Source organism: Hymenobacter algoricola, assembly GCF_039539525.1.
Lineage (GTDB): Bacteria > Bacteroidota > Bacteroidia > Cytophagales > Hymenobacteraceae > Hymenobacter > Hymenobacter algoricola.
This window is the reverse complement of record NZ_BAABDH010000039.1, coordinates 1-115,343: the sequence shown is the minus strand read 5'-3', so window position 1 is coordinate 115,343 and position 115,343 is coordinate 1. Positions and strand designations below refer to the sequence as shown.

Genomic DNA, 115,343 nt, shown 5'->3' with positions numbered 1-115,343 from the left:
ATCCACTGGATCTGGCAGCCGCTGGCGGCCCTCACCAACCTGCGCCGCCTGCTCAGCGACGAGCAGGCCGCCGCCCGCGTGGGGGAGCTGTTTCCGCAGGTGCAGGACAAACTGCTCAACGCCCTGCAGCTGCAGGGCCAGGCCCGCGAAAATGCCCTGGTGGCCGCCAGCCTGGAGCAGCGCGCCGGCCAGCTCACCGGCCTCGAATTCTCCCGGGGCATCAACATCACCCACCAAAGCCGGCCGCTGTGGAAGTACCTGGCCGTGCCGGCCGGCGTGATGGCGCTGCTGCTGCTGCTCTGGCCCAGCCTGTTTGTGCAGGGCACCGACCGGATTCTGCACTACCGCAACGCCTACGCCCCGCCCGCGCCGTTCCGGTTCGTGGTGAAGAACAAAAACCTCAACGCCTTCAAAAACGAGGATTTCAAGCTTGAAGTCGCCATCGAAGGCGACGTGCTGCCCAACGAGCTGACCATTGCCTACGGCGGCCGGGAGCGGCGCCTGACCAAGGACAGCGGCAACACGTTCAGCTACGAGTTCAAGCAGCTGCAGCGCGACGTGGAATTCCAGCTCAGCGGTGCCGGCTTCACCTCCGACGACTACGACCTGACGGTGAAAGCCCGGCCGAATCTGCGCGACTTCGCCGTGCAGGTCACTTACCCGGCCTACCTGGGCAAAGCGGCCGAAACCATCCGCAACTCCGGCAACCTGACCGTGCCTGAAGGCAGCACCGTGCGCTGGGACTTCGCCACCGAAGCCACCGACCAGCTCCAGCTGCGGTTTGAAAACCCCACCGAAACCGTGACGGCCACCGAGGCCGACGACCAGTTTCAGGTGACGCGCCGCATTCTGCGCAGCCAGCAGTACGCCGTGCGCCTGCAGAACGCGGCCAGCCTCAACCGGGACCCGATTCAGTACCAGATTACCGCTATTCCCGACCAGGGGCCGGAAGTTACCGTGGAAAGCTTCGCCGACACCACTTCCCTGCGCTACCTGGCCCTGGGCGGCACCGTCCGTGACGACTACGGCCTCTCGCGCCTGCAGCTGCACTACCGCGTCACGTCAAAAGCCCGGCCCAATGCCGATTACCGGGCGCGGGCCCTGGCTTTACAAAGCGGCCCCACGCAGAGCTACACCTACCAGTGGGACCTGGCCGCGCTGAACCTGCAGCCCGGCGACCGGCTCGAATACTTCGTGCAGGTGTGGGACAACGACGGCGTCCACGGCCCCAAGTCGGCGCGGACGCGGGCGGCGGAGTTCCGGCTGCCTTCCAAAACCGAGCTGCGCCAGCAGATGGCCTCGCAGTCGGCCTCGGTGCAGAGCCAGCTGAGCAAATCCCAGGAGCAAAGCAAGAAGATGGAGCGGGAGCTGGCCAAGGCTTCCGACAAGCTCAAGACCAAGCGGGAGCTCAACTTCCAGGACCGCAAGCAGCTGCAGGACATGCTGGAGCAGAAAAAGCAGATGGACGAGCAGATTTCGGACATGAAAAAGCTGTTCGAGGAGCTCAATCAGCAGCAGGACCAGCTCGACCCCAAAAGCCAGGAGCTGGCCGAGAAGGCCAAGGAGCTGCAGAAGCTGATGGACTCGCTGCTCGACCCCGAAACCAAAAAGCTCTACGAGAAGCTGCAGAAGCTGCTGCAGGAGCAGAAGGCGCCCGACGTGGATATGCAGAAGCTGATGAAGCAGCTTGAAAACAAGGAAAACACCCTGCAAAAGGAGCTGGAGCGGGCCCTGGAGATGTTCAAGCAGCTGCAGTACGAGCAGAAGCAGGAGCAGGCTACCGAGAAGCTGGAGCAGCTGGCCCAGGAGCAGGAAAAGCTGGCCGAGCAGACCGAGAAAAACGACAAGGACAACCAAGCCAAGGGCGACGACAAAAAGCAGCAGCAGCAAAAGCAGGAAGAGCTGAAGCAGCAGCAGGCCGAGAAAAACCAGCAGTTTAAGGACGTCAAGAAGGACCTCGACGAACTCAAGAAGATGGACGAGCAGCTGGAAAACCAGAACGGCGCCGACGACATGAAGCCCGAACAGCAGCAGGTGGATGAGCAGCAGCAGGAAAGCGAGGAGCAGCTGGGCAAAAACCAGAACCAGAAAGCTAGCCAGAGCCAGCAGAAAGCCGCCCAGCAGATGAAGCAGATGGCCCAGAAGATGCGCCAGCAGCAGCAGGAAGAGGAAAGTGACCAGAAGCAGGAAAACATCGACGACCTGCGCGATATCCTCGAAAACCTGCTCAAGCTCAGCTTCGACGAGGAAAGCCTGATGAAGCAGTTCCGCCAGGTCGACCAGACCGACCCGCGCTTCGTGCAGCTGGGCCAGAACCAGCGCAAGCTCAAGGACGACGCGGCCGTGATTCAGGATTCGCTCTACGCTCTGGCCAAGCGCGTGGCGCAGCTGCAAAGCTTCGTGACCCGCGAAGTTGGGGAGATGAACGGCCGCATGGACGAGTCGCTGGACCAGATCCGGCAGCGCAACGTGGCCCGGGCCACCGGCAGCCAGCAGCTGGCCATGACGAGCATGAACAACCTGGCCCTGATGCTCAACGACGCGCTGCAGCAGATGCAGCAGGAGCAGCGCGAAAGCCAGAGCCAGCCGCAGCAGGGCGGGGGCAAGCCCGGCAAAAAGAAGAAGAAAGGCAGCTCCGCCGGCGACGGCCAGATGGGCCGCATGCAGCAGCAGCTCAACCAGCAGATCCAGCAGCTGCAGCAGAGCGGCAAGACCGGCCGGGCCATGAGCGAGGATCTGGCCAAGCTGGCCGCCCAGCAGCAGATGCTGCGCGAAGCCCTCAAGGAGCTGGAGAAGCTGCAGGAAAAAGGCGGCAAAGGCACCAAGGACGGCAAGGGCCAGGACGGTGCCGGCGGCACCGGCGACGTCAAGAAATTGATGGAACAAACCGAAACCGACCTCGTAAACAAGCGGCTAACGGAGCAGACGGTGCTGCGCCAGCGCCAAATCCTCACCCGTTTGCTGGAAGTCGAGAAATCGGCCCGGGAGCGGGACCAGGACGAGAAGCGCGAAGCCCAGACCGCCCAAACCCGCCCACCGGTATTTCCGCCCGCTTTCGACAAGTATAAGCAGCAGAAAAACCGGCAGACGGAGTTGCTACGTACAGTACCGCCGGCCCTCACGCCGTACTATCAGCGTGAGGTAAGTGAATATTTTCAGAAAATGAAATAGCGTTCCGCTAATTTTACCGCCCGCTCTCCTTTAAGCCACCTATGAAACAGGTCAAAATTCAGGTTCCTTCCCTCGTTGAGAATATTCGCGTCGTAGAAAGCTTCATCGATAACTCGAAAGAAACCTTCCACATCGAAGATGACATCTATGGCAACATCATGGTGGCCGTCACCGAGGCCGTGAACAATGCCATTCGTCACGGCAACAAGTTCGATAAGGACAAGAACGTGTACCTGTCGCTGTACGTGAACAAGGACCGGGTGCGGTTTGAAGTGGAAGACGAGGGCGAAGGCTTCGATTTCAACAACCTCATCGACCCAACCGCTCCCGAAAACCTGGAAAACCCCGGCGGCCGCGGCATCTTCCTGATCCGTCATCTCGCCGATGAGGTGGAGTTCAACAAGGAAGGCCGCAACGTGCAGCTCACCTTCTTCTTGGCCCCGGCGCCGGCCGACGCCGCGGCCTCCGATACCGTTTCTTCTTCTTCCGAAAACGCCGCATGACCCAGCTCCCTCCCGGCACTGAGGATGAGATGAGCGAAGACCTGCCCGAGCAGTCGTCGGAGTCGCACGGCATTGAGTTCTTGGTGGAAGACGTGGACTTCGAGCTGGCCGAGGCCGAGTCGCTCATCTCCTGGATTGAGCGCATTGCCAAGGTCCACGAGCACGACATCGTGCAGCTCACCTACATCTTCTGCTCCGACGAGTACCTGCACCGCGTCAACGTCGAGTACCTCGACCACGACACCTACACCGACGTCATCACCTTCGACAACGCCGACGACGCGGACATCATTGAGGGCGACATCTTTATCAGCGTGGAGCGGGTGCGCGAAAACGCCCAGCAGCTCGGCCTCGCCTTCCCCGATGAGCTGCACCGGGTGATGATCCACGGCGTGCTTCATTTGCTGGGCTACGCCGACAAGGACCTGCTCAGCCAGACGGCCATGCGCAAAAAGGAGGATTACTGTCTGTCGCTGCGCACGTTCTAACGCCTACTGCTTTTCCTAGACTGATTCAGAAAAACGCCCGCACGACTGCGGGCGTTTTTGTTTCTCTAGGGCTGATTCGAAATCAGAACCAACTCCGGGCAACATCATTCCGAGCGTAGCCGAGGAATCTCGCTGGAAGGCGTTGCAGCGCTATTGTCATGCTGAGCCCCGCGAAGCATCTCGCCTGCTAACGTCTGATTGATCATCCACCATCAGCACACGAGATTCCTGGGCAAGCTTGGAATGACCGTTCTTTTTTGAGCAGCTACGACGCCTGTTTCCGCTTCTACTCCATGTCAGCTACCTCTTCGCCTCATCTCACTATTCCCGGCCCGGCCCTGGACTATTACCTGAGCCAGGGCTACTACCGGATGCACCAGAATCTGTTTACCTGCCGCTTTCTGCCCATCGAAGGCAGCGTGTATACGGCGCACTGGCTGCGGCTGGTGCTGGCCGATGTGCACGACGGCCCGGAGCAGCGCCGGCTGCGCCGCCTCAACGCGCGGTTTGCGGTGACGCTACGCCAATTCCAGCTCACGCAGGAGCTGGAGGAGCTGTACGCGGCGTATCTGGGCGCCATCACCTTCGATGCCCCGCCTACCGTGGAGTCGTTTCTGCTGGATGGGGCCGAGCACAATGCCTTCAGCACCGGCATCGTCGAAGTGCGCGACGGGGCCCGGCTCATTGCGGCCGGCATCTTCGACACCGGCGCCCGTGCCCTGGCCGGCATCATGAACTTCTACCACCCCGACTACCGCCGCCACAGCCTGGGTAAGTACCTGATGCTGCTCAAGCTGGACCACGCCCGCCGCCAGCACTACGACTATTACTACCCCGGCTACGTGGTGCAGGGCTACCCCAAGTTCGACTATAAGCTGTTTGCCTGCCCGGCCGCCACCCAGGTTTTCGACTGCCTCACGGGCCACTGGCTGCCATTCTCCCGGGAGGTCGTGGCCGGGCAGTCGGCGGTGCTGCTGGCCGACTGGCAGGAGCAGGACCCGGAGGAGCCCACCACAGATTAAACGGAACGGCCGCGCGCAAAAGCGGATTCCTGCCTATCTTTGCGCACGTTCTGAGCAGGTTGCGTCCGACTTTTTAGCCTTGACTTTCAAGCGAAACGCCCGCCCGCCGCGGGCGTTTTCGGTTTTCGGGCCGCGCGAACTTTGTAGCTCGCCTTTCCTGTTAGCCCCGAACGACTGCCCCGAACACCCGCCCGGCGTGCGCTACTCTGCTCGCGCTACTGCTTAGCCTGCCATGTTTCAGCAAGAAGAATACGACGTCATTGTAGTTGGAGCCGGCCACGCCGGCTGCGAAGCCGCCGCCGCCGCCGCCAACCTCGGCTCGAAGGTGCTGCTGGTCACGATGAACATGAACACCATTGCCCAGATGTCGTGCAACCCGGCCATGGGCGGGGTGGCCAAGGGCCAGATTGTGCGCGAGGTCGACGCGCTGGGCGGGCAGAGCGGCATCATTACCGACAAGACCATGATTCAGTTCCGGATGCTGAACCGCTCCAAGGGCCCCGCCATGTGGAGCCCGCGCGCGCAGAGCGACCGGATGCGCTTCGCCGAGCAGTGGCGGACGACGCTGGAGCAAACCCTGAACGTGGACTTCTGGCAGGAGTCGGTGACGGGCATCGTGGTGGAGAATGATACCGTGGTGGGCGTGACCACCCAGCTCGGCATCGAGTTCCGGGGCAAGTCGGTGGTGCTCACCAACGGCACGTTCCTCAACGGGCTGATTCACATCGGCGAGAAGAACTTCGGCGGCGGCCGGGCGGCCGAGAAGAAAAGCACCGGCATCACCGAGCAGCTCCGGGCGCTGGGCTTCGAGACGGGCCGCATGAAAACCGGCACCCCGCCCCGCGTCGACGGCCGCAGCCTCGACTACTCCAAAATGGAAGAGCAGGCCGGCGACGAAACGCCCAGCAAGTTCAGCTACCTCGACACGCCCGCGCTGACAAAGCAGCGGCCGTGCTACATCACCTACACCAACGCCGAAGTCCACGAAATCCTGAAGGAAGGATTCGAGAAGTCGCCGATGTTTCAGGGCCGCATCAAGGGCCTGGGGCCGCGGTACTGCCCGAGCGTGGAAGACAAAATCAACCGCTTCGCCGACAAGGACCGCCACCAGATCTTTGTGGAGCCCGAGGGCAGCAGTACGGTGGAGATGTACATCAACGGCTTCAGCAGCAGCCTGCCCGAAGACGTGCAGTACCGCGCCCTGCGCAAGATCGTGGGCTTCGAGAAGGCCAAGATGTTCCGCCCCGGCTACGCCATCGAGTACGACTTCTTCCCGCCCACCCAGCTCCAGCTGACCCTGGAAACCAAGCGGGTGAAAAACCTGTACTTCGCCGGCCAGATCAACGGCACCACGGGCTACGAAGAAGCCGCCTGCCAGGGCCTGATGGCCGGCATCAACGCTCACAACAAGGTCAACGGCAAGGAGCCCTTCATCCTGAAAAGGAGCGAGGCCTACATCGGCGTGCTCATCGACGACCTCGTGAATAAGGGCACCGACGAGCCCTACCGCATGTTTACGAGCCGGGCCGAGCACCGCATCCTGCTGCGCCAGGACAACGCCGACCTGCGCCTGACGCCGCTGGGCCACGCCCTGGGCCTGGCCTCCGACGAGCGGCTATTCCGGGTGGAGCAGAAGCAGCGCGAAACCAACGAGGTGGTGGAGCTGCTGAAGTCTTTCGCCGTCGAGCCGGCCGAAATCAACGGCTTGCTGGAGGAGCTGGGCTCGGCCACCCTGCACGAGCGGACCCGGGCCATCAACCTGCTGCGCCGCCCCAACCTGGAGCTGGAGCACCTGACCCGCACGCTGCCGAATCTGACGCTGGCGCTGGCTCATTACCTGCCCGACAGCCTGGAGCAGGCCATCATTGCCATCAAGTACGAATCCTACATCGAGAAGGAAAACCAGCAGGCGGCCCGGGTGGCCGAGCTGGAAAACTTCGTCATTCAGGGCCGCCTCGACTACCAGCAGATGCCGGCCCTCTCGCACGAGGCCCGCGAAAAGCTGCTCAAGGTGCAGCCCGAAACCATTGGCCAGGCCGCCCGCATCAGCGGCGTGTCGCCGGCCGACATTTCGGTGCTGATGGTGTATTTGGGCCGGTAGGGGAGAGGTGGCATGGTGCTGCGTAAACGCTACTTTTTGCTGTTAGAGCTGGCGGCCGGAGCTTGACTATGTGGCTTGCTGCTGTTCTGGCTGTGGCGTCCCAAGCTGTTCGACAGCGAAGAGTACTTCGACGAGATATACTACGTTTGGCTGTTTTCCACGCTGGGGCTGCTGCTCAGTTTTCTCCTGGGCTTGTTTATGACGCTCCGTAACCTGGTGCAAAAAATTTGGGGCAAGCACTCGGGTAGCTGCTGGTGGGCGGGTTGGGCTTGGGTGCAGGTCTATTCTTTTGGCTAGCCACCAGCGTCTTTCTGATGGGTCACATGGGGCGACCCCGGCCCGGCCGAGGCCGCTCGTTTGGAAGGCCGGTAGCATCATATTGCCGATAGTCTTCGCTGATCTATGCCGGGCTCAAGACTACTGCTAATGGCTACCTTTTTCTATCTGAAACGGTGGCCGTTTTAGTTTTGTACCTTCACGCTGTCGTTGCATTGCCACCAAGCAATCAGCGTAATCAGCAAAATCAGCGTTAATCTGTGTCCTACGAACGATTAGAATCCTGCCCGGTATGCGGCAAAAACGACTTCCGCAACAAGCTGGTGGTGGAGGATAAGTCGGTGAGCAAGGAAAGCTTTGCCATTGTGCAGTGCACGGCCTGCACGTTTCAGTTTACCAATCCACGGCCGGGCCTGGCCGATATCGGGCGCTACTACGAGTCCGACGACTACGTGTCGCACAACAGTGCCGCCACCGGCGTCATCAACCAGGCATACCGGGTGGCGCGCTTTTTCACCATGCGCCGCAAGGTGGCGTTGCTCAACAAGCAGGCCCCGCGCAAAGGCAAGCTGCTGGACTACGGCTGCGGCACCGGTCACTTCCTGGCCACCGCCCGCGCCGATGGCTGGCAGGTAGCCGGCTACGAGCCCAGCGCCCGGGCCCGCGAGGAAGCCACCCAGCGGGTGGGGCAGCCCATCAGCGCCGAAAGCCTGGTGCAGTTTCAGCAGGGCTCGTTCGATGCCATTACGCTCTGGCACGTGCTGGAGCACGTGCACACGCTCAACGAAACCATGCAGCAGCTGGTGAGCCTGCTCAAGCCCGACGGCGTGCTCATCATTGCCGTGCCCAACGTGGAAAGCCTCGACGCCCAGCACTACCGCCAGGACTGGGCCGCCTACGACGTGCCGCGTCACCTCTACCATTTCAGCCCCAAAACCATGAAGCAGCTGCTCAAAAAGCATAAGCTCACGGTGCGCGAACTGCTGCCCCTGCCCCTGGACGCCTACTACGTGAGCATGCTCAGCGAGAAGCACAAGGCCGAGCGCGGGGGCGGGCTGCTCACGGTGCTCAAGGCCGGCTACAAGTCCAACAAGTTTGCCGAGGAGCACGAGGGTCTGTATTCGAGCGTTATTTACGTGGCCGCCCAGCGCTGAGCAGCTATGGCCGCGCCTGCTTTCCCGTGGTTGGTGTTGCTGCTGGGCCTGCTGGCGCCGGCAGGCCTCGGCGCCGGGGTAGGGGAGAAGCAGCCTTTCGGAGCCAGGCCACTCAGCGCGGCCAAAGCCGGCACGGCCGCCCGGGGCGGGCCGCCCGGCTCATACCTTTTGCCTTCGCGGCGCGTTCCGTACCCGGATACCGCCCGCCGGCCGGTAGCCGTGCCCGACACGGTGAAGACGCGCCCCGCGGCCGTGGCCCTGGAGCCCGACGATGATAAGCTGACCCGCAAATCGACCATCTACATTGTGGCGGCCATGGCCGCTCTTACCCTTACCACCCTGCTGCTGTATAATGTCCGTTCGCGCTGATCTGCTGTTTTTGCTTGCCGCCGGTGCCGTGCTGGGCGGGTGCGCCACGATTAGCTCGCCCCAGGGCGGCCCCCGCGACCTCACGCCACCCAAGCTCGTGAGCACCTCCCCGGCCAACGGGGCCCGCAACGTGCAGCGACAGTCCATCCGGCTGGAATTCTCGGAGTCGGTGCAGCTGAAGGACCTGACCAAAAACCTGCTCATAGCGCCGGTGATGGCCGACAACAAGTACCAGATCAAGGAGGAGCGCACGGCCTTCACCCTGGAGTTTGAGAAGCCCTTCGACCCGAACACCACCTACTCCTTCAACTTCCGCGAAGCCGTGGTGGATATCACCGAGAGCAACAAGGCCTCCGGCGTGCAGCTGGCCTTCAGCACCGGCGCCCGCCTCGATTCGGGTTCGGTGCGCGGTACCGTCACCGAGCTGCTCAACAACCAGCCCGTGGGCGACGTGGCGGTGGTGCTCTACCCCGAAGCCGACACGCTCAACATCCGGCGGGGGAAACCCTACTATCTGGCCCAGACCGAAAAGACGGGGACGTATTCGCTGCAAAACCTGAAGGAAGGCCGCTACCTCATGTTCGCCCTGGCCGACAAGAACCAGAACGGCCGCTACGACGAGGGGGAGCGAATCGGCTACCGGGCTGGCCTGCTCACCGTGCGCCCCGGCCTCGACTCGGTCAACTTCGCCCTGGTCCGCCCCGATGGCCGCCGCCCGCTTATCGTCGGCCAGCAGGGCAGCCCGACGCAGTTTAAGATCACGCTCAACGAAGGCGTCCAGCAGGCGGTGCTGGCGCCCCTGGGTGCTTCGGCCCCCACTGCTCCCGTCCTCAACGAAAGCCTGGTGGTGACCGAAAAGGGCCGCACCGTGCTGCTGTTCCGCACCGCGGCGCTGGCGGAGGGCCGCTACGTGCTGGCTTCCACCGACAGCGTGGGCAACACCGGCCGCGACACCATCAACGTGCGCTTTCCGGGCACCGCGCCCGTCCGCCGCGCCGCCGCTTACACGGTAGATGGCAGCCCCCGGTCGGTGTACCGGCAGGGCCTGCTCACGTTTAAGTTTACCGAACCCCTGCGGCCGCTGGCCGCGGCCAAGTCCGCGGGGACACTGCTGGAGGACTCCCTGACCCGGCGGCCCCTGCGCGTGCCCCAGGAGATAACGCTCAGCCCCGACCGGACGCAGCTTATCGTGAGCCTGAACACCAAAGCCAAGAAAACGGTGACGGTTACGCTCGACAGCACGGTCGTCCTGTCCAGCACCGGGCAGCGCCTGGGCCTGAAGCCCCTGCGGCTGGCCGTCACCGAAGATTCCCCGTTCGGGAGCGTGGCCGGCACCGTCCAAACCAAGTACAAGCGCTACCAGCTCCAGCTTCTTGATGCCAACTACCAGCCCGTAGCCGTGCTCGACAGCCCCAAAGGCACGTTCCGTTTCGACAACCTGCTGCCCGGTCCCTACCGGCTGCGCGTGCTCATCGATGCCGACGCCGACGGCACCTGGCGCGGCGGCGACCCCCAGCTGCGGCGGCCGGCCGAGCCGGTGTACCTGGTGCCCCAACCCGTGCAGGTGCGGGCCAACTGGGAAGTCGACGACCTGAAAGTGGCTTTCTAGCCTCGGCTTTTCATTTTCAATAGCTGGCCGCGGCCCCGGTAACTCTACCGGGGCCGCGGCCTTTTCACGCTTTACGCCCGGCTGCTGCTGAGGCCAGAAGCGTGAAAAGGCCGCGGCCGGGCACCCGGGCCTGGGCCGGTTTGGTTAGCTCCCTATTTTCAGCGCCCAAGAACCTAATGCGGTACGCAGGGCCAGGGGCGCCAAAGATGTCCACACCGGGCCGGTTCACCGTCAGCACCCTAGCGCCTTTTCCCCACCTTTTCCACAGGTTTGTCCACTCCCGTTGGGGTGGAGCGCGTAATCTGTGGATAACACTGGGGAAACCGGGGCATAACCCGTGGACAAGTGGCGGATAAGTTTTTTTGGTCCTTCCCGCGCCAGCACAGCTAGGGTTATGCCCACCCCGGTGGTGGATAAGGGTGGATAACTTCCCCACCAAAAAGCCCTAATCCACACCCGGCCAAACCTGTGGACTGTGGATTCGTGGATAACGCTGTGGATTGTGTACAATCCGCATAAGTAACTTAAAGTCTGTACTTTATTATCAACACCCCCTGTTGACAGACGGTGCATAAAGCCGCACTTGTACACAAGTTTTCAGCCCTGTTTATAACTTCTGATTCTTATCCACTTATGCACACCCCTAACGAGTGAGTTTGAAAAAGATCTTTTAAATAAATCCTTTTAAAAAGTTATTAACGGTGTGGATAAACGAGCCGGCCGTCAAAAAATGAAAAGAGCCGGACTGCTGCCCCGGCTCCGGTCGGGCGGCCTCAGCGTTGGCAGCCGCCAGCAGGGGGCAGCGCCGCAAAGAGAGCTGTAGTTGGGCCGGCAGAGCAAAAACGGCGGAGCATCAGAATCCACCGGCTTGACGGTCAAGCCGTAAACCGCCTGAGTTGTCCACTTATCCACGGGCAACGCGGTGGATAAGTGGCAAGGCCGACCGAAAGCGGCGGCGGCAGCGTATAACGCCTAGATCTGTCCTTATGCCGTTCGACTACAGCCTCGACTTCCACCACGTTGATTTCCGCCAGCACCCGGAGCTCTACCGCGTGGGCAAGGGGGAACAGGGCGTGCTGCTGGTGGAACCCTACAAATCGGAGATTCTGCCGCACTGGCGGTTTCGCACGCCCGCAGTGGCCGCGGAATCGTCGGAGCTGATCTACGGCCTTTTCCTCGATTATCTGCAAGCCCAGGATTTCGTGGGGGCCGACATGGCCCGCAAGTTCCTGCAGATGGGCTTTACCCGGGCCAGGCGCTACGCAAACCACCGCGGCGGCAAGAAGTACGCCGGCCCCGTGCCCGACGACAAGAAGGGGCAAAGCGGGGCCCACGGCCGGGCCGAGCTGCCCCGCTCGCCCGAAGACCCCGAGAAGGCCGCCGCGGCCGCCATTTTCAAGCGCAAGTGGGATGAGGCCAAAGCTCACCCCGCCTACGTACAGCAGATGGCCGATTTCAAGAGCCGCTACGGCAAGTGAATTCTGAACGTCTACCTTTAACCCCGAAACCCCAACCCAAGGCTATGCAAACCTCCCAACCACAACCCAACAGTACCGAAGAAAACGAAATTACCCTCGGCGTCGGCATGGGCCCGCTGAAGTTTGGCACCTCCCAGGATGAGGTGCGCGTGCTGATGGGTGAGCCCGAGGAGATTGAAGAGTCGGAAGACGACGACGAGTTTGAGCACCAGGCCTGGAACTACCTCGAGGAGGGCTACTCGCTGTACTTCGACCGCGAAGACGACTACCGCCTGAGCTGCATCGAAACCGACCACCCCGGCCTGCGCATTTTCGGCGAGCCGATTCATGGCAAGAGCGTGCAGGAAATTCAGGACCTGATGAGCCGCCACGGCCTGCAGTCGAGCGAGATGGAGAAGATGGAAGAAGGAGCCGTGCGCCTGTCCTACGAAAAGGAGATGATTGATCTTTACTTTGATGAGGATCAGCTGCAGTTCGTCAACTTCGGCGTGTTTATCAACGACGAACTGGAAGTGCAATGGCCGGCCTAACTAGCAGTTATCCACAAAAAGCCTCGATTTGGCTGTGGATAAGTCGTTAAAAGGCTTACAGTCCGCGGTTTTGGTGGATAACTCTCAGGCCGTGGCTCAAAAACCCGGCAACGAGTAAGCTGCTGAAAGCGCGCTGTTTACTAAAAAAGCCGGCCCATCACGGGCCGGCTTTTTTGTGTCATTCCAAGAAGAGCAGTTCTCAGGTAAACGCCCGGAACAGCAGAAACAGGCCGCCGGCCAGCGTCATCGTGACGGGCAGCGTGAGTACCCAGGCCAGGGCAATGTTGCGCACCATCTGGGGGTTCAGGTTCTTGATGCCGCGGTTGGCTACCATGGAGCCGGCAATGGCCGACGACAGCACGTGGGTGGTCGAGACGGGCAGGCCGAACTGGGTGTTCACCCCAATCATGGCGGCGGCAATCAGCTCGGAGGAGGCGCCCTGCGCGTAGGTCAGGTGCTCTTTGCCGATTCGCTCCCCGATGGTTTTCACGATGCGCTTCCAGCCGACCATGGTACCGATGCCCAGCGACAAGGCTACCATCAGCGACACCTGCCACGGCGCGTAGTCGGTGAAGGTGCGCATGCGGGTGATGCTGGCGTCGAAGGTTTTGCGGTCAGTGCTGCTGAGCGGCAGCTTTTCGCTGGCGGTGAGCTTTTTCGCCCGGTTGTGCAGCAGCAGAATGGCTTTGCGGATCTCGAAGCGCGACGACTCGGGCAGCTGCTTCACGTCGGTTTTGCCGGCGAAGATCCGGTCCAGCGTGCTGGTCTGGGTCCGGATGTCGGCAACCAGCTTGCGGTCGACTGCTCCCAGGCCAGCGGTATTTACCTTGTTCATCACCAGCTCCACGTTGGTCAGCGAGTCGCGCATGTCCAGCGGGTTGAGCTTCTGGTTGAGGGCAAAGTGGATGGGCACAATGCCAATCAGAATCAGCATGATCAGGCCCACGCCCTTCTGCCCGTCGTTGGAGCCGTGGAAAAAGCTGACCAGCGTGCAGGTGGCAATCAGGATCAGGCGAATCCAGATGGGCGGCGGCTTGCGCTTGTGCGGCTCCTTGAAGATGTTTTTGTTGGCCACGAAGCGCTTCAGCAAGAACATCATGATGATGGTGAGCGAGAAGCCGAAGATGGGGCTGATGAGCAGCGCCGCCATGGTTTCGCCGGCTTTGCCCCAGTTCACGGCCGCCCCGTTGGATTCGGGCAGCAGCGAGTAGGCAATGCCCACGCCCAGAATGGAACCGATCAGCGCGTGCGACGACGACGAGGGCAGGCCGTAGTACCAGGTGCCCACGTTCCAGATGATGGCCGCAATGATCAGGGCGCCCACCATGGCAATGCCGTGGTACACGTTCTGATCAACCAGGCTCTCGACCGGCAGCAGGTACACGATGCCCATGGCCACGGCAATGCCGCCCGTGAGCACGCCGATAAAATTCCAGAAGCCCGACCACACCACGGCCACCCAGGGCCGCAGGGCGTTGGTGTAGATAACGGTGGCTACGGCGTTGGCCGTATCGTGGAAGCCGTTGACGAATTCAAATGCGCAGGCTGCCACCAGGCACAGGATCAGCAGCAGCAGCACATGAGGCTCTAAGCCAAACATAAGGGGGGAATTAGTGAGAAATCGGTTTTCAGGGCTCCAAAGGTACTGTTGGCCTTAGGCGGGGCAAGATTATGAAATTGTTACGCCAAATCATGACCATACCCCGTTTGCTTGCGCTTAACGCAGGAATGCAGGCGGGGTTTAGCGGCCCGGTAAAACCCTGATTCTAAAGCCCGCAGCGGTGGTGGAGCGGCCGGGTACGGGCAATTTGCGCGGCGGCTAAGCGCCAAACCCTCAAAGCTTCTGCTACTTTTGTCGGGAAGCGCCGTCCGCAGCTGCTGTGCTGCCTTTTTCCCGGCCAGACCCGTCACTTACCCCGCTCATGAGCAACGCCCCGCAGAAAGCTGCCGCCAATACCACCGAAGGCACCCTGGCCGACATCGTTTCGCACGCCAAGGAATACGGCTTCGTGTTCCCGTCCTCCGAAATCTACGACGGCCTGGCCGCCGTGTACGACTACGGCCCCAACGGCGTGGAGCTCAAGAACAACCTCAAGCAGCTCTGGTGGAAGGCCATGACCCAGCTCAACCAGAACGTGGTGGGCATCGACGCGGCCATCTTCATGCACCCGCTCACCTGGAAAGCCTCCGGCCACATCGATGGCTTCTCCGACCCGATGATCGACAACCTCGACAGCAAGAAGCGCTACCGCGCCGACGTGCTGCTCGAAGATAAAGCCGCCGAGTACGAGAAGAACGGCGAGCTGGCCCGGGCCGAAACCCTGCTGGCCGAAATGGGCCGCCTGCTCACGGCCGAGGACTTGGCTGGCGTGAAGCAGCTCATCATCGACGAGCAGATCCTGTGCCCCGTGAGCAAGACCGGCAACTGGACCGACGTGCGCCAGTTCAACCTGATGTTCTCGACCCAGGTGGGCGCCGTGGCCGAAGATTCGAGCAAGATTTACCTGCGCCCCGAAACGGCCCAGGGCATCTTCGTCAACTTTCTGAACGTGCAGAAGTCGGCGCGGCAGAAGGTGCCCTTCGGCATTGCCCAGATCGGCAAGGCCTTCCGCAACGAGATTGTGGCCCGCCAGTTCATCTTCCGCATGCGGGAGTTTGAGCAGATGGAAATGCAGTTCTTCGTGCGCCCCGGCACCGAAGGCGAGTGGTACACGCAGTGGAAGGAAACGCGCCGCCGCTGGCACGAGGCCCTGGGTTTGCCCGCCGCCAAGCTCCGCTTCCACGACCACGACAAGCTGGCCCACTACGCCAAGGCCGCCGTCGACATCGAGTTTGAATTCCCGTTTGGCTTCAAGGAAATCGAGGGCATCCACTCCCGCTCCGACTTCGACCTGACCCAGCACCAGAACCTGAGCCGCAAAAAGCAGAACTACTTCGATAACGACGTAAACCCCGAAACCGGCAAGCCCTACGGCAACTACGTGCCCTACGTGGTGGAAACGTCCGTTGGCGCCGACCGGCTGTTCCTGGCCACGCTCTGCCAGGCGTTTCAGGAGGAAACCATCACGGAAGGCGAAGGGGAGGAGCAGAAAACCAAAACCCGCAAGCTGCTGCGCCTGCACCCGGCCGTGGCGCCGGTGAAAGCCGCCATCTTCCCGCTGGTGAAAAAGGACGGCCTACCCGAGAAAGCCAACGAAATCTACAACGCGCTGCGCCACGACTTCCGCCTGGTCGTCGAGGAAAAGGACAGCATCGGTACGCGCTACACCCGCCAGGACCTCATCGGCACGCCCTTCTGCATTGCCGTCGACCACCAGACGCTGGAAGATGAAACCGTGACCGTACGCCACCGCGACTCGCGCGAGCAGACCCGCATGCCGATTGCCGAGCTGCGCGCCTACATCGGCGAGGCCGTGAGCTTCTCCCGCATCTTCGAGCAGCTGTAAGAAAGAACGCCTGAGCGTATCGCGCTTTACGTGCGGCACGCTCAGGCTGACAGGCTAAAAATGTAACCAAAAAAGCGGCCCCGGAAATATTCCGGGGCCGCTTTTGCGTGGGTAGTGGTAGAAATCCGGGCGGGTAAATTCTGGTTTAGCTGGCGTTCAGCCAGGCGGAAGCTTCGCGGCGGGAGGTGAAGTAGTTGAACTCGACCTGGTCGGAGCCGAAGGTGGCGCCTACGCTGGGCAGGTAGGAGCCGATCTGGTACTGGTACTGGCCTTCGGACAGCACGGCGGCAATAAAGATCGGGCGGCTCAGGTCAGTGGGCATCCGGCCCAGGGGCTCCAGAATCCACTCGTCCGTGTCGTCGACGGGGCCGTTGCGCTTCAGGTCGAGCAGCAGCTTGCCGACGTTCTGCCGGAGCATCTCCTCCAGGGCCAGCTGGTAGGCCTGGCCAAACGAGACGGTCAGGCGGCTGGCGCTGTAGCTCAGGTGCATGGTATCGGTGCCGGGGGAATAGGTAAGCGACGCGTCGGGGGTTTGGTACAGGGTCATGGGGAAAGCACGGGAGAAGCTGGGACGTCGATTCGGGGAGCCCAGCCGGCGTCGGCACTGTTGAGGCAATTAGGTCTTATACGGTTCCGGCAACAGTGGTAGTTTCATATATTCAAAAGAATACCAGCAAGTTAGCTAAGAAAGTTCGTAGAGTTAAAGTTTTTCCAGGGACAAGCCAACTAGTGGGCGGCGTTTCTGGCAGCCGGGCATTGTGTACCTTTGCTGCATTTTAGCAGCCTAATGAATGTGGAGTAAACTCGCGCTTTTCGTTATTAAGAACCGCCGACTGCTCCTCGGGCTGCTGGCCGTGATTACCGTTTTTATGGCCTGGCAGGCCCGCAAGGTCGAAATGACCTACGACTTTGCCCAGGTCGTGAGTCCCGACGACCCGGACATGGTCTACTTCCAGCGGTTTAAGAAAACCTTTGGCGAGGACGGCAACGTGCTGGTGCTGGGCATGCAGGACAGCAGCATCTACCGGCTCGGCAACTTCAACGAGCTGCGCACCCTCACCGACACGCTGGCCAAGGTGCCGGGCGTGAGCGGCGTGCTGTCGGTGACCAAGCTGCCCAAGCTCACCAAGGACACCACCAACCAGAGCTTCAGCGCGGCCCCGATCTTCCGCAACTTCCCCCAGACCCAGGCCGAGCTGGACTCGCTGATGCGGGTCGTGAACCAGCAGGAATTCTATAAGGGGCAGCTGATCAGCCCGCGCACCGGGGCCACGCTGCTGGCCCTGACCATGGACCCCAAGTTTCTGAACTCGTCGAAGCGGCAGGCCGTGATGAACCAGATTCTGGTCCACGCCGAGCAGTTCACCAAGAAAACCGGCATCCGCCTGCACTACGCCGGCCTGCCCTACGTGCGCTCCACGATGACCTCGAAGGTGGCCTCGGAAATGAAGTTCTTCGTGCTGCTGACCGTGCTCATGATGGCCGTCACGCTGTTTATGTTCTTCCGCACCTGGTCGGCCGTGGTGTTTCCCATTCTGGTGGTGCTGATTGTGGTCATCTGGTGCGTGGGCTCGATGGTGCTGATGGGCTACAAAATCAACCTGCTCACGGGCCTGATTCCGAGTATTCTCATCGTTATCGGCATCCCGAACTGCACCTACCTGCTCAGCCGCTACCACTACGATTACCGCAAATCGGGCAACCAGATGCTGGCCATGACCCGGGTAATCCGCAAGATCGGGCTGGTGACGCTGATGAACAACACGACCACGGCCATCGGCTTTTTCGTGTTCTGCTTCACCAACATTGCCATTCTCTACCAGTTCGGGCTGGTGGCCACCATCAACATCTTCGTGGCCTTCATCATCTCGTTTATCATGATTCCGGCGGTGTTTACCTACCTGCCGCCGCCCACGCCCAAGCAGCTCGAGCACCTCGAAGCCAAGCCCCTGACCAAGCTGCTGGAGTTTTTCGACCACCTGGTGCTGGAGCGCCGCGGCACGGTGTACCTGGTGGCGCTGGGCCTGGCCGCCGTGTCGGTGCTGGGCATTATGAAGATCGAGTCGGTGTCGTACATGGTCGACGACCTACCCAAGGAAAGCTCGGTAAACAGTGATTTGAAGTTCTTCGAGCAGCACTTCAATGGCGTGATGCCGCTGGAAATCGTTATCGACACCGGCAAGAAGCAGGGCATCATGAAGCTCAAGAACCTGGAGAAGATTGACCGGTTCGAGAAGTTTCTGCGCACCCAGCCGGTGCTGACCACGCCGGTCAGCATCGTCACCTTCCTGAAAGCGTCCACCCAGGCCTTCTACAACGACGACCCGGCTTACTACCGCCTGCCCGACAACTCGGAGAAGAACTTTATTCTGAGCTACCTGAGCCACTCGCGCACCAAGGCCGACTCGCTGCCGGCCACCGCCCAGGCCCCGGCCGGCGGGGTGATGGTCGGTAAGCTCATCCGCTCCTTCACCGACTCCACCGGCCAGCGGGCCCGGATTTCGCTGAAAATAGCCGACATCGGCTCCCACAACCTCGACACGCTGATCAACTACAAGATTCAGCCCCAGATCCAGGAAATCTTCAACGGCACGGGCATGACGGTGAAGCTCACCGGCACCACCATTCTCTTCACCAAGGGCAACGAGTACCTCATCGACATGCTCAAGGAAAGCCTGGCCATTGCGTTTGTGCTGGTCGGGCTGGTGGTGCTGATTCTGTTTCGCAGCGTGCGGGCCGTGTTCTTTACCCTGCTGCCCAACTTCGTGACCCTGCTGCTCACCGGCGGGCTGATGGGCTTTTTCGGCATTCCGCTCAAGCCCAGCACCGCCCTGATTTTCAGCATTGCCCTGGGCATCGACGGCGACAACTCGATTCATCTGCTGGCCAAGTTCCGCCAGGAAATGGCTCTGAACGGGCAACGGGTGCGGGCCGCCATCAGCACCACGCTCTCGGAGGCCGGCACCAGCATGATTTATACCAGCATCGTGCTGTTTCTGGGCTTTTCGGTGTTTGCCTTCTCCGAGTTTGGCGGCACCAAGGCCCTGGGCCTGCTCATGTCGGCCAGCCTGCTGATTACCAACTTCTCCAACCTGATTCTGCTGCCCTGCCTGCTGGTTTCCTTCGAGCACGGCAAGGATGAGAACATCAACCAGACCAGCATCCGCCACTACGACGAGCAGTACCACGAGGAAGATGACGACCTGGAGCTGAATCTGGACCGGATGAAGAAGGGGGACTTGGGGGCTTAGGGACTTAGGGTCTTGGGGCCTTGGTTGATGTTCTGACGAAAACCGGCAGAACATCAACCAAGGCCCCAAAAGCCAAGCTCCCAAGCCCCCAAAAGCCAAGTCCCCAAGACCCCAAGATCCCAAGACCCCAACAATGAACTACCCCGAATTTAAGCAGCCGCTCAACTACGGCCAGGTCGGCACCGATATCCTGGCGTGGTGGAAGCAGAACGGCATCTTTGAGAAGAGCGTGAGCACCCGCGAGGGGCAGCCCACGTTCGTGTTTTACGAAGGCCCGCCCTCGGCCAACGGCGCTCCCGGCATCCACCACGTGATGGCGCGCACCGTCAAGGACATCTTCTGCCGCTACCAGACCCTGCTGGGCAAGCAGGTGCACCGCAAGGGCGGCTGGGACACCCACGGCCTGCCCATCGAGCTGCAGGTCGAAAAGGAGCTGGGCATCACCAAGGAGGACATCGGCAAGAAAATCAGCATCGAGGACTACAACCAGCGCTGCCGGGAGACGGTCATGCGCTTCAAGGCCCAGTGGGACGACCTGACCGAGAAGATGGGCTACTGGGTGGACCTCGACGACCCCTACATCACCTTCGAGCCCGAGTACATCGAAAGCTGCTGGGCGCTGCTCAAAAAGCTCTACGACAAGGGCCTGCTCTACAAAGGCTACACCATCCAGCCCTACTCGCCGGCGGCCGGCACCGGACTCAGCTCCCACGAGCTGAACCAGCCCGGCACCTACCGCGACGTGAAGGACACGACCGTGGTGGCGCAGTTCAAGGTAAAGCGCGACGAGAAGTCGGAGATGCTGTTCCAGAATGTAAGCCTGGACGAAGTGCCGCTGGCCCAGCTCTACGGCGACGATAATGCCGAGCCCGAGGTGTTTATCTTGGCCTGGACGACTACGCCCTGGACGCTGCCCGCCAACACCGGCCTGGCCGTGGGGCCGAAGATTCCCTACGTGCTGATGCGCACCTTCAACCCCTACACCTACGCCCCCATCCGGGTGGTGCTGGCCGAGGCATTGGTGAGCCGCTACTTCTCCGAGAAGGGCAAGGACGCCTCGTTTGAGGACTTCAAGCCCGGCGACAAAGTGCTGCCCTGGCATCTGGAAGTCAGCTTCAAAGGCGCCGATCTGGTCGGCATCAGGTACGAGCGGCTGTTCGACTTCGTGCCGTTCGAAGGGCAGGAGCGGGCCTTCCGCGTTATCCCCGGCGACTTCGTGACTACAGAGGACGGCACCGGCATCGTGCACATTTCGCCCACCTTCGGTGCCGACGACTTCCGCGTAGCCCAGCAAAACGACATCCCGGCCCTGATGGTGCTCGATGACGAGGGCAAGCTCGGCCCCATCGTGGACCGCACCGGTCGCTACGTGAAGCAGATGGGCGAATTCGGCGGCCGCTGGGTGAAAAACTACGACGGCCACGACGAGTCCGGTGCCGACTACAAGACGTTGGATGAAAGCATCGTCATCAAAATGAAGGGCGACGGCACGGCCTTCAAGGTGGAGAAGTACGAGCACACCTACCCCCACTGCTGGCGCACCGACAAGCCCGTGCTCTACTACCCGCTCGACTCCTGGTTTATCAAGACCACGGCGGTGAAGGACCGGCTCATCGAGCTCAACAAGACCATCAACTGGAAGCCCGAAAGCACCGGCACCGGCCGCTTCGGCAACTGGCTGGAAAACCTGGTCGACTGGAACCTGAGCCGCTCCCGCTACTGGGGCACCCCGCTCCCGATCTGGCGCACCCAGGACGGCACCGAGGAAATCTGCATCGGCTCCATCGCGCAGATGAAGCAGGAGATTGACAAGGCCGTAGCCGCCGAAATCATGACCCACAACCCCTACGCCAACGGCGAAAAGGTGGACCTGCACCGCCCCTACGTGGACGATATCTTCCTGGTGAGCCCCGGCGGGGAGCCCATGTACCGCGAAACCGACCTCATCGACGTGTGGTTCGACAGCGGCGCCATGCCCTACGCCCAGTGGCACTACCCTATCGAGAACGGCGAGAAGTTCCGGCAGAATTTTCCCGCCGACTTCATTGCCGAAGGCGTGGATCAGACCCGCGGCTGGTTCTTTACCCTGCACGCGCTGGCCGTGATGCTGGAAGACTCGGTGGCCTTCAAAAACGTGATGGCCAACGGCCTGGTGCTGGATAAGAACGGCAACAAGATGAGCAAGCGCCTCGGCAACGCCGTCGACCCGTTTGCCACCATCAGCCAGTTCGGCCCCGACGCCACCCGCTGGTACATGATTGCCAACGCCCAGCCCTGGGACAACCTCAAGTTCGACCTGGCCGGCATCACCGAGGTGCAGCGCCGCTTCTTCGGCACGCTCTTCAACACCTACTCGTTCTACGCCCTCTACGCCAACCTCGACGGCTTCCAGGCCCGCGAGTTTGACCGCACGCCCCACGCCGAGCTGGGCGAGCTGGACCGCTGGATTCTGAGTAAGCTTCAGTCGCTGATCCTGGAAGTGCGTGGCCACTACGACTCCTACGACCCGACCAAAGCGGCCCGGGCCATCCAGGATTTCGTGACCGACCAGCTGTCCAACTGGCACGTGCGCCTCTCGCGCCGCCGTTTCTGGAAGGGCGAGCTGACCCAGGACAAGCGCGCCGCCTACGAAACCCTGCAGGAGTGCCTGGTAACCGTTTCGCAGCTCATGGCGCCCATTGCGCCCTTCTTCGCCGAGTGGCTCTACCAAAACATGACCACCGGCCTCCGAGACGAGGGACAAAAGGTGTCGTCGGATATCAAAAAGTCGTCCGGCATCCCTCCCTTTTGGGGAGGGACCGAGGGAGGGGTTGCCGAATCCATCCACCTGACGCTGCTGGTGCAGGCCGATGAAGCGCGCATCGACAAGGCTTTGGAAGAGCGGATGGAGCTGGCCCAGCGGATTTCTTCGCTCACGCACTCGCTGCGGAAGAAATCGGTGCTGAAGGTGCGCCAGCCGTTGCAGCGCATCCTGGTGCCGGTGCTGAACGACACCACGCGCGAGCAAGTTGGGCTGGTCGAAGACCTGATCTGCGCCGAGGTGAACGTGAAGCACGTGGAGTTTCTCGACGACACCAGCGGCGTGCTGGTGAAGTCGGTGAAGCCCAACTTCAAGCGCCTGGGCCAGCAGTACGGTCCGAAGCTGAAAGTCGTGGGCGCCCGCATCCAGCAGATGACGGCTGAGGAAATCAGCACCCTCGAAAAAACCGGCCAGCTGACCGTGGATATCGACGGCGAAACCTACACCCTGGCCCCCGACGACGTGGAAATCCGCACCGACGATTTGCCCGGCTGGCTCGTGGCTACCGACGGCCCGCTGACGGTAGCCCTGGACGTGACCCTGACCGACGAGCTGCGCCAGGAAGGCGTGGCCCGCGAGCTGGTGAACCGCCTGCAGAACCTGCGCAAGGACAGCGGCCTGGAAGTGCAGGACAAAATACGCGTGACCCTGGGGCCGCAGCCCGAGCTGGAAGCCGCCGTGCTCAGCTTCGGCGACTATATCCGCGCCGAGGTGCAGGCCCTGGCCCTGGAGTTTGCGGCCGACGTAAACGGGGGCTCGGTGCTCGAATTCGATGACTACTCGGTGCCCGTGCAGCTGAACGTCGCAACTGCCTGAGGCTGAATGGCCAGCCGATTCTGCAGAAGAGTCGGCTGGCACATCGGCGTACAAAGCGTTTCTGCCGCCCGCCAATTCGGCTCAAAACAGCACAAAGCGCCCGAAAAAGATATACCAGCGGTCCGGCAGCGCAGTTGGGCGCCGGCGTGGGGAAGTCTAAAATTCTGCGTCCCTTTGTGCCAAGAGAGGGGAGAGGTTCCGCTACTGACAACCCGTCAGGGCGAAGTCTCACTTCTCACGGCTTACCTCTCCTTTCTATCAAATGAAGTACTGGAAATACTATCTGGCCGCCCTGCTGGTCATCGGCATCGACCAACTCTCGAAGTGGGCCACGCACACCTACATGCTGCCCGGTATGCCCGGGGAAATTTCGCTTATCGGCGACTGGGCCAAGCTGCACTACATTCTGAACCCCGGTATGGCGTTCGGGGTGGAGCTGCCGCCGCCCTACGGTAAGATTCTGCTCACCAGCTTCCGCCTGGTGGCCATGCTGGGCGGCATCTACTACATCCGCAGGCTCTGGCAGCAGCACGCGGCCCCCGGCTTCATCTTCTGCGTAGCCCTGATCCTGGGCGGGGCCGTCGGCAACCTGATCGACTCGATTTTCTACGGCATCATCTACAACAATGCCCCGTTTGGTGCGCCCACGCCCTGGTTTCACGGCCAGGTAATCGACATGCTGTACCTGGACCTCTACGAAGGCATTCTGCCCTCTACCTGGCCGCTGGTCGGGGGCTACCACCTCTCGCTCTGGCCCATCTTCAACATTGCCGACTCGGCCATCTTCATCGGTGTGATGTTGATTCTGCTCAACCAGAACCGCTTTTTCATCCATGAGCAGGCCCACCCGGTAGCCGCCGACGACTCGGCCGCCGCCCAGGCCCACCGCGACGCGGAAACGACGGAAATAGCATCCTAGAAACAGATTTTAAGCAGTGGAACGGCCGGCTGAAGCATTTCAGCCGGCCGTTCCTGCGTTAATCTGATCCTGACCAGGGTAGAGACGCATACTTGCGTCTCGTCGTTGAACGGCCACTCAGACCGTCATGCTGAGCATGTGGCGCATCAAGCCAGGGACCGAGGCATCTCTACCACCCTGGTACCGTCATTCCGAGCGAAGTCGGGGAATCTCACTTGGCGTTGTCTGGTTACTAATCCAGCGTCAGCACGCGAGATTTCCTGGCTCCGCTCGGAATGATGTGCCGATCAGGCTTTCAGGGAGGGGACGCGGCACTTCGCGTCTCTACCGCCCTATCTTTACCTTAGCGCTCAATCCAGCTACACCCCGTGCCCGACCCAATCCTCTCCGTTGCCAACCTGACCATCGATTTCCGCTCCCACCGCGGCGACGTGCGGGCCGTGAATGACGTCTCGTTTCAGCTCCACCGCGGCGAAACGCTGGCCATCGTGGGCGAGTCGGGCTCGGGGAAGTCGGTAACGTCGCTGGCGCTGATGGGCCTGATTCCGATGCCGCCGGGCCAGCTGGTCAGCGGTGAGGCCCGGTTTCAGTCGGAAGCTCTGGGCGAGGTAGACCTGCTGCGCCTGAGCGACCAGCAGCTGCAAAAAGTGCGCGGCAACGACATCGGGATGATTTTTCAGGAGCCCATGACCTCGCTGAACCCGGTGTATACCTGCGGCAGCCAGGTGGTGGAAGCCCTGCGCCTGCACACTGCCCTGAGCCGGAAGGAAGCCGAAACCCGCACCGTGGAGCTGTTTGCCATGGCCCAGCTGCCGCGCCCGGCGGAAATCCTGCGGGCCTACCCCCACGAGATCAGCGGCGGCCAGAAGCAGCGGGTGATGATTGCCATGGCCATGGCCTGCAACCCCGCCATCCTGATTGCCGACGAGCCCACCACTGCCCTCGACGTGACCGTGCAGGCCCGCATGCTCCAGCTCATCGACGAGCTGCGCCGCCAGCACAACACCGCCGTGCTCTTCATCACCCACGACCTGGGCGTGGTAGCCGAAATTGCCGACCGGATTCTGGTCATGTACCGGGGCCGCATCGTGGAGCAGGGGACCGTGCTCGACATTTTCACCAACCCGCAGCACCCCTACACCAAAGGTCTGCTGGCCTGCCGCCCCAAGCTGTCGGTGGGCCGGCAGTGGCTGCCCGTGGTAGCCGATTTCATGAGTGAGGACGCGGCGGGCAATCTGGTGGAAAAACCCAGTAGTTCCACGCCGGAAAGCTCAACTTTGGCCGTAACTGCCGGCTCTGATAACATTTCCCTTCAAACCACCAAAACGTTCCCCGTGGAACAAAACGCGGCCGTCCTGGCCGGGGCGGCCAGTGGTGCCATAACTCAAAGTAGTGGCACCACTCCCGTTGGACAACCTGCCGGCGCTTCCAACACCGCCGGCCGCCTACCCGCTGCCGGGGCGTTCAACGAAAGTCGTGGCACCACGCTCCTGCAGGTCACCGGCCTGAACGTGCACTTCCCGATTCGCAAGGGCTTCTTCAACCGCCACCCCGAGTTCGTGCGGGCCGTCGATGGGGTGAGTTTCGACATTTATCCCGGCGAAACTGTGGGGCTGGTGGGCGAGTCGGGCTGCGGCAAAACCACGCTCGGTCGGGCCCTGCTGCGGCTGGTGGAGCCAACGGCGGGCCGCATCCTGTTCGAAGGCACGGATCTGGCGGCGTTGCCCGCCGGCGAGCTGCGCAAACGGCGCAAGGATTTCCAGATGGTATTTCAGGACCCTTACGCGGCGCTCAACCCCATGATGACCGTGGGGGAGGCCATTCTGGAGCCCATGCGCGTGCACGGCGTGGGCGGCACCCGGCAGCAGCAAAAGTCCCGGGTGCTGGAGCTGCTGCGCACCGTCGGCCTGAAAGAAGAGCATTACCTGCGCTACCCCCACGAGTTTTCGGGCGGGCAGCGCCAGCGCCTCTGCATTGCCCGGGCCCTGGCCCTGCAGCCCAAGTGCATCATCTGCGACGAGTCCGTGTCGGCCCTCGACGTGTCGGTGCAGGCGCAGGTGCTCAACCTGCTCAACCAGCTCAAGCGCGACTTCGGCATCACCTACCTCTTCATCACCCACGATCTGTCGGTGGCCCGCTTCATGTCGGACCGGTTGCTGGTGATGCGCCAGGGGCAGATTGTGGAAAGCGGCCCGGCGGCCGAGGTCTACGCCAACCCCCGGCACGAGTACACCCGCCAGCTGCTGGCCGCCATTCCCAAAGACGAGCCCGCCGACATCCGCGCCGCCGTGGCCAGCCGGGCGTAGGTGGTGGGAGGGAAGGTTGAAAGGCGAAAGCACAAAACCGTCTGTCATCCTGAGCTTGCTGCGCATAAAGCAGGGACGAAGGACCTTCCTCGGATAACCTGCAAAACCATTTGCAACGCGAAACCCTTTTCGGGTGTTAGTAGCCGGAAGGCTTAGCGTTTTGAGTCAGGCTTGGTAGTGGGAAGGAGGAAGGTCCTTCCCTGCGCTGCTTTCAGCATGACCGCCGATTAGTATGCTTTACTTCCCGCTTAACCCAACCACAACCGCTCCTTTTCCCGTCCGCAATAGTTATTCGCGGATATATTCCGTATTATCTTCCCGAAGCCCGGCAGTTGGCCGGCACGGCCCGTTTCCGGGCTCCACTACATTCACTTTGGCAAGCCTGCACTCACCCGGCTTACCTTCCATTAACCCAAGCCGCCTGCGAAAAAGACAACCCCTGGCGGCCCGCATTTTCTGATGAAAGAAAAAGACGATTCCGCTGCCCCCCGCGCCCCCCGCGCGAAGGCCGCCCGCGGCGACCAAGCCGCTGCCCCCCAGATTACCAAAGACCTCGTGTTTCGCGTGTTTCGCGACAACCCCGGCAAGGTCTTCGCCTACCGCCAGCTTTCCCGCCGCCTCGGCGTGACCACCAAAGAGCAGCGCGAAGAGGTGTTTGCCCACCTCAAGGCCCTCAAGAACGCCGGCCAGCTCACGCTGCTCCAGAACGACGAGTACCGCCTCACCGACCCCACGGCCGCTTACTCGGCCACCATGCCCGCCAGCAGCCGCCAGCCGCGCAATCCGGATAACATTCCGGTGCCCGCGCGCCGCAGCGGCCGGCCCATCGAAACCGAGTTTGGCCAGGATCCGCTGGTGCACCGCCGCCGCGGGGCCGGCTTCGACTTTCCCGACGCCGACGAGCCCGAGGTAACCCACCGCCCCGCCCGCCCCGACAGCCCCGATACCATCATCGGCACCGTGTCGCTGGCTACCAGCAACTTTGCCTTCATCATCTCGGATGAGAGTGAAACCGACGTGCGCGTGTTTACCGACCGCCTCAAGTTTGCCATGCACGGCGACACGGTGCGCCTGCGCCTGCGCGGCTCCCGCGACGGCCGGCCGGTGGGCGACGTAGTGGAAGTGCTCAACCGGGTGCGGCCCGAAGTGGTCGGCCGCCTGCAGATTCAGGGCGGCATCGGCTTCGTGAAGCCCGACAACCGCAAGCTGTACTTCGACGTGTTTGTGCCCTTCGAGAGCCTGCACGGGGCCAACAACGGCGAGAAAGTGCTGGTCCGCATCACCGAGTTTCCCGAGGATTCGCACCGCTCACCCTCCGGGGAGGTGCTGCGCAGCTTCGGGCAGGCCGGCGGCAACGAGGCCGAAATCAACGCCATCATGGCCGAGTTTGACCTGCCGTTTGAGTTTTCGCCCGAGGTGGAAGCCGAGTCGGAAGCCATTCCCGACGTGATTCCGGCCGCCGAAATCAAGCGCCGCCGCGACTTCCGCCCCATCACCACCTTCACCATCGACCCGGCCGACGCCAAGGACTTTGATGATGCGCTGAGCATTCAGAAGCTGGAAAACGGCCACTGGGAAATCGGCGTGCACATTGCCGACGTCAGCCACTACGTGGTGCCCGGCACCGAGCTGGAGCGCGAAGCCAAGCACCGCGCCACCTCCGTCTACCTCGTCGACCGGGTGATTCCGATGCTGCCCGAGCGCCTTTCCAACGGCGTGTGCTCGTTGCGGCCCAACGAGGACAAGCTGACTTTCTCGGCCGTGTTTGAGCTCGATGAGAACGGCAAGCTCTACGACTCGTGGTTCGGCAAGACCATCATCCACTCCGACCGCCGCTTTGCCTACGAAGACGCCCAGGAGCGCATCGAAAACGGGCAGGGCGACTACGCCGAGGAAATCGTGCTGATGAACAGCATTGCCAAAAAGCTCTGCGTGGCCCGCTTCAAGGCCGGCGCCATCAGCTTCGAAACCCAGGAGGTGAAGTTCCGCCTCGACGAGAACGGCAAGCCGCTGGGCGTGTACGTGAAGGAGCGCAAGGACGCCCACAAGATGATTGAGGAGTTTATGCTGCTGGCCAACCGCAAGGTGGCCGAGTTCGTGTTCAAGCTCAAAGCCCGCAAGCCGCGCATGACGATGGTGTACCGGGTGCACGAAGCCCCCGACCCGGACCGCCTGCAGAACTTCGCCCTCTTCGCCCAGAAGTTCGGCCACACCCTGGATCTGACCAACCCCAAGAAGCTCAGCACCGAGCTCAACGACCTCTCGACGGAGGTTATCGGCCGGCCCGAGCAGAACGTGATTCAGACCCTGGCCGTGCGCACCATGAGCAAGGCCGTGTACTCGACCGAGCCGCTGGGCCATTTCGGCCTGGCGTTTGAGCACTACTCGCACTTCACCTCGCCCATCCGCCGCTACCCGGATATGATGGCGCACCGCCTGCTGGAGCATTACCTCGAAGGCGGCGGCAACGTGGAAGTAGCTCCCGTGGAAGAAGAGTGCAAGCACTCCTCGGGCCGGGAGAAAGTCGCCTCGTCGGCCGAGCGGGCCAGCATTAAGTACAAGCAGGTGGAGTTCATGTCGGAAGTTATCGGCGAGACGTTCACCGGCGTCGTATCGGGCCTGACCGAGCGCGGCATGTACGTCGAAATCGAGGAGAACAAGTGTGAGGGCATGATCCGCCTGAGCGACATTCCCGGCGACACCTTCGAGCTCGACAAGGACAACTACCGCATCGTGGGCCGCGGCTCGAAGCGCATCATCCAGTTCGGCGACGAGCTGCAGGTGGTCGTGAAGTCCGCCAACCTGCTCGACCGCACCATCGACTTCGAGCTGGTCGATAACCGCCCTGACCACGTGAAGCAGCGCGAGCAGCAGGAGCGCCGCGAGAACAGCAAGCCCCGCGGCTACCGCCCCGAGCGCAGTGGTGGCAGCGGCAGCGGTGGCGGCCGGCCCGGCGGCAAGGGCGGCAAGAGCAGTGGCGGCGGTGGCCGCCGCCGCTAAGCTGTCATTGCCGAGGGCCTGTCATTGCGAGCAAGGCGAAGCAATCCGTCCTCTGAAATGTAGTAAGCTCTGTTAGCCTATAAAACCTCGGCGTTAGCATACGTCGGGGTTTTTGCTTTAACAGAGCTTGGCTTATTGTCCAGGACGGATTGCTTCGCCTTGCTCGCAATGACAGAGCCGACACAAAATCTGCCTCCCGCGGTTTCCTCCGTACCTTTCCTCCGCAACTCCAACCTACTCCGTGGACCTCAGTTTCTTCTCCGCTAAAATCACTGCTGGCCTGGATCAGCTCCACTACGGCGACCAGCCCACCGCCCTTTACGAGCCCATCCGCTACATCATGGCCCTGGGCGGCAAGCGCATCCGGCCTCTGCTTACGCTGCTCGGCGCCCACGCCTTCACCGATGAGCTGGACCCCGTGCTGAAGCCCGCGCTGGGCGTGGAAGTGTTTCACAACTTCACCCTGCTCCACGACGACATCATGGACCAGGCCCCGCTGCGCCGCGGTCAGCCCACGGTACACGAGAAGTGGAATGCCAACGTGGCCATCCTCAGCGGCGACGTGATGCTGGTGCGGGCCTACGAGCTGTTCTTCGACATCCGGCCCGAGCTGCTGCCCGCCATCCTGCGCCGCTTCAGCCAGACCGCCGCCGAGGTGTGCGAGGGCCAGCAGTGGGACATGAACTTCGAAACCGAAGCCACCGTCAGCATCGCCCAGTACCTCGACATGATCCGGCTCAAGACGGCCGTGCTGCTCGGCTTCGCCCTGGAGCTGGGTGCCCTGCTCGGCGGCGCCAGCGCGCCGGATGCCGACCACCTGCGCCAGTTCGGCACCGACATCGGCCTGGCCTTCCAGCTCCGCGACGACCTGCTCGACGTGTACGGCGACGCGGCCACCTTCGGCAAGCGCGTCGGCGGCGACATCGTGAGCGACAAGAAAACCTTCCTGCTACTGACCGCCGAGGCGCAGGCCAGCCCGGCCCAGCGCGCCACGCTGGCCCAACATATCGGTCAGCCGGTAGCCGATGCCGAGGCCAAGGTGCAGGCCGTGCGCGCCATCTACGACGAGCTGCGCATCCGGCCCCAGACCGAGGCGCTGATCAACGGCTACTTCGAGGATGCCCTGCACCACCTGGCGCGCGTGACGGCGCCGGCCGCCCGCAAGGAGCCCTTGCGGCAGCTGGCCCTGCTGCTGATGGAGCGCGAAAGCTAAGCCCACGTTTTTAGCGCTTTTCCGGCCCGCTGCCGGCTGTTTGGGCTGTTTGGCAGCTTGGCTTGGCTCTGCGCCTTGCCAGGGCGCTGAAAGCGCCGTAATCATTTCTTCCCCGTTGCCTTTTCCCCACCGATGCTTACTCTCGATGTTACCACGGTGCTGATGGTCCTGACCGCCGGCATCTCCATGTACGCCTGGTCCAACCAGGAATTGATGGAAAGCTGGATTATGCGGCCCTACGTGATGCGCCAGCACAACGAGTGGTACCGCCTGCTCACCTCCGGCTTTCTGCACGCCAACTGGTCCCACCTGCTCTTCAACATGTTTGCCTTCTACTCTTTCGGGCAGGCGGTGCAGGATATTTTCGTTGGCCTGAGCGGCGCTACCAACGGCCTGCTGCAATTTCTGGCGCTGTATCTGGGGGGCATCGTCGTGTCGGATCTGCCCACCTACTTCCGCCACCGCCAGGACCCCGACTACCGGAGTCTGGGCGCTTCCGGCGGCGTGGCCTCCATCATCTTCGCGGCCGTGATTTTTAGCCCGACCACCAAGATAGGCTTGCTGTTTCTGCCCCCGCAGCTGGGTATTCCGGGCTTTATCTTCGGTTTCCTCTACCTGGCTTATTCCTACTACCAGGGCCGACGCTCGGGCGACAATATCAACCACGATGCGCACTTCTACGGCGCCCTGTACGGGGTGGTGCTGACGCTGGTTCTGTACCCCGCTGCCGCCGCCTATTGCTGGGGTCAAATCCAGGCTTATTTATTTTAAAATACTGATATTCATGTATTTGCAATTTAAAAAGGGGCGTTGTTATATCTATATTCTGCCGTAGCGCGTAAAGAGCGGCATACTCCCTTTCCACTCTCCAACCCTCTGCCGCTTATGGACAAGCTCACTTCTTTCGCCAACCGCCTGCCCCTCGCTGCCCTGCTGCTGACGCTCACCGTGGCTATTTCTTCCTGCAGCCGCTACAATGCCAGCGGCGGCCTCGCTACCTGGGGCTACGTGCTGCTGGCCCTCGACATTCTGGCCATGCTCGACGTTTTCCGTCAGCCCTGGTCCATCGGCAAGAAGATCATGTGGGCCGCCATTATCTTCATTTTCCCGCTCGGTGGTCTGATCATCTACTACCTGTTTGCCGGCCGCGGCAAGTCGAATCTGTAGCCTTCCAGGTAAGGCTTCCAGCCAAAACAAAACTGCCCGTCGCTGCTAAGCGACGGGCAGTTTTGTTTTATGAGGAGTAGCAGGCGGGCTACTTACCTCCCAGCCGCCGCTGCTTCTCCAGCCGCGCCACGTGCTTGAGCAGCTCGCCGCTGTTGGTGATTTCCGTCACCTGCCAGTGGTCGCCCTTGTCGCGCATCTTGAGCTCTACCACCAGCGTGGTGTCGTACTTGGGCTGGGTGAATTCGATGCCGACCAGCGCCTGGTCGCCCTGCTCGTTCACGTATTTCACGTCTTTGAACTTGCTGTCCGGGTTCACCACTTTGCTGGCCAGGCCCAGCATCGACACCTTGACGGCCCGCTTCGGCTGCGCGGCGGCCGCTGCTTCTACCGAGCCGGTTTCGATGTAGGTCTGCAGCTCCTTGTGCGCGGCCTTGGCCAGCTGGGGCTTGATCAGCTGCAGCGCCCCCCGGAAGGCAAAGCCGCCGGGAATCAGACCCAGGGCCGAGCTTTGCGCGGCCACCTGATCAACCAGGCTGCCCGTCACGCTGGTCACGTCTACGTAGCGCTCAAACTTGGCCATATCGTGCGTCTGCGTGGCCTTGGCTGCCTGCATCAGCGAATACTTGGGTCCGGTGGTGAAGCTGCGGTAAAACAGATAGCCGCCAATGGCCAAAGCGGTCAGCACAAGCAGAAGGATGACTTTTTTCATTTTGGAGAGTGTCTGAAAGAGTGATTACGGACGCAAAATACCGCTTTTAACTCCGCCCCCAGAAACGGCATTGTCAACCATCTTCGGAAGCCTGAACTGTCCTGTTCGCCGCGCACCCACGTATGCCTTACTCACTATGAATCATTCCCACGCTCCCATTCTTGCCCCTGTCCGCCCCGAGATTCACGGCCACCGCGGCTGCCGTGGCCTGCGGCCCGAAAATACGTTGCCCGCTTTCCTGCATGCCCTCGAACTCGGCGTCGATGTGCTGGAGATGGACGTCGTCATTTCCGCTGATGGCGAGGTGGTGGTGTCGCATGAGCCGTGGCTGTCGCCGCTGTGCCGCGATGCGCTGGGCCAGCCCGTAGCGGCCGGCAGTGAAGCCGAGCACAACCTCTACCGGATGCCTTACGCTGAAATCAGGCGCTGCGATTGTGGGCTCACGCCGCACCCTGCCTTCCCGCACCAGCTGCTACTAGCGGCTTACAAACCACTGTTGCGGGAGGTGCTGCAGCAGGTCGAGCAGGAGGTTAGTAGGCTGGGCCGCCCGGCCATCCGCTACAGCATCGAAATCAAGTCGACGCCGGCGGGCGACAACGTGTTTCATCCTGCGCCGCCTGCTTTTGTAGAACAGGTTTTGGCCGTTCTAGGGCAGGAGCAACTGCTGGCCCGCACGACGGTTCTGTCATTCGATAGGCGCATCCTGCAGCAAGTCCGGCACCAGGCTGCGGGCCTACCGGTTTGCCTGCTGGTCGAAGACGAAATCCCGTACGAGGAGCACGTTGCCCAACTGGGATTTACGCCTGAAATCTACGGCCCGTACTATCCCCTGGTCACTGCCGATCTGGTGGGCTGCCTGCATGCTCAGGGAGTGCGTGTAATCCCCTGGACGATCAACCAGCCAGGCGANTGAACAGGTGACAGGTACACTCCGCAGGAGAGGGTCAAACCAAGGCAGCCGGATCGGAAACCACTTTGGTTGGTTTTCGGTCCGGCTGCCTGGTTGAGTGGTTGTGCGAAGCCGGGTGTTTTACGAGCCAATGTGCGGCTGACGCTTTGTAGAACCTGTTATCAGGTGTTTTGTAAAGCTGTAACGTATTGTCCGCTTTTTGTAGTGTTACAATAGCCGTGTAACGTGATTAATGTAAAGTGTATCAATTGTATCATTCGGTGTTGTGTCACCTCGTGTAGTGTATACTGTATTACGCGGACGTATTTGCACCATTGATACATATGTGGCATATTTACCAACCGAAAGAATTACAAGTGCCTCTCTATGCCACACCAGGGCGAAATCCTTCAAGAAACCATCAAAAACAGCGGTATTTCCATTACCCGGATTGTCGATGAGCTTGGAATTACGCGCCCTACCATCTACCGCAAGTTCAAGGATGAGACACTTGATTACGCTTTCGTAAAGCGTATTGGGGATATTATCGGACACGACTTTTCTGGCGACTTTACATCTTTACAACAAACCGTATTACCATTTACTCCCGTAACTGTAACAAATGTTGGTGTAAACAATGTTACACGTGCTTCGATGGCTTTACAGGTTACAGATAGTGACCCGGTTAAACAGCTCACGGCGCTCCAAAACAAGTATATAGCCCTGCTGGAAGCCTATAACGACCTGCTCCTGAAAGTGTATGGTCCTAAATGACAAAAATGTTCCACGTGAAACATTTTTGTCACTTCTATAGTGGCAGTCCGTTGCTGGTAGCCAATTCGAGAAGAGCAGTAGAGTAGCGAAATCAGTACGCTATTTGACACCGCTCCTGCGCTAGCAAGTGCAGTTCGAGCGGGACTGCCAGCGTCGAAACGGCCGAGTCGAACTCCAGCCGGTAACGCTCTTTGAACTCCCTTCTTTTGATGGCTTCCACGAAGCGACGAGTGTCTTCCGGGCTCTCCAGAGAAAGGCCCGGGACCGGGGTAGGGGAGCCACTGTCGTCCTTGGCAACCATCGTGAAGTAGGACGTATTGGTGTGCTTGACCAAGCCGCTGCGCACATCCTCCGCAATGACTTTTATGCCTACTAGCAGCGAAGTGCGTCCCACGTAATTGACTGAGGCCAGCAGGGAAACCAGCTCACCCACCTCGACCGGTTGGAGAAAGTTTACTCCGTCTACGCTTACGGTCACGCAGTAGGATCCGGCATGTTTGGAGGCGGCAGCGTAGGCTACCTTGTCCATCAGGGAAAGGAGAATGCCTCCGTGGATCTTGCCGCCGAAGTTGGCATAGGTCGGGATCATCAGTTCGGTGAGCGTGACCCGCGAGTAGGACACCGGGCGGAAATCAGGTTTGGGGTAATCCATTATAAGAGGAGTTGGGTGCTGAAATGAGTCGGCAAAAGCCCGGGCCAGAATCAAGCCTGCAGACTGCGCTTCTCAATAGTATAGCGCGCCGCGGAAAGCGTGGCTAGTCCTGACATCCCAGCCCGCAGAAAATACGGAGTGGCCAGACAGGTCAACCCACGTTCTTCACCAAACCCGGTGGGTACAGGCAGGGCAACAGAGAAACGGATAGGCCTAATGCTGTTGCCAGAGCAGGGCGTCGGGAATGCCTCAGGACAGGTAACGGATAGTAGTGGCGCAGCGAGGTGCTAGGCAGGCGGTTCTTATGACTAGAGAAATACTACCTCCTGAATCACCTTTTCCCCTACCTCAGCATTGATGATTTCCAGCACGCGGGTTTTGGCCATCACCAGCTCGTGCTTAAGAGGCGCCGAGCTGAGGCGGACAAACAGCTTGCCCTGGCTAATGTAGATTTCCTGCGTTTTCAGCGCCACCGCCTTCCCCATGATTCGTTCCCAGCTGGATACAACCGTCACCTCGTTGAGCTTGCCCTGTAAGCGGTATGCTTTGAGCAAAGCCGTAATGCCGTCCTTCAGGGAGACGATATCTGCCTGTCGGGAATTTTCAGAGTTGCTGTGCTTTTTCAAAACGGGGCGGTATACTAACGCGCGAAGCTGAGGTGCCGAGGCCTAAACATAGGCTTGCTTAACTACAGGAGCGGGTCCTGGTAAAGATAGGCGGTAAGCCGGCTAAAGAGCGGTGACGGTTCCGTTTTCTACCCGAAAGCGGCTGATTTGTTCGGAGAGGTTGGCCAGTACGCGGTCCGTCCGGTCGAGGTGGGTATCAGTCAGGAATACCTGGCCGAAGGTGCGTTCGGCCACGAGTTGCAGGAGCCGGGTAATTCGCTTTTCATCCAGCCGGTCGAAGATGTCATCCAGCAGCAGCAGCGGCTTGTGCTGTTTGCGCTCGGCCAGAATTTCGAACTGCGCCAGCTTAAGCGCAATGGCGTAGGATTTCTGCTGGCCCTGGGAGCCGAAGTTTTTGACCGAGCCCGCGTCCATCAGGAAGATGAAGTCATCCTTGTGCGGGCCCACAGTGGTGCGCTGCAGCGCTAAGTCTTTGCGCTCCACCGTGCGCAGAAGGTGCGCAAAGTCGACGCCGGGCAGCTGACTCTTATACTCAAGCGTTACCTCTTCCCGGCCATCGGCCAGCTGCTGGTAGTGTCGTTGAAAGATAGGAGTGAACTCCGCCAGAAACTGCTGCCGCAGCTGCACCAGCTGCTCGCCGGCCGGCGCCAGCTGCTCATCGAGTACCAGCAGGTAATCCCGGTCGTAGCCCTGCCGGTCGTAGGCCAGCTTGAGCAGGGAGTTGCGCTGCCGTAGGATATGGTTATAGGAAATGAGTAGCTCCAGATACTCGTGGTTGAGCTGGGAAATCAGGCTGTCGAAATACCGGCGCCGCTCCTCGCTGCCCTGCCGAATCAGGTCGGTGTCGTAGGGAGAAATAAGCACGACGGGAAACCGGCCGATATGGTCGGAGATACGCTCGTAGGCTTGCTTGTTATGGGTCACCGCCTTCTTCTGCCCCAGTCGCAGGCTGCACTGAATCGTGTCGCGGACGTCGTCGGGAGGCACGCAGAACCGGCCTTTCACCACGAAGAACTCTTCCCCCTGCTTGATGCTTTGGGCGTCGGCGGCAGTGAAGGCACTCTTGGTCAGGGCCAGATAGTGGATAGCGTCAAGTAGGTTGGTTTTGCCGCTGCCGTTGTCGCCAATGAAGCAATTAATGTGCGGGGAGAACCGCAGGTTGGCCTCGTCGTAGTTTTTAAAGAACAGCAGATGCAGGTTTTCAAGAATCATTCGGGGTTCGGAATTGCAATCCTTTTACGTACTTTCGCATCCCAAACGCGAACAACCGAGCACGATGGCGGAGACGAAAGTAAAGGCTACTTCAAAACCTTCCAATTCGACGAGTAAGTCGTCGGCTAAGAAGACCTCAACTACACCCACTGCCAGCACCAAGACGGTGAAGCAGCCAGACCCGGTATTGCCCTCCAACGGCAAAGCCAAGGACTCCCAGGAGGCCCCCCAGGCTACGAGCCCGGCCAAGCCGGAGTTTCCGAAGGAGACCTACATTCGCTGGTATGAGCAGATGGTGCTCATGCGCAAGTTTGAGGAGAAGGCCGGTCAGCTGTACGGCCAGCAGAAAATAAAGGGCTTCTGCCACCTCTATATTGGCCAGGAAGCCTGCGTAGCCGGCGCCGTGTCGGCCCTCACCAAAGACGACAAGTGGATTACCGCCTACCGCGACCATGCCCACCCGCTGGCGCTGGGCACTTCGCCGAACGCCATCATGGCGGAGCTGTTTGCCAAGGCAACCGGCTGCTCCAAGGGCAAGGGCGGCTCGATGCACATGTTCGATAAAGCCGTCAACTTCGTGGGTGGTCACGGCATCGTCGGCGCCCAGGTACCGCTGGGGGCCGGGATGGCTTTCGCCGAGAAGTACAACAAGACCGGCAACCTCTGCATCTGCTACATGGGCGACGGTGCCGTGCGGCAGGGAGCCTTGCACGAAGCGTTCAACATGGCCATGCTGTGGAAGCTGCCGGTTATCTTCGTGGTGGAAAACAACGGCTACGCCATGGGTACCTCGGTGCAGCGTACGTCGAACGTGACGGAGCTCTACACCCTCGGCGAGGCCTACGATATGCCTTCCGAGCCGGTGAACGGGATGAACGTGGAAGACATCCATAATGCCGTAGCCCGCGCCGCCGAACGCGCCCGCGCCGGGGAAGGCCCGACCTTCCTCGAATTCAAAACCTACCGCTACAAAGGCCACTCCATGAGTGACCCGGCCAAGTACCGTACCAAGGAGGAGCTGGAGGAGTACCGCCAGCGCGACTCCATCGAAGCCGTGCGCCACACCATTCTGACCAACGGCATGGCGACGGAAGCAGACCTGGCAGCCATTGACGAGAAGATCAAGGCGCAGGTAAACGAGTCCGTGGAGTTTGCCGAAACCTCGCCGTATCCAACGGCCGACGAGCTCTACAAGGACGTGTATGTGCAGCAGGACTATCCTTACATCCGCGACTAACCCTGCGGTGACCTTTACCCGGCCTTGTGGTCGTCTTTCCCGAAATCAACAGTAATGTCAAAGATTCCTAACACGCGCAACAGCCCGCTAAACCGTCCTCAGCCGCAACCGGTGCCCGCGGACCCCAATCAGCCCACCGGCGAGTATTCGCCCGAGCATCCGCTGTTTGAAGATCCGGATGCCTTGGCCACCCGGCTGGTGGAGTCGGAGGATTTCCTGCGCCGCAACAAGAACGTGTTGCTGGGCGTGCTGACGCTGGTGGTACTGGCCGTGGTAGGCGCCTTTGGCTACTACACCTGGCGGACATCGCAGGACGAGAAGGGGCAGGCCGCCATGTTCCAGGCGGTGAACTACTGGGAGGCCGACTCGATGAAGAAAGCCATGAAAGGCGACGGCCAGTACGACGGCCTCGAAGCCGTAGCAGCGGAGTACAGCGGCACCAAGGCCGGCAACCTGGCCAACTTCTACGCGGGCGTGGCCTCGTTGAAAGAAGGCCAGTACCAGGCGGCCATTGACTATCTGGAAGACTTCAGCTCCGATGACCTGCTGGTGCAGGCCCGCGCCTACTCCCTGCTGGGAGATGCCAACATGGAGCTGAACAAATACAAGGAAGCGGCCGACTTCTACAACAAAGCCGCCAACCACAACGCCAACGAGTTCTTCTCGGCCGGCTACCTGCTGAAGGAAGCCACGGCCCGGGAAATGGCCAAGGACTACAGCGGGGCCGTAACGGCCTACGACAAGATCCTGACCGACTACCAGAACTCGGCCGAGGCTGCTGAAGCCAAGCAGTTCAAGGCGCGCGCTGAGGGCCTGGCTGGCAAGTAAGCCAACCGCCTAGCCAAGAAAGCTGCGCTTTTCCGCAAGGGGAGGCGCAGCTTCTTTTTTATTTAGAACCCCGACTCTTTAACGATTCCTGATGGCTACCTCCCTCAAAAACCTGAGCGACTACACCTCCGACCACTTCATTGATATTTCCGACAAGCGCTTCGGCATTGTAGTGGCGGAGTGGAACCGTGAAATCACCGATGTGCTAAGCCAGGGCGCTTACGAAACCCTGCTCAAGCACGGGGCCAAGGAAGAAAACATCTTCCGCAACACGGTGCCCGGCAGCTTCGAGCTAACCCTGGGGGCCCAGCTGCTGGCCCAGCACGAGGAAATTGATGCCGTCATTTGCCTGGGCGTAGTCATCCAGGGCGAAACCAAGCACGACGACTACATCTGCCACGCCGTAGCCAGCGGCATCACCAACGTGGGGCTGAAGTTCAACAAGCCGGTTATCTTCGGGCTGGTGACGACCAATACCCTGGCGCAGGCCTGGGACCGGGCCGGTGGCAAGCACGGCAACAAGGGCGTGGAAGGAGCCGTAGCGGCCATTCACATGCTGGGTTTCTAAGCGGCCAGCTTGCCGAGCAGGACCCCCGGAGAAGGTCAATCATAGTTCGTTACCAGACAAAAGCGTAGCTTTGCGGCCGAATCATGCCGGACGGAACGGGGCCGGAAGCTGAACCGCAGCGACACTTCCACGCCCGCGAACCAACAAACTAATCTGTTTGGCGGCGTGTTGGGAAGCCATTCGGGAAGCTTGCATTCGTTGTCATCCCAGGCAAGTAACTAACCTTCAATACGTTAAATTTTTCTCTGAACCAGCATGAGTGAAGAAAACCTACGGTATTCCAGGGAAGAACTGGTTGAGTTTCAGGATATTATCCAGGACAAACTCACCGCTGCCCGGAAGGAAGTGACCTTTATTAAGGAAACACTAAGCCGCCGCAACGATTCGGGCACCGACAACACGGCATCTTCGTCGAAGGTGCTGGAAGACGGGGCCGACACCGCCGAAAAAGAAAGCCTGAACCAGCTGGCCTCGCGCCAGATGAAGTTCATCCAGCAGCTCGAAAATGCCCTTATCCGCATCAAAAACGGAACCTACGGGGTATGCATCGGTACTGGCAAGCTGATTTCGAAGGAGCGCCTGCGGGCCGTGCCGCACACGCAGCATTCCATCGAAGCCAAAATGGCCCGCCGCGACTAACACCGCTACGGCTTTTACATTCTGCCCGGACTTTCGGCCGGCTCATTTGGGCTGGGTCGCTGGTCCGGGCACTGTTTTCCGGGGTAGCTCGTTAGAGCAGCTCCGCTCTTGTTTTGAATTTTAGTTTTCATTCGTACCGTAGCGATACGGCACTTTTTCCTTGCAACCATGAGCAAGAAGCACTTCTCCGGCGATAAGCCGGAACGCCGCAACAACTCGGACTCCCGGCCCGCCGGCAACGCCGGTGGCCCCCGCAAATTCTCGCCCCGGCCCGCTGAAGGCAGCACCGGCGGCAACCGCTTCGGCAGTGAAGGCCCCCGGGGCCGCGACTCCTCGTCGCGTCCGTCGTTTGATCGTCCGGCCAGCCGGCCCAACGAGGGCGGCGGATTTGGGGGGGCTAAGCGTTTTGGCGGCAATGATTCGGGGCCGAAGAAATTCGGCTCCCAGGGGGGCTTCAACCGCAGCGAGGGCGCGGGCAACCGCGGTAGCTCCAGCGCCCCCCGCCGCGACGGCGACAACGACCGGCGGCCCTTCAACCGCGAAGGCAGTGACCGGCCCTCGTACGGCAGCCGTGATGCGGGTAGCCGCCCGGCGCGCCCGTTCAACCGGGACCAGGACAGCCGCCCACCCCGCTCGTTTGACCGCGAGGCCCCGCGCCGCTTCGAAAGCCGCGGTGATGATGACCGTCGTAGCAGCAACTCCGGCGACCGGGACCGGGCGCCGCGCGATGTGCGCCCCGCCCGGGCATACGAGCCGAAGGCCAACTGGCCGGGGCAGCCGTACCGCCAGGAAGGCAAGCCCGCCGTGCCGCGCGGCGAGCACGGAGAGCGGAATCGCAAATTTAAAAAAGCGAGTCCCTTTGAGCAGGAGTCCGGCACCAGCCAGCCCCTGCCAAGCACTCTACCACCCGTAGAAAGCTTCGAGCGGGATGGCGACCTGGGCCCGAACCGGGCTATCCGTGCGGCCCGGCCGTTTGATTTCCGCAAGCCGCCGGAAGAGTTTACCCGCGACGATGACCGCAGCCGTAGCCCTGACCGCAGCGAGCGGCCGGAGCGCCGCGAGAGTGGGAGCCGCAGCTTCGGCGAGCGGCCCGCCTTTGGCAGCAAGCCCGCTGACCGCGGAACCTACGCCGACCGTAATGCCGCGCCGCGCCGCTTCGACGACCAGCGCGACGAGGCCAAGCCCTACGGTGACCGGACGCCGCGCATCAGCCCCAGCTCCGACAAGCGCTTTGCTACCACCAACCGGGCCGACAAGCCCAAGCGGGGCGAGGTAGCCGGCGAGGCACCCTCGTACACGAACCTGAAGCACTACGAAGACGACAAAACCCGCGGCAACAAGCGCCGCCGCGAGGAAGAGAAGTCGGACTCGGTGCGCCTGAACCGCTACATCGCCAATGCGGGCATCTGCTCCCGCCGGGATGCTGACGAGCTGATTGCCGCGGGCGAAATCAAGGTAAACGGCGAGGTGGTAACCGAAATGGGCTACCAGGTGCAGCCCACCGATACGGTACAGTACGGCAAGACCAATCTGAATCGTGAAAAGCAGGTGTACGTGCTGCTCAACAAGCCCAAGGACTTTATCACCACGACGGAAGATCCGGAAGGCCGCAAAACGGTAATGGATCTGGTGGCTACGGCCTCCCGGGAGCGAATCTTCCCCGTGGGGCGGCTGGACCGCAACACGACGGGCCTGCTGCTTTTCACCAACGATGGGGAAGTAGCGCAGAAACTCTCGCACCCTTCGCACAAAAACAAGAAAATCTACCAGGCGGAGCTGAACCTGCCGCTGACCGAGGAGCACCTGCGCCAGATTTCGGAAGGCCTGGAGCTGGAAGACGGCAAGGCTGATGTGGACGACGTGGCCATCGTGGCGGGCAATGCGCACTTCGTGGGCATTGAGCTGCACCTGGGGCGCAACCGGATCGTGCGGCGCATCTTCGAGCACCTGGGCTACGAGGTAGTGGCGCTGGACCGTGTGCAGTATGCCGGCCTGACCAAGAAAGACCTGCCCCGCGGCAAATGGCGCTTCCTGACCGAAAAAGAAGTTATCCGGCTGAAGTATTTCATGTAAGCAAGCAACCTGCTGCCAATCAGTCGACTCCTGGAGTTGGATGGTTGGCAGCAGCTCTTTTCAGCCCCGGCCTTATCAGCTTGTAACTCCTGTTTCCAATATGCGCACCCTGGTCTTCGATATTGGCAACACGGCCGTGAAATACGGCTGCTTCGAAGCAAACGGGCTGCAGGAAACCGCCGCGGGCCTGACGCTGGAGCAGATGCCGGCCACGGTGGAACGGCTCCGGCCCGACCACGTGTTGGTAGCATCGGTAGCCGAGCCAACCGCCGCCTGGGCGGCCCGGCTGCAGCCGCTGCTGAAAGGCCGGGTGCTGGAGTTCGGGCCGGCCACTACGCGCCTGCCCATCCGCAACGCCTACGCCAGTCCCCGGACCCTGGGGGCCGACCGGCTGGCTGCGGCCGTGGGCGCGGCGTGGCTGCGGCCGCAGCACGACACGCTGATTGTGGATGCGGGCACGGCCATCAAGTGCGACTGGGTGGAAGGCGGGCACACGTTCCGGGGCGGCAGTATTGCGCCGGGGCTGCGGATGCGCTTTGAGGCCCTGCACAAGCTTACCGGCCGTTTGCCGTTGGTCGACATGCCAGCGGCGGTGGCCACGCCACTAGACCTGATTGGGACCGATACGCCGTCGGCTATCCGAAGCGGGGTACTGAATGGGGCCGCGGCCGAGGTCAATGGCCTGATCGAACAATACCAGGCGCTGAGCCCCCGGCTGGCGGTGGTGCTGGCGGGCGGCGACGCTCCCTTTTTTCAACCCCGGCTGAAAGGCCATATCTTTGTCATTCCGGAGCTCGTGCTACTCGGGCTTCACCGAATACTGGTGCATAATGTTGAGAACTAAATTTGCGGGCCTCGCGGGGCTGACTTTGTTGAGCCTGTTGGCTGCCGCCCATACGCAGGGGCAGGGCCTCGGCAACTCGCCGTACTCGCGGGTCGGCCTGGGCGACTTTACGGGCAACGTTGGCGGCGTCCGTCAGCAGGGCATGGGCGGCATTGGACTGGCTGCCCCCAATACCTCGAACGTCAACGAGTTGAACCCGGCCATGCTGGCTTATACTACCCGCACCACCTACGAAGCGGGCTTCAACGCCCTGTTTCGGCGGCTGCATACGGTAAGCCAGTCGAACCGTACGGGCAGCGCCTCGCTGGCTTACCTGGCGCTGGCGGTGCCGTTGTCGAAAAACTGGGGCGCGGCGGTAGGGCTGAAGCCGTTCACCTCCGTCGATTTTGAGGCCAACACCCAGGCCGCGGTAATCAACGACCCGGACAAGGCTATTTCCTTCGTGAACGAGCAAGGCAAAGGCGGCCTGTCGGAAGCCTACCTGTCGCAGGGTTACCGCATTGGCAAAGGCTTTTCGGTCGGGGCCACGGCGTCCTACGTGTTTGGCAGCATCGACCTGTCGACCAGCACGGCCGTGGTCAAGCCGACTGATATCACCGAGAATATTACGCGCGTCGTGCGGCGGGAGCAACTACACTACTCGGACTTTGCGTTTCGCGGCGCCGCCCACTACCGGAGCAAGATAACCGAGAAGCTCAACTACAACCTGGCCGGCGTCTACAGCTTTCAGACCGACCTGAGCGGCACGCGCAGCCTGACCCAGGACCGGGAAGACGTAACCGGCTTCAAGCTGCCCTTCGACCAGATGATGGAGCTGGTGGATCAGAAAGGCAAGGCCATCATTCCGGCGCTGACCCAGGTGGGCATCAGCCTCGACAACAACCGCAACTGGAGCGCCAACCTGGATGTGGCCCAGCAGCAGTGGTCCAAGTACCGGGCATTTTCGGGCTCGGCTACCACCGCCACGCTCAGCAACACGCTCCGCGTGGGCGTGGGGGGGGAGTACACGCCCGATGCTACGGCCGTAGAAAACTACTTCAAGCGGGTAACCTACCGCGTGGGGCTGACGGCGGCGCAGATGCCGTATCAGCCCAACGGGCAGATGATTTACGACCGCTCGGTGAGCTGGGGCTTTGCCTTCCCGCTGCCGAGTGCCACCCCGCTGGACGCCACCGTTATCGGGCTGGCCTTCACCTACGGGCAGCGCGGCAACAAGGACACGTACTTGCTGAACGACGCGCAGGGAACCCGCACCGTGAACAACGTGAAGGACGACTACCTGAAGCTGCAGCTGGGCGTCACGCTGAACAACCGCTGGTTTATCAAGCGCCAGATTGAGTAATCCGGTCCCCGTTATGCCAATCCCACGTAACCGTTTTGGGCTGTTTCTGCTGGTCGCGCTGGCGGCGGGCCTGAGCGTGGGCTGCGGCAAAAAGGACGCGACGGCCACCCAAAAGATGGTGTACAAGGGCCCTACCATCGAGGTAAACGACGTGTTGACCCTGATCAGCGACTCGGCCCAGCTGCAGGTACGCCTCACGTCGCCGCTGGAGCAAACCTTCGAAACCGGCGACCAGGTGTATCCTAAAGGGGTAAAGGTAGTTTTCTACGGCGACGGCGGCCGCACGGTGGTCAACACGCTGAGTGGTAGATACGGCAAGTTCGAGAAGAACAAGAACCTGTATACCGTGCGCGGCGACGTGCAGGTGAAAAACGACCCCAAGCAGCAGCAGATGAACACCGAAGAAGTGTTCTACGACAAGGCCAAGGCGCAGATTTACACTAAGCCGGAGATGTTTGTGCGCGTCAAAACCCTGACCGAGGTGCTGACCGGCTACGGCCTGACGGCCAACCAGGACTTTTCGCGCTACCGCATCATGAAGCCGGAAGGAATCTTCACCCTCGACCAGTCGAAAACCAAGCCTTAACGCCGCCGCTATGAACCGAATTTTGGCCCCGGGTATGGGCCGCACCATTTTGTTTTCGGTGGGCGTGGTCACGTTCGTCATCGGCGTGTACCAGACCCTGGTCGAAAACAACCCCAAGGTGCCGCTGGAAAGCCTGCAGCGCAACTACTGGCTGTTCATGATTTCGCTGGCCTGCACCATGTACTACCGCTACCTCAAGCAGCGGGAAAAAGAGCGCGACTTTCTGGCCCAGCCGCCGGCCGCGCCGAAAAATCCCGGTAAATCGAACAAACCCAACCCGCGCAACAAGCGCCGGAACTAGCTTTCTGCCTGAAACTTGCCCGCCCGGACCCGCCGCCGGGCGCTCTTGTATCCGGGCGGCTTTGAATGTCCGGCGGATTCTGGTTATTTTGCGCCTCTTTCTACTTTTCTTACCGCGCTTTTTTTCAAGTAAATGGCATTAATTAACACGATTCGGGAAAAATCGAGCTGGGCTGTTGGCATCGTCGCCATCGGACTGCTGCTTTTTATCGTCGGAGGCGACCTGATCGGCGGCAACAACCGTCTGTTCAACCGCAATGAAAACGTCGTGGGCGAAGTCGCCGGCGAGAAAGTAGAGTACAACGACTTCAACATCGCCGTTGAGCAGGCCAAGCAGCAGTTTGTTGCCCAGCAGGGCCGCCAGCCCGACGAGCAGACCATGGGCTACCTGCGCGACCAGGCCTGGAACCAGACCATCTACCGCATTGCCTTCTCCAAGGAGTTTGACAAGCTGGGCCTGAAGGTTTCGGACGACGAGCTGACTGACATGGTGCAGGGCAAAAACATTCACCCCAGCATCAAGCAGGCGTTTACCGACCCCAAGACCGGCCAGTTTGACCGCGCCAAGGTGATTGACTACCTGCGCAACCTCGACAAGGCGCCCCCGCAAACCCAGGATGCCTTCCGCAGCTTCGAAGCCAACCTCGGCCCCGAGCGCCTCGGCAACAAGTACAACAACCTGCTCAAGCTGTCGACCTACGTGACGACGGCGGAAGCCAAGCAGTTTGGCGAAAACCAGAATACCAAAGCCAACTTCCGCTACCTGTTCGTGCCCTACTTCTCCATCTCCGACTCGGCGGTGAAGGTGAGCAACGAGCAGCTGCAGGCTTACCTTGACAAGAACAAGGGCCGCTACAAAGTAGAGGATGGCCGCAGCATCGAGTACGTGACCATTCCGGTGACGGCTTCGATGGAAGACAGCGCCAGCGTCCGCAAAACGGTGGATGAGCTGACGACCCAGTTCCGTACCGCCCCGGTTGACTCGCTGTTCGTGAAGCTCAACTCGGACCAGCCCTACAACGCTGCTTACGTGTCGCCGGCCGATATGCCCGAGAAGCTCCGCAGCCAGCAGCCGCTGACCGTGGGTCAGGTCTATGGCCCCTACGCCGAGAATGGCGTGTACTCGATCTTCAAGGTAACCGGTCAGAAAGCCGGCGCCCAGGCTTCGGCCCGCGCCAGCCACATCCTGATCAAGCCCGAAGGCACCACGCCGGAAGCCGATGCCAAGGCCAAAACCCAGGCTCAGGATCTGCTCAACAAGCTCAAGGCCGGCGCCGACTTCGCCGCCATGGCCCGGCAGTTCGGTACCGATGGTACCAAGGAGCAGGGCGGTGACCTGGGCTGGTTCACGCAGGGCCGCATGGTGCCCGAGTTCGAGAAGGCCGTGTTCGGCGCTACCTCGGCCAGCCTGCTGCCCACGCTGACCAAAACCTCGTTCGGCTACCACATCATCAAAATCACGGCCCCGAAGACCAACCAGACCTTCCAGATTGCCGCGGTGCAGAAGAACATCGTGTCCTCGGATGCCACCCGTGAAACGGCCTACGCCAAAGCGCAGGAGCTGAAGGGCCAGGCTGGCAACCTCGAGCAATTCCGCAAGCTGGTGACCAAGGACAAGACGCTGCTCAAGCAGGAAGCCAAGGGCCTCGGCCGCGGCGACCGGGCCGTAAACAGCCTGCAGAACGCCCGCGAGCTGGTGCGTTGGGCCTACGGGGCCGGCCAGGGTGGCAAAGAAACCAAGGTGGGCGACGTTTCCGACATATTTGAAATCAACGACCAGTACGTCATTGCGGCCCTCACCGGCGAGCGGGCCAAGGGCACGGCCGACGTGGTCAGCCTGAAGCCGGAGCTGACGGCGGCCGTGCGCAACGAGGAGAAAGCCAAGCAGATCATGGCCAAGCTGGAAGGCAAGAAAGGCACCCTTGAGCAGATGGCCGCCGCCTACGGCGCCACCGCCCAGGTAAAGTCGGCCAACGACGCCGTGCTCGGCACGGGCGTAATCCAGGGCCTCGGCGGTGAGCCGGTGGCGCTGGGCAAAGCCTTCGGCCTGAAAGCCGGCCAGAAGTCGGCCCCGATTCAGGGCGAGCAGGGCGTGCTGATTCTGGAAGGCGGCAGCATCGTACCGGCCACCGCACCCCAGGATGTGAAAACGCTGCGGCAGCAGCTCACGGCCCAGCGGACGGCCCGCGTCGATGGCGCCACCTACGAAGCCGTGAAGGCCAAAGCCGAAATCAAAGACAACCGCACCAAGTTCTTCTAAGCCACCGCGCTTAGCCAAACAAAAAGGGCTGTACCTTCGGGATGCAGCCCTTTTTGTTTGGGCCCTGGCCGCCTCTGGCGTATGTCCTCCCGCCTGGTCGGGCGGCCCGCACCGCCCAATGTTCTGGTCCGGGTCCGCTTTTCCCGGCTGGCCTGCAATGAAACCGGCCCGTTGTTGGTTTACCTTCCGCTACCTCTCACCGGACTTCCCCTGCTATGCGTCCGTTCCTGCTGCTTCGCTTCCGTAAGTACCATCTGGCCCTGCTGCTGAGCTGCGGGCTGCTCGGCGCCGTCCCGCTGCCTGGTCAGGCCCAGGATGAAGGCGGCGGCATTGCCCTGGCCCACGAGTATGCCCGCAAGGGGGAAAACGAGAAGGCCGCTTTCCTCTTCGGTCGCCTGCGCGCCGATGAGCAGCTGGCCGCCAACGTGCTGCCCGACTACCTGACCGTGCTGCAAAACCTGAAGCGCTACAAGGACGCCGAGAAGCTGGTGAAAAAAGGTATCCGCCAGCATCCGGAGGAAGTCGGCTACGGCGTGGCCCTGGGCAGCCTCTACGCCACTGCCGGCGACCAGGCCGCCGCCGACAAGCAGTACGAGCGGGTGGTGAGCCAGACTTCCGCCGGGCAGGTGCTGGCCGTGGCTACCGAGTTCGGGCGGCGCAAGCTGCCCCAGTGGGCCGAGAAAACCTACCTGCGCGGCCGGGAGCTGGCCAAAAGCGAAACTGACTTTGCGCCCCAGCTGATCCAGCTCTACACCCAGGATGGGCAGACCGACAAGGTGATGACCGAGACCCTGCGCCTGGTGCAGCAGGACGAGCAGCAGCTGCCCTTCGTGCGCAACATGCTGCAGAACAGCCTGCGCGAAGACAAGGACTTCGACGCCCTGGAGCGCATCCTGATAACGAACGTGCAGAAATACCCCGAGCGGCCCGTCAACAGTGAGCTGCTGCTCTGGCTGCAGGTGCAGCGCCACGACTTCGGCGGCGCCCTGGTGCAGGCCAAGGCCCTGGACCGCCGCGCCCGTACCGACGGCCTGCGGGTGCTGGAGCTGGCCGCCATTGCCCAGCGCAACAAGGACTACGAAACGGCCATTACCGGCTACGAGTACGTGATTCAACAGTACCGCGGCGGGCAGTTCTACGGTCCGGCGCGGCAGCGGCTGGTGCAGACCCGCGAGGAGCAGGTGCGCAACACCTACCCCGTGGACCCGGCCAAAATCCGCAGCCTGATAGCCGACTACCAGCAGGTGCTGACCGACCTGGGCAGGACGCCCGAAACGGCCGGCATGCTGCGCAGCATGGCCGCGCTCCACGCCTTTCAGCTCGATGAGAAGGACAAGGCCATGACGCTGCTGCAGGAAGTTATTGCCCTGCCCCGCGCCGGCCTCGACGTGGTCGACGAAGCGAAAATCAATCTGGCCGACATCTACCTGCTGCGCAGTGAGCCCTGGGAAGCCACGCTGCTGTACTCGCAGGTGGAGAAGTCGCACAAGGACACGCCGGTGGGCTACGACGCCAAGCTGCGCAACGCCCGCCTGAGCTACTATGCCGGCGACTTCAAGCTGGCCAAAAGCCACCTCGACATTCTGAAGGAGGCCACCAGCCGCGAAATTGCCAACGACGCCATGCAGCTCAGCCTGCTCATCACCGACAACACCGCCATGGACACCTCCGGCGTGGCCCTGCGCGACTACTCCAAGGTGGAGCTGCTCGTGTTCCAGAACCGCCTGCCCGAGGCCGTGAAGGGCCTCGATAACCTGCTGCAGAAATACCCCGGCCACGCGCTGTCGGATGATGCCTGGTACCTGAAGGCCCAGCTCCAGCGCCGCATGGGCAACTACCCCGACGCCCTCGCCACGCTCCAGCGCATCACCGCCAACCCCAAGTACGACGTGCTCAGCGACGACGCCCTGTTTCTGACCGCCAGCATCACCGAGGAAAACCTGCAGGACCGCGAAAAAGCTCAGGAGCTCTACAACCAGGTGCTGACCAAGTACCCCGGCAGCATCTACGTGGCCGAAGCCCGCAAGCGCTTCCGCAAACTCCGCGGCGACGTGGTGAATTAGAACGGCATTGAGCAAATAGCAAGGAACGCCATACCGAGCGCAGCCGAGGTATCTCGCGTGCTGACGTTGGAGTAGTAACTCAACGACGCCACGCGAGATACCTCGGCTGCGCTCGGTATGACGAATAAAACGAAAGCGGTGGGTAAAACAACTGTGCGGCTCTACCCGAAGAAAAGGAACATCAGGGCCAGCGCCAGGAAAAAGACCAGGTACATCAGCCCATCGGAGAGAATATACTGCTTGTATTGCTGGTAAAAGGCGCGTAGCTTGTTCATAGAGACTTACGAAAGGAAGCGGGAGGGCAAACGTACGCATTCAGCCCCCGACCGGGAAGCGCAGACCGTAGAGCCGCCGTTTTCTGCTTACTTTTGGAGGTATTGCCTAGAGAGGGTATCCCGCCGAGATTATGGAAAAACGATGGATTCGCAAGCCCGCGCCCGACGCGGAGAAAGTGCGCCACTTAGCCAGTGCGCTGCGCGTGAATGAAGCCATTGTGGCCCTGCTCTGCCAGCGCGGCGTGTGCACCTACGACGAGGCCTACGCCTACTTCCGCCCCGCCCTCACCACCCTGCCCGACCCGCTGCTGATGCGCGACATGGACCGTGCCGTGGCCCGCCTCGTGCGCGCCCTGCACGAGGGCGAGAAAGTGCTGGTCTTCGGCGACTACGACGTAGACGGCACCACCTCCGTGGCCCTGGTGTATTCCTTTCTGCTCCCGCTGTTCGGCCCCGAGCGCATCGACTACTACATTCCCGACCGCTACCGGGAAGGCTACGGCATCTCCGAGGCCGGCATCGACTTCGCCGCCGACAACAGCTACGCCCTCATCATTGCCCTCGACTGCGGGGTGAAGTCGGTGGATAAGATTGCCTACGCCAACACCAAGGGCGTCGACTTCATCATCTGCGACCACCACCTGCCCGGCGCCGAGCTGCCCGCGGCCGTGGCCGTGCTCGACCCCAAGCGCGCCGACTGCGCCTACCCGTTCAAGGAGCTGTCGGGCTGCGGGGTGGGCTTCAAGCTGATGCAGGCCCTGAGCGAAAACCAGGGGCTCGATGAGGCGCCCCTGCACGAGATGTTCGACCTGCTGGCCGTGAGCATCGCCGCCGACATCGTGCCCATCGTGGGTGAAAACCGCACCCTGGCCTACCATGGCCTGCGCCTGCTCAACGACCCGGCCTACCACCAGCGCCCGGGCTTCGATGCCCTGCGTGAGCTGGCCGGGCTAGGGGTGGGGCCGCTGAACATCAGCAGCCTCGTGTTCGGCTTCTCACCCCGCATCAACGCCGCCGGCCGCATGGGCGACGCCAAACGCTCGGTGGCCATGTTGCTGGCCGCCACCAAGGAAGAGGCTACTGAGAAAACCGGGGTGGTGGATAAAACCAACCAGGAGCGCCGCGGCTTCGACACCAGCATCACCAAGGAGGCGCTGGAGATGATTGAGCAGGACAGCACCCACCGCACGGCCCACTCCACGGTGCTCTACAAGGAAGACTGGCACAAGGGCGTGGTGGGCATCGTGGCCTCGCGCTGCCTCGACAAGTACTACCGCCCCACCATCATCCTGACCCAGAGCAACGGCAAGGCCACCGGCTCGGCCCGCTCCGTGGTGGGCTTTGATGTGCACCAGGCCATCGAGGAATGCGCCGACCTGCTCGACCAGTACGGCGGCCACATGTACGCCGCCGGCCTCACGCTGCCCATCGAAAACGTGGACAAGTTCCGGGCCCGGTTCGAGAGCATCGTGGCCGGCCGCATCCTGCCCGAGCAGATGATTCCGCCGGTGGAAATCGACGCGGTGCTGCCCCTGAGCGAGATTACGCCGAGCTTCTACAAGCTGCTCCAGCAGATGGAGCCCTTCGGCCCCGGCAACCCCAACCCGGTGTTTGAGTCGGAAAAGGTGTACGCGGCCACCAACTCGGCCCGCATCGTGGGCAACTCCCACCTCAAGCTGGCCCTCACCCAGGACGGCCAGCACACCATCGACGCCATCGGCTTCGGCCTGGGCGAGTACCACGAGCGAATCCTGCAGGGCGCGCCCTTCAACGTGTGCTACACCATCGAAATCAACGAGTACCGGGGTGTGAAAAGCCTGCAGCTGCGGGTAAAGGATATCCGCTGGGTGGAGTAGGGGAGAGAAGCCAAAGCGTGCTGCCTGAGTGAATACCCTAAACGGTGGCCGGCCGTCCGGCTGCTTCCTGCCCCGCCCACCACACCCACGCCATCAGCACCAGCTGCAGCGGCAGGCGCAGCCACAGCGCCCACAGGGGCACCGGCAGGCCCGCGCCGTGGGTTTGGAGCATGTACACGTTGGCCGGAAACACGGCCACCAGCAGCGCCAGCAGCCCCCAGCTGGCCCGGCGGCGGGTGGCGGGCAGCAGCAGGCCCAGCCCGCCGGCTAGTTCGGCCGCCCCGCTCAGATACACCAGCAGCAGCGGCGCCGGCAGGTAAGGCGGCACGATGCGCAGAAAGGATGCCGGGGCCACGAAGTGGGTGATGCCGGCGCCAATAAAGAGCAGGGCCAGCACGTAGCGGCTGAGGGTTTTGAGCATGGGCAAGAAGGGTAGCGACGCGGTATCTCGCGTCTCAGGCGTTGCGGATGGTGGTTCGGCGGGGCGGTTTCGGTCGTGCCACGCCGCGCCGCGAAGCAGCGCGGCGCTACGGCGTCTGCCGGCTGTCTTACGGCGATAGGCTGAATCTGCCGGAAAACTACCAGCTTTGGGCAGACCAACGTACTGCCCGGCCCCGGCCGGCGTTGTCGGTCCTCCGTTCCAGCTCCGTTTCGTGTATGAAGCTCTTCTCCCTGGCCCTCGGCCTTCCCCTGCTGGCCGCCCCGGCCGCCTTCGCCCAGCAGCCCGCCGGCTACCGGATCAGCCTGGATTTGCAGCAAGCCACCAACGACCAGGTGCGGGTGGTCATCCTGCCGCCGCCGGTGCAGGAGGCCCGGGCTACCTACGTGATGCCCTCGGTGGTGCCCGGGTCCTACTCCAAAAAGGACTACGGCCGCTTCGTGACGGGCTTCGCGGCCTACGATAAGAAAGGCAAGCCGCTCAAGGTGACCAAGGACGGGGCCAACCTGTTCGTCATCGACAATGCCCCCAGCCTGGCCCGTATCGAGTACCGCGTGGACGATACCTGGGACGTGAAGCAGGACGACGGCTTCATCTTCCAGCCCGGGGGCACCAACTTCGACGCCGGCCGCGACTTCGTGCTCAACCACTACGGCCTCTACGGCTACCTCGAAGGCTACAAGATGCAGCCCTACCAGGTGACGGTGGCCAAGCCCGCCGACTTCTACGGGGCTACTTCCCTGGCCGTGCGCCGCCCCACGCCCACCCAGGACGTGTTTACGGCCCCCAGCTACGTGGCCCTGGCCGACGCGCCCATCCTGTACAGCAAGCCCGACACGGCCAGCTTCAGCAGCGGCGGGGCCCGGATTTCGGTGGCCGTGGTGTCGGAAACCGGGGCCGTGCAGGCCGCGCAGGTGCGCGAAATCATCCGCCCCATGGCCGAGGCCCTGACCCGGTACTTCGGGCAGATGCCGGTGCCGGAGTACCACTTCCTGCTGTACTTCCCCAGCTTCGGCTCCCCGCTGGCCAGCGTCAAGGGCGGCTACGGGGCCATGGAGCACTCGTACTCGTCGCTCTACTTCCTGCCCGAAGTGCCCGCCGACCGGCTGCGCAGCATGGTGCAGGAGGTGGCGTCCCACGAGTTTCTGCACATGCTGGCCCCCCTGAACATTCACTCCCGCGAAATCGGCGAGTTCGACTTCCGCAGCCCCCGCATGTCGCAGCACCTGTGGCTCTACGAGGGCGTGACCGAGTACATTGCCCAGCTCGTGCAGACCCGCGGCGGCCTGACCACCCCCGACGAGTTCCGCCAGCGCATGAAGGACAAAATCGACAAGGCCGAAAAGTTTCCCGCGGTGAGCTTCACCGAGATGAGCCGCCGGATTCTGGAAGCGCCCTACAAGGACATGTACGACAACGTGTACGAGAAGGGCGCGCTCATCGGCCTGCTGCTCGACATCCGCATCCAGGAGCTGAGCCAGGGCCGCCAGAGCCTGCGCGACGTGCTGCTGACCCTGCGCCAGAAGTACGGCCCCACCCGCTCGTTCGAGGACAAGGACCTGATTCCGGAAGTGGTGGCCCTGACCAACCCCGCCCTCCAGCAGTTCTTTGACCAGTACGTCATCGGCAGCCAGCCCTTGCCCTACGCCGAGTACTTCAGCAAGATTGGCTGGCAGTTTCAGGCCGAAGGGCAGGCCAAGGTCATGGCCTTCGGCAACCTGGGCTTCCGCTACGACACCGACCAGAAGCAGTTCCTGGTGGCCCAGACCACGCCCGAGCAGAACGGCTTCGGCCTGAGCGAAGGCGACGTGCTGCTGGCCGTGAACGGCACGCCGCTCGACATGACCAACGCCGAGCAGCTGCTGCGCCCGTTGGTCGAGCCCACGTCGGCCGGGGCCGTAACGGTGCGGTTCCGGTCGGGTACGGCGGCGGCCCAGGAAAAGAAAGCCACCCCGCGGGAGTTCGACGTAACGCTGAAAAACGTGCTGGAGCTGAACCCCGCCGCTACGCCGGCCCAGGTGGCCCTGCGCGAAAAAGTGCTGACCCCGCGGCGGTAATAGCGATGGCTAGAAAAAGAACGTGCTGCTTCGACTGCGCGGACGCCAGATGAGCAGGACGCACTACATTCCAGTCAGCTCCCAACTCCTCGTTACCTTTGTGCCAATGATTCTTCGCGCCGAACACCTGGTTAAGACCTACAAGTCCCGCACCGTCGTCAATGATATGTCGCTGGAAGTGGCGCAGGGCGAGATTGTGGGCCTGCTGGGCCCCAACGGCGCCGGCAAAACCACCTGCTTCTACATGACCGTGGGGATGGTGAAGCCCAACTCGGGCCGCATCTTTCTCGACGACGACGACATCACCAAGCTGCCCATCTACCAGCGCGCCCGCCGGGGCATCGGCTACCTGGCCCAGGAAGCCTCGGTGTTCCGCGACCTGAGCGTGGAGGAAAACATCCTCTCGGTGCTCGAAATGACGGATATGCCCAAGCAGGCCCAGCGCGACAAGGTGGAGGAGCTGCTCAACGAGTTCAGCCTCACCCACGTGCGCAAAAACCTGGGCCGGGTGCTCAGCGGGGGAGAGCGGCGGCGCACCGAAATTGCCCGCGCCCTGGCCGTCGACCCCAAGTTCGTGCTCCTCGACGAGCCCTTCGCCGGCGTCGACCCGATTGCCGTGGAAGAGATTCAGGGCATCGTGGCCAAGCTCAAGCACAAGAACATCGGCATCCTCATCACCGACCACAACGTGAACGAGACGCTCAGCATCGTCGACCGTGCCTACCTGCTCTTCGAGGGCAAGCTGCTCAAGGCCGGCACCGCCGAGGAGCTGGCGGCCGACGAGATGGTGCGCCGGGTGTACCTGGGCAAGCATTTCGAGCTGAAGCGTAAAGTCTACTAAGCCGTGATTGGCTCTATCCTGACGTGGGCCGTGCAGCGGCGGCTGGCCAGCATCGACCACTTCCGCCAGCACCCGCACGAGGTGCAGCAGCGCGTGCTGCAGGAGCTGCTGCTGGCCGCCCGCACCACCGAGTGGGGCCATCGCTACGGCTTCGCCGACGCCCCCAGTGCCCGGGAGTTTGCCCAGCGGGTGCCGATCAGCAGCTACGAAGAGCTGTATCCCACCCTGGAGCGCGTGCTGCGCGGGGAAGTCGACGTGCTCTGGCCCGGCCGCGTGCTGTGGTTTGCCAAGTCGTCGGGCACTACCAATGCCCGCAGCAAGTTTATCCCCGTCACCCCGGCGTCGCTGCACGAGAGCCACTACCGCGCCGGCCGCGACATGACGGCCACGGCCACGCTGCTCTACCCCGAGTCGCGGGTGCTGGATGGCAAAACCCTCTCGCTGGGCGGCACCCACGCGCCCAACCCGTTCCGCCCCGAAGCGCCCGACTCCCGCGTCGGCGACGTGTCGGCCGTGATTATGCAGAACCTGCCCGGCTGGGCCGAGTACATCCGCACGCCCCCGCTGGAGCTGGCCTTGCTGGATGAGTGGGAGGAAAAGATTGAGCGGATTGCCCGCCACGTGCTGGGCGTCAACGTGTCGGTGCTGGCCGGGGTGCCCACCTGGATCATCGTGCTGCTGCGCCGCGTCACGGAGCTGGCCGGGGCCGCCGACATCACCGAGGTCTGGCCCAACCTGCGGCTGTTTCTGCACGGGGCGGTGGCGTTCGGGCCCTACCGGGAGCTGTTTCGCCAGCTGATTCCCCGTGAGCAGATGGGCTACCTGGAAATCTACAACGCCTCGGAAGGCTACTTCGCCTTCCAGGATCAGCCCGACTGCGAGGACCTGCTGCTGCTGCTCGACCACGGCATCTACTACGAGTTTATCCCCGCCGACCAGTTCGAGGCCGAAATCCCGCAGACGCTGACGCTGGAGCAGGTGGAGCGGGGCAAAAACTACGCGCTGGTCATCAGCACCAATGCCGGGCTGTGGCGCTACAAAATCGGCGACACGGTGCGCTTCACCAGCCTGGCGCCCTACCGCATCCGCATCACCGGCCGCACCAAGCACTTCCTGAACGCCTTCGGGGAGGAAGTCGTCATCGAAAACGCCGATGCTGCCCTGGCCGCCGCCTGCCGGGCCACCGGCACCACCGTGCGCGACTTCACGGCGGCCCCCATCTACTTCGAGGCCACCGAGTCTTCCCGCGGCGGCCACCAGTGGATTATTGAGTTCACGCACCCGCCCCACGACCCGGCGCAGTTCACCCGGGTGCTCGACGAAACCCTGCGGCAGCTCAACTCCGACTACGACGCCAAGCGTCACCGCGACCTGGCCCTGGCAGCCCCCGTGCTGACCGTAGCGCCGACCGGAACCTTTGACCGCTGGCTGGCCCGCAAAGGCAAGCTCGGCGGGCAGCACAAGATTCCACGCCTGAGCAATTCCCGCGAGTTCCTGGAGGAAATCCTGCGCGAAATAGCGTAGTAGTCCGGCCTGCTCCGCAGCGGATGGACTTGTAACCAATATCTTGGTTGACATTGCCTCACCCCGATTATTTGCCGTCTCCACCAGCTGCTATGGTCACCACTAGCTACTGCCGCGTCCTGCTGGTGCTGGGGCTGCTGGCCTTACTGAGCAGCTGCTCAGCCACCAAAGGCCCCGTAGGCTTCTGGTCCGAGCACCGCTCCGATGCCGCTTTGCAGCCGCATGGTCCCTGGCGGGCGTACTATCCCGGTCCGCCCCGCCGCCTGGCTACGCGGGAGCGGTTCCGGCACGGCCGCGTGGTAGGCCGCTCCCGTTTCTACGATTCGAGTGGCACCCTGGAGCGAACGGAGAAGCATGCCAAAGCGCCGGCTGGCGTGCTTAGCATCACGTACTTTTATCCGAACGGCCGCGTGCTGCGCACGGGCCAGGCCCGCATTGTCGCCGAGCCGGATGGGGCGCACTTCTACTGGTTTGGGGAATGGCCGGTGTATTCTGCCGCGGGCAAGCTCGTGAAAATCGAGTATTACGAAACGGGTAAGCTCTTCAGCGTGAAAAACATATAGCTTCCGCCGACGGCCCCGGCAACGCGGGTAACCTAAAACCGGGTTCTGGGACTTCCCATTTGGGAAACCAGGAACATAGGGATAAGAAAATGCTGGATTTACCCCTATATTGTGTAATTGTTAACACTCACGCTCCCACCGTGCCACCTGTTGCATCCTCCTCGCACCGCTCCTATTCCCGGCGTAAGCGCCGGAACTCCTCCTCTGCCGCCGCTACGACCTCGAAGCTGAAGTCTAAAGCCACAGTGGGGGCCCTGGGGCTGCTGCTGGTGGCGCTACTCGTCAGCCTGGGCGTTATCGTCTTCACCATGGGCCGGGGCGAGTCGAAGGTGCCCGTCAGCTACGACGATACTACCGCCGCCAGTCTGCCGGCCGCTCCGCCCGCCCTGGCCGATACGACGCCCGTGGCCGCGCCAGCCCCGGCGCAGTAGGCGCCACCCGGCTCCGCCCTATTCATCCAGCACGCCGCCCACCAGCCGGCCCAGCACGCCGCCGCTTTCCTTGCCGGCATTGCCGCCGTTGGGCATCAGGGCCTGGATGAGCTTCTTGACGGGCATCGACTGGATCCAGACCCGGCCGCTGCCCTGCAGCGTGGCCAGCAGCAGTCCTTCGCCCCCGAAAATCATTGATTTCAGGCCGCCCGCGCGGGCAATGCTGAAGTCTACGCCAGGCTCGAAGGCCACAATGCAGCCCGTGTCTACGCGCAGAATCTCGTTGTTGAGGCGCTTTTCGATAACGGTGCCCCCGGCGTGGATAAATGCTTTGCCGTCGCCGGTGAGCTTTTGCAGGATGAAGCCCTCCCCGCCGAAAAAGCCGGCCCCGAAGCGCTGGTTGAAATGAATGCTGATTTTGGTGCCCTTGGCGGCGGCCAGAAAACCGTCTTTCTGCACGATCAGGCCCGCGGGCAGGCTTCGTAAATCCAGGGGAATGATGGTGCCCGGATAAGGCGCCGAAAACGCTACCCGGCTTTTGGCGGTGGGGCCGCGGTGGGTGAAGTGCGTCATAAACAGCGACTCCCCGGTAAGCAGGCGGGTGCCGGCCGAAAACAGCTTGCCCATAATACCCTGGTCGGGTTCTGAGCCGTCGCCCATCTTGGTTTCGAAGGCAATGCCTTCTTCCATGTAGACCATGGCTCCGGCCTCGGCCACCACTGTTTCGTTGGGGTCCAGCTCAACCTCCAGAACCTGAATGTCAGAGCCCAGAATACGGTACTCAATGTCGTGGGAAAGCATAGGGGCGGGGCAAAGGATGAAACAACCCTCAAGTATAGTGAAACCCGCATAATCAGACCCTGCCCCGCAAGCAAAAAGGCAGCCATCCGAACCCGGACGGCTGCCCGTGTTAAAGGCCGACCAGTCGTTGGGCGCCCGTTTACGCTTCGGGTAGCTCCCGCTGCAGATCGGCTTCGGCGGAAGCGTCCGGGTCGCCCTTGGCCGGCTTTTTCTTGGCTTCCTTGCTGGTGCGGCGCATGAAGTCCTCATCGGTTTCCTCCGGCTCCTGGGTGCCGTCTTCGAGCGGGAACTCATCCTCGTCCTTTTCCCCAAACTGCCCGTCGCGGTTCACGAGCTTTTTGTCGCGCACGTGGCGGTTCAGGAACAGGTTGATGTCCTCGATGGAATAGTTAGAGGTGATTTCGCCCAGCGGGTTGACCTTTATTTCAAAGCCTTCCAGCTCTTTGTGGACGCGTGCCTTTTTGTCGGGGTCGGTCTTCTTGGTCTTACTAACGGGTTTCTTAGCCATACAAGCGTCCGGTTGAAGTGGTCAGGGTAGGTAAGCGGAGCAGCATTCCAGCAATTCCAGCTGCTGCTCCTGCTTACGGGACAACTCGCTGCACGGATGCGCAGGGTTGCCTGCCTGCGGCAAACCAGCCGGCAGGCAGCTTCCCGGCCCGGGCATAAAAAAGCTGCCCGCCGTTTCCGGTGGGCAGCTATAGGGTAGGCAGTTCTATTGGCAGGCAGTTTCTGCCCCACAGGATCTGCTTAGGCGGCCAAAGCCGCCACGGCCGCCAGAATCCGCGCGGAGGTTTCCTGCGTGCCCAAAATGCTCATAATGTGCATCAGGTCGGGGCCGGCGCCGGCCCCGGTTACGGCCACGCGCAGGGCCTGCAGCACCTGGCCCAGCTTCAGCCCCTGGCCTTCTACGACCTGGGTCAGCAGCGCTTTAATGCCGTCGGGTGTGGTGTCGGGAGCAGTGGTCAGGGCCTGGGCGAAGGCAGCCAGGGCCTCGGCCACTGCGGCATTCCACTTCTTGCTGATAATCTGCTCGTCATAGGCCGTCGGGCGCTGGAAAAACAGCTGGGCTTCCTTGGCCAGGTCGGCGGGAAACGTCGCGCGCTCCTTCACCAGGGTCGCAATCTGCTCGGCTTTGGCTGCCGTTACGTCGAGGCCCTGCGCCTGCAGGTCGGCCAGCAGGTACTGGGCCAGTTCGGCATCGGGCTTGGCCCGCAGATACTGCTCGTTGTACCAGCGCACCTTGTTCTGGTCGAAGCGGGCCGGCGACTTGCTCACGCGCTCAATCGTGAACGTGTCAATCAGCTCCTGCATCGTGAACAGCTCCTGCTGGGTACCGGGGTTCCAGCCCAGAAAGGCCAGGAAGTTGATGAAGGCCTCGGGCAGGTAGCCACTCTCGCGGTAGCCGCTGCTCACCGTCGGCTGGCCCTCGGCGTCGGTGCCGTGCCACTCCAGCGGGAACACCGGGAAGCCGAGCTTGTCGCCGTCGCGCTTGCTGAGCTTGCCGGTGCCGTCGGGCTTGAGCAGCAGCGGCAGGTGGGCAAACTGCGGCATGGTGTCTTCCCAGCCCAGAAAGCGGTACAGCAGCACGTGCAGCGGCGCCGAGGGCAGCCATTCTTCGCCCCGGATGACGTGGGTGATTTCCATCAGGTGGTCGTCCACGATGTTGGCCAGGTGATACGTCGGCATGCCGTCCGACTTCATCAGCACCTTATCGTCGACGGCCGAGGAATGCACCACTACCCAGCCGCGGATCAGGTCGTTAAACCGGATTTCCTCCTTGCGGGGCACCTTCAGCCGGATAACGTACTGGCTGCCGCCGTCGAGCAGCTGCTTCACCTCATCCTCGGGCAGGGTCAGCGAGTTGCGCATCTGGGCCCGGGTGATGCTGTTGTACTGCGGATTGGGCACCTTGGCGGCCGTCAGGCGGGCGCGCATGACATCCAGCTCCTCGGGCGTGTCGAAAGCGTAGTAGGCGTGGCCGCTGTCGATGAGCTGCTGGGCGTACTGGCGGTACATGGGTTTCCGCTCACTCTGCCGGTAAGGCGCGTGGGGGCCGCCCTGCTCAATTCCCTCGTCGATTTCGATACCGCACCAGCGCAGCGCGTCCATGATGTACTGCTCGGCGCCGGGCACAAAGCGGTTCTGGTCGGTGTCTTCAATGCGGAGCAGCATTTTGCCGCCCAGCTTGCGGGCCAGCAGGTAGTTATACAGCGCCGTGCGCACGCCGCCGATGTGCAGCGGCCCCGTAGGACTGGGCGCAAAACGCACCCGTACTTCTCTTTCCATAAAACAGTCGGTTCGCGGCGTCTTTCAGCATAGAAAAACGCCGCGCAAAGGTATGAAATGTGAGGTGGTGAAGTGGTGGGTTAGGGACTTTTCCGTTCAGCCGGCGCTGCGCCGGCCGTTTGCACCCGACTTGCCGCGCCAGCTCAGCACTTGCTCCACTGGGCATTGGGCTACGGAAAAAGCTTCCGCCGTAAGACGCGGCCTTACGGCTTCACCGCGATGCACGAAATTTCGACCTGCACATCTTTGGGCAGCCGGCTCACCTCCACCGTTTCGCGGGCCGGGGCGTAGTCGGCCGGGAAGTAGCTGCCGTAGATTTCGTTGATCAGGCCGAAGTTGCCGAGGTCTTTGACGAAGATGCTGCACTTCACCACGTCCAGCAGCGTGAGGCCCGCCGCCGCCAGCACCGCCTGCAGGTTGCGCATCACCTGGTGCGTTTCAGCGGCCACGTCGCCACTGCCCACCAGCTGCCCACCGGCATCCAGCGGAATCTGGCCCGAGACGTATACCGTGTTGCCGGCCTGGATAGCCTGGCTGTAAGGCCCGATAGGCGCGGGGGCATCGGCGGAGTAGATAATCGTGTTAGGCATTACAAACAGCAAAAAGGAGGGTGAACAGGAGAATTTCAGTCCCAAAGTAAGCGGAAAAATAACCCCGGCTGCCGGGACGGAGCCATAAAAAAGGCCGCGCTGATTTTCAGCGCGGCCTTTTCCGATAAGCGTAATCCGGGTTATTCCACCGTCACCGACTTAGCCAGGTTCCGGGGCTGATCCACGTTGCAGCCGCGCAGGACGGCAATGTGGTAGGAAAGCAGCTGCAGCGGAACCACCGATACCAGCGGCATCAGCACTTCGCTGGTGGCCGGCACCTCAATGACGAATTCCGCCATGGACGGAATCACGTCGTCGCCTTCGGTTACCACGGCAATGATGCGGCCCTTGCGGGCTTTTACTTCCTGAATATTCGACACCACCTTCTCATACGAGCTGTCCTTGGTAGCAATAACGACCACCGGCATGTTCTCGTCGATCAAAGCAATCGGGCCATGCTTCATCTCGGCCGCGGGGTAGCCCTCGGCGTGGATGTAGCTGATTTCCTTAAGCTTGAGCGCGCCTTCCAGGGCTACGGGGAAGTTGTAGCCGCGGCCCAGATAGAGGAAGTTAGTTGAGTCCTTGAAAATTTCGGCAATCTGCTTAATCTCCGTATCGAGCAGCAGCGCCTTCTCCACTTTCGCGGGAATGTTGCTGAGCTCCATCATCAGGGCCCGCATCTTGGTGTCGGAGAGCGTGCCGCGCTGATGGCCCACAATCATGGCCAGCAGCGTGAGCACCGTCACCTGGGCCGTAAAGGCTTTGGTGGAGGCCACCCCGATTTCGGGACCGGCGTGGGTGTAGGCGCCCGCGTCGGTGGCGCGGGCAATGCTGCTGCCCACCACGTTGCAGATACCGAAGATAGTCGCGCCCTTGCTCTTGGCCAGCTCGATGGCGGCCAGCGTGTCGGCCGTTTCACCCGACTGGGAAATGGCAATGACGATGTCGCGCTCGGTGATGATCGGGTTGCGGTAGCGGAATTCCGAAGCGTATTCTACTTCTACCGGAATGCGGGCCAGGTCCTCGATGAGGTACTCGGCTACCAGTCCGGCGTGCCAGGAGGTGCCGCAGGCCACGATGAGAATCCGCTCGGCATTCACAAACTTCCGCTCGTAAGCCCGGATGCCGCCCATGTTCAGGTGGCCCGCTTCCAGTTCCAGGCGGCCACGCATCGAGTCGAGAATTGAGCGGGGCTGCTCGAAAATCTCCTTCAGCATGAAGTGCTCGTAGCCACCTTTCTCGATGCTGTCGAGCTCCATTTCCAGTTTCTGGATATAGGGCGTCTGCTTTACGTCTTCCTTGCTGCGAATATCGAGCTTGCCGTCGCGGATGACGACAATTTCGTAGTCATTCACATATATCACCTCGTTGGTATACTCGATGATGGGGGTAGCATCAGAGGCCAGGAAAAACTCGTCTTTACCCACGCCGATAACCAGCGGGGAGCCTTTACGGGCCGCAATCAGCTGGTTTGGATCGTCTTTGCTCAGCACGACGATGGCGTAGGCGCCAACGACTTCGTGCAGCGCCAGGCGGACGGCCTCTTCGAGCGAGCAGCTGTTTTGCTTCTGGATTTCCTCAATCAGGTTCACGAATACTTCCGTGTCCGTATCGGAGTGGAAAACGTGCCCTTGCTTCTGCAAGTGCGTTTTGAGCGCCGCGTAGTTTTCGATAATGCCATTGTGAATAATGGCAATCCGCTCGGAGGTGGAGTAGTGCGGGTGCGCGTTCGAGTCGTTCGGCTCGCCGTGGGTCGCCCAGCGGGTATGGCCCATGCCGATGTGGGCGTGGGTGTCTTTCTCCGCAATGAAGTTTTCGAGCTCCTGGACTTTGCCCTTTTTTTTATAAACGTTCAGCGTGCCGTTTAGCAGCGCCACGCCGGCCGAGTCGTAGCCGCGGTATTCCAACCGCCGCAGGCCCTTGATGATGATTGGGCAGGCTTCACGATACCCGATATAAGCGACAATTCCGCACATAGTGTGTCAGAGAAAGAGTTGAGGGGAGAAAATCAAAGGACACGGCCCTTAACAAAGGCCGTGCCGCAGTGATTATGAGGAAACAGAAACGGAGTGCTAGCGCAACTTGGAGAAGTATACGCGCAACTTGATGTTTTGGGCGTCGAGCACGGCCCGGTTCAGCGTCAGGTTGACCGTGCCTGACGAATAGCGTACCACCGGGAACAGCATCAGTGCTGCCGGCCGTTCGGCTCCCAGCACATCGTAGATGTAGGCCTGCAGGTAGCTGGTCATGCTCAGGCTATAGTACTTGTTGGTTGGGCCCAGATCGTAGAAGGTTGCCACTGCATTGGTGCCGGCACTTTGCTGGTTGGTACCATCAGCCTGAATCAGGCGCTCAAAAGGAGAAATATTGACGGTGCGCTGCAAAATAGTGTTGTCTGCGCCCAGCTCATAGACGACGGCCTGCGGGGGCAGCGGAAAAAGCGCGTTGGTATACGGCTTAACCGGCACGATCAGCTCCGCCCGGTTGATGGCCAGACCATCCTTGTTGCTGACCAGCTCGGCCAGCCCCGGAATCTCCAGCTTGGTGCCCAGGCCCAGGCCATCCTGCATGTATACTGCTTGGTCCGTCGTGTTGGGCAACACGGATTTTTTTGAGTCGGAGAGCTGGTCGAAGGGCGCGGTTAGCTCCGTACTTATCTGGGTGAAGGACCGGGGTGCGTTGGCGGCTCCCGCACTGCTCTCGAAGCTGATGGGGTAGGGGACGGGATTAACATCCGTGCCGCCATCAAGGTGATAATAGAAAATCACCCGGTTTTGCTGGGCCCGGTTGAAGCCGACCACGGAACTCGAAAAGCCGTCGGAGGGCGCCAGCGCCAGGCCTTTCCACAGGCCGTTGAGGACGGTTTGGGTGAAAGGCGTGTCCTTGCTTTTGATGGCGTTGAAAACACCTTCGATAAAAGCCGAAGGAACTGCCGGCAGAGTGCCTGCCGCTTTGCGAAAAACCGTCAGCCGCACGCTGCGGTCGGGCACCGTTACGCTGGTGGTGCTGTCGACCAAGACATTTTTCTTTGTCTTCAGCCCATTCGGGCGCTCTTCTACTCGGGTGCGGTTGAGGGAGCTTTTCAGCCCCTTGCCGATACCAACTGTGGGCTCAAGGAGCGCGACGTTGGTAGTAGAGTTATAAGTGCCTTGATCGTCCAGCGGACTTGCCAGCCGAAACACATCGTACGCTACCGGCTGCGCGGAGCTGCCATACACCTGATCGAAGCTGGCTACTATCACCACCGAATCCAGAATCTGCTTGTCATACTGGCTCGGGGACACAATCGAGCCCGCCAACAGCGTCTGCAGGTTGAAGAAAGATTTGGCGGTGGTGGTACCCAGCTTGGCATCCTGAACCCGACCCACCAGATAGCGGCTGGAGTTCAGCGTCTGCACCGGCTTTTGCAGCACGGTGGAGGCATTGACGGCATAATCTCGGTACTCGGTGCTGATAGGGGCAGTGCCCGGTAGCTCTACTCCTAAGTCGTTGGGGTCTTCGCAGCTGGCCGCGGCAAACAGCAGCGCAACGGAAAACAGGGAAGCCGATGCAGATCGGAAAGCGCTATTAGCTAGCCAATTCATTATAAAGAGTGTAGTAAGAGGTCAGCAGGTTTTCGTCGGCGCTAACCTGGCCGAACTGCTTTTTCTGCGAGTATTCCGTGAACATGGCGTTCAGGTTGTCGCTGAAGTCTTCGTCAGATTTCATCACGGAGTCAGCATATTCCATGCCCACCTTGATGAAGCCGCCGAAGTCAGCCGACTTGAGGGCCGCCAGCATTTCGTCATCAATGTCCAGCATTTTGGCCTTCTCGATGATGTCGCCTTCAAATTTGTGGCTGAACTCGTTGTTGTAGATGGTGAACACCGACTTGGCGTCCTTGAAAATCGGGTCCTTCTTGTAGGTCGTTTTCAGGTACATCGGAATCAGGCCCGTCATCCAGTCGTTGCAGTGCACGATATCCGGCGCCCAGCCCAGCTTCTTGACCGTTTCGAGTACCCCTTTGCAGAAGAAAATAGCCCGCTCGTCATTGTCGGCGTGAAATTTATCGTTCTTGTCGACCAGCACCGACTTGCGGTGGAAGTAGTCTTCGTTGTCGATGAAGTACACCTGCAGCTTGGCGTTGGGAATGGAAGCTACCTTGATAATCAGCGGCTTCTCTTCTTCGCCCACGGCAATGTTGATACCCGACAGGCGCACTACCTCGTGCAAACGGTTCTTACGCTCGTTGATAATACCGAAACGGGGCACGAAAATGCGGATTTCCATCCCCATCTCCTGCATGCCCTGAGGTAGCATCCGCAGAAACTCCGCTACCTTGGTCGTCTGCAAAAACGGGTTGATTTCCGTGGCAGCGTAGAGTATTCTCAACTTGGACATAAGGGGGAAGTTGGTATGATTGGGAAAGGGCAACACTTTGGGATGCACAAAATTAAGCATTTTTGACCGAAATATCAACCAACCACCCCTGCGGGCCCCTCCGCAGGCTACTCACTTATGGAGATACTGCAAGCGGCCGCGGAGTTGCAAGCCCGGGCGGAAAAATGGCGTCAGGCCGGTCAGCGTATTGGCCTGGTGCCCACAATGGGGGCCCTCCACGAAGGGCACCTACAGCTGGTCCGCGCCGCCGCCCGGGAAAACGACGTGGTGGTAGTCAGCATCTTCGTCAACCCGACCCAGTTCAATAACCCCGAGGATTTCCGCCTCTACCCCCGCCTGCCCGAAGCCGACGCGGCGCTGCTGGCCCCGGCGGGCTGCACCGCGCTGTTTCTGCCTTCCGTGGAGCAGATGTATCCGCAGCCGACTGTGCTGACCTTTGACTTTGGGCCCCTGGAGCGGGTCATGGAAGGCGCCCACCGGCCGGGACACTTCAACGGGGTAGCCACGGTGGTGAGCAAGCTGTTTCACCTGAGCCGGCCGCACCGGGCCTACTTCGGCCAAAAAGACCTGCAGCAGGTGGCGGTCATCCGGCAGCTAACCGCCGATTTGTCGTTCGATCTGGAAGTGGTGGCCTTTCCTACGGTGCGTGAAGCCGATGGCCTGGCTATGTCGTCGCGCAACCGGCGGCTGGCAGCCAACGACCGGGCCGTGGCTCCCCGGCTGCACGCCGCGCTGGAAGCTGGCGCCCGGCTGGTAACGGCTGGGCAGACTGCCGAAGCGGCTCAGGGCGCGGGCAGCCGGCTGATTGCCGCCGAGTCTGCTATTACCCCCGAATACTTTGCGGTGGTGGATGCCCGTACTTTGCAGCCGCTCGTGGGCGTGGCGCAGCCGGGCCAGCCCGTGGCGCTGTGCGTCGCGGCCTACCTGGGGGGCGTACGGCTTATCGACAATCTGGTGGTGCAGGTCTGAGCCGGGCCAGCAATGCGGCGTTCGGGCGGTTTTAGCTACCTTTGCGCGCCCAAATTCAGCTCTTTCAGCTTATGCATATCGAGGTCCTCAAGTCGAAAATCCACCGTGCCAAGGTCACCCAGGCCGAACTGCATTACGTGGGCAGCGTTACTATTGATGAGGACCTGCTGGACGCGGCCAACATGGTAGAAAACGAGAAAGTGACCATTGTGAACGTGAACAACGGGGAACGATTCGAAACCTACACCATCCGGGGAGAGCGGGGCACCGGTACGCTGTGCCTGAACGGGCCCGCCGCCCGCCGCGTCGCCGTGGGCGACATTGTGATTATCATTTCCTACGCCCTGATTGACTTTGCCGAGGCCCGGGCCCACAAGCCGACGGTTATCTTCCCCGATCAGCACAACCGGCTGGCGTAGCGCCATTTGACGGCCACTTTCGTACAAGCCTTTTTATTCCTGCACGCTTCCCCGCCGCTGGCGGGCCCGCCCCATTCTGCTTCTGCATGAAGACACTGTTTAATATCCTGAAATACGCGTTGCTGCTGTCCGTTTCGGGCCTGCTGATGTGGTACGCCGTGCAGGGCCAAGACCTGAGCAGCATTGGCCGGCACATGCGCGAGGCCGACTACACGTGGCTTTTGGCCACCATGGTGCTGTCAGTACTGGGCTATTTCAGCCGGGCCTACCGCTGGAAGATGCAGCTCGATGCTGCGGGGCATAAGGTTGGGCTCTGGGATGTGTACCACGCCAGTATGGTGGGTAACCTGGCCAATCTGGTGCTGCCACGTATGGGGGAAGTCATTCGCTGCTCCGTGCTGCAGCGCACCAACAAAGTGCCGGTGCAGATTGCCCTGGGCACGGTCGTCACCGAGCGGGTAATCGACGTGCTGATGCTGCTGCTGCTGCTGGGCAGCACGCTGCTGCTGGACTTTAACACGTTCTGGTCGTTCGTAACCGATAACGTGCTGGGGGCGCGCTACGATGAGCTGGCCCGCAACCGAACGCCGCTGCTGGTGGCCGCCGCCATTGCCCTGCTGCTGCTGCTCGGGTTGGCCTATGCGCTGTTCCGGAATCTGGAGCGGCTCCGCCAGAATGCCTTGTTCAACAAAGTAATGGTCTTTGTGAAAGGACTGCTGGCGGGCGTGTTCAGCGTGTTGAAGATGAAGAACAAGGCGCTGTTCCTGTTCCACACCTTCTTCACCTGGGCGGTGTATTACCTGATGGATTACTTGGCCTTCAAGTGCTTTCCGGCCACCTATTCGCTGGATATGCGGGCGGGTTTAGCCGTGCTTACCTTCGGCGCCTTCGGTATGGCGGCCCCGGTAGCCGGCGGCATCGGGCCGTTCCACATCATGGTGCAGGGAATTCTGCTGGTGTACGGCGTCTCGAAGGAGGCCGGTATTGCCTACGCCCTGGTGGTGCACGGCGCCCAAACGCTGCTCGTGGTACTCATGGGCGGTATCAGCTTCGTGGCCAGCATGCTCAAGTCGGGCCGGACATTGCGGCAGCTAGCTACCGAACCGGCCCTGGTGGCCCCAACCCATGTGGAGTAAAGACAAGATTCTCAGCCGCGAAGCCCTGCTGCCCGTTGTGGCGCAGTGGCAGGCGCAGGGCCGCAAGGTGGTCTTTACCAACGGCTGCTTCGATTTGCTTCACCTCGGCCACGTCGACTACCTGGAAAAGGCCCGCCACCTCGGCGACGCCCTCGTCGTAGGGCTCAATACCGACTCATCGGTGAGCCGCCTCAAACCCGGCCGGCCGCTCCAGGACGAATTGTCACGGGCCCGCATCCTGGCGTCCCTTTTGTTTGTTGATGCCGTAGTGCTCTTCGATGAGCCGACGCCGCTGGAACTGATTACGCTGGTCAAACCCGACATTCTGGTGAAGGGCGACGACTATCCGATCAGTGGAATTGTAGGCCACGAGTTGGTGTTGGAGAATGGTGGGCAGGTGCTCACCGTACCGCTCGTAGCTGGCTACAGCACGACCGGTATCGTGGAGCGCGTTCAGCGTCTTTTCACCTCTTAGCAACTTCACTATGCATTTCAGTTCAAGTCCGGTGATGATCCTCATCTTTGTGATGATGGGCATAAGCTGGCTCATTCAGTGGCGTCTGCGCAGCAAATTCAGCGAGTACGCCAAAGTTGGTCTGCAGTCGGGCCTGACCGGCCGGCAGATTGCCGAGCTCATGCTCGCCGACCACGGCATCACCGACGTGCGGGTTATCTCCGCCGAAGGCCGCCTCACCGACCACTACAACCCGGCCGATAAAACCGTCAACCTCAGCGAGTCCGTGTACGAGGAGCGGAGCGCGGCCGCCGCGGCCGTAGCCTCTCACGAGTGCGGCCACGCCGTGCAGCACGCCACGGCCTACAGTATGCTGCAGTTTCGCTCGGCCATGGTGCCCATGCTCAGCGGCGTTGCCACCTACATGCCCTGGATTCTGATTGCCGGCGTGCTCCTGCTGCGCACCAGCATGATTCCGCTGGGCGTGGGCATTGCCCTGTTCTCACTCACCACGCTGTTTAGCTTTGTCACGCTGCCCGTCGAGTTCGATGCCAGCCGTCGGGCCCTGGCCTGGATTGATAAGCGTGGTATCGTCACTACCCAGGAGCACGCCATGGCCAAAGACGCACTGTGGTGGGCCGCCATGACGTACGTGGTAGCGGCCATCAGCTCCCTGGCTACGCTGCTCTACTACGTGAGTATTTTCATGGGCGGCCGCGACCGGCGCTAGCCGTTCCATTGCTCGGTAAACCAGAAGCCGCTGCTCAGGGCCACCGGAGCAGCGACTTTTGCAAAAGCCGGCGGTAGGTTCTGCGGTGTATACTAGGCTGCCAGCGGGGCGTAGCAATGCGGGTTTCGCGGGCCTGAACCCCGAAAACAAAAGTGCCTTAATTTTCCTTCTCAGCTAGAGCCAAGCACCGAAATTAGGCAGGAATCGGAAAAAATCCGGGCTGTTTGCTTATTCTGCGCGCTTGCCGGCTTAATTTTGAGTCACAGTCTTCTCCGCTGCCCCAGCGACCCCTATTCATTCCCACCCAAGTTTTCCCGTATGGATTTCCAACTCACCGAAGAACAACTCGCCGTGCAGGCGGCCGCCCGTGATTTTGCTCAGAGTGAGCTGTGGGCCGGAGTTATTGAGCGCGACGAGCACCAGAAGTTTCCCACCGAGCAAATCAAGAAGATGGGCGAGCTGGGCTTCATGGGCATGATGGTGAGCCCGGAATACGGCGGCGGCGGCATGGATACCGTGTCGTACGTGCTGGCCATGGAGGAAATCAGTAAGGTGGATGCTTCCTGCTCCGTCATCATGTCGGTGAATAACTCGCTGGTATGCTGGGGCCTGGAAAAGTACGGCAGCGAGGAGCAGAAGCAGAAATACCTGACCAAGCTCACCACCGGCGAAATGATCGGGGCATTTGCTCTGTCGGAGCCCGAAGCAGGGTCGGACGCCACCATGCAGCGGACCACCGCCGAGGATAAAGGCGACCATTACCTGCTCAACGGCACCAAAAACTGGATTACCAACGGCAGCTCGGCCTCGGTCTATCTGGTCGTTGCCCAAACCAATCCTGAGTTGAAGCACCGCGGCATCAACGTACTGATCGTAGAGAAGGATATGCCCGGTTTTGTGATTGGCAACAAGGAGAACAAGCTCGGTATCCGTGGCTCCGATACGCACTCGCTGATGTTCACCGACGTGAAGGTGCCCAAGGAAAACCGCATCGGCGAAGATGGCTTCGGCTTCAAGTTCGCCATGCAGGTGCTGGCCGGCGGCCGGATCGGCATTGCTGCCCAGGCGCTGGGCATTGCTTCCGGGGCTCTCGAGCTGTCTTTGAAGTACTCGAAAGAGCGCAAAGCCTTTGGGGTGGAGATTTCCAAGCATCAGGCTATCCAGTTCAAGCTGGCCGACATGGCAACCAACATCGATGCTGCCCGCCTGCTCTGCCTGCAGGCCGCCAACGACAAGGACCAGCATCTGGACTACGCCAAGTCCGGGGCCATGGCCAAGCTGTTTGCTTCCAAAACGGCGATGGACACGGCCGTTGAAGCCGTGCAGATCCACGGCGGATATGGTTTTGTTAAGGAATTCCACGTGGAGCGCATGATGCGCGACGCCAAGATTACCCAGATTTACGAGGGAACGTCAGAGATTCAGAAAATTGTAATCTCTCGGGAATTGCTCAAATAATTTCCGAATAGCCTAAAAGTCAGAATCATTGCATTTAACCCAGCCATTTTTTGGCTGGGTTTTTCGTTTTTGTGAATTTTTATATGTTATTTTGCATTGTCTAAGTCCGGACTCCTATCTACCCGGTACCAACCTAGCACCCTAACCACCCCCGGAATATGGAAGATTACAATAAAGTCATCGAATCCCTCGGTGTTCGTTACATCAAGGCCAAGAATCTGGTTCTGCAGCAGCCGTTTACCGTCCGCAATTATTATGATGTCGGCAACAACCTCATCTTGCTGCATAAGGGCCGCGTGGCCTTCGGCGACGAGGAGCATGTGGTAGAAGAAGGAGAGATGCTGTTTATTCCCGGCGGCCGGGCCACCAAGGTGAGCTATGGCGAATCGGCGGGCAAAAGCATCACCAACGACGACCTGATCAGCAACAAGGACAAGTTCTTCCACTCCAACGCCGACCTCGACCTGATCGGCGACGCCGAGGAAAGCCACAGCTTCGTGAGCTTCGAGGCCAAGGTCTTCGACTCGGTGAACTTCTTTGCCTCGCTCGACGTGCCGGCCTTCCTGATCACCGGCAACTCCAAGCTGGCCAATTTGGTCATCAAGGTGGTGGAGGAGAGCATGCAGGAGCTGCCCGGCCGGGAGCGGCTCATCACGATTTACACCGAGAACATTGTGGTGGAAATCGTGCGCTACATCCTCAAAAACAAGATGTTTGTGGAGCAGCTGGCCACCAACAGCACCTACTTCAAAGACCCGCGCCTGATTGACCTGTTCAACTACATCAAGGAGAACATCGGTGGCGACCTGTCGAACAAAGTTCTGTCGAGCGTGGCCAATGTGAGCGAGGACTACGTGGGCCAGTACTTCAAGATGCTGACCGGCATCAACCCCCAGGACTATATCGAGTACCAGCGCATGGAGCGGGCCGTATTCCTGCTCCGTACTACCAAGAAAAGCATCCGCGACATCGGCAAGGAAGTGGGCTACAAGGACACCGCTTACTTCTGCCGCCGTTTCAAGATGATGTTCGGGATTCCGGCCGGCAAAATGCGCCGCCGTGAATCGGCCATGAACATCTAGTCCCGGCCTCGCCCAAATACATTGGGCACACCACTGACAACAGCAGCGGCTCCTCATCTGAGGAGCCGCTGCTGTTGTCAGTGGTGTGCCTATCCGGGAGTGCTGTCCGGGGTCAGATTGTGCTTTCCAGCACGGCATTAAAAGTGCGGACTACCCGGGCGGCTTCCCCCAGAAATTCCGGGGCTTTCTCAATCTGATTGCCTACGACAATAACGTCTGCTCCGGCGGTCAGGGTTGCATGGGCTTTTTCGGCGGTGTTGATGCCGCCGCCAACGATAAGGGGAACGTCAACGGCCTGGCGCACGGCCCGAATCATGGGCGGCGACACCGGATACATGGCGCCGCTGCCCCCGTCGAGGTACATCAGGCGCAGGCCCAGCTGTTCCCCGGCCATGGCCGTGCAGGCCGCAATACCGGGCTTGTCGTAGGGCAGGGGCGTAGTGCCGCTCATGTAGCTGGCCGTAGTCTGCCGACCCGTATCCACGAGCATGTAGCCGGTGGGCAGGATCTGCAGGTTGCTGGCCCGCAGCAGCGGGGCCGCTATGACGTGCTGGCCAATCAGAAAATCGGGGTTGCGTCCCGAAATCAGCGACAACAGCAAGATGCCGTCGGCCTGGGTGTCGAGGTGGAGGCTGTGGCTGGGAAAGAGCAGCACCGGAATGGCACTCAGGCTCTTGATCAAACGAATGAGCGACGCCTGGCGAGCGGTCGTCACCAGGCTGCCGCCCATAAAAAAGTAATCTACTGCGTGGGTTTCGCTCAGCTGCAGCAAATGCCGGCAGCCCGCCTCATCCAGGTTGTCAGGGTCGAGGAGCACGGCCAGGGATTTCTGGCCGCGCGCCCGACGCTTACTTAGGGTTTCATAGAGGCTTGTGAGGCGCATCCGCTTCTTCGTGGTACGTAAAGTCGATATCCTTGGTCTCCGGCTCCGAGGTAGTGTAGGCGGGAGAAGTCGCAAGGTCGGGATTTTTGATCATAGGTAAATATTCCCCGACTTTTTTGGCCACGTAAGCCATGAGCACGGCCGAAACCTGTGCAATCAACATTTTGCCGGTATCAGACTGCAGAAACGACTGCAGGGCCGATGCCGCCAGGTTGGCCGCTTCCGATGAGGGCTTTTGATTGGCCGCCGCCTGGTAAGGAGCCGGCGTGGTGTTGGATTCGCGCCGCCACACGGGCTGGGAGGCAAACGGGTCGGCCGAGTCGGTGTGGTACACGTCGTGGGCCAGGTGCGCCCGCTCGTGGGTGGGGGCGGTGCGGCCCCGATCGTACTGGTGCTGTCCGGCCCCAAAGCCCAGGTCGTCGGCTACGGCCGTGTCGACGTCGGTGTGGAGCTGGGCGAAGTGCGCGCCTTTGTGGGTTTTCTTCTTGGATCGGGCCGGCTGCTGGTGGCGCAGATACTCCGCCTCGTGGTCTTCCTCATCGTCGAAGCGGGGTTTCTTCTTGCTGAAGGCTTTGGCAATCAGCCATACGCTCCCGGCCAGGCCCGCCCCGATCAGCGCATACTTGCCAACCTGCTGCCCTTTTTCCTTGATTTGGTCTACGTCGCCCAGCAGGGCCCGCTCGTACTCGAGCTTCTGGCGCTCCAGAAATTCCTTCTCATCCTCAAACAGGGGATTGTGCAGCTCAGCCATAAGTCAGGTTATGCTTGACGTTTGTCAGATTTGTAAATGGTGTTGTTCAGCAGCTTGTCGGCAATGCCCTGGAAGAGCTTCTTGTCAACTCCTACCAGGAAGATGATCAGCAGTACCAGATAGAAGCCCGCCACAATGCCAAAGCCCCAGTAGGGACTGTCCAGGGCACTGTTGAGGGCCAGGCCGGCGAAGATGCTCAGGAAAATAAGGAACAGCAGTCCAAACAGGCCCATGGCCGCGCCGTGGACGGTGCCCACGAAGGCGTTTTTTACTTTTTCCTGGGTTTCGAGGCGCACCAGATCAATGCGCGTGTCGAGGTAACCCATCAGGTTGCCGACAATACTGTCGTTGCGGGGCGTTTTGGTAGCGTCGTCGTCGTAAGCCATACGGCGGGGAGAAGAAAGGCGAAGAATAATGTTTAGAAGGGCAGCGGCCGAAAACAACGGGAAACGGTGTTTTTCGAGCCGTCCATTCCATACGGGAAAGTAGGCTTCGTGTCTGAAAAAGGCCTTACTTTTACTATATACTGCCGCGTTTTGAGTCAGAATCACTATCAGGTATTGGGCGTTTCAGCCACCGCGCCGGCGGCAGAAATAAAGGGGGCGTACAAGCGGCTGGCGGTACGCTTTCACCCCGACAAGCACGGGGGCAGCACCCAGTTTGAGGAGCAGTTCAAAGCCGTCAATGCCGCCTACCACGTGCTCGGCGACGCCACCCGCCGCGCCGGCTACGACTACCAGCTGCGGCAGGCGGCCCGCCGGGCCGACGAAGCCCGGCGCCAGCAGCAGTACGCGCCCCAGGCCCAGCAGGTGTACGGGGTGCCCATGCCCCCGCCGGCCCCGCTCCGCACCCGGCGCCCGGCCGGCGCGGCCGAGCGGCACTATCAGCGCATGCCCCGGCAGCGCGCCAAGTTCACCCGCCGCGACTACCTGCTCACGGCCGGCCTGTTCTTGCTGCTGCTGCTGTTTATGCTGTCGGTGAAGGTGACGATGGACCACGTGACGGCCGTGAGCAACTACGAGGACGGGGTGCGCGCCTACGCCCGGCGCGAGTGGAGCGCGGCCCACAGCTTTCTGACCGAGGCCCTGCACTTCAAGCCCCGGTACAGTGAGGCCCTGCGCCGTCGGGGCGAGCTGGAGCAGCTGATGTACCGCGACTTCCGCGCCGCCCGCGCCGACTACTCCGCGGCTCTGGCCGACAGCAAGTCGGTGCCGGAAACGGCCGGGCTGCTGTTTCGGCTGGGGCAGTGCCAGGCCAGCCTGGGCCGGCCCGACTCGGCGGAGCTGAGCCTGACCCGGGCCGTGACGCTGGACTCGACGCTGAGCGCGGCCTGGCTGGCCCGCGGGGAGCTGCGGCTGTTTGAGCTGCGCCGGTTTCCGGAAGCCGTGCACGACTTCAGCACCGGCCTGCGCCAGCGCCTGACGGCCCGGCAGCCCTTGTCGCTCAAGTACCTGACCTACCGTGGCCTGGCCTACTACAAGCAGCAGAATTTTGGGGCTGCCCGCACCGATTACCGGCAGGTGCTGGAAAACAGCCCGCGCAATGGGCAGGTGAATTTTCTGCTGGGGCGGCTGGCGCAGCAGGAGGGCAACCGGCCGGCGGCCTGCGAGTTTTTCCGGCGGGCCGGGAAGCTGGGGTATGTGTACGCGGCGGAAGCCTACCGAAAAAGCTGCCCGTAGGCCCGCCTATTGCCCGCCCGGAGGCTTTATTCCGCCACCAGCGGCAGGGTAAACAGGAAGATGCTGCCTTTGCCCGGGGCGCTTTCCACCCACAGCTGGCCGCCCTGGGCACTGATAAACTCCCGGGAGATGCTCAGCCCCAGCCCCGAGCTGCCCTGGCGCTGCCCGACGGAGGCGGGCAGCTCGGCAAAGCGCTGGAAGATGCGCTTATGGTACTCGGGCGCAATGCCCGGCCCCTGGTCGTGGATGCTGACGCGCACCATGTCGCCCCAAGGCACGGCGCGGAGCAGCAGTACCTCCCCGGGCGGGGAGTAGCGGATGGCGTTGGCCAGCAGGTTGATGAGCACCCAGGTGGTTTTCTCCACGTCGGCATGGGCCGTGGGCAGGGTGTCGGGCAGCTGGGTTTCGAGGCGCAGCTGCTTGTCGTCGAGCTGCGCACGCACGGTGTCGGTGGCGTAGCGCACCACGTCGGCCAGGGTCACGGGCTGCACGTTGAGCTTGATGTCGGCGCCGGCATCGAGGCGCGACACGTCGATGAGCTGGCCCACCATCTGGAGCAGGCGCTGGGTTTCCTCCCGGATGCCGCCGGCAATACGCTGCCGCTCCGCCGGGTCGGTACGCTCATCCTGGAGCAGCATCAGGCTGAGGTTGATGCTGGCCAGCGGCGTTTTGAGCTCGTGGGAGATGGTCGCCAGAAAGTTCGACTTCACCTGATCCAGCTTTTTGAAGTCGGACACATTGCGCAGGCAGAAGATGTGGCCCCCGGCGGCCGGCTTGCCCGGGGCCGGCACCACGGCTTCGATAGGGCTGATGCTGAGCTGGTAGTGCGGGGCCCTGATCTGGTGGGTAAAGGTGAAGATGGGGTCCGGCACGTTGTCGCCGGCCAGGTTGGCCTGGGCCAGCGGCACCAGCAGGCTGCGCACGGTTTCGTTGGTGCGGGCCACGTCCGCCGCCACGTGGCCCAGCAGCGCCGGCGCCGGCAGCCCGAGCAGGAAGCAGGCCACCGGGTTGGCCAGCACAATCACGCCGTGCTCATCGAGCAGCAGCAGCCCTTCGTCGAGGCTACGGACGAGGTTTTCCATGCGGTTGCGCTCCGTAAACAGCTCGGCCAGGGTGATGCGGCGGTCATCCTCGGCCTGGCTCAGCACGCGGTTGACGGCTGCCGCCACCGTGCCCACCTCGTCGCGCTTGCCCACCGCCACGCGGGTGGCCGTACCCGAGTCGGCCACCCGCTCCACGTCGACGGTGAGGCGGCGCAGGGGCCGCACCACCATGCGCGGCAGCCGCACCATCATGGTGATGCCCACGGCGGTGCCCGCCAGCAGAAAGGCCAGCACCGCCCCGCGGGCCGTGTTGAAGTCGGACTGCTCGATGCCCGGGGCGCCGGCTTCGAGGTGGCTGATGGTGAAAAAGGCGTAGCCGCCCAGCCCCAGCAGCAGCAGCAGCAGCAGGAAAACGCTGAGGCGGATTTTGTTCTTTAAGCTCATGGCTGGAAAAGCATAATGATGTAACTGGAACGCCAGGCAGGGCATGGGGCGCACCAAGCCAGGAACGAAGCATCTCGCTCGGGGGCGTCAGGCTAGTAGCTCAACGAAGCGGGAGAGACGCTTCGACAAGCGGACGCCAGATCAGGCATAACGGGTACTTTGGCAACGACCCGAGCGAGATGCTTCGGCTGCGTCTCGGCATGACCGTTCTGATGGAACCGGGCTACCCCTCCAGCCCGTACTCCTGCAGCTTGCGATACAGCGTGGTGAGGCCGATGCCGAGCCGCTTCGCCACGTCGGGCTTGTTGCCGGCCTGGTCGAGCATGATGCGCTGGATGTGGCGGGCCTCCACGGCCCGCAGGCTCTCGTCGTCGGGATTGGCGGTGAGGCCGGCACCGCGGGGGCGGGCGTGGAACTCGTCGGGCAGAAAGTCGGCGGCCAGGGGCTCATCGGCGGGGGCCAGGATGGCGGCGCGCTCCAGCACGTTCTTCAGCTCCCGCACATTGCCGGGCCAGTCGTAGTGCTGCAGCAGGCGCAGGCACTCGGCATCGAGGCCGGGCAGGCGCTTTTGCAGCCGGGCGGCGAAATACTGCAGGAAGTAGTCGGCCAGTGGGGCCACATCGGCGGGGCGGGCCTTGAGCGGGGGCACGGTGATGGTAAACACCGAGAGGCGGTAGTAGAGGTCGGGGCGGAAGCGGCCCTCGGCGGCCTCCGCTTTCAGGTTGCGGTTGGTGGCGGCCACCAGGCGCACGTTGACGGTGGTGGGCTTGGTGTCGCCGAGCTTGGTGAACTGCTGCATCTCCAGCACCCGCAGGAACTTGGCCTGCACGTTGAGCTCCAGCTCCCCGATTTCGTCCAGAAACAGCGTGCCGCCGTTGGCTTCCTCCAGCAAACCCTTCTTGTCGGTCAGCGCCCCGGTGAAGGCGCCCTTCTTGTAGCCGAACAGCTCCGATTCGAGCAGGTCCTTCGGAAAGGCTGAGCAGTTGACGGCCACGAACGACTTGAGCTTCCGCTCACTGGCCTGGTGAATGGCCTGGGCAAACAGCTCCTTGCCCGAGCCCGTGGGGCCTTCCAGCAGCACCGTGCTGTCGGTGGGCGCCACCTGCCGGGCCAGCTGCTGCACCCGCTTCAGCTCCGCCGACTCGCCAATCATGCTCTCGAACCGGTACTGCTGGCCTACCCTTCGCTCCAGCTCGATTACCCGCCGCCGCAGCCGCGCCTTTTCCGCCGCCCGCTCCACCACCACGATGAGCTGCTGCTCAAAGTCGCCCTTGGTGAGGTAGTCGAACGCGCCGGCTTTCATGGCCTGCACACCGTCGGGGATGGTGCCGAAGGCGGTGAGCAGCACGATTTCGGCCTCGGGGGCCTTGCTGCGGAAGCGGGGAATAAGGTCCACGCCGTGGCCGTCGGGCAGCTTCACATCGGAGACAACTACCAGCACGTCGGCGGCGTGCTGCTCCAGGGTTTCGAGGCCGCGGGTGGCGTCGGGGGCCTGCAACACCGTGTAGCCTTCCAGCTCCAGCACCCGGCCCAGGAGCTGGCGCAGGCGGGCTTCGTCGTCGATGATGAGCAGGGTTCCGGTGGGCATGGCATGGGCGGAATAGGGTGCGAAGCAAATGTAGAGCGAAGAAATTAGAGCGGGTCCTTTGAGCTTAGCTCCGCCGAATCTCCTCCTTGATATGCTCCACGAACTTCCCAAACTCCGGCTCGGATTCCACGTTCTCGTGCCACGCTAAGCCCATTTCGGCCAGGTTGTACTGGTGGTCTTTATGGATGGTGGCGCCGGGGAGGAGCTGGCCGGCGGCGTCCCGCTCGTAGCCCAGCAGCCAGAGGCGGTCGGCCAGGGCGGTGGTGGTCACGATGTCGTGGGAGACGATGATGACGGTGTTCAGCTCGTCCATCGTCGTCACTTCGAGGATGATCTTCTTTACCTCGTCGATCATGGCCACGTCGAGGCCGGAGAAGGGCTCGTCGAGCAGGATCAGGTGGTCGGAGCAGAGCAGCTGCTGGGCAATGGCGGCGCGCTGGCGCTGGCCGCCGGAAAGGTGGGCGGGGTACTTTTTACGATGCTGACTCAGGCAGAAGCGTTCCAGGTAGCTTTCCACCTGCTGGCGGGCCGCTTCGGGCTCGTGCTTGCGCTGGGCGGCCACGAGCAGGTTGTCGAACAGGGTGCGGTGGTCGAACAAAGGGTAGCGCTGCTGCACGAAGCCCACGGCCCCGGGGGCTACGGCCTGCTGCCCGACGCCTACCCGCACGGTGCCCCGGCTGGGGGCCAGCAGCCCGGCCATGATGCGGCAGAGCACCGACTTGCCGATGCCGGAGCGGCCGTAGAACCCCACGACCTGCCCCTGGCTCATGCCCGGCCGCACCACGTCGAGCACCTGGGCGTCGATGTCGCGCAGAATCACTTCGCCGTGGTAGCTCATCGAAACGCCTTCCAGGGTCAGGACGGGCTCTTTGTAGGAATAGGGAGTCATAGGTGGTGAGATGAGGAAGAAGTGAGACTGTGCGTTTGCGGGTAGTGACTTTAGTCACTTGTTGATTTGTTGACGCGGGTTGCCTTTTGCTTTAATCGGGTTGGGTTTGGTCTGTCGCGGGTTCACTTCTTCTTGTCGCGGGTTGGGTTTAAGCTGTCGCGGGTTGGGTTTGGTCTGTCGCGGGTTCACTTCTTCTTGTCGCGGACCCGCAACAGACCAAACCCAACCCGCAACAAGCATTTTACCAGCTACTTCGCCGCCGTCAGCACGGAATAGGGAAAGAACACCCGGCGCAACAGCACGAACACGTAGTCCTGAGCGGCGCCGGTGGCCAGGATGACGAGCTGGATGGCCAGCACCCCGTCGAGGTGGAGGTAGCGGTTCTGCTTGTAGAGCAGCAGCCCGATGCCGCCCTCCGACTGGTACAAGGTTTCAACCAGGGTAATCATGGTCCAGATGATGGCAAAGTTCTGGCGGACCACCTCCAGCATCTCATCGAGCTTGCCCAGCACTACTACCTCCAGAAAGCTGCGCCACTCGCTCATGCCCAGGGTGCGGGCGTGGTCCATTTCCTCCTGGGTGGTGGTCAGAATCACGCTGGTCATGCCCGTCACCAGATACACCGTGGCCCCGAAGATGAGCACCGAGAGCTTCACCTGGTGGCCCGAGCTGAGCAGCAGGGCCATGAAGAAGGTGAGGCCGGTGAGGGTGAGGTAGCGCATCTTGGAGGCCGCGTAGGCAATGGGCCGGAAGAAGGGCAGCGCCGTGAGGTAGGATATCAGCAAAGCCAAAATGGTAGCCACGCTCAGGGCCTGCAGGGCCGTGGTCATGCTGGCCCACAGCTCCTGAATCAGCCCCTGGGACGTAATTAAGTCGCGGAGGGAGCGGAAGACCTCGCCCAGCGAGGGGAACAGCTGCAGCGGATAGAACAGCCACAGCAGCAGCAAGACCAGCCCCTGCGCCGCCACCATCAAGAGGAAGGTGGCGCGGGGCGGCTGGGCGTTGGGGGTGAAGAGGGTTTTCATGGGAGGACCTCACCCCCGGCCCTTCTCCTTGGGGAGAGGGGTGTGTTCTGGGGTGGTTGAGAGGGAAGAGGTGAATGACAAAGTGAGATAACCGCCCAATGTGTCCGCGCCGCCGTGGTTCCCCCTCCCCCCAAGGAGAGGGGGCCGGGGGGGAGCTTAGTTGCCCAGCACGATTTCCACGCGACGGTTCTGGGCTTTGCCGTTCGGAGTCGTGTTGGAGGCTACTGGCGCGGTGGCGCCGTGGGCGTACACCTGCACCCGGCCGGCGGGGAAGGCGCTGGCACTCTTGGCTTCCAGCCAGTGCTCCACGGCCAGGGCGCGGTCCTCGCTGAGCTGCTGATTCTTCTGCGGGTCGCCGGCGTTGTCGGTGTGGCCGTGCACGGCCACTTTCAGGCGGCCGGCTACCACGAGGTCGTCGAAGAGCTGGCGGAGCTCCCGCTCGGCGGTGGGGGTGAAGGAGCTCTGGCCGGTGTTGAACTCGATGTTCCAGGCCCGCTTGCTCACGCTGCGGCGGATTTCGTCGTCGGCCGCAAACTGCTGGGTTTCGGCCGGGGCAATAGCTTTGCCCTTGTACTGAGCCTGGAGCTTTTTCAGGATGCTCAGGTCCAGCATGTCATCCAGGGGTACGTAGCTGGGCAGCTCCTTGGGGTAGAGCTTGCTCTGCACGTCGCCGAAGGTCTTGTACACGGCAGCGTAGATGTTGGTGCCGCCGTTGTCGAGCCCGAACAAAGTCAGGTTGTCGCTGAAGTTGAAGGCCTTGCTGCCGCCCAGCTCCACTACCTCGCCGTTGCGGTCGGCTTCGCTCACGCCTTTGTAGTACTTCAGCCAGTAGGCGCCGGGCTTGTCCTGGTCGCCATACACGGCGGCGGAGATGTCGGCGGCGCGGGCCAGGGCTTCGGGGTGGCTTTTCACCTGGTCGCCGGCCACGGCCATGGCCGTCATGATGCCTTCCACTTCCTTGGGGTGGGCATCGTACCAGCGCTTGGTGGTCACCATAATGTTGGGCATCTGGTTGGAGTAGTCCTTGGTCGAGACGATGTTGACCAGGCCGCCTTTCTGCTTGGCAATGTTCACGTCGCCGGGCGTCCAGGTAGCTACGCCGTCGGCTACCACGTCCACTTTCACCCCGGTGTCCTTGCCCTTCACGATTTTGGTGCGCTGCTCGGGCTTGCCGAGAATGTACTTTTCGGCGGCCACCAGGAAGTCGGAGGCGGCCATAAAGTTCACGGCCTCGGGGTCGTAGGTGGTTTCGTCGGGGTTGACCTTCAGGCCGTTGTCGGCGCACCATTTCAGGGCAATGTTCTGGTCGCCGTCGCGCAGGTAGCAGGCAATGGTTTTGCCCAGGGCCAGCTTGGGGTTGTCGAGCCATTCCTTGGGTCCCATCAGCTTGTCTTCGCCAAACGACTTGCCGCAGCTGTAGGGAATAACCTGCAGGCCGGTGCCGGCCTTGGCCAGCTGGGTCTGCACGGCCGAGAAGGCCGGCAGTCCGTCGCCCATAATGCTGACGATGAGGCCGGGCGCGTCGGGGTTAGACTGCAGATCCAGGGCATTTTTTACCAGGTCAGCCTGCATCTTGGCCACGTCGTCCTGGCGGATGATCTGCATATCGAGGCCGTTGGCCGCCATGGCCGAGCCGGTAGTGGTGCGGGGGCCGCCGTTGGCCAGCATGCCGGCCATCTGCGAGTTCCAGGCCATTACTTCCCAGGTGACCGGGGCGCCTTTCTCCGCCGGCGCCGTGCCCGGCAGCGGGGCCAGAGGTACCACGATGTTGGTCCGGGAGCCGGCGGCCACGGCCGGCAGCTCGATGGAGTTGAGCAGTACCGACTGGGTTTCGGCTTTTTTGAACACGGCGCCGCTGGATACCAGCTTGTTGATGCCGAAGTACAGGAGCACTGCCAGCAGCGCCCCGATTACGATTTTACCGCGAGTAGTCATGGTGGGTATTGGTTTTTCGTTGTTGGTTGTTGGTGAGCTGGCTCTGGACCGTCCTGCTTTATCTGGCGTCCGCGTAGCCGAAGCATCTCTACCGCTTCGTTGCAGTAGTAATTTCTTCCGTCTGTCATCCTGAGCGGCGCGTAGCAGAGCGAAGGGCCTGCCTCGGATATCTGACCAGCCGGGTTAGCTAATCCAAGCTCTTCTCTGCACCATTGGGCAGACGCAGCTCATTGCACAGGGCTTTGTAGTGCGAAAGAGGCAGGTCCTTCATTCCGCTGCGCTGCATTCAGGATGACAGAACCAATTCTAATCCAGCAAAGAGGAGTAGGCGTCGTTGGAGGCCTGGCGGGTGGTGGCCAGGCTTTGGGGAGCGGCGGGCTTCTCGTTGAGCACGGCGTTGAATTCGCCCTTCTGGTATTTCTCCAGCAGGCGCTGGCCCTTCTCGCTCATCACCCCGTTCTGGATGTCCATTTCCTTCACGAACTCCTGGCTGTAGCGCATGGCCTGCTTGATCTGGCCGAGCTGCTGGGCCATGTCCTGGGCCACCCGGTCGGTGGCCAGGTCGAAGAAGTACTTCTTGTCGGGGTCGCCGCGCAGGATGTTCATGGCGGCCCGCATGCCGGAGCTGGTGCGCTTCACCAGCGCGTACTCATCCTTGAGCAGGTTCACCTTGAACTTGCTGCCATCAATCTGCCGGAGCGCGGCCTTCAGAATCTGGCGCATCACTACCGTCACGTTGGCCGTGGTGGTGGCCATGGGCGTCAGGCGCTGGTTGTACTCCTGGAGCTGAGCGGCGCGGCTGGCGTAGGATTCGGCCATATCCTTCTCGCCCTGGCGGGTAGCAGCGTCAGCCAGGGCCAGATATTCTTTCATCTGGTCGGCGTTGGCGCCCATCTTCTTCTTCACCAGCTCGTGGGCGCCCTCAATATGGCCGACCTCGGCGTCCATCTTGCGGGCTTCCTGTTCGGTGTTTTTGATGTAGTCCTCCATGATGCCGATGGGGTCGGTGTTGACGAAGATGCCGGCTGCCGTGCGCAGAATCCGCTGCCCGGCGTACCACAGGCCCGTCTGAATCCGCTTGTTGGTGACCAGTAAAAACAGTGCGAACAGTCCGCCCAGCCCGATGCCCAGCTTCACCGTGTCAAAGACGATGTCGACGAGGAAGGGCAGGATGCGGCTCCAGAAGTACACGGCGGCGGCGGCGGCCCCGGCCAGGAAAACCCAGCCGGCAACTTTTTCCGGCTGCTGCCACTTGGGCAGCCCGTCGTTTTGGTCAGAGGGAAGAAGCGTGTTCATGGCATTAGGCGGTTGGAGTGGCAGAAGTGAGGAAAGACTGGGTGGCCTGGCGGTGGGCGTGCAGCTCGGCGGCCGCCGTGGCGTTGGCCAGCTCGTAGGAAGCCAGCGCGGACTGGGCCTTGTGGCGCTCCTGCTGGAGCTGCTGCTGGGCCGTGAGCAGCAGCTGACGCTTCTCTTCCAGCTGGTGGGTCAGCGCGGCCAGGTCGGCCTGCAGTTGCAGTTCCTGGTTGAGCAGCTGCACAATAGGCCCGGGCGGGGCATTGGGAATGCGGATGTCGCCGAGCTTTTCCTGGTGGCGTTCCAGCACCTTGTTGCGGTCGGCGGTGAGCTTGTGCTCAAACTGCTCGGCCGAAGCCAGCAGCGTAGGCAGGTCCAGCCCGGTCACGGCGGTGAAGGCGTTGAAAGCCGTCTGGTAGAGGATGGGGCCCGTCAGGCCGCTGGCGGCCATGCTCTTCACCATCTTCACAAAGGCCACGAAGTCCTTGCCGTCGCCGATCAGCAGGCCATTGATGTGGCTGAGGTGGCGCTGCTCCGCCTGGGTAACTACCGGGGCGGTGCTGTAAGTAGCCGCAGGAGGGCCGGCCGCCGCCGTGGTTGCCAGGTTGGGGAACGGCCGGGCGGCCGAAGCCGGGGCCGGCTGGCCTTCGCCTTCCTCGAGGAAGAAGTCTTTGGCCGCTTTGCCGAGGTTATCGAAGATGGACATGAGAGTGGGGTGACGTTTGGTGACCCCGCCCTACTGCCAATACCGGTGCCGCTTCCGGCTGCCAGTTCTGGTTTATTGCTTAAGTAGTTGTTTTATAACGTTTTGTATAGCAATGCTTCGATTCTGTTGAGAGAAATTCGGACTCGCTTTTTCAAAATGGAAAGCTTGATTTATCAAATCAGCAATCCGGTTGAGCCCCAAAACGCAAAAGCCCCGACCATCCGGCCTTGTCCTTACCCAAAACTCAGAAGCCCTCCCAACCTTGGGGCTGGGAGGGCTTTTTTGGGCATTTGCCTGGCTTGCTTGCCGCTTTTCAAAGAGTGTCAGCCGCCGAAAAAGGGACTTGTGTCACTTTGGGGAAGCCTGAAAAAGATTTGGGTAAGGACAAGGCCGGATGGCCGGGGCTCTGTGTTTGGAACAGTTCCTGAAAACTGGTGCGGCGCTTGGCTATTCCCGTACCACTCGCAGGGTTTTCTGCCACGCCTCACTGCCAGCGCCGCCGCCGAGTAGACGGACATACACGGTCCTCGCCTACTTGCTAGTGGTAGTACTGGTACTCAGGAGCACATTGTGAGGCGGCCGACGTGCCGACGCCGATGGTTATGGTCGTCCGAGTTGGGCCAGCGTTAGCTCAGCGGCTACACTTGGAGCCGGCCGGGCAGGAGCGTAGCAAGCAAGTCGTGCAAGAGTCCGAAAGTGAGGAGCTAAGAAATAAATACCTGAATTCTGCCCGCAACTCGGCTCTGCGCTTACTGCCTTTAAGACCCTTTACCCACCCCTGTCGTAAATCTTCAGTAAACGTCCGGAAAACAAAAGACCCTCTCTGCGGCTTGCAAAGAGGGTCTTCGTGGTAATGATTGGAATCGAACCAACGACACCAGCATTTTCAGTGCTGTGCTCTACCAACTGAGCTACATTACCAGCTCCTGGTCCCCCGAAGGCCATTGTAGCCGTTGGGGAGCACAAAAGTAGTAAACCCAGCCTTACCTACAAGTCTTCGGGTAAAAAAAATCTTTCCGGACCAAATTCTGGAATTTGTTATGCATAACGAGTATATTTCGGCCCCATCCCCAAACCTACCCTTTCCCGTGCACTTCTCTATTCAAAACCTTCTGTTTCTGTTGGTCGCCCTGGCCGGTTTCGGCCTGTTTGTGTGGCAGGCCCGGAAAGTGCGGGCCAACATCCTCGTCGGGCGCGACCAGGATATGTCCGGCCACGTGAGCGAACGGCTCACGAAGACGCTGCTCGTGGCTTTCGGTCAGCAGAAGATGTTTAAGCGTATCACGCCCGCCCTGCTGCACCTGATTGTGTACGTCGGCTTTCTGGTCATTAACATCGAGGTGATTGAAATCATGATTGATGGCCTGTTTGGCACGCATCGGGTCCTGCGCTTCCTGGGCCCATTGTACGACGTGCTGATGGCGACCAACGAAATTCTGGGCGCGCTGGTTATCGTGGCCGTGGCCGCATTCTGGTGGCGCCGCAACGCCAAGCCGCCCCTCAAGCGCTTCACCGGGCCCGAGCTGCGCGCCTGGCCCAAGCTCGATGCCAACGTGATTCTCTACGTCGAGGTGGTGCTGATGGCGGCGCTGTTCACAATGAATACCGCCGACCTGAAGCTACACCAGCTCGAAGGCGTGGACCTGCCGGGTTCTTTTCCCATCAGCAGCCTGCTCACAGGGCTGTTTCCGAGCAGCGTGGCCGCGCTGCACGTGCTGGAGCGCGTGGGCTGGTGGGCGCACATCGTGGGCATTCTGTGCTTTCTGAACTACCTGCCTTCCTCAAAGCACTTCCACATTATCATGGCGTTTCCGAACGTGTGGTACTCGCGGCTGGCGCCCCAGGGACAGTTTTCCAACGTCGACAGCATCACCCACGAGGTGAAGGCCATGATGGACCCAAGCTACGTGGTGCCGGCCCCGGCTACCAACCCCGACGGCTCGGCAGTGGCGCCTACGCCGTTTGGGGCCAAGGACGTGGACGACCTGGCCTGGACCAATCTGCTCAGCGCCTACTCCTGCACCGAGTGCGGCCGCTGCACCTCGGTGTGCCCGGCCAACCTGACGGGCAAGCTGCTCTCGCCGCGCAAAATCATCATGGATACGCGCGACCGGGTGGAGGAGAAGTATAACTCCCCGCTGATTTTCCATCCCAACCTGTACGGGGCCGAGGCCAAGCACGCTGAGCAGGAAACGCCCGATAAGGAAACCCACACGCTGCTGCGTGGCTACGTGACACCGGAAGAGCTCTGGGCCTGCACCACCTGCAACGCCTGCGTAGAAGCCTGCCCGGTCAACATCAACCCCCTGGAGTCCATCATCGAGATGCGCCGCTTCCTGGTGCTGGAAGAGTCGGCCGCGCCGAACTCGCTCAACGTGATGTTCTCCAACATCGAAAACAACGGCGCGCCCTGGGCCTTCTCGCCGTCCGACCGCTTCAACTGGGCCGACGACCTGTTCGTGACGGAGAGGAAGGTGGAAGTCAGAAGCTAGGAGTTGGAACTGCTCACTTCTTTCTTATGCCAAAATCTTCTGCCTGGCGAATGCCGGGTGCCCAACTTCTGTCTTCTATCTCCTGACTTCTAGCTTCTCAAAATATCATGGCTGAGCAACTTGCCAAGCGTTCCATCAACGTACCCCTCATGTCCAACCTGGCTGCGGCCGGGGAAGAGCCCGAAATCCTGTTCTGGGTGGGCTGCGCCGGGGCCTTCGACGACCGGTACAAACGCGTAACGCGGGCTTTCGTGCAGATTCTGGAGCACGTGGGCGTGAAGTACGCCGTGCTGGGTATGGAAGAAACCTGCACTGGGGACCCGGCCAAGCGCGCGGGCAACGAGTTCCTGTTTCAGATGCAGGCCATGCAGAACATTACCACCTTCGAGGGCTACGGCATCAAGAAGATTGTGACGGCCTGCCCGCACTGCTTCAACACCATCAAGAATGAATACCCTGCGCTGGGGGGCAACTACGAAGTCATTCACCACAGTACTTTCCTGCAGCAGCTCATCAACGAAGGCCGGGTGGGCATGTCGGGTGGCGGCGAGTTCAAGGGCCAGCGCATCACTTTCCACGACTCGTGCTACCTGGGCCGGTCCAACAACATCTACGAAGCCCCGCGCGACGTGCTGGCCACCCTCGATGCCGACCTGGTGGAAATGAAGCGTAGCAAAGCCAACGGGCTGTGCTGCGGCGCCGGTGGGGCGCAGATGTGGAAAGAGCCCGAGCCCGGCAAGAAAGACATCAATGTGGAGCGCACCGAAGAGGCGCTGGCAACGCTGGATGGCAACGCGGCGGCGCTGGCCAACCTGAACGGGGTGGAAAGCGGCAACGCCGGCGCCACGCCCGGCCCGCGCCAGGACCAGCGCGGCATCATTGCCGTGTCGTGCCCGTTCTGCATGACCATGATGAGCGACGGCGTCAAAAACAAGGACCGCGAATCCAGCGTGCAGGTTTTCGACATTGCCGAGCTGATTGCCACGGCGGAAGGCCTGAACGCGTAAAGGCCGGCCAACTGCCCGCCCTCGTCACAGCCCCGCCGGAACTTCCGGGCGGGGCTGTTTCTTTGTGAACTGGCCGGCCCGCGCCAGCCCGTTGGCCAGGCACCCACCTTCCACCCTTCTACCTCTCCCCAGCTATGTACGTTCCCTTCGACCACCTGCCGGATTCGGCCCGCATCTGGATTTATCAGGCCAATCGTCCGCTCACGGAGGCTGAGGTCACCGGGCTAGAGCCGGCCCTGGCCCGCTTCGCCGAAGCCTGGACCAGCCACGGCCGCACTCTGCAGGCGTCGGCGGCTGTGCTGCACCGGCAGTTCCTGATTATTGGCCTCGATGAAGCCGTGGCCGACGCCAGCGGCTGTTCCATCGATGCCTCCGTGCGCTTCGTGCGCGAGGTGGAGCAGGCAGTGGGGGTGGAACTGCTGGAAAAATCGCAGCTGGCCTTCCTCATCGACGGGCAGGTGCAGCTGCTGAGCCGTTCCGCGCTGCGGCCGGCCGTGGCGGCCGGAACCCTGACCCCGGAAACGCTATATTTTGATATTACGGTGGCGCAGCGGGCGCACCTGCAGCAGGCCTGGCCTGCGCCGGCCGCCGCGACGTGGCTGGCCAAATATTTCTAGGGTGGCCAAAAAGTCTGCCGTCTAGCAGGAATCCTAGGTAAACTTAGTATTATTGCTAGGCACAAGTTGGCCCAACTCAGCCCTTGCGCTGCCTTCCACTCCACCCCCCACTATCAACTCATGAGGAAATTAATGTTTGTATGCGCCGCGGCGGGTTCAGCTGCTCTGCTGAGTGGTTGTGCGGCTTCCGGCGGCCTGAGCAAAGCGGATAAGCGCTTTGCCCGCGGCGAATATGAAACCGCTATTGAGCTTTACAAGGCCGATGTCGCCGGCGGCAAGAACGTGGCCACCTCCAACTACCGGGTAGCGGAGGCGTACCGCCTGTCCAACCGCATCGAGCAGGCAGAGCCTTTCTATAAGGCGGCCGTGGATGGGGGAGTGAAAGTCGGGGAGGCTCCGTTCTACTACGCCCTGGCTCTGAAAGCCAACGGCAAGTTTGAGGAGGCCGCCACCCAGTTCGACGGCTACGCGCAGAATGGGGCCAACCGCACCCTGGCGGCCCGGGCGGAGATGGAAGCCAGGAATTCCCGCGCCGGCAACGAAATCGTGGCGATGCGGACCAACAACGAGATTATGGCGCTGGACCAGGTGAACTCACCCTCCTCCGACTTCGGCGCGACCATGATACCCGAAACCAGGGAGCTGGTATTTGCTTCCGGCCGCGAAGGTAAGAAGTACGCCGGCAACGGCGAAGGCTTCAACGACCTGTACGCCATCAAGTTCGACGATGCCGCCAAGATGACCGGCGGCTCCGTGCGCAAGCTCGAGCCCATCTTCAACAGCGAAGACAAGCACGAAGCCAGCGCCACCTATTCTCCGGACGGCAAGATGGTGGTGTTTGCCCGCTCCAACAACGGCTCCAAGAAAGGCTATCTGAGCGTGGATCTGTGGTCGTCGTTCTACAAGAACGGCGTGTGGGAGGAGCCCAAGCTGATCAACATCAACGACCGGACCGCCGACGACTTTTCCCCGGTATTCGCGCCCGATGGGCAGACGCTGTACTTCGCTTCCGGCCGCAAGGGCGGGCTGGGCGGCATCGACCTGTACAAAGCTACCGTTGGGCCGAACGGCCGCTTCACCCCCGCCGAAAACCTGGGCGACCAGGTCAACACGGCCGGCAACGACAACTTCCCGGCCCTGGCCCCCGATGGCACGCTGTACTTCTCCTCCGACGGACACGCCGGCCTGGGCAAGCTCGACATCTTCATGGTAGACAAGGGCAAGGTGAAAAACCTGGGGGCTCCCATTAACAGCAATGGCGACGACTTTGCCCCGTACTTCACAGGTAAAGACGTGGGCGTGTTCTCGTCGAACCGCGCCGGGGGCAAGGGCTCCGACGACCTGTACATGTTCCACAAGAAGCTGATCAAGCTGGTCACGTTTTACGCGGCTGGTACGCTGGTGGAGCGCAACGACAAAACCGGCGAAGTGCTGCCCGTCGCCAACGAAACCGTAACGCTGCTCAACAACGCGGGCCAGAAGCTGCAGGATGTAACCACCGGCCCCGACGGCAAATTCAGCATCAAGCTGGACACGGCCGCGGCCAGCTACGGGCTGCTCGCCGACCGCGACGGCTATTTTGCCGCCCGCAACTCGCTCAGCACCGTGGGCCGCAAGCCGACTCAGGATCAGCTGCCCAACGAGATGAACGACGTGACGGTACCCGTGACGCTGACGCTCACCAAGATTGTGAAGAACAAGGCCATCGTGGTGGACAACATTTTCTACGACTACGATAAGGCCGATATCCGCACGGATGCAGCCGTGGAGCTGGACAAGCTGGTGCAGACGCTGGTGGATAATCCCAAAATCACCATCGAACTGAGCTCCCACACCGACGCCCGCGGCAAGGACGCCTATAACATGACCCTCTCGCAGAAACGCGCGCAGTCGGCCGTCGACTACATCATCACCAAGGGCATCGACAAGAGCCGGATTACGGCCAAAGGCTACGGTGAAACCCGTCCGGTGCTGAAGACGGCCAAGACCGAGGACGAATTCCAGCGCAACCGCCGCACGGAGTTCAAAGTGACCAAAATCAACGAATAGCCGGCCAGATCAACAGGCAGGTGAAAAGCCCCGGCATTCCAGGATGCCGGGGCTTTTTGTGGCCGGCCGGGCCGGCCGCTTGGAGGCATTTTCAGCCGGAACCAGCCGGCTATGGCCAGGGTACTATCTGCGGGTGCGTTATGGCACAATCCTTGGCTTTGGCGGCCTACGAGGGCCGGCGAGCGGCTCTTACGAACGCTACCATTGCCATGAAAAAGGCACTACTCCTCAGCTTTAGCCTGCTGCTGGCTTTCGGCCTCCGGGCCGCGCCGGCCAACGTAACCTTCACCTCGGAGCGCGGCACTCCTTTCCGCCTCATCTTCGACGGCCGCCCGCTCACGCGCGGCGCGGCCCGGCAGGTGCATATCGACCGGCTCAGGCCCGGCTACCACACGGCCGAGTTCATGATTCCGACCGGCTACGGGCGCTTCCATACTTTCCGCACCCGCGTGTTTCTGGACCCCGGCCTGGAAACGAGCTTCGTGCTCATTACGCGCCCCGGCTACGCCCCGCTGCTGCGCAAAGTGGCCGCCGCCGTCCTGCATCCCGGCTACGGGGCCCCTGGTTACGACGACAACTACCCCAATGGCGGCTACCAGAACGGCCAGGACGGTTATAACGACAACGACGACTACCGCGGCAATGACGACCGGGGCGGCTACGATGGGCAAGACAACGGCAATCCTGGCGGGGACGACAGCGGACGGGACGATGGCCGCTATGGCAGCCAGTACCCGGGCGGCGGTTCCGGCCGCTACCGCGCAATGAGCCCGCAGGACGTAGAGGTGCTGGCCCAGACGCTGAAGCGCAACTCTTTCGACAGCAACCGGCTCAGTATTGCCAAGCAGGCCCTGGACCAGACCTATATCCAGGCCGATGACCTGAAGCGCCTGTTAGCTGGTTTTGACTTCGAGGCGTCGCGGGTAGAGCTGGCTAAATACGCCTATCCTCGGGTAGCCGACCGCCAGAACTTCTACCGCGTGTATGACGCGTTCGACTTTCAGTCGAGTGTGCAGGAAGTGCAGCGGGCCGTGGGCGGACCACGCTAGATGAATTTCAACCCAACAAAAAAGGCTTCTGCGCGGTGCAGAAGCCTTTTTTGTGGCAGAAAGGCCACCGCGGCTACCGCAGCCGGTCAATGGAGCGCACCAGCTGCTCGTCGCGACGGATGAAGCGGTTGGCCAGCAGGTTGAGCATCAGCGCCAGGGTAGGCAGGTAGAAGCCGGCTTCGAAGGTGCCGGGGATTTTCACGTTGAGCATTTTCTCGCCCACCCCCGAAAAGTAGAACATGGCGCCGATGGTGGCCACGATGAGCAGGAAGTTGAGGATGCCCAGCTTGAGCTGCATGAAGCGGTTGCGGAACTGCGAAATCTCGAACAGCGCCACGGCGGCCGAGGCCACGGCCAGCACGGCAATAAGGTAGGTGGGCGTCGGCACGGACATGCCCGCATCGGCGTGGGCGTAGGTGAGCTTGGTGGCGGTGAGCACCAGCTCCTGGTTGCTGAGCGGGTCGAGCTTGCTCCAGATAGGCAGGAAGACGACGCTGAGCATGGTCAGGGCCAGCAGTAGCAGAAACACGCTTTGAATTCTTTGTATCATCTTTGTGGTTAGTTCAGTTCGGCTTGGCCCCAAAAACGGCCGGCCGGCAAAAGTAGCCAACAACGACCGGAATAACCGCATTTCAACCTAATGCAAACTGCTTATATCGTGGACGCCGTCCGCACCCCAATCGGCAAATTCGGGGGCGCGCTCGGCAGCGTACGTCCCGACGATCTGGCCGCGCACGTGCTGCGCGAGCTGCTCCGCCGCAACCCTTCCCTGGATAAAGCCGCCGTTGAAGACGTGATTATGGGTGCCGCCAACCAGGCCGGCGAAGACAACCGCAACGTGGCCCGCATGGCCGGGCTGCTGGCCGGGCTGCCCATCAGCGTGCCCGGCATCACCGTAAACCGCCTGTGCGCCTCGGGCCTGCAAAGCATTATTGATGCCTCGCGGGCCGTGCGCTGCGGCGAGGGCGACGTGTACCTGGCCGGGGGCGCCGAAAACATGACCCGGGCTCCGTTTGTGATGGCCAAGTCGGAAACGGCGTTTGGCCGCGAGCTGACGGCCCACGATACCACCCTGGGCTGGCGCTTCACCAACCCCAAGCTCTCCAAGCTGCATCATCCCTACACGATGGGCGAAACGGCGGAAAACGTGGCCCGCAAGTACGGCATCACCCGTTTCGAGCAGGATGAGTACGCCTTCAACTCCCAGCGCAAGTACCAGCGGGCCCTGGAAAAAGGCCGCTTCCGCCGCGAGATTGTGCCGGTATTCGTGGCCAACCCGAAAGGCGATACGGCTCTGTTCGATGCCGACGAGCCGCCGCGCCTGTCGTCGATGGAAAAGCTGGCCAGCATCCGGCCCGCCTTTCAGCCCGTGGATGGTACCGTGACGGCCGGCAACTCCTCGGGCATCAACGACGGCGCGGCCGCGGTGCTGGTGGTAAGCGAAGAGGCGCTGAAGCGCTACAACCTGAAGCCCCTGGCCCGCATCGTGTCCACGGCCGTGGCGGGCGTCGATCCGGCGCTGATGGGTATCGGTCCGGTGCCGGCCACCCTCAAGGCGCTGCAGCGCGCCGGGCTGACCATCAATGACCTGGACCTGATTGAGCTGAACGAGGCCTTTGCTGCCCAGACCATTGCCTGCCTGCGCGACCTGGAGCTGGACCCGGAAAAAGTAAATGTCAACGGCGGCTCCATTGCCATCGGGCACCCGCTCGGGGCCAGCGGCGCCCGGATTACGGCCACGCTGCTCCACGAGATGCAGCGCCGCGAAGGCGTGCGCTACGGTCTGGCGACGCTGTGCGTGGGCGTCGGCCAGGGAGCCGCCATGATTTTCGAAAAGCTCTAGGCCCTTGACTTCTTCCGTCGCCCCCGCAACTATCCTGCGCCCGACCCTGGCCTTGTCGGTGGCGGGGGCGCGGCTGCGGCCCTGGGCGGTGGCGGATGCGGCGAGCCTGACGACCCAGGCCAACGACCGGGGCGTGTGGCAGAATCTGCGGGACGTGTTTCCCTACCCTTACTCTTTGGCCGACGCGCAGGGCTACCTCCGCTTCGTGTCGGCCCCGGATTCGAGCGACATTCACCTGGCTTTCGAGGTCGACGGGGCGGCGGTAGGCAGCATCAGCATCCTGTTTCAGGCCGATGTGCACCACCGCAGCGCCGAAATCGGGTACTGGCTGGGGCGGGCCCACTGGGGCCGCGGCATTGCCACGGCGGCGGTGCAGGCCGTGTCGGATTACGCCTTTGCATACTTCGACATCTGCCGGCTTTACGCCTCGGTGTGCGACCGGAATGAAGGCTCAGTACGGGTGCTCCTCAAGGCCGGCTACGAGCTGGAGGGCCGGCTGCGCCAGAGTATTACCAAGAACGGAGAGACGATGGACGCACTTTTGTTCGCTTCGCTCAAATTCTGAATGTTGAATTCTGAATGTTGAATTTCCGCCCGACCTGCCGGGGCCGGAACTGTTCATTATTCCGAGTAATTCAGAATTCATTATTCACAATTCAGAATTCCAGAAAGTGCGCTACTTCCTTCATCTGGCCTACGACGGCACGCTCTACCACGGCTGGCAGGTGCAGCCCAATACGCTTACCGTGCAGCGGGAAGTGGAGCGCTGCCTGACCCAGGTGCTGCGCCAGCCCATCAGCACGCTGGGCAGCGGCCGCACCGATACCGGCGTGCACGCCAGCCATCAGGTCCTCCACTTCGATGCCGAGCTGCCCGCCGGCCTGGACGAGGCCACGGTGGTGTACCGCCTGAACCGGGCGCTGCCCAAAGACATTGCCACCCGCCTGCTGCACGAAGTACCGGCGCGGGCCCACGCCCGCTTCGACGCCGAGGCCCGCACCTACGAGTACTACGTGCGCACCGTGCCCGACCCGTTCGGCGTCAACCACAGCCTGTACCTGGACCGCCATCCCGACGTGGCGGCCATGAACGAGGCGGCGGCCAGCCTGATCGGCTCGTTCGATTTTACCAGCTTCTCCAAAGTGAAGGGCGGCGTCGACCACTACGTGTGCAACTGCTACGAAGCCGGCTGGCACGAGGTGCCCGGCGGGCTGATGTTCCGCATCCGGGCCAACCGCTTCGTGCGCGGCATGGTGCGGCTGGTGGTGGGCACGCTGCTGGCCGTGGGCCGGGGCAAAATCACGGCGGCGCAGTTCAAAGCCATTCTGCTGGCCCAGAGCCGGATAGACGCCGGCAGCGCAGCCCCGGCCCAGGGGCTGTTTCTGAGCCGGGTGGAGTACCCCGCGGGGCTGGTGCCCGAAGCCGCGGCCCCGGTAGGAATGCCGTATTTTGCGGGCCGGCCGCGCTAAGCCGGCTGCAACCTGCGGCGGCCTTCGGGAGTTACTCCGGCAGCGCGTCCTTTTCTGATTAACCTGACCCCTCCGTGGAGCAAGCAACCAAGGCTACCAAAACCGGCAATATCTTCGACTGGCAGGTGCTGAGCCGCCTGATGCAGTACGTGCGGCCCTACCGGCGCGTATTCTACTTCCTGATTTTCCTGACCGTGGCCACCGCCGCGCTGGGTACGCTGCGCCCCTTCCTGATTCAGCAGATGGTCGACGTGAGCATCGAGGAGGGCGACATGCTGGGGCTGAACAAGATGTTTGGGCTGCTCCTGATTTTGCTGGTGGCCCATGCCCTGGTCAGCTATCTGCAAACCTACTTCGGCGGCTGGCTGGGCCAGTACATCGTGCGCGACATCCGCGTGGACCTCTACCAGCACATCCTCGATCTGCGCCTGAAGTTCTTCGACCGGACGCCCATCGGCGTACTCGTCACCCGCAACATCTCCGACGTGGAAACGCTGTCCGACGTGTTCAGCGAAGGGCTGGCGGCCATGATTGGCGACATCCTGCAGCTGGTGTTCATCATGGCCTTCATGTTCTACATCGACTGGCGCCTGACGCTGGTGAGCCTGTCGGTGATTCCGCCGCTGCTGTTCAGCACCTACGTCTTCAAGGAGAAGGTCAAGAAGTCGTTTCAGGAGGTGCGCACCGCCGTGGCCAACCTGAACTCCTTCGTGCAGGAGCACCTGACGGGCATGAACGTGGTGCAGATCTTCAACAACGAGGAGCGCGAGCTTACCAAGTTCAAAGCCATCAACCAGGAGCACACCCGGGCCAATATCCGCTCGGTGCTCTACTACAGCGTCTACTTCCCGGTGGCCGAGGTGCTGGCCGCCGTCGGCGTGGGGCTGCTGGTGTGGTACGCCGCCCAGGGCCAGATTGAGGGCTCCATTTCCAAGGGCGCCCTCATTGCCTTTATCATGTATAACGCCCTGTTTTTCCGGCCCATCCGCCAGATTGCCGACCGGTTCAACACCCTGCAGCTGGGCCTGGTGAGCACCGAGCGGCTGCTCAAGCTCCTCGACAGCAAGGAGCTCATTGCCGACAACGGCGCCTACGCCCCGGCCACCATCCGCGGCGACGTGAACTTCGACCACGTCTGGTTTGCCTACAACGATGAGGAATGGGTGTTGCGCGACGTAAACTTCGACGTGAAGGCGGGGCAGACCGTCGCCTTCGTGGGCGCCACCGGGGCGGGCAAAACCAGCATCATCAACCTGCTCAGCCGCTTCTACGAAATAAACAAGGGTACGATTTCCATCGACGGCCACGACCTGCGCGAGTACGACCTCAAGGAGCTGCGCCGCCACATCGGCGTGGTGCTGCAGGACGTGTTTCTGTTTGCCGGCACCATCAAGGACAACATCACGCTCGGCAGCCGAGACATTACCGAGGAGCAGATCTGGGCCGCCGCCGACCTGGTCGGGGCCCGGCGCTTTATCGAGCGGCTGCCCGGGGGCCTGGAATACCCGGTGATGGAGCGCGGCGCCACGCTGTCGGTGGGGCAGCGCCAGCTCATCAGCTTTGTGCGGGCCATGGTGTACCAGCCCCGCATTATTATCCTGGACGAAGCCACGTCGTCGGTCGACTCCGAAACCGAGGAGCTGATTCAGCAGGCCATCGAGAAGCTGATGCAGGGGCGCACCTCGCTCGTCATTGCCCACCGCCTGAGTACCATTCAGAAAGCGGACCGCATCATCGTGCTCGACCGGGGCGAAATCAAGGAGTCGGGCACGCACGAGGAGCTGCTGCGCCACGGCGGCTTCTACCAGCAGCTCTACCAGATGCAGTACAAAGACGCGGCGGCTATCTAAGCGCTTAGACAGCAGAGCTTAGAGCCTAGACCCATTGCAGGATTATCGGCCAAGCTCTGCCACCTAAGCGCTACTTTCTCAGCTTTACTATCTCAGTTCTAAGCACTCCAAAAATGACCCGTTGGCTTTTCATTGTTGCTCTGCTTATTGCCTTTGGCTTCGCCGGGGTTTACACTTATCTGGGCGGCTTCCGCACCGCTGCCGTCACGCTCGAAACGACGACGCAGCCCATCTTCCTGGCCGGCCGCTACTTTGCCGGCCGCGTGAGCAGTGACCAGTTTGGTCCCCTGTTCCGGCAGGCCCAGCAGCTGCACCAGAGCAATCAGCTCCGCGGCGACCTGGCCAACATCTACTACAACGACCCCGCCGCCGCCGACGACTCCGTGCAGGCCTTCGTGGGCCTGGTGGTGGCCGATACGATTTCCCAGCAGCTGCCCACCGACTACCGCTACCGCGTCTTCGCCGCCGGCCAGCGCGTGGTGCACGCCCGCATTCAGGCCAGCTACATGGTGGCCCCTGATAAGCTCTACAGCGGCGTGAAAACCTTTGCCGAAAAGCAGCAGCTTAAGCTCCGACACCACTACCTGGAGCGGTTTGGAGCCGACGATAAAGCCCAGGTGCTGGCCGTAGTGAAGTAGGTCTGGGCACAAAAGCCGCCGGCTTGCCCGCGTGGCAGCGAAGAAGCCGGTAGTCAAGATAAAGTCGTACTTAGTTGCCCAAGTGGAAGGAGGCACCGAGCGTAAGGTTTTGCAGTCCAAAATTGGCGGCGAAGTTACTGCTGGTGCTCTTGCCCTCCGAGCGTGCTGGCGCGAGTACCTGGGAGGTAGAGGTGATTTTGGTATAGCTCAGGCTGCCCAAGGTTAGCTCCAGCCCAAGCTTCGCGGTAGGGAAATACACGAAGCCCGGGAGTATACTCGCGTAGCCGCCGCTGCCCTTGGTAGTGCGGGAGACAAAAAAAGGCGGGTCACCAGTAGTCTCCTCGGTGCTGCGCTGGTAACCGCCGGACAACTGCCCGTAAAACCCTGCTTTTTCTCCCACCATGTGATAGTAGCGCACGAAAGGCCCAAAGCTCAGCCGTTTGAGAGTTTCCTTAGTTGCAGAGGTTTGGATGATGCCAGGACTGGTATACATGTCCTGGGAGTAATTATTCTTACCCGACGAAAGACCAGCATTAAGCCCAACCACAAGGTTGTCGGCGATGAAAAAGCCTGCCTGCGAGCCAACTGCAATGCTGCTGCCGCTGCTCTGGCCCGGTAGAGCCGGGGTACCAGGAATAGCAGTGGTCGTATTTTCGGTTTTGCCGCTGGAATAGCCGATTGAGCCACTCAGCAGGACCGTGCGTTCTTTGGTTTGGGCTTGGGCCACACTGATGGTTGCGCCGGCTAGCAGCGCACTCAGCGCGAGTTTTTGCATTGTCATATAAGGGATGGATTAGGGAAAGTAGGCTGCTAACGCGCTGTTACTACAGTTTATTAGCACCGGCAAGCAGATATATTATGTATAGCGGAAACCTAGCAGCAAAAAGGATAGAACGCAGAAAAGCCCGCCGAACCGAAGTTCAGCGGGCTTTTCTGATGATCTGGCTACCGGTGTCGGGGTGGCAGGATTCGAACCTGCGGCCTCCTGCTCCCAAAGCAGGCGCGATACCGGGCTACGCTACACCCCGAAAACTGTGCTGCGTAGTGCACAGGTACTCTTCATTGGTCACGGCCAAAAAAAGCCTCCGAACCGAAATTCGGAGGCTTTTTTGACAGTAAACTGTTCCGTCGGAGTGGCAGGATTCGAACCTACGACCTCCAGCACCCCATGCTGGCGCGATACCAGGCTACGCTACACCCCGGGACAATTGAGTTGCAAATGTAAGGCAGATTTGTGGTGGGATACAACTCCTGAGCGGATATTTTTGAGGAGCTGCAGGTAAGTTGCTGGGCAATAAGGCCGAAAAATCACCGTTTTCGGTATCCGGCCACCCGAGCCAGCTGCTTCCCGGAACAGCTGCAGGAGCTACGTAGAAAATGGACTATACCAAAGTAATAACAGAATAGTGATGAGGCGAACATCCACGCTATCAGCTATAAAGCGCTAAAGCGAAAGATAATTGCTGGGAAAATAGCCAAGGATTTATTACTTTTACATGATGCTGGGTGTCCTAAGCCCGCTTCCCGACGCGTATGAAAACAACTACTCTAACGCTCATTTTTCTCAGCGCAACGCTGCTGCTCAGTTCGGCGCAGGCCCAGACCAAATCCGGTAAGCCGGCTCCGGCTAAGGCTCCGGCCAAGTCAGTAGCCAAGCCTGCAGTGGCACCCAAGCCCGCCGCCGCGGCCAAGCCTGAGGCCCCGGTAGTGGTAGCATCGGCGGCCAAGCCCGCGCCGGTTGAGCTCATAACCAGCCGCATGGAGCAGGCCCCGCCTTCAACGGATGCCATCCGGGTGCGGGCTGAGGCCAACCCGGTTACCAAGCGCCTCACGGTCCGCACCGACGTAGCTGGCCCCACCCGCGTGGAAATCAACGATGCGGAAGGCCGTCCCGTTATTACCCGCGACCTGATGGTGGGCAGTGAGGCTACCGTGCTGGATGTGAGCAGCCTGCCGCCGGGCTACTACATCGTGCAGTGTACTGCCGGTACCCGCAGCGGCATGCGCCGGGTGCTGGTGGGCCAGTAACGACCCTCAACGACGACAAGGAAGCCCGGGAACGTTGCGTTTTCGGGCTTCCCTGCGTCAGAGCCATTCCCAACTGCCGGGCGGCATCTATCTTTGGCTATGACCAAGCAAGTATTTTCTTACTGGGAGCACCGGCAGTTTTTGCAGGGCTTTGATGTGGCGGTGGTTGGCGCCGGCATCGTGGGGCTCACGGCGGCCGTCTTTACCAAGCGCCGCTGGCCCCGGGCCCGGGTGTGCGTGCTGGAGCGTGATATGCTGCCCAATGGGGCCAGCACCAAGAACGCGGGCTTTGCCTGCTTCGGCAGTATCTCGGAGCTGCTGGAACAGGAAAAGAAGGGCGGCACGGCGGCTCTGCTGGAGGTGGTACAGGCGCGCTGGGAGGGCCTGGCATTGCTGCGCAGCCTGCTCGGCGACGCGGCCCTGCGCTACGAGCCCGTGGGCGGCTTCGAACTGTTTCGGGCCGAGGAGGAAGAGCTGGCCCGCACCTGCCAGGAGCACCTGGGCTATTTCAACGACCTGCTGGCCCCCGTCATCGGCCGCCCCGATAGCTTCCGGGATGCCACGGCCGCCGTTTCGCGCCTGGGCCTGGGCCAGGTAACGACGATGCTGGAAAATCAGGCCGAAGGGGCCTTGGACACCGGCTGCCTGATGCACGCGCTGCTCAGGCTGGCCTGGCAGGAAGACGTGGTGGTGCTGCACGGCTGCCCCGTCACGGCTATGGAGGAAACGGGCGCAGTTATCCGGCTGCAAACGCCGGGCGCCACCCTGGAGGCGGGGCAGGTGCTGCTGGCCACCAATGCCTTCAGCCGGCAGTTTTTTCCGGACCTGGACGTGCAGCCCGGCCGCGGACAGGTGCTGGTAACCGAGCCCATTGCCGGCCTGCATCTGCCCGGCACATTTCACTACGACAAGGGCTACTACTACTTCCGGCAGGTTGATGGGCGCATCCTGCTCGGCGGGGGCCGCCACCTCGACTTCGCCGCCGAAGCCACTACCGCGCCCGGCCTCACCGACCTGGTGCAAAACCAGCTCGAACAGCTGCTTACCGAAGTAATTCTGCCCGGGCAGCGGCCCCGCATCGACTACCGCTGGAGTGGGGTTATGGCCTTCGGCGCCGAGCTGGCACCCATCGTGCAGCCGCTGGCTCCCGGGATTTTCGGCGCCCTGCGCTGCAACGGCATGGGCGTGGCGCTAGGGGCGGGCGTAGGCAAAAGGGCCGCCGAAATGCTGGCCGGCTAGTAGTCAGTAGTTCGTTTTAGGTTGTTGGCCCGTGGACTCAATCCCGGCTGAAAACCAGCAACTAGCAACCCATAACCACTCTACGCTTCCTCGCTCTGTAGCTGCCGCTCATAAAGAGCCCGATACAGGCCGTCTTCCTGCTGCATCAGCGCCTCGTGGGTGCCGTGCTGCACAATCTGGCCGTCGTCGAGCACCAGGATTTCGTCGGCCAGCTTCACCGAGCTGACCCGGTGGCTGATGATCAGGCTGGTGCGGTTGTGCATGATGCGCTGCAGGCTGTTCAGGATGGCGTTTTCCGTGTTCGTATCCACCGCCGACAGCGAGTCGTCGAGAATCAGGATTTTGGGCTCCTTCACCAGGGCCCGGGCAATGCTGACGCGCTGCTTCTGCCCGCCCGAGAGCGTAATGCCCCGCTCGCCGAGCTTGGTGTCGAAGCCCTCGGGGAAGCGGATGATGTTGTCGTACACGTTGGCATCCGTGGCGGCCTGCTGCATGCGTTCCTCCGTGGGGTTGTCGAGGCCGAAGTTGATGTTGTTGCGGATGCTGTCCGAGAACAGGAACACGTCCTGGGGCACGTAGCCGATCTGTTCCCGCAGCGAGTTCAGGGAAAAGTCGCGTACGTCCACGGTGTCTACTTTAATGGCGCCGGCCGTCACGTCGTAGAGGCGGCAGAGCAGGGCGGCCACGGTGCTCTTGCCCGAGCCGGTGTTGCCGATAACGGCCAGTGTCTGGCCCGGCCGGATGCGGAACGACACGTCGCGCAGGGCCTGAATGCCGGTGTCGGGGTACGTAAACGAGACGTGGTCGAAGACGATGTCGCCCTGGATATCCTGCTCGATATTCCGGCGCGACACGATATCGGTTTTCTGGTGCATGAACTCGTTGATACGGGCCTGGGAAGCCTCGGCGCGCTGCACCAGGGAGCTGGTCCAGCCCAGGGCTGTGACGGGCCAGGTGAGCAGGTTCACGTAAATCAGGAACTCGGCGATGCTGCCCGTGGTGATGGTGCCGCGAATCACTTCCTGCCCGCCCACCCACACCGTGACGATGGTGCTGATGCCAATCAGGAACAGGATCAGCGGAAAAAACAGCGAGTTGACGAAGTTCAGACTCAGCGACTTTTCCTTGTAGTCGTTGCTGGCCACGCTGAACTGCTGGTGCGAATCCTCTTCCCGCACAAACGACTTGAGTACCCGGATCCCCGAAAAGGCCTCCTGCACGAAGGTCGTCATGGCGGCCAAAGAGCGTTGAATCTCGTCGGACTTGCGCTCAATCAGGTTGTTGACGTAGAATATGCTCACGCTCAGCACCGGCAGCGGCAGCAGCGTGTAGAGCGTGAGCTTCACGTTCACCATCACCATCAGCGGAATGATGAGCACAAACAGCAGCACCAGCTGCAAAAAGTACATAATGGCCGGCCCCATGTACATGCGCACCCGGCCCACGTCCTCGGAAATGCGCGACATCAAATCCCCGGTGTTGTGGCGGCGGTAGAAGCTCAGCGGCAGGGACTGGTAGTGCTGGAAAATCTCGTTTTTCTGGTCGTTCTCAATCAGCCGCGACATCACGATGAGCGTCTGGCGCATGAAGAACAGGAAGATGCCCCGCAGCAGGGCCATGGTCACGATCATGAAGCCGTAGAGCAGCACGTTGCGGCCGAACAGGGAGTACACGCCGTCCTGGGCCCGGGTGCCGGCGAAGAGGTGGTAGAGGTCAATGCCTTCTCCCACCAGATCGAAGGAGTAGCGCACGATCTGGGCCGGGAAGATGGCCAGCAACGTGCTCAGGGCCACGAAGAGCACGCCGCCGAGGAAGTGCCACTTATAGCGGAAAAGGTATTTGTCGGTAGCAGCTAAAGCGCGCACGGGTATTGAGTTGGAGCGTGTTAAGCAGCCATGGCCATTAAGTACAATACTAGGGCATACAATGGTCGGCTGGGAAAAATTGGGTACTTTTGCACCCGGATTGAGAGGGCTACGCAGCCCACTCGCCAAAGATACAACAACCTGCCCTCCCCAAATTCCCACGCATTTCCCATTTTCCAACCCCATGGTTGAAATCAAGACCCTGACCGACACGTCGGTCTTCGGCCAGATTGCCGAGCATCAGCATGAGCAGGTGGTATTCTGCCACGACCACGAAACCGGTTTGCGGGCCATCATCGGCATCCACAATACCGTGCTCGGGCCGGCCCTCGGCGGCACCCGCATGTGGCACTACGCCTCCGATGCCGAAGCCCTGAACGACGTGCTGCGCCTGAGCCGCGGCATGACCTACAAGGCGGCCATCTCGGGCCTCAACCTGGGTGGGGGCAAAGCCGTCATCATCGGCGACGCCAAAACCCTGAAGACCGAGGCGCTGCTGCGCAAGTTCGGCCGCTTCGTGAAAAACCTGAACGGCAAGTACATCACGGCCGAAGATGTGAACATGACCACCAAGGACATGGAGTACATCCGGATGGAAACCAAGCACGTGGCCGGCCTGCCCGAAAGCATGGGTGGCAGCGGCGACCCGTCGCCGGTAACAGCTTTCGGCACCTACATGGGCATGAAGGCCGCCGCCAAGAAGGCCTTCGGCTCCGACAGCCTGGCCAACAAGCGCATTGCCGTGCAGGGCGTGGGCCACGTGGGCACCTACCTGCTCGAGTACCTGCAGAAGGAAGGCGCCAACATCGTGCTGACTGACTACTACGAGGACCGCGCCCTGGAAGCCGCCACCCGCTTCGGCGCCAAGATGGTGGGCATGGACGAAATCTACGACCAGGACGTAGACATCTATTCGCCCTGCGCCCTGGGTGCGACCATCAACGACGACACCATCGGCCGCCTGAAGTGCCAGGTAATTGCGGGCTGCGCCAACAACCAGCTCCAGGATGAGAACGTGCACGGCCCGGCCCTCGTGGAGCGCGGCATCGTGTACGCCCCCGATTTTCTGATCAACGCCGGCGGCCTGATCAACGTGTATTCGGAGGTGGTGGGCAGCAGCCGGCAGGGCGCGCTCAACCAGACCGAGAAGATTTTCGACATTACCACCCAAGTACTGGCCAAAGCCGAGCAGGAGGGAAGCCACCCGCAGGCCGCCGCCACCAAGCAAGCCGAGGAGCGCATTGCGTCCCTGGGCAAAGTCAAGTCCACTTATTAATTTCTGGGGTCTTAGGGTCTTGGGGGCTTGGGCTCTTGGTCCGATGAATTGTTCATCCGCCAAAAACCAGTAACCCAAGCCCCCAGGATCCTAAGACCCCAAACAACTCATGCTCAACCGTCGCACGCTCCGCATTAAGGTTATGCAAGCCCTGTACGCCTACGATCAGGCTGTCGGGTCCGATTTTATGCTGGCCAATGACCTCATTGCGGATGCTTTTGCTCCCGACCTCAACCTGCCCGAAGCCCAGGACCGCAAGCTGCTGAAAGGCCAGCAGAAGATGGCCGAAGCCGTGTTCAAGGAGTGGCACAAGGCGGGCAGCGCGGCGGAAGTAGAAAAGCTTGACGACCGGGAAGTAAACGACGCGGTGGCCGACGCCATCAAGTACTACCAGAAGCAGAAAGCCAAGGACGCCACGTTCTACGGCGGGCAGATGGTGCACGGCGCCGAAAGCATTCACAACCAGTATATCCACCTGCTCAACCTGCCCGAGGCCATTCTGCGGGTAATGGAGGAGGAAAAGGAGCGGGAAGCCCGGCGCTTCACGCCTTCCAAGGAAGCCCCGCTCGATACCACCCGCTTCGAGCAGAACCCGGCCCTGCACAAGCTCATCGGCAACAAGCAGCTGCAGGACCTGACCATCCGCCGCTCCCTGAAGTGGACCGGCACCGAGGAGCTCGAAGCCCTGCGCAAAGCCTGGCGGGCGGAAATCAAGGCCGACGCCGAGTTTCAGAGCTACCTGGCGGCCCCGGCCGGCAACTACGCCGAGGAGCAGGAGATTCTCAAGCACCTCTACAAGACCTACGTCTTTAAGGGCGAAACCCTGCCGGCGCAGATCGAGGAAGACGACCTGAACTGGGAGGAAAACCGCTCGGTGGTGAAAAATCTGGTGGTCAAAACCATCAAGATGCTCGACGAGGCCGCCACCGACGAGCTGGAGCTGATGTCGCTGTCGGCCAACTGGGTCGACGACAAGGAGTTTGCCGAAACGCTCTACAAGGAAACCCTCAAGGCCGACGAGCCCTACGAAAAGCTCATTGCCGACTCGACCCAGAACTGGGACGTGGAGCGCGTGGCCCTCATCGACAAGATCATCCTGAAGATGGCGCTCTGCGAGATGCACCTGTTCCGCGACATTCCGGTGAAGGTGACCATCAACGAGTACATCGAAATCAGCAAGCTCTACAGCACGCCCAAGAGCAAGCAGTTCGTCAACGGTATTCTCGATAAATTGGCCCAGGACCTGACCGCCAGCGGCGCCATCCGCAAGTCGGGACGCGGTTTGCTCGACAACCAGTAGGCAACGTTCTATATTGGGACGGCAACCTGCCCGGGCGGCCCGCCGTTCAGTAGGTTTGACCTCCTTTCTAAAAATTCCTCCACGCCACGACCTTCGCATTATGGGTAGCAAAACCACTACCGGCATTCTGTGCTTCGCAGGCGGCGCCCTCACCGGGGCAGCCGTTGGCCTTCTGTTCGCCCCGGAAAAAGGGCGTGAAACCCGCAGCTGGCTCAGCTATCAGCTCGAAAAGTACCGCGAGGTACTCGCCGACCTTACCGAAAACCTCGTCACCAGCCGCGCCGACGGCCCCGCTTCCACCGCCAAGAGCGAAGGCCAGCGCGTGATTCAGGATGCCAAAAGCAAAGCCGAGCAGCTGCTGGGTGATGTGGACCAGCTGATCAACCAGATTAACTCCCGCAAGACCATCTAGCCAGGCGCGGGTGCCGGAATGTGCTGATGGGCTGATGGACAGGAAACTGCCGGCAGCGCATCAGCACATTTTTTTATGACCAGTTCCGGCGGTCGGCTTCCGTCCGTGTGCAGAATTGCCCCGGTAGATTGCCGGCCAGAGCAACGGGGCATCGTAGCCCGGCAGTTCTTTCGCCCCGATGAAACGATAGCCGTAACCGGTTGAGTACCTTTGTCGCATCCCCATTCTCAGTACATACCCTAGCATGCACATCATCACCCTTATCCCCGGCGACGGCATCGGCCCCGAAATTACGAAGGCAGTTCAGACCATTTTTACCGCCGCGCAGGTACCCGTGCAGTGGGAAGAGCAGAACGCCGGCCAAACCACGTTTGACCAGTCGGGCGAGCTGATTCCGCAGACCCTGCTCGACTCGCTGGAGAAAAACCGCGTGGCTTTGAAAGGCCCCATCACCACGCCCGTGGGCAAAGGCTTCCGCAGCATCAACATCACGCTGCGCCAGAAGTACGACCTCTACCAGAACGTGCGCCCCGCCAAAACCACCGAAGGCATTGACTCGCGCTACACCGGGGTAAACCTGGTGCTGTTCCGCGAAAACACCGAAGGCCTGTACTCGGGCCTGGAAGTGTACGATGAGCGTTTGGGCATTGCCGACTCCTTCAACCGCATCACGGTGGCCGGCTCGCGCAAAATCTGCCGCGCCGCCTTCGCCTACGCCGCCAAGCACGGCCGCAAGAAGGTGACCCTGGCCCACAAAGCCAACATCCTGAAAATGGCCGGCAAGCTCATGCTGGATGCCTGCAAAGAAGCCGCCACCGAGTTTCCGCAGATCGTGTTCGAGGATAAAATCATCGACAACATGTGCATGCAGCTCGTCAACAAGCCCGAGCAGTTCGACGTGGTAGTGACCACCAACCTGTTCGGCGACATTCTCTCCGACCTGTGCGCCGGCCTCGTGGGCGGCCTGGGCGTGGTATCGGGCGCCAACATCGGCGACGACATGGCCATCTTTGAAGCCGTGCACGGCTCGGCTCCCGACATTGCCGGCCAGGGTAAAGCCAATCCGACGGCGCTGCTACGCTCGGGCCTGATGATGCTGCACCACCTGGGCGAGCATATCTACGCCGACCGCATCGAGGCGGCGCTGGACCTGACCCTGAAGCAGCGCGAGAAGTGCACCGGCGACCTGGGCGGCAAAGCCACCACGATGCAGTTTGCCCAGTCTATTATCGATAATATGGCGTAACGGCCGGCCCAGAGCGCACGTCGTGCGTCGCCGCTGCCGGAGCATCGCGCGGATGGCTGTTGGAACAGTGCTCTTCCCTCAGCCCTGGCGCACCACGACTCCTGCATGGTCCGGCGGCCGATTTAATGACGGTCTGCTGAATTTTCCCGCTTCGTCTTACCTTTAACTCTCGGATGACTTCTAATCCGTCATCTTCCTCTCTTATGAAACGTACTCTGTTTTCCGGGCTGCTGCTTTCCAGCTGGCTGCTGGTCGGCGCCTGCACCAACGATAAGTCAGCCGAAGTAGGCACCGAAGGCATGAATGCCGCCGCTACGGCCGCCAGCGACGTTGCCAACCCGACCGTGGACAACCCCAACGTGGGCAGCGAAACCGAAGCGCCGAACCCCAACGCCCCGGTGATGACCTTCACCGAGAACGAGTTCAACTTCGGCGACATCAAGCCCGGCACGGTGGTAAAGCACACGTTCAGCTTCACCAACACGGGCAAAAGCCCGCTGCTGATCGAAAACGCCACGGCTTCCTGCGGCTGCACCACGCCCAACTGGACCAAGGAGCCGATTGCGCCCGGCGCCAAAGGCACCATCGACGTGCAGTTTGATAGCCAGGGCAAAACCGGCCTGCAAAACAAGGAAGTAGCCGTGCGCGCCAACACCCAGCCCAACATCACCCAGATTGTCATCAAGGCCAACGTGCTGTCTGATGGCGCGGCGGGGCCGGTGAAATAGGAAGTACCATTTGCCAGTTCTGTCATCCTGAGCGGACGACGGCCCTCGCCTGTTTCGGGCCAAGGTCCGTTGGGCCGCGCAGGATGACAGTTGTTTTTTCCACATTCCCCCTGCCATGTTTCTGACTCTTCTTCTGCAGGCCCCGACCGGCGAAGGCCTGACCTCGCTGCTGTTTCCGGTAGCTATTGCGGCCGTTGTTTATTTTTTCATGATCCGACCCCAGCAGCGCAAGGCGGCGGAAGCCAAGAAGTTCCGCGAGGCGCTGGCCAAAGGAGCCAGCGTGGTGACCATCGGGGGGCTGCACGGCAAAGTGGTGGAAGTAAACGAGGAATCGGTTATCATTGAGGTAGACCGCGGCACCCGGCTGAAGTTTGACCGGACGGCTGTAGCCCGGGAGGTAGCCCCCAAAGCTGCCGCCGCCCCCACGACGACGACCACCTAACCCCGCTGCACCGTGCTAGCCCGCTCCTCCCGTCTGCTCCGCTGGTTTATCAGCCCGCTTTACGGGCAGGAGCGGAGCTACTGGCGGGCTATTACGGCGTGCTTTCTGGCGGCCTCTACGTTTTGGCTGCTCAACGCGCTGAACAAAACCTACACCACGCGCATCACCTACCCGCTGCTGTGGCGCTACGATCCGGCGCGCTACATTCCCGTGCGGCCCCTGCCCACGGAAGTAGCCGTGAACGTAACCGGCCGCGGCTGGAAGCTGCTGCGCAAAAACCTGCTGCTGGATGTGCGGCCCGCCGAAGTCCGGCTAAGCCGGCTGCCGGCCACGCGCTTCGTCACGGGGCAGTCGTTGCGGCCGGCCCTGCAGGCGGCCATGGAAAGCCTGCAGTTCAACTACATTCTGAACGACACGCTCTGGGTGGAGTTTGACCGCCTGATTACGCGTCGCGTACCCCTGACGCTCAGCCCCAATGCCGATGGCTCGGCGCTGCCGTACGCGGCGGTCTTCACCCCCGAAAGCATTGCGTTCCGGGGGCCGGCGGCCATGGTAAATGCGCTGGCCAGCCCGTATCCGGTGCACCTGCCGCAGGCGCCGGCCGGCAGCAGCGAGGGTGCCATGCGGGTGCCCATCGGTGGCCCGGGCCTAGTGGCCACCAACGTGCAGGACGTAAACGTGCGCCTGCAGCCCCGCCCGCTCGTGACGGTGCGCGTGCGCGTGGTGCCCGAGCTGCGCGATTTCCCCCCCGGCCAACGGTTTGTGCTGCAGCCCGCCACGGTGCAGGTCCAGGTGCAGTGCTTTCCCGAAGATACGGCCCGCCTCGACCTCAGTCAGGTGCGGGTGCTGCTCCACTACGGGCAGTTTCACTCGCCTGATTCCAGCCTGCAGCCGGTGCTGACCCAAACGCCCCCGCGGGCCCGCGGCATCCGGATTCTGACGCCCGCGGTGCGGGTCTTCCGGCGGTGAGCGGCTGGGTAGCTGGCAGTTTGGCGTTTTCGCCGGCCCGGCCCGGGTCGGAAGCCGAATATCAATTTCATCTATTTCACTGATTCACGTATGCTGCGCATCGGGATAACCGGCGGAATCGGGTCGGGCAAAAGTGTGGTGTGCCGCCTGTTTCAGGTGCTGGGCGCGCCGGTGTACGACGCCGACCAGCGGGCCAAGTGGATTATGGGCCACGACCCGGCGCTGCGGGCGGAGTTGGAGCGGGCTTTCGGCCCCGCTACCTTCGACGAGGCCGGGGCGCTGAACCGCATCCATCTGGCCAAAGTAGCATTTAACGATCCGGCCCGGCTGGCCCGGCTCAACGCGCTGGTGCATCCGCACGTGGGCCGGGACTTTGAGCACTGGGCCGAAACCCAGCAGCAGCTGGGTCATGCGTATCTGCTGAAGGAGGCGGCGCTGCTCTTCGAGTCGGGGGCCTACCGGCAGCTCGACCGAATCATCACCGTGCTGGCGCCGCTGCCGGTGCGCCAGGCCCGGGTGCTGCTGCGCGACCCGCACCGCACGGCCGCCGACATTCTGGCCATCGTGGGCAAGCAGCTGAGCGAAGAGGAAAAGCTGCGCCGCGCCGACTACGTGCTGCACAACGACGGCCGGCAGTTGCTCATTCCCCAGGTGCTCAGGCTGGACGCGGAGTTCCGGCAGGCTGCGGCCGGCGGGCAGTAGGCGCGGGCCCGCCCCGCCGCCTTATTTGATAATCGGGCTGCGCTCGAAGGGGCGGGCGGGGTCGAACAGCTTGCGGTAGGTGACGTGCGTTTTGTGAATCCGGGCCCCGATAGACCGGATAACGGCCAGCATCCGCGGGTTGAAGTCCCCAATCCAGTTCATCTCAATATCCGTGTAGCCGGCGGCCAGCAACGCCCGCTGCGCATGGACGAGCATGGCCACATCCACGCCCTGGCCCTGAAATTCGGGCACCACGCCGTATATCACGCCGAACATGCGCTTGGGCTGGCGCCGGTTGAACCGGTACCGCTCCCACAGGAAGCGCAGCTTCTGCGGCAGCCCGAACTTGCGGCCCACGTGCTTGAAAATCTGGTTTAGCTCGGGCAAACTCATGAAAAAGGCCACGGGCTGGTCGTTGTGGTAGGCAAACCACAGGAGCCGGTCGTCCAGCACGGGCTTCATCTGGGCCACAATGTCGCGGGCTTTTTCCAGCGTCATCGGGTTGATGCCGGTGTGGTTGGCCCAGGCCAGGTTGTAGACGTGGTGAAAGTCGCGGGCCAGCTGCTCGGGCTTGCTCCGGTTGGCGTGGGCAAAGCGGAAGTCCGGCAGCTCCCGGGCGTACCGCTCGGCGCTACGGGCGAAGCTGGCGTGCAGCGGGGCCGCCACCGCCCGGTAGCAGGTGTACTGCTTGAAATACGTCTGGAAGCCGTAGCCCTCAAAAAGCCGCCGATAGTACTCCGGATGGTAGAGCATGCCATAGTTGGGCTCGGTGAAGCCCGCCACCAGCAGCCCCCAGAACCGGTCCCGCTCCCCAAAGTTGATGGGGCCGTCCATGGCTGCCATACCCCGCTCGGCGAGCCAGCGTCGGCAGGCCTCAAACAGCTCGTTGGCGGCATCTTGCTCGTCGATGCACTCAAAAAAGCCCATGCCCCCGGTCGGGAGGGTCGGGTCGATGTGGGCCGTGGAGGCATTGATGAAAGCCGCCACCCGTCCGATGACGATTCCCTGCGCATCGGTCAGGATCCAGCGAATAGCCTCGCCCTGGGTCAGGTTTGGGTTTTTGGCGGGGTCAAAGACGCTTTCGATGTCCTGGTCGAGGGGCGAAATCCAGTTTGGGTGGTCCTGATACAACCGGACCGGCAGATCCAGAAACTGGCGGACCCGGGAAGCATCGGCAACAACAAGCAGCGGCATGGCGGGCGGCGAAAGGCGGAACTAAATGCAGGAACAGCAATTCGGCCTGCCAGAATATTGTGCGGGCAAAGATGGCAGCTAAACCGGGGACTGGCTTAGCGCATGCGGAAAACCGACAGAATTTTGATGTCGCCGGCATAAATGGCGTGTACTTCCGGCCCCAGACTATCCCGGAACGACTGGGGATGCCAGCGGTAAGTGGTCATGAAGTAGCGGGCCCGGTTGCGGGGGACGAAGTGCAGCCGGGCCCGGTCGGCGGCGGGCAGAATCTGCAGGTTGGCGTACAGCGGATAGTGCCGCTCCACGTTGATGCTGATCTGCGGGTCGGCGTCGTGGGCCAGAATCCACTCGGCCCCCTTCCGAAACGAGAGGCACCAGTAGTCCCGGTCAAACAGCCGCTCGACGGTAGCGGCGGGCAAAAAGCTGAAGTACACGTGCTCGTGCGGGTGGGTCCGCACCATGTGCGTCACCGTGCGCCCCAGCTCCAGGGCGGCCAGTACCAGAAAAGTCAGCGCCACGGTACGCCCGACGGAGCGCCGGGCTAAGGCCGTAGTCAGCACCTGCAGCCCGCGGGCCGCCAGCAGCAGCAGCGCCGGATACACAAAGTACACGTGGCGCCAGCTGTCGTATACCACCGAGTGCAGCACGATAATGACCAGCAGCGGCCCCAGCAGCCAGCCTGCTATTAGCCAGTCGAGCCGGCCGGCCAAGGTGTGCAGGCCCGCCAGGCCCAGGCGAAAAGCCCGCGTAACCCACGCCCCAAGCCCGATAAGGCTCGCCAGCGTGTAGGCGACGGGGGTAGTAATGATGATCCAGACGGGCAGGTAGTGCCACACGGGCGTGGCCCCGGGAATCAGCCGGCCAAAGTACAGGTTGCTGAAAGGCCAGTCGTAGTGGCTGAGGCTGGCGAAGGCGTGCAGGAAGTTGGTGAGCGGGGCTTCCCACAGGTGCGGCCAGCCGATAATGACGCCCACCACGGTCACTCCTATATAGAGGAGAAGCAACAGAAGCCAGCGCGCCGGGGAAACGCGGGCCGCGGGCTCGGCCGGATCGGCGGCTGCCGCCGGCCGCGGCAGCAGCTCCAGCATTACCATGACCAAGGTAAAGGCCAGCAGCATCAGCGCCAGAATGCGCACGTCGATGGCCAGAGCCGTAGCTATGCCGTGCCCGACGGCCCGGCCCGGCGTGGGCCGCCGCAGCAGCCGAACCAGCGTGTACATGGCCAGCGTGAAGAAAGCCATGAATACGATATCCTTGCCGTTGGTGAAGGCCTCCACGAAAAACCGCGGCGACAGAACCAGCAGCGCCGCGGCGGCCAGGCCAAACCGCCAGTCGCGCAGCCAGATGCGGCCAATATTATACAGCGCCCAGGTGCCGCCCAGAAAGGTGAAGAAGATGAGCAGGTGACGCATCAGGTAGTAGGGCCGCGAGTCGCCGGGGGTAAACACGAAGCTCAGCAGGGTCACGGGAATCTCGAAGGCCACGCCGTGGTCGTTGTCGTGGTAGTTGGCCAGCTCGGGAATGGTGGCGTAGGTTGCCTGCCGCCGCGCCAGCTCCGGCGCCAGCTGCTGCCCGATGTACTTCGCGTTGACAATGCCATTGAGGTGGTCGGTGGGCTCATCCCAGGAAACCCCGAAGTCGCGGTGCAGCAGCAGGCCCAGCAAAGTCAGCAGCCCGAAAAAAGCCGGCACCACGCGCTGCCGCGTGCAGCCGGCGGCCAGGCGAAGCAGCAGCGGGACAGAAGTAGTGGGTAGAGCCAAAGCAGAAGTGGTTACGGACGCTGAAATACGGACAGGATTTTGATGCCCTCGACGCGGATGCAATGTACCTCGCGGCCGTAGCTGGCCGGATAAGGCTGCGGGTGCCAGCGGTACACCGTCAGAAAATACTGGGCCTGATCGGCTGAGGTCAGCACCAGCCGGTTGCGCGCCGCCGGGGGCAGCAGCAGGCTATTGTTGTGCAGGACTAGGCCCGTGCGGGCATCGGTTCCCACGCGCACCTGCGGTCGGACATCGTGGGCCAGAATCCATTCCAGCCCCTGCCGTCCTGCCAGGCCCCAGTAGTCCCGCTCGAACAGGCGCTCAGCCTGCTGGCCCGACAGCCCGCTGAAGTACAGGTTCTGATAAGGATGCTCCCGCACCATGCGCCCGGCCGTATGAGCCGTGCCCACGGCCAGCAGCAGCAGTAGTCCGCCCCCCAGCCGCTGCCGCCACCCGCCGGGGCCGGCGGTACGCCAGCCCCGCCAGGCGACCTGCACGCCGCGCAGGGCCAGCAGCAAAAAGGCCGGATAAATGAAGTAGAGGTGGCGCCAGCCGTCGTACATAACCGATTGCAGGACAACAACGGCCAGCAGCGGCCCGAAAAACCACGCGGCAAAGAGTAAATCCTGCCGGCCCGACCGGGTGCGCAGCCATGCCCGCGGCCGGCGCCAGGCCGCGCCCAGCACCGTTGCCGTGCCCACCCCAAACAGCAGGCAATAAACGGGTGGCGTGGTAATCAGCAGCCAGACGGGCGCATAGTGCCAGGGCAGCTGCCGCACCGACAGCTGCCGGCCCCAGTACTGCACCGTCATATCGGAACGATACCGGCTGAAGCTTTGGAAAGCTTCGAGGAAATGGCCGACGGGATTTTCCCACAGATAAGGCCACCCCAGCACTACCACCAGGGCCGTACTGCCCAGATACAGGGGCAGCAAATTCATAAAACGCCGCCGCAACGTCGGGCGGTAGGCCATTTCCAGTCCCGCAAAGCCCAGCGTCAGACCTAGCAGCAGCACACCCATGGTCCGCACGTCAATGGCCGCGCCGGTAGCCGCCGCGTGCCATAGCACTGCCCGCCACGTTGGTCGCCGGAGCAACCGAAGAAGAGTGTAGACGCTGGTTACGAAGAAGGCCAGGAAAACCAGGTCTTTGTAATTGTAGAAGGCTTCCGCAAATAGCCGGGGCGTCAGCACCAGCAGGGCCGCACCAAGCAGGCCCAGCAGCCAGCGGCGAAACCGGTGCGTGGCCAGCCGGAAAAAGCAGTACACCCCGCCCAGAAACGTGAAAAATGTAGCTAAGTGGCGCAGCAGATACACTTGTCGCGCATCCTCGGCGCCCACGGCCCGTTCCAGCAGCAGCAGGGGCAGCTGAAAAATAACGCCGTGGTCAGTGTCCTGATTGTCGCGCATGTCGGGGATGTCGGCAAAGCTGGGCTCCCGCCGGGCCAGCGCCGGGGCCAGCTTCAGGGCCGCATACTTCAGGCTGATGATGCCATTGAGCCGGTCCAGCTGCTCATCCCAGGGCAGGCCGTAGTCGCCGTACAGCAAAAGGCCCACCAGGCCCAGCAGGCCGAAGAACAGACCAACCACGGGGCGGCGCAGGCGCAGGAGCTGAAGCGACAGGGACGAAGGCAAGGCAGAGAATAGCAGTTCGGCGGAAAACTCAGGCCGAAAGGTAACACGCATCCCGCCTTTTGGGTCAGCCCGGGAGGTTGCCGCTGGCTTCGTCCGACTTAAACCCCCAACTTTAGCCCCGCCATGTTTCACAAAGGTCTTTTCCTCGTGCTCAAATCCCTGCCCCGTTTCGTCTGGCCGCTGGCAGTAGTGCTGGCGATGCTCAAGCTGGGCCTGCTGTTGCACCTCAATCCCGGTCTGGAGTGGAACTACGATGAGCGCCGCAACGGCCGTATTGCCGATAACTACCTCGCCGGCCGCGGCTACGTCAGCCTCGACCCCGAACGGCACACATTGCGCCCCGATTCGTTCCACGCCAGCTTCCCGGTATTCGTCTACATCGGCTGGCAGCGGGCGGGGCTGCCCAAGCATCATTTCACGCTGCTGGTTTTTGCCCTGAGTATTGGCGCCTACCTGCTCGGCGGACTCTATGTGCACCGCACGCTGCTGTGTTTCGGGGTGGCGCCCCCGTGGTCCTGGGTCGGTGCTGGCGCTTGGCTACTGTACCCGTCGGTCCTCTATTATATAGGAGCCTACATGTGGTACGAAAATCTGGCGCTGCCCCTGCTGATCCTGGTAGTCTATAAGCTGCTGCGGCTGCTGGCCGGCCGGCCGCTGTCCTGGGCCGATGCGGCTATCGTGGCCGCGGCCATCACGCTGTCCTGCTTGCTTCGGGGGTACCTGCTAGCGGTGTACGCGGCGCTGCTGCTCGTCTGGCTTTGCCTCGTCGTCCCAACCCGAAAGCTGTCCTCCGGTTCCAGCTTCGGCCTGGTGTTGAGCGTGGGCTGCCTGCTGCTACTGGCTCACCTGCCTATTCTGCAGAAAAACCACCGTCTGTTCGGGGCCCGAATCCTAAGCAATCAGGCCGGCTTCGAATTATTGCAGGGGCATAACGATGTCACCCAAGGCCGCTTTATGTTTGACTGGGATGACCCGGCCAAGCCTTTCGGTCACTTCGTCCGAGCTCATGTCCCTGATCTTGATTCGCTCAACCAGTATGAGGAAAGCCAGGCTCGGGCTGAATTGGCCAAAAAATGGGTTCTGGCGCATCCCCGGGAAGAGGCTATGCTCTGGCTCCGTAAGACAGCGCTGTTCTTCTCGCCCGAGAACTTCATTGCGGATGCGCCCCGCACGCCCTACAATCCTGTCAATGCGGTTGTCCACCTAGCCTTCTTCATTGCCCTGCTTACGGTTGCCAGCGGCGTACGCGGGTTGCAGCTACAGCAAGCAGACATCTTACTGCTTACTCCGGTAGTAGCAACGTGGATGCTGAGCATAGTCTTCTTCGTTGGTTTCCGCTGGCGCTACTTCGCCGAGCCAGCGATGCTGCTATACCCCATTATCATCGTTCAACGCTTGCGAATAAAGCAGCCTCGCTGACCAGATTACCTTGAGGTCACTAAAGTGTTAACTTTTTTCAGCACCTCAGCGAACTTAATACTTACCATAACGGGTTGTTATCCAGCCTGCCTGCCGTAATAGGTTAGACGAGCAGCTACCTGCGTCAGATATCCTGCTAAAAAAAATCTTGGGTTGGGGGTTGCGAGGGCGAAAAAAGACCTGCACTTTTGCACTCCCAAACCGGACCGCGGCAGGGCGCTACTTCCTGCTTCGCCTGCATTTCAGGACCAGCCTCTGCGGAGGAGGGGGTTGAAAAAAAGAGTTGGGTGGGGAGTAGGAAAAGAGGAAAAAGGCAACTTACCTTTGCAGCCCGCTTCGACCGGAAGCTGGCGTAGGAAGACGGAGA

The 115,343-nt window shown here is 61.6% G+C and carries 98 protein-coding genes and 3 tRNA genes (1 of these 101 running past the window's edge); 68 read left to right on the top strand and 33 right to left on the bottom strand.

The features are described 5' to 3' along the window. The 11 genes from ABD842_RS11365 to ABD842_RS11315 form a co-directional block, all read left to right on the top strand. On the top strand, positions 1 to 3,171 hold the 3' portion of the coding sequence (locus ABD842_RS11365) for a DUF4175 family protein (protein ID WP_345113637.1). Its footprint begins 231 nt before the window's first position; 3,171 of the gene's 3,402 nt are visible here — the last part of the coding sequence; the start codon falls outside the window, past its left edge; its stop codon occupies positions 3,169 to 3,171. A 41-nt stretch (positions 3,172 to 3,212) separates the two neighbouring features. Further along, on the top strand, positions 3,213 to 3,674 hold the full coding sequence (locus tag ABD842_RS11360; protein ID WP_345113634.1) for an ATP-binding protein: 462 nt from the start codon (positions 3,213 to 3,215) through the stop codon (positions 3,672 to 3,674). Then, complete coding sequence (ybeY, locus tag ABD842_RS11355) at positions 3,671 to 4,162, top strand: rRNA maturation RNase YbeY (RefSeq protein WP_345113630.1); 492 nt, start codon at positions 3,671 to 3,673, stop codon at positions 4,160 to 4,162. Before ABD842_RS11360 ends, ybeY begins: the two co-directional genes overlap by 4 nt. Before the next feature lie 293 nt (positions 4,163 to 4,455). Continuing rightward, on the top strand, positions 4,456 to 5,184 hold the full coding sequence (locus tag ABD842_RS11350) for a GNAT family N-acetyltransferase (protein WP_345113627.1): 729 nt from the start codon (positions 4,456 to 4,458) through the stop codon (positions 5,182 to 5,184). Between the two features lie 232 nt (positions 5,185 to 5,416). Beyond that, positions 5,417 to 7,285 carry a tRNA uridine-5-carboxymethylaminomethyl(34) synthesis enzyme MnmG gene (gene mnmG / locus ABD842_RS11345; RefSeq protein ID WP_345113625.1) on the top strand — a complete coding sequence of 623 codons (1,869 nt, stop codon included), beginning with the start codon at positions 5,417 to 5,419 and terminating at the stop codon, positions 7,283 to 7,285. Between the two features lie 75 nt (positions 7,286 to 7,360). Further along, positions 7,361 to 7,582 carry a hypothetical protein gene (locus tag ABD842_RS11340; RefSeq protein ID WP_345113622.1) on the top strand — a complete coding sequence of 74 codons (222 nt, stop codon included), beginning with the start codon at positions 7,361 to 7,363 and terminating at the stop codon, positions 7,580 to 7,582. A gap of 239 nt (positions 7,583 to 7,821) precedes the next feature. Beyond that, a complete protein-coding gene (locus ABD842_RS11335; protein WP_345113619.1) occupies positions 7,822 to 8,715 on the top strand; it encodes a class I SAM-dependent methyltransferase in 894 nt (297 codons plus the stop codon). Between the two features lie 6 nt (positions 8,716 to 8,721). Further along, on the top strand, positions 8,722 to 9,084 hold the full coding sequence (locus ABD842_RS11330; protein ID WP_345113616.1) for a hypothetical protein: 363 nt from the start codon (positions 8,722 to 8,724) through the stop codon (positions 9,082 to 9,084). Continuing rightward, entirely contained in the window at positions 9,068 to 10,693 is a 1,626-nt protein-coding gene (locus ABD842_RS11325) for an Ig-like domain-containing domain (RefSeq protein ID WP_345113614.1), read from the top strand. The genes ABD842_RS11330 and ABD842_RS11325 overlap by 17 nt, the downstream gene beginning before the upstream one ends. Before the next feature lie 986 nt (positions 10,694 to 11,679). Then, complete coding sequence (locus ABD842_RS11320) at positions 11,680 to 12,171, top strand: DUF4385 domain-containing protein (protein ID WP_345113611.1); 492 nt, start codon at positions 11,680 to 11,682, stop codon at positions 12,169 to 12,171. A gap of 44 nt (positions 12,172 to 12,215) precedes the next feature. Next, positions 12,216 to 12,701, top strand: coding sequence for a hypothetical protein (locus tag ABD842_RS11315; protein ID WP_345113608.1), 486 nt, complete (start codon positions 12,216 to 12,218; stop codon positions 12,699 to 12,701). A gap of 199 nt (positions 12,702 to 12,900) precedes the next feature. Here the strand turns inward: ABD842_RS11315 and ABD842_RS11310 are convergent, their stop codons facing one another. Then, complete coding sequence (locus tag ABD842_RS11310; RefSeq protein WP_345113605.1) at positions 12,901 to 14,301, bottom strand: inorganic phosphate transporter; 1,401 nt, start codon at positions 14,299 to 14,301, stop codon at positions 12,901 to 12,903. A 322-nt stretch (positions 14,302 to 14,623) separates the two neighbouring features. On the opposite strand from ABD842_RS11310, the gene ABD842_RS11305 reads away from it, so the two are divergent. After that, the gene (locus ABD842_RS11305; RefSeq protein WP_345113602.1) at positions 14,624 to 16,147 is read left to right on the top strand and encodes a glycine--tRNA ligase; all 1,524 of its coding nucleotides are present in this window, start codon (positions 14,624 to 14,626) and stop codon (positions 16,145 to 16,147) included. Between the two features lie 145 nt (positions 16,148 to 16,292). Here ABD842_RS11305 and ABD842_RS11300 read toward each other — a convergent pair whose 3' ends face one another. Further along, positions 16,293 to 16,694: a hypothetical protein gene (locus ABD842_RS11300; protein WP_345113599.1), complete on the bottom strand. Its 402-nt coding sequence runs from the start codon at positions 16,692 to 16,694 to the stop codon at positions 16,293 to 16,295. A 244-nt stretch (positions 16,695 to 16,938) separates the two neighbouring features. On the opposite strand from ABD842_RS11300, the gene ABD842_RS11295 reads away from it, so the two are divergent. The 8 genes from ABD842_RS11295 to ABD842_RS11260 all read left to right on the top strand — a co-directional run bounded on the left by ABD842_RS11295 (position 16,939) and on the right by ABD842_RS11260 (position 31,619). Beyond that, the gene (locus ABD842_RS11295) at positions 16,939 to 19,398 is read left to right on the top strand and encodes an efflux RND transporter permease subunit (protein ID WP_345113596.1); all 2,460 of its coding nucleotides are present in this window, start codon (positions 16,939 to 16,941) and stop codon (positions 19,396 to 19,398) included. Positions 19,399 to 19,531: 133 nt separating this feature from the next. After that, entirely contained in the window at positions 19,532 to 23,014 is a 3,483-nt protein-coding gene (gene ileS, locus ABD842_RS11290; protein WP_345113593.1) for an isoleucine--tRNA ligase, read from the top strand. A gap of 262 nt (positions 23,015 to 23,276) precedes the next feature. Then, the gene (locus tag ABD842_RS11285; protein WP_345113590.1) at positions 23,277 to 23,933 is read left to right on the top strand and encodes a lipoprotein signal peptidase; all 657 of its coding nucleotides are present in this window, start codon (positions 23,277 to 23,279) and stop codon (positions 23,931 to 23,933) included. 368 nt (positions 23,934 to 24,301) lie between these two features. Beyond that, positions 24,302 to 26,239, top strand: coding sequence for an ABC transporter ATP-binding protein (locus ABD842_RS11280; RefSeq protein ID WP_345113587.1), 1,938 nt, complete (start codon positions 24,302 to 24,304; stop codon positions 26,237 to 26,239). Positions 26,240 to 26,698: 459 nt separating this feature from the next. Next, positions 26,699 to 29,239 carry a ribonuclease R gene (gene rnr / locus ABD842_RS11275; protein ID WP_345113585.1) on the top strand — a complete coding sequence of 847 codons (2,541 nt, stop codon included), beginning with the start codon at positions 26,699 to 26,701 and terminating at the stop codon, positions 29,237 to 29,239. A gap of 241 nt (positions 29,240 to 29,480) precedes the next feature. Then, positions 29,481 to 30,452 (top strand): polyprenyl synthetase family protein, encoded by a 972-nt coding sequence (locus tag ABD842_RS11270; RefSeq protein WP_345113584.1) that lies wholly within the window; start codon positions 29,481 to 29,483, stop codon positions 30,450 to 30,452. 132 nt (positions 30,453 to 30,584) lie between these two features. Further along, complete coding sequence (locus tag ABD842_RS11265) at positions 30,585 to 31,223, top strand: rhomboid family intramembrane serine protease (protein ID WP_345113582.1); 639 nt, start codon at positions 30,585 to 30,587, stop codon at positions 31,221 to 31,223. Between the two features lie 114 nt (positions 31,224 to 31,337). Further along, the gene (locus tag ABD842_RS11260; protein ID WP_345113578.1) at positions 31,338 to 31,619 is read left to right on the top strand and encodes a PLD nuclease N-terminal domain-containing protein; all 282 of its coding nucleotides are present in this window, start codon (positions 31,338 to 31,340) and stop codon (positions 31,617 to 31,619) included. 88 nt (positions 31,620 to 31,707) lie between these two features. On the opposite strand, the gene ABD842_RS11255 is transcribed toward ABD842_RS11260, so the two are convergent. After that, positions 31,708 to 32,304, bottom strand: coding sequence for a DUF2939 domain-containing protein (locus ABD842_RS11255; protein WP_345113575.1), 597 nt, complete (start codon positions 32,302 to 32,304; stop codon positions 31,708 to 31,710). 160 nt (positions 32,305 to 32,464) lie between these two features. On the opposite strand from ABD842_RS11255, the gene ABD842_RS11250 reads away from it, so the two are divergent. Both ABD842_RS11250 and ABD842_RS11245 read left to right on the top strand, forming a co-directional pair. Further along, a complete protein-coding gene (locus ABD842_RS11250) occupies positions 32,465 to 33,241 on the top strand; it encodes a glycerophosphodiester phosphodiesterase family protein (RefSeq protein WP_345113572.1) in 777 nt (258 codons plus the stop codon). Positions 33,242 to 33,604: 363 nt separating this feature from the next. Beyond that, entirely contained in the window at positions 33,605 to 33,991 is a 387-nt protein-coding gene (locus ABD842_RS11245) for a helix-turn-helix domain-containing protein (protein ID WP_345113569.1), read from the top strand. A 91-nt stretch (positions 33,992 to 34,082) separates the two neighbouring features. On the opposite strand, the gene ABD842_RS11240 is transcribed toward ABD842_RS11245, so the two are convergent. The 3 genes from ABD842_RS11240 to recF all read right to left on the bottom strand — a co-directional run bounded on the left by ABD842_RS11240 (position 34,083) and on the right by recF (position 36,481). Beyond that, entirely contained in the window at positions 34,083 to 34,643 is a 561-nt protein-coding gene (locus tag ABD842_RS11240; protein WP_345113567.1) for an acyl-CoA thioesterase, read from the bottom strand. 308 nt (positions 34,644 to 34,951) lie between these two features. Further along, entirely contained in the window at positions 34,952 to 35,269 is a 318-nt protein-coding gene (locus ABD842_RS11235; RefSeq protein WP_345113564.1) for a DciA family protein, read from the bottom strand. Between the two features lie 102 nt (positions 35,270 to 35,371). Next, on the bottom strand, positions 35,372 to 36,481 hold the full coding sequence (gene recF, locus ABD842_RS11230) for a DNA replication/repair protein RecF (RefSeq protein WP_345113561.1): 1,110 nt from the start codon (positions 36,479 to 36,481) through the stop codon (positions 35,372 to 35,374). A 64-nt stretch (positions 36,482 to 36,545) separates the two neighbouring features. On the opposite strand from recF, the gene pdhA reads away from it, so the two are divergent. The 12 genes from pdhA to recJ all read left to right on the top strand — a co-directional run bounded on the left by pdhA (position 36,546) and on the right by recJ (position 51,352). Further along, positions 36,546 to 37,718: a pyruvate dehydrogenase (acetyl-transferring) E1 component subunit alpha gene (pdhA, locus tag ABD842_RS11225; protein WP_345113559.1), complete on the top strand. Its 1,173-nt coding sequence runs from the start codon at positions 36,546 to 36,548 to the stop codon at positions 37,716 to 37,718. A gap of 54 nt (positions 37,719 to 37,772) precedes the next feature. Continuing rightward, entirely contained in the window at positions 37,773 to 38,546 is a 774-nt protein-coding gene (locus ABD842_RS11220; protein WP_345113556.1) for a tetratricopeptide repeat protein, read from the top strand. Positions 38,547 to 38,637: 91 nt separating this feature from the next. Then, entirely contained in the window at positions 38,638 to 39,114 is a 477-nt protein-coding gene (gene ribH / locus ABD842_RS11215) for a 6,7-dimethyl-8-ribityllumazine synthase (RefSeq protein WP_345113553.1), read from the top strand. 255 nt (positions 39,115 to 39,369) lie between these two features. After that, positions 39,370 to 39,753, top strand: coding sequence for a TraR/DksA family transcriptional regulator (locus ABD842_RS11210; RefSeq protein ID WP_345113550.1), 384 nt, complete (start codon positions 39,370 to 39,372; stop codon positions 39,751 to 39,753). Positions 39,754 to 39,921: 168 nt separating this feature from the next. Beyond that, on the top strand, positions 39,922 to 41,826 hold the full coding sequence (locus ABD842_RS11205; RefSeq protein WP_345113548.1) for a pseudouridine synthase: 1,905 nt from the start codon (positions 39,922 to 39,924) through the stop codon (positions 41,824 to 41,826). Between the two features lie 100 nt (positions 41,827 to 41,926). After that, positions 41,927 to 42,670: a type III pantothenate kinase gene (locus ABD842_RS11200; RefSeq protein ID WP_345113546.1), complete on the top strand. Its 744-nt coding sequence runs from the start codon at positions 41,927 to 41,929 to the stop codon at positions 42,668 to 42,670. 37 nt (positions 42,671 to 42,707) lie between these two features. After that, complete coding sequence (gene bamG, locus ABD842_RS11195; RefSeq protein ID WP_345113543.1) at positions 42,708 to 44,012, top strand: BamG family beta-barrel-assembly machinery protein; 1,305 nt, start codon at positions 42,708 to 42,710, stop codon at positions 44,010 to 44,012. 13 nt (positions 44,013 to 44,025) lie between these two features. Continuing rightward, on the top strand, positions 44,026 to 44,598 hold the full coding sequence (gene lptC / locus ABD842_RS11190; RefSeq protein ID WP_345113540.1) for an LPS export ABC transporter periplasmic protein LptC: 573 nt from the start codon (positions 44,026 to 44,028) through the stop codon (positions 44,596 to 44,598). Between the two features lie 10 nt (positions 44,599 to 44,608). Next, positions 44,609 to 44,899: a hypothetical protein gene (locus tag ABD842_RS11185; RefSeq protein ID WP_345113537.1), complete on the top strand. Its 291-nt coding sequence runs from the start codon at positions 44,609 to 44,611 to the stop codon at positions 44,897 to 44,899. Positions 44,900 to 45,031: 132 nt separating this feature from the next. Continuing rightward, a complete protein-coding gene (locus ABD842_RS11180) occupies positions 45,032 to 47,158 on the top strand; it encodes a peptidylprolyl isomerase (RefSeq protein WP_345113534.1) in 2,127 nt (708 codons plus the stop codon). Between the two features lie 215 nt (positions 47,159 to 47,373). Continuing rightward, positions 47,374 to 49,221 carry a tetratricopeptide repeat protein gene (locus tag ABD842_RS11175; protein WP_345113531.1) on the top strand — a complete coding sequence of 616 codons (1,848 nt, stop codon included), beginning with the start codon at positions 47,374 to 47,376 and terminating at the stop codon, positions 49,219 to 49,221. A 406-nt stretch (positions 49,222 to 49,627) separates the two neighbouring features. Then, the gene (gene recJ, locus ABD842_RS11170) at positions 49,628 to 51,352 is read left to right on the top strand and encodes a single-stranded-DNA-specific exonuclease RecJ (protein ID WP_345113528.1); all 1,725 of its coding nucleotides are present in this window, start codon (positions 49,628 to 49,630) and stop codon (positions 51,350 to 51,352) included. A 37-nt stretch (positions 51,353 to 51,389) separates the two neighbouring features. On the opposite strand, the gene ABD842_RS11165 is transcribed toward recJ, so the two are convergent. Next, complete coding sequence (locus tag ABD842_RS11165) at positions 51,390 to 51,773, bottom strand: DoxX family protein (protein WP_345113525.1); 384 nt, start codon at positions 51,771 to 51,773, stop codon at positions 51,390 to 51,392. A gap of 236 nt (positions 51,774 to 52,009) precedes the next feature. Between ABD842_RS11165 and ABD842_RS11160 the strand changes: the two genes are divergently transcribed. From ABD842_RS11160 to ABD842_RS11140, 5 genes are all read left to right on the top strand, one after another. Continuing rightward, complete coding sequence (locus tag ABD842_RS11160; RefSeq protein ID WP_345113522.1) at positions 52,010 to 53,848, top strand: M61 family metallopeptidase; 1,839 nt, start codon at positions 52,010 to 52,012, stop codon at positions 53,846 to 53,848. Between the two features lie 106 nt (positions 53,849 to 53,954). Then, the gene (lptB, locus tag ABD842_RS11155) at positions 53,955 to 54,689 is read left to right on the top strand and encodes an LPS export ABC transporter ATP-binding protein (protein WP_345113519.1); all 735 of its coding nucleotides are present in this window, start codon (positions 53,955 to 53,957) and stop codon (positions 54,687 to 54,689) included. Positions 54,690 to 54,692: 3 nt separating this feature from the next. Then, entirely contained in the window at positions 54,693 to 56,213 is a 1,521-nt protein-coding gene (locus ABD842_RS11150; RefSeq protein WP_345113516.1) for a GH3 auxin-responsive promoter family protein, read from the top strand. A gap of 92 nt (positions 56,214 to 56,305) precedes the next feature. Then, positions 56,306 to 56,776, top strand: coding sequence for a toxin-antitoxin system YwqK family antitoxin (locus ABD842_RS11145; RefSeq protein WP_345113513.1), 471 nt, complete (start codon positions 56,306 to 56,308; stop codon positions 56,774 to 56,776). Between the two features lie 140 nt (positions 56,777 to 56,916). Further along, on the top strand, positions 56,917 to 57,207 hold the full coding sequence (locus ABD842_RS11140) for a hypothetical protein (protein ID WP_345113510.1): 291 nt from the start codon (positions 56,917 to 56,919) through the stop codon (positions 57,205 to 57,207). Positions 57,208 to 57,225: 18 nt separating this feature from the next. Here the strand turns inward: ABD842_RS11140 and ABD842_RS11135 are convergent, their stop codons facing one another. From ABD842_RS11135 to ABD842_RS11105, 7 genes are all read right to left on the bottom strand, one after another. After that, positions 57,226 to 58,008: a TIGR00266 family protein gene (locus ABD842_RS11135; protein ID WP_345113507.1), complete on the bottom strand. Its 783-nt coding sequence runs from the start codon at positions 58,006 to 58,008 to the stop codon at positions 57,226 to 57,228. Between the two features lie 139 nt (positions 58,009 to 58,147). Continuing rightward, positions 58,148 to 58,516: a hypothetical protein gene (locus ABD842_RS11130; RefSeq protein WP_345113505.1), complete on the bottom strand. Its 369-nt coding sequence runs from the start codon at positions 58,514 to 58,516 to the stop codon at positions 58,148 to 58,150. A gap of 239 nt (positions 58,517 to 58,755) precedes the next feature. Beyond that, complete coding sequence (gene gltX, locus ABD842_RS11125) at positions 58,756 to 60,294, bottom strand: glutamate--tRNA ligase (protein WP_345113502.1); 1,539 nt, start codon at positions 60,292 to 60,294, stop codon at positions 58,756 to 58,758. A 203-nt stretch (positions 60,295 to 60,497) separates the two neighbouring features. After that, on the bottom strand, positions 60,498 to 60,884 hold the full coding sequence (locus ABD842_RS11120) for a RidA family protein (RefSeq protein WP_345113500.1): 387 nt from the start codon (positions 60,882 to 60,884) through the stop codon (positions 60,498 to 60,500). A gap of 140 nt (positions 60,885 to 61,024) precedes the next feature. Then, complete coding sequence (gene glmS / locus ABD842_RS11115; protein WP_345113497.1) at positions 61,025 to 62,860, bottom strand: glutamine--fructose-6-phosphate transaminase (isomerizing); 1,836 nt, start codon at positions 62,858 to 62,860, stop codon at positions 61,025 to 61,027. 96 nt (positions 62,861 to 62,956) lie between these two features. Beyond that, positions 62,957 to 64,468 (bottom strand): DUF4270 family protein, encoded by a 1,512-nt coding sequence (locus tag ABD842_RS11110; RefSeq protein ID WP_345113494.1) that lies wholly within the window; start codon positions 64,466 to 64,468, stop codon positions 62,957 to 62,959. Continuing rightward, entirely contained in the window at positions 64,452 to 65,264 is an 813-nt protein-coding gene (locus tag ABD842_RS11105) for a glycogen/starch synthase (protein ID WP_345113491.1), read from the bottom strand. Before ABD842_RS11105 ends, ABD842_RS11110 begins: the two co-directional genes overlap by 17 nt. A gap of 117 nt (positions 65,265 to 65,381) precedes the next feature. On the opposite strand from ABD842_RS11105, the gene panC reads away from it, so the two are divergent. The 7 genes from panC to ABD842_RS11070 all read left to right on the top strand — a co-directional run bounded on the left by panC (position 65,382) and on the right by ABD842_RS11070 (position 71,512). Beyond that, the gene (gene panC, locus ABD842_RS11100; protein WP_345113488.1) at positions 65,382 to 66,233 is read left to right on the top strand and encodes a pantoate--beta-alanine ligase; all 852 of its coding nucleotides are present in this window, start codon (positions 65,382 to 65,384) and stop codon (positions 66,231 to 66,233) included. A gap of 71 nt (positions 66,234 to 66,304) precedes the next feature. Further along, positions 66,305 to 66,652: an aspartate 1-decarboxylase gene (gene panD, locus ABD842_RS11095; protein WP_345113485.1), complete on the top strand. Its 348-nt coding sequence runs from the start codon at positions 66,305 to 66,307 to the stop codon at positions 66,650 to 66,652. Between the two features lie 86 nt (positions 66,653 to 66,738). Then, positions 66,739 to 67,788, top strand: a complete 1,050-nt coding sequence (locus tag ABD842_RS11090; protein WP_345113482.1) for a lysylphosphatidylglycerol synthase transmembrane domain-containing protein — start codon at positions 66,739 to 66,741, stop codon at positions 67,786 to 67,788. After that, positions 67,778 to 68,263, top strand: a complete 486-nt coding sequence (gene rfaE2 / locus ABD842_RS11085) for a D-glycero-beta-D-manno-heptose 1-phosphate adenylyltransferase (RefSeq protein WP_345113479.1) — start codon at positions 67,778 to 67,780, stop codon at positions 68,261 to 68,263. The genes ABD842_RS11090 and rfaE2 overlap by 11 nt, the downstream gene beginning before the upstream one ends. A gap of 34 nt (positions 68,264 to 68,297) precedes the next feature. Beyond that, positions 68,298 to 68,972 carry a zinc metallopeptidase gene (locus ABD842_RS11080; protein ID WP_345113476.1) on the top strand — a complete coding sequence of 225 codons (675 nt, stop codon included), beginning with the start codon at positions 68,298 to 68,300 and terminating at the stop codon, positions 68,970 to 68,972. Positions 68,973 to 69,290: 318 nt separating this feature from the next. Continuing rightward, positions 69,291 to 70,430, top strand: a complete 1,140-nt coding sequence (locus ABD842_RS11075) for an acyl-CoA dehydrogenase (RefSeq protein ID WP_345113473.1) — start codon at positions 69,291 to 69,293, stop codon at positions 70,428 to 70,430. 158 nt (positions 70,431 to 70,588) lie between these two features. Beyond that, positions 70,589 to 71,512 carry a helix-turn-helix domain-containing protein gene (locus ABD842_RS11070; RefSeq protein ID WP_345113471.1) on the top strand — a complete coding sequence of 308 codons (924 nt, stop codon included), beginning with the start codon at positions 70,589 to 70,591 and terminating at the stop codon, positions 71,510 to 71,512. A 112-nt stretch (positions 71,513 to 71,624) separates the two neighbouring features. Here ABD842_RS11070 and ABD842_RS11065 read toward each other — a convergent pair whose 3' ends face one another. From ABD842_RS11065 to ABD842_RS11055, 3 genes are read right to left on the bottom strand one after another with little or no spacing between them, the layout of a single operon-like run. Beyond that, on the bottom strand, positions 71,625 to 72,395 hold the full coding sequence (locus tag ABD842_RS11065; protein WP_345113468.1) for a geranylgeranylglyceryl/heptaprenylglyceryl phosphate synthase: 771 nt from the start codon (positions 72,393 to 72,395) through the stop codon (positions 71,625 to 71,627). After that, on the bottom strand, positions 72,373 to 73,146 hold the full coding sequence (locus ABD842_RS11060; protein WP_345113465.1) for a hypothetical protein: 774 nt from the start codon (positions 73,144 to 73,146) through the stop codon (positions 72,373 to 72,375). The genes ABD842_RS11065 and ABD842_RS11060 overlap by 23 nt, the downstream gene beginning before the upstream one ends. A gap of 8 nt (positions 73,147 to 73,154) precedes the next feature. Then, positions 73,155 to 73,532, bottom strand: coding sequence for a phage holin family protein (locus ABD842_RS11055; RefSeq protein ID WP_345113462.1), 378 nt, complete (start codon positions 73,530 to 73,532; stop codon positions 73,155 to 73,157). A gap of 150 nt (positions 73,533 to 73,682) precedes the next feature. Here ABD842_RS11055 and ABD842_RS11050 point away from each other — a divergent pair, with 150 nt between their 5' ends. Beyond that, entirely contained in the window at positions 73,683 to 74,825 is a 1,143-nt protein-coding gene (locus ABD842_RS11050; protein WP_345113459.1) for a J domain-containing protein, read from the top strand. Positions 74,826 to 74,851: 26 nt separating this feature from the next. Here the strand turns inward: ABD842_RS11050 and ABD842_RS11045 are convergent, their stop codons facing one another. The 8 genes from ABD842_RS11045 to ABD842_RS11010 all read right to left on the bottom strand — a co-directional run bounded on the left by ABD842_RS11045 (position 74,852) and on the right by ABD842_RS11010 (position 84,669). Then, complete coding sequence (locus ABD842_RS11045) at positions 74,852 to 76,312, bottom strand: HAMP domain-containing sensor histidine kinase (protein ID WP_345113457.1); 1,461 nt, start codon at positions 76,310 to 76,312, stop codon at positions 74,852 to 74,854. Positions 76,313 to 76,535: 223 nt separating this feature from the next. Continuing rightward, positions 76,536 to 77,900, bottom strand: coding sequence for a sigma-54-dependent transcriptional regulator (locus ABD842_RS11040; protein ID WP_345113454.1), 1,365 nt, complete (start codon positions 77,898 to 77,900; stop codon positions 76,536 to 76,538). Between the two features lie 64 nt (positions 77,901 to 77,964). After that, a complete protein-coding gene (locus tag ABD842_RS11035; protein WP_345113451.1) occupies positions 77,965 to 78,789 on the bottom strand; it encodes an ATP-binding cassette domain-containing protein in 825 nt (274 codons plus the stop codon). A gap of 248 nt (positions 78,790 to 79,037) precedes the next feature. Next, positions 79,038 to 79,814, bottom strand: coding sequence for an ABC transporter permease (locus ABD842_RS11030; RefSeq protein WP_345113448.1), 777 nt, complete (start codon positions 79,812 to 79,814; stop codon positions 79,038 to 79,040). Positions 79,815 to 79,970: 156 nt separating this feature from the next. Continuing rightward, positions 79,971 to 81,749: an OmpA family protein gene (locus ABD842_RS11025; protein WP_345113445.1), complete on the bottom strand. Its 1,779-nt coding sequence runs from the start codon at positions 81,747 to 81,749 to the stop codon at positions 79,971 to 79,973. A gap of 306 nt (positions 81,750 to 82,055) precedes the next feature. Next, entirely contained in the window at positions 82,056 to 83,045 is a 990-nt protein-coding gene (locus ABD842_RS11020) for a hypothetical protein (RefSeq protein WP_345113443.1), read from the bottom strand. A gap of 4 nt (positions 83,046 to 83,049) precedes the next feature. Continuing rightward, complete coding sequence (locus ABD842_RS11015) at positions 83,050 to 83,748, bottom strand: hypothetical protein (RefSeq protein ID WP_345113441.1); 699 nt, start codon at positions 83,746 to 83,748, stop codon at positions 83,050 to 83,052. An 848-nt stretch (positions 83,749 to 84,596) separates the two neighbouring features. Continuing rightward, positions 84,597 to 84,669 (bottom strand) — tRNA-Phe (locus ABD842_RS11010). A 167-nt stretch (positions 84,670 to 84,836) separates the two neighbouring features. On the opposite strand from ABD842_RS11010, the gene ABD842_RS11005 reads away from it, so the two are divergent. The 5 genes from ABD842_RS11005 to ABD842_RS10985 all read left to right on the top strand — a co-directional run bounded on the left by ABD842_RS11005 (position 84,837) and on the right by ABD842_RS10985 (position 90,962). Beyond that, a complete protein-coding gene (locus tag ABD842_RS11005; RefSeq protein ID WP_345113438.1) occupies positions 84,837 to 86,240 on the top strand; it encodes a 4Fe-4S dicluster domain-containing protein in 1,404 nt (467 codons plus the stop codon). Between the two features lie 149 nt (positions 86,241 to 86,389). Then, on the top strand, positions 86,390 to 87,247 hold the full coding sequence (locus ABD842_RS11000) for a (Fe-S)-binding protein (protein ID WP_345113991.1): 858 nt from the start codon (positions 86,390 to 86,392) through the stop codon (positions 87,245 to 87,247). Between the two features lie 134 nt (positions 87,248 to 87,381). Continuing rightward, positions 87,382 to 87,864, top strand: a complete 483-nt coding sequence (locus ABD842_RS10995; RefSeq protein ID WP_345113435.1) for a hypothetical protein — start codon at positions 87,382 to 87,384, stop codon at positions 87,862 to 87,864. Positions 87,865 to 87,984: 120 nt separating this feature from the next. Further along, positions 87,985 to 89,913, top strand: a complete 1,929-nt coding sequence (locus ABD842_RS10990) for a CHU_0125 family OmpA-like outer membrane integrity protein (RefSeq protein ID WP_345113432.1) — start codon at positions 87,985 to 87,987, stop codon at positions 89,911 to 89,913. Between the two features lie 140 nt (positions 89,914 to 90,053). Beyond that, on the top strand, positions 90,054 to 90,962 hold the full coding sequence (locus ABD842_RS10985) for a proline and serine-rich protein 1 family protein (protein ID WP_345113429.1): 909 nt from the start codon (positions 90,054 to 90,056) through the stop codon (positions 90,960 to 90,962). 73 nt (positions 90,963 to 91,035) lie between these two features. Here the strand turns inward: ABD842_RS10985 and ABD842_RS10980 are convergent, their stop codons facing one another. Then, positions 91,036 to 91,512 carry a DUF4293 domain-containing protein gene (locus tag ABD842_RS10980; RefSeq protein ID WP_345113426.1) on the bottom strand — a complete coding sequence of 159 codons (477 nt, stop codon included), beginning with the start codon at positions 91,510 to 91,512 and terminating at the stop codon, positions 91,036 to 91,038. A gap of 90 nt (positions 91,513 to 91,602) precedes the next feature. Between ABD842_RS10980 and ABD842_RS10975 the strand changes: the two genes are divergently transcribed. The 5 genes from ABD842_RS10975 (at position 91,603) to ABD842_RS10955 (ending at position 96,762) form a co-directional block, all read left to right on the top strand. Then, entirely contained in the window at positions 91,603 to 92,805 is a 1,203-nt protein-coding gene (locus tag ABD842_RS10975; RefSeq protein WP_345113424.1) for a thiolase family protein, read from the top strand. A 4-nt stretch (positions 92,806 to 92,809) separates the two neighbouring features. Continuing rightward, entirely contained in the window at positions 92,810 to 93,370 is a 561-nt protein-coding gene (locus tag ABD842_RS10970) for a GNAT family N-acetyltransferase (RefSeq protein ID WP_345113421.1), read from the top strand. A 106-nt stretch (positions 93,371 to 93,476) separates the two neighbouring features. Further along, positions 93,477 to 94,274 (top strand): tRNA pseudouridine(38-40) synthase TruA, encoded by a 798-nt coding sequence (gene truA, locus ABD842_RS10965; protein WP_345113419.1) that lies wholly within the window; start codon positions 93,477 to 93,479, stop codon positions 94,272 to 94,274. Positions 94,275 to 94,414: 140 nt separating this feature from the next. Then, positions 94,415 to 96,124: an ABC transporter ATP-binding protein gene (locus ABD842_RS10960; protein WP_345113988.1), complete on the top strand. Its 1,710-nt coding sequence runs from the start codon at positions 94,415 to 94,417 to the stop codon at positions 96,122 to 96,124. Positions 96,125 to 96,237: 113 nt separating this feature from the next. After that, the gene (locus tag ABD842_RS10955) at positions 96,238 to 96,762 is read left to right on the top strand and encodes a hypothetical protein (protein ID WP_345113417.1); all 525 of its coding nucleotides are present in this window, start codon (positions 96,238 to 96,240) and stop codon (positions 96,760 to 96,762) included. A gap of 70 nt (positions 96,763 to 96,832) precedes the next feature. On the opposite strand, the gene ABD842_RS10950 is transcribed toward ABD842_RS10955, so the two are convergent. The 3 genes from ABD842_RS10950 to ABD842_RS10940 form a co-directional block, all read right to left on the bottom strand. Further along, positions 96,833 to 97,537, bottom strand: a complete 705-nt coding sequence (locus ABD842_RS10950; RefSeq protein WP_345113415.1) for a hypothetical protein — start codon at positions 97,535 to 97,537, stop codon at positions 96,833 to 96,835. A gap of 179 nt (positions 97,538 to 97,716) precedes the next feature. Continuing rightward, positions 97,717 to 97,790: transfer RNA gene (locus ABD842_RS10945), tRNA-Pro, on the bottom strand. Between the two features lie 100 nt (positions 97,791 to 97,890). Beyond that, positions 97,891 to 97,964 (bottom strand) — tRNA-Pro (locus ABD842_RS10940). Positions 97,965 to 98,295: 331 nt separating this feature from the next. Between ABD842_RS10940 and ABD842_RS10935 the strand changes: the two genes are divergently transcribed. Together ABD842_RS10935 and ABD842_RS10930 are read left to right on the top strand one after the other, a co-directional pair. Then, positions 98,296 to 98,790 (top strand): T9SS type A sorting domain-containing protein, encoded by a 495-nt coding sequence (locus ABD842_RS10935; protein WP_345113413.1) that lies wholly within the window; start codon positions 98,296 to 98,298, stop codon positions 98,788 to 98,790. A gap of 99 nt (positions 98,791 to 98,889) precedes the next feature. After that, entirely contained in the window at positions 98,890 to 100,029 is a 1,140-nt protein-coding gene (locus ABD842_RS10930; protein ID WP_345113411.1) for an NAD(P)/FAD-dependent oxidoreductase, read from the top strand. Between the two features lie 80 nt (positions 100,030 to 100,109). On the opposite strand, the gene ABD842_RS10925 is transcribed toward ABD842_RS10930, so the two are convergent. Then, positions 100,110 to 101,894 (bottom strand): ABC transporter ATP-binding protein, encoded by a 1,785-nt coding sequence (locus ABD842_RS10925; protein ID WP_345113408.1) that lies wholly within the window; start codon positions 101,892 to 101,894, stop codon positions 100,110 to 100,112. Positions 101,895 to 102,078: 184 nt separating this feature from the next. Here ABD842_RS10925 and ABD842_RS10920 point away from each other — a divergent pair, with 184 nt between their 5' ends. From ABD842_RS10920 to coaE, 8 genes are all read left to right on the top strand, one after another. Continuing rightward, a complete protein-coding gene (locus ABD842_RS10920) occupies positions 102,079 to 103,170 on the top strand; it encodes a Glu/Leu/Phe/Val dehydrogenase dimerization domain-containing protein (protein WP_345113405.1) in 1,092 nt (363 codons plus the stop codon). A gap of 109 nt (positions 103,171 to 103,279) precedes the next feature. Beyond that, the gene (gene nusB, locus ABD842_RS10915; protein WP_345113403.1) at positions 103,280 to 104,470 is read left to right on the top strand and encodes a transcription antitermination factor NusB; all 1,191 of its coding nucleotides are present in this window, start codon (positions 103,280 to 103,282) and stop codon (positions 104,468 to 104,470) included. A 100-nt stretch (positions 104,471 to 104,570) separates the two neighbouring features. After that, the gene (locus ABD842_RS10910) at positions 104,571 to 104,882 is read left to right on the top strand and encodes a YtxH domain-containing protein (protein ID WP_345113401.1); all 312 of its coding nucleotides are present in this window, start codon (positions 104,571 to 104,573) and stop codon (positions 104,880 to 104,882) included. 244 nt (positions 104,883 to 105,126) lie between these two features. Further along, positions 105,127 to 106,128: an isocitrate/isopropylmalate dehydrogenase family protein gene (locus tag ABD842_RS10905; protein WP_345113398.1), complete on the top strand. Its 1,002-nt coding sequence runs from the start codon at positions 105,127 to 105,129 to the stop codon at positions 106,126 to 106,128. 203 nt (positions 106,129 to 106,331) lie between these two features. Next, positions 106,332 to 106,856, top strand: coding sequence for a DUF1573 domain-containing protein (locus ABD842_RS10900; RefSeq protein WP_345113396.1), 525 nt, complete (start codon positions 106,332 to 106,334; stop codon positions 106,854 to 106,856). Between the two features lie 115 nt (positions 106,857 to 106,971). Continuing rightward, entirely contained in the window at positions 106,972 to 107,298 is a 327-nt protein-coding gene (gene yajC / locus ABD842_RS10895) for a preprotein translocase subunit YajC (protein WP_345113393.1), read from the top strand. Between the two features lie 12 nt (positions 107,299 to 107,310). Beyond that, positions 107,311 to 108,267, top strand: a complete 957-nt coding sequence (locus ABD842_RS10890) for a YbbR-like domain-containing protein (protein ID WP_345113390.1) — start codon at positions 107,311 to 107,313, stop codon at positions 108,265 to 108,267. 90 nt (positions 108,268 to 108,357) lie between these two features. Further along, positions 108,358 to 108,969 (top strand): dephospho-CoA kinase, encoded by a 612-nt coding sequence (coaE, locus tag ABD842_RS10885; protein WP_345113387.1) that lies wholly within the window; start codon positions 108,358 to 108,360, stop codon positions 108,967 to 108,969. Between the two features lie 21 nt (positions 108,970 to 108,990). Here coaE and ABD842_RS10880 read toward each other — a convergent pair whose 3' ends face one another. From ABD842_RS10880 to ABD842_RS10870, 3 genes are all read right to left on the bottom strand, one after another. Next, positions 108,991 to 110,163 (bottom strand): hypothetical protein, encoded by a 1,173-nt coding sequence (locus ABD842_RS10880; RefSeq protein WP_345113385.1) that lies wholly within the window; start codon positions 110,161 to 110,163, stop codon positions 108,991 to 108,993. Between the two features lie 95 nt (positions 110,164 to 110,258). Next, positions 110,259 to 111,923: a glycosyltransferase family 39 protein gene (locus ABD842_RS10875; RefSeq protein WP_345113382.1), complete on the bottom strand. Its 1,665-nt coding sequence runs from the start codon at positions 111,921 to 111,923 to the stop codon at positions 110,259 to 110,261. Between the two features lie 11 nt (positions 111,924 to 111,934). After that, positions 111,935 to 113,557: a hypothetical protein gene (locus tag ABD842_RS10870; protein WP_345113380.1), complete on the bottom strand. Its 1,623-nt coding sequence runs from the start codon at positions 113,555 to 113,557 to the stop codon at positions 111,935 to 111,937. A 123-nt stretch (positions 113,558 to 113,680) separates the two neighbouring features. Here ABD842_RS10870 and ABD842_RS10865 point away from each other — a divergent pair, with 123 nt between their 5' ends. Continuing rightward, positions 113,681 to 114,976: a hypothetical protein gene (locus ABD842_RS10865; RefSeq protein WP_345113377.1), complete on the top strand. Its 1,296-nt coding sequence runs from the start codon at positions 113,681 to 113,683 to the stop codon at positions 114,974 to 114,976. Positions 114,977 to 115,343: the final 367 nt, after the last annotated feature.

Coding starts and splice junctions, on each gene's coding strand:
- ABD842_RS11360 (WP_345113634.1), top strand. CDS start 3,213: ATGAAACAGGTCAAAATTCAGGTTCCTTCCCTCGTTGAGAATATTCGC.
- ybeY (WP_345113630.1), top strand. CDS start 3,671: ATGACCCAGCTCCCTCCCGGCACTGAGGATGAGATGAGCGAAGACCTG.
- ABD842_RS11350 (WP_345113627.1), top strand. CDS start 4,456: ATGTCAGCTACCTCTTCGCCTCATCTCACTATTCCCGGCCCGGCCCTG.
- mnmG (WP_345113625.1), top strand. CDS start 5,417: ATGTTTCAGCAAGAAGAATACGACGTCATTGTAGTTGGAGCCGGCCAC.
- ABD842_RS11330 (WP_345113616.1), top strand. CDS start 8,722: ATGGCCGCGCCTGCTTTCCCGTGGTTGGTGTTGCTGCTGGGCCTGCTG.
- ABD842_RS11325 (WP_345113614.1), top strand. CDS start 9,068: ATGTCCGTTCGCGCTGATCTGCTGTTTTTGCTTGCCGCCGGTGCCGTG.
- ABD842_RS11320 (WP_345113611.1), top strand. CDS start 11,680: ATGCCGTTCGACTACAGCCTCGACTTCCACCACGTTGATTTCCGCCAG.
- ABD842_RS11315 (WP_345113608.1), top strand. CDS start 12,216: ATGCAAACCTCCCAACCACAACCCAACAGTACCGAAGAAAACGAAATT.
- ABD842_RS11310 (WP_345113605.1), bottom strand. CDS start 14,301: ATGTTTGGCTTAGAGCCTCATGTGCTGCTGCTGCTGATCCTGTGCCTG.
- ABD842_RS11305 (WP_345113602.1), top strand. CDS start 14,624: ATGAGCAACGCCCCGCAGAAAGCTGCCGCCAATACCACCGAAGGCACC.
- ABD842_RS11300 (WP_345113599.1), bottom strand. CDS start 16,694: ATGACCCTGTACCAAACCCCCGACGCGTCGCTTACCTATTCCCCCGGC.
- ABD842_RS11295 (WP_345113596.1), top strand. CDS start 16,939: ATGTGGAGTAAACTCGCGCTTTTCGTTATTAAGAACCGCCGACTGCTC.
- ileS (WP_345113593.1), top strand. CDS start 19,532: ATGAACTACCCCGAATTTAAGCAGCCGCTCAACTACGGCCAGGTCGGC.
- ABD842_RS11285 (WP_345113590.1), top strand. CDS start 23,277: ATGAAGTACTGGAAATACTATCTGGCCGCCCTGCTGGTCATCGGCATC.
- rnr (WP_345113585.1), top strand. CDS start 26,699: ATGAAAGAAAAAGACGATTCCGCTGCCCCCCGCGCCCCCCGCGCGAAG.
- ABD842_RS11265 (WP_345113582.1), top strand. CDS start 30,585: ATGCTTACTCTCGATGTTACCACGGTGCTGATGGTCCTGACCGCCGGC.
- ABD842_RS11260 (WP_345113578.1), top strand. CDS start 31,338: ATGGACAAGCTCACTTCTTTCGCCAACCGCCTGCCCCTCGCTGCCCTG.
- ABD842_RS11245 (WP_345113569.1), top strand. CDS start 33,605: ATGCCACACCAGGGCGAAATCCTTCAAGAAACCATCAAAAACAGCGGT.
- ABD842_RS11240 (WP_345113567.1), bottom strand. CDS start 34,643: ATGGATTACCCCAAACCTGATTTCCGCCCGGTGTCCTACTCGCGGGTC.
- recF (WP_345113561.1), bottom strand. CDS start 36,481: ATGATTCTTGAAAACCTGCATCTGCTGTTCTTTAAAAACTACGACGAG.
- pdhA (WP_345113559.1), top strand. CDS start 36,546: ATGGCGGAGACGAAAGTAAAGGCTACTTCAAAACCTTCCAATTCGACG.
- ABD842_RS11220 (WP_345113556.1), top strand. CDS start 37,773: ATGTCAAAGATTCCTAACACGCGCAACAGCCCGCTAAACCGTCCTCAG.
- ribH (WP_345113553.1), top strand. CDS start 38,638: ATGGCTACCTCCCTCAAAAACCTGAGCGACTACACCTCCGACCACTTC.
- ABD842_RS11210 (WP_345113550.1), top strand. CDS start 39,370: ATGAGTGAAGAAAACCTACGGTATTCCAGGGAAGAACTGGTTGAGTTT.
- ABD842_RS11205 (WP_345113548.1), top strand. CDS start 39,922: ATGAGCAAGAAGCACTTCTCCGGCGATAAGCCGGAACGCCGCAACAAC.
- ABD842_RS11200 (WP_345113546.1), top strand. CDS start 41,927: ATGCGCACCCTGGTCTTCGATATTGGCAACACGGCCGTGAAATACGGC.
- lptC (WP_345113540.1), top strand. CDS start 44,026: ATGCCAATCCCACGTAACCGTTTTGGGCTGTTTCTGCTGGTCGCGCTG.
- ABD842_RS11185 (WP_345113537.1), top strand. CDS start 44,609: ATGAACCGAATTTTGGCCCCGGGTATGGGCCGCACCATTTTGTTTTCG.
- ABD842_RS11180 (WP_345113534.1), top strand. CDS start 45,032: ATGGCATTAATTAACACGATTCGGGAAAAATCGAGCTGGGCTGTTGGC.
- ABD842_RS11175 (WP_345113531.1), top strand. CDS start 47,374: ATGCGTCCGTTCCTGCTGCTTCGCTTCCGTAAGTACCATCTGGCCCTG.
- recJ (WP_345113528.1), top strand. CDS start 49,628: ATGGAAAAACGATGGATTCGCAAGCCCGCGCCCGACGCGGAGAAAGTG.
- ABD842_RS11165 (WP_345113525.1), bottom strand. CDS start 51,773: ATGCTCAAAACCCTCAGCCGCTACGTGCTGGCCCTGCTCTTTATTGGC.
- ABD842_RS11160 (WP_345113522.1), top strand. CDS start 52,010: ATGAAGCTCTTCTCCCTGGCCCTCGGCCTTCCCCTGCTGGCCGCCCCG.
- lptB (WP_345113519.1), top strand. CDS start 53,955: ATGATTCTTCGCGCCGAACACCTGGTTAAGACCTACAAGTCCCGCACC.
- ABD842_RS11145 (WP_345113513.1), top strand. CDS start 56,306: ATGGTCACCACTAGCTACTGCCGCGTCCTGCTGGTGCTGGGGCTGCTG.
- ABD842_RS11135 (WP_345113507.1), bottom strand. CDS start 58,008: ATGCTTTCCCACGACATTGAGTACCGTATTCTGGGCTCTGACATTCAG.
- ABD842_RS11130 (WP_345113505.1), bottom strand. CDS start 58,516: ATGGCTAAGAAACCCGTTAGTAAGACCAAGAAGACCGACCCCGACAAA.
- gltX (WP_345113502.1), bottom strand. CDS start 60,294: ATGGAAAGAGAAGTACGGGTGCGTTTTGCGCCCAGTCCTACGGGGCCG.
- ABD842_RS11120 (WP_345113500.1), bottom strand. CDS start 60,884: ATGCCTAACACGATTATCTACTCCGCCGATGCCCCCGCGCCTATCGGG.
- glmS (WP_345113497.1), bottom strand. CDS start 62,860: ATGTGCGGAATTGTCGCTTATATCGGGTATCGTGAAGCCTGCCCAATC.
- ABD842_RS11110 (WP_345113494.1), bottom strand. CDS start 64,468: ATGAATTGGCTAGCTAATAGCGCTTTCCGATCTGCATCGGCTTCCCTG.
- ABD842_RS11105 (WP_345113491.1), bottom strand. CDS start 65,264: ATGTCCAAGTTGAGAATACTCTACGCTGCCACGGAAATCAACCCGTTT.
- panC (WP_345113488.1), top strand. CDS start 65,382: ATGGAGATACTGCAAGCGGCCGCGGAGTTGCAAGCCCGGGCGGAAAAA.
- panD (WP_345113485.1), top strand. CDS start 66,305: ATGCATATCGAGGTCCTCAAGTCGAAAATCCACCGTGCCAAGGTCACC.
- ABD842_RS11090 (WP_345113482.1), top strand. CDS start 66,739: ATGAAGACACTGTTTAATATCCTGAAATACGCGTTGCTGCTGTCCGTT.
- rfaE2 (WP_345113479.1), top strand. CDS start 67,778: ATGTGGAGTAAAGACAAGATTCTCAGCCGCGAAGCCCTGCTGCCCGTT.
- ABD842_RS11080 (WP_345113476.1), top strand. CDS start 68,298: ATGATCCTCATCTTTGTGATGATGGGCATAAGCTGGCTCATTCAGTGG.
- ABD842_RS11075 (WP_345113473.1), top strand. CDS start 69,291: ATGGATTTCCAACTCACCGAAGAACAACTCGCCGTGCAGGCGGCCGCC.
- ABD842_RS11070 (WP_345113471.1), top strand. CDS start 70,589: ATGGAAGATTACAATAAAGTCATCGAATCCCTCGGTGTTCGTTACATC.
- ABD842_RS11065 (WP_345113468.1), bottom strand. CDS start 72,395: ATGCGCCTCACAAGCCTCTATGAAACCCTAAGTAAGCGTCGGGCGCGC.
- ABD842_RS11060 (WP_345113465.1), bottom strand. CDS start 73,146: ATGGCTGAGCTGCACAATCCCCTGTTTGAGGATGAGAAGGAATTTCTG.
- ABD842_RS11055 (WP_345113462.1), bottom strand. CDS start 73,532: ATGGCTTACGACGACGACGCTACCAAAACGCCCCGCAACGACAGTATT.
- ABD842_RS11045 (WP_345113457.1), bottom strand. CDS start 76,312: ATGAGCTTAAAGAACAAAATCCGCCTCAGCGTTTTCCTGCTGCTGCTG.
- ABD842_RS11040 (WP_345113454.1), bottom strand. CDS start 77,900: ATGCCCACCGGAACCCTGCTCATCATCGACGACGAAGCCCGCCTGCGC.
- ABD842_RS11035 (WP_345113451.1), bottom strand. CDS start 78,789: ATGACTCCCTATTCCTACAAAGAGCCCGTCCTGACCCTGGAAGGCGTT.
- ABD842_RS11030 (WP_345113448.1), bottom strand. CDS start 79,814: ATGAAAACCCTCTTCACCCCCAACGCCCAGCCGCCCCGCGCCACCTTC.
- ABD842_RS11025 (WP_345113445.1), bottom strand. CDS start 81,749: ATGACTACTCGCGGTAAAATCGTAATCGGGGCGCTGCTGGCAGTGCTC.
- ABD842_RS11020 (WP_345113443.1), bottom strand. CDS start 83,045: ATGAACACGCTTCTTCCCTCTGACCAAAACGACGGGCTGCCCAAGTGG.
- ABD842_RS11015 (WP_345113441.1), bottom strand. CDS start 83,748: ATGTCCATCTTCGATAACCTCGGCAAAGCGGCCAAAGACTTCTTCCTC.
- ABD842_RS11000 (WP_345113991.1), top strand. CDS start 86,390: ATGTCCAACCTGGCTGCGGCCGGGGAAGAGCCCGAAATCCTGTTCTGG.
- ABD842_RS10995 (WP_345113435.1), top strand. CDS start 87,382: ATGTACGTTCCCTTCGACCACCTGCCGGATTCGGCCCGCATCTGGATT.
- ABD842_RS10990 (WP_345113432.1), top strand. CDS start 87,985: ATGAGGAAATTAATGTTTGTATGCGCCGCGGCGGGTTCAGCTGCTCTG.
- ABD842_RS10985 (WP_345113429.1), top strand. CDS start 90,054: ATGGCACAATCCTTGGCTTTGGCGGCCTACGAGGGCCGGCGAGCGGCT.
- ABD842_RS10980 (WP_345113426.1), bottom strand. CDS start 91,512: ATGATACAAAGAATTCAAAGCGTGTTTCTGCTACTGCTGGCCCTGACC.
- ABD842_RS10975 (WP_345113424.1), top strand. CDS start 91,603: ATGCAAACTGCTTATATCGTGGACGCCGTCCGCACCCCAATCGGCAAA.
- ABD842_RS10960 (WP_345113988.1), top strand. CDS start 94,415: ATGCAGTACGTGCGGCCCTACCGGCGCGTATTCTACTTCCTGATTTTC.
- ABD842_RS10955 (WP_345113417.1), top strand. CDS start 96,238: ATGACCCGTTGGCTTTTCATTGTTGCTCTGCTTATTGCCTTTGGCTTC.
- ABD842_RS10950 (WP_345113415.1), bottom strand. CDS start 97,537: ATGCAAAAACTCGCGCTGAGTGCGCTGCTAGCCGGCGCAACCATCAGT.
- ABD842_RS10935 (WP_345113413.1), top strand. CDS start 98,296: ATGAAAACAACTACTCTAACGCTCATTTTTCTCAGCGCAACGCTGCTG.
- ABD842_RS10930 (WP_345113411.1), top strand. CDS start 98,890: ATGACCAAGCAAGTATTTTCTTACTGGGAGCACCGGCAGTTTTTGCAG.
- ABD842_RS10920 (WP_345113405.1), top strand. CDS start 102,079: ATGGTTGAAATCAAGACCCTGACCGACACGTCGGTCTTCGGCCAGATT.
- nusB (WP_345113403.1), top strand. CDS start 103,280: ATGCTCAACCGTCGCACGCTCCGCATTAAGGTTATGCAAGCCCTGTAC.
- ABD842_RS10910 (WP_345113401.1), top strand. CDS start 104,571: ATGGGTAGCAAAACCACTACCGGCATTCTGTGCTTCGCAGGCGGCGCC.
- ABD842_RS10905 (WP_345113398.1), top strand. CDS start 105,127: ATGCACATCATCACCCTTATCCCCGGCGACGGCATCGGCCCCGAAATT.
- ABD842_RS10900 (WP_345113396.1), top strand. CDS start 106,332: ATGAAACGTACTCTGTTTTCCGGGCTGCTGCTTTCCAGCTGGCTGCTG.
- yajC (WP_345113393.1), top strand. CDS start 106,972: ATGTTTCTGACTCTTCTTCTGCAGGCCCCGACCGGCGAAGGCCTGACC.
- coaE (WP_345113387.1), top strand. CDS start 108,358: ATGCTGCGCATCGGGATAACCGGCGGAATCGGGTCGGGCAAAAGTGTG.
- ABD842_RS10880 (WP_345113385.1), bottom strand. CDS start 110,163: ATGCCGCTGCTTGTTGTTGCCGATGCTTCCCGGGTCCGCCAGTTTCTG.
- ABD842_RS10865 (WP_345113377.1), top strand. CDS start 113,681: ATGTTTCACAAAGGTCTTTTCCTCGTGCTCAAATCCCTGCCCCGTTTC.